Source organism: Streptomyces blattellae, from assembly GCF_009709555.1.
GTDB classification, from domain to species: domain Bacteria; phylum Actinomycetota; class Actinomycetes; order Streptomycetales; family Streptomycetaceae; genus Streptomyces; species Streptomyces blattellae.
This window is the reverse complement of the sequence record NZ_WJBG01000112.1, coordinates 1-111,399: the sequence shown is the minus strand read 5'-3', so window position 1 is coordinate 111,399 and position 111,399 is coordinate 1. Positions and strand designations below refer to the sequence as shown.

General features: G+C 69.6%; 108 protein-coding genes, 1 tRNA gene, 1 other RNA gene and 4 pseudogenes (1 of these 114 only partly in view). 40 read left to right on the top strand and 74 right to left on the bottom strand.

Going from position 1 to position 111,399, the window contains the following annotated elements; translation table 11 throughout:
* A protein-coding gene (locus tag GFH49_RS05975; protein ID WP_155054701.1) for a DedA family protein crosses the window boundary here: on the top strand, positions 1 to 563 show its 3' portion. Its footprint begins 220 nt before the window's first position; only the last 563 of its 783 coding nucleotides appear in the window; its start codon lies off the left edge, out of view; its stop codon occupies positions 561 to 563.
* Positions 564 to 779: 216 nt separating this feature from the next.
* Here the strand turns inward: GFH49_RS05975 and GFH49_RS05970 are convergent, their stop codons facing one another.
* The 6 genes from GFH49_RS05970 to GFH49_RS05945 form a co-directional block, all read right to left on the bottom strand.
* Entirely contained in the window at positions 780 to 1,580 is an 801-nt protein-coding gene (locus GFH49_RS05970; RefSeq protein WP_155054700.1) for a dienelactone hydrolase family protein, read from the bottom strand.
* 326 nt (positions 1,581 to 1,906) lie between these two features.
* Entirely contained in the window at positions 1,907 to 2,434 is a 528-nt protein-coding gene (locus GFH49_RS05965) for an AAA family ATPase (RefSeq protein WP_155054699.1), read from the bottom strand.
* A 220-nt stretch (positions 2,435 to 2,654) separates the two neighbouring features.
* The gene (locus tag GFH49_RS05960; RefSeq protein WP_155054698.1) at positions 2,655 to 2,909 is read right to left on the bottom strand and encodes a hypothetical protein; all 255 of its coding nucleotides are present in this window, start codon (positions 2,907 to 2,909) and stop codon (positions 2,655 to 2,657) included.
* 214 nt (positions 2,910 to 3,123) lie between these two features.
* Complete coding sequence (locus GFH49_RS05955; RefSeq protein WP_155054697.1) at positions 3,124 to 4,230, bottom strand: DUF4037 domain-containing protein; 1,107 nt, start codon at positions 4,228 to 4,230, stop codon at positions 3,124 to 3,126.
* 376 nt (positions 4,231 to 4,606) lie between these two features.
* Positions 4,607 to 5,398 carry an inositol monophosphatase family protein gene (locus tag GFH49_RS05950; RefSeq protein ID WP_230396175.1) on the bottom strand — a complete coding sequence of 264 codons (792 nt, stop codon included), beginning with the start codon at positions 5,396 to 5,398 and terminating at the stop codon, positions 4,607 to 4,609.
* Positions 5,391 to 6,332 (bottom strand): alpha/beta fold hydrolase, encoded by a 942-nt coding sequence (locus GFH49_RS05945; RefSeq protein ID WP_155054695.1) that lies wholly within the window; start codon positions 6,330 to 6,332, stop codon positions 5,391 to 5,393. Before GFH49_RS05945 ends, GFH49_RS05950 begins: the two co-directional genes overlap by 8 nt.
* A gap of 135 nt (positions 6,333 to 6,467) precedes the next feature.
* Here GFH49_RS05945 and GFH49_RS05940 point away from each other — a divergent pair, with 135 nt between their 5' ends.
* Complete coding sequence (locus tag GFH49_RS05940) at positions 6,468 to 6,770, top strand: hypothetical protein (RefSeq protein WP_155054694.1); 303 nt, start codon at positions 6,468 to 6,470, stop codon at positions 6,768 to 6,770.
* A gap of 1 nt (position 6,771) precedes the next feature.
* On the opposite strand, the gene GFH49_RS05935 is transcribed toward GFH49_RS05940, so the two are convergent.
* A complete protein-coding gene (locus tag GFH49_RS05935) occupies positions 6,772 to 8,064 on the bottom strand; it encodes a glycoside hydrolase family 27 protein (protein WP_230396174.1) in 1,293 nt (430 codons plus the stop codon).
* A 121-nt stretch (positions 8,065 to 8,185) separates the two neighbouring features.
* On the bottom strand, positions 8,186 to 8,545 hold the full coding sequence (locus tag GFH49_RS05930) for a VOC family protein (RefSeq protein ID WP_155054693.1): 360 nt from the start codon (positions 8,543 to 8,545) through the stop codon (positions 8,186 to 8,188).
* 192 nt (positions 8,546 to 8,737) lie between these two features.
* Between GFH49_RS05930 and GFH49_RS05925 the strand changes: the two genes are divergently transcribed.
* Positions 8,738 to 10,219, top strand: a complete 1,482-nt coding sequence (locus GFH49_RS05925) for an alginate lyase family protein (protein WP_155054846.1) — start codon at positions 8,738 to 8,740, stop codon at positions 10,217 to 10,219.
* Between the two features lie 160 nt (positions 10,220 to 10,379).
* Here the strand turns inward: GFH49_RS05925 and GFH49_RS05920 are convergent, their stop codons facing one another.
* Positions 10,380 to 11,792: a DUF445 domain-containing protein gene (locus GFH49_RS05920; RefSeq protein ID WP_196217867.1), complete on the bottom strand. Its 1,413-nt coding sequence runs from the start codon at positions 11,790 to 11,792 to the stop codon at positions 10,380 to 10,382.
* A gap of 192 nt (positions 11,793 to 11,984) precedes the next feature.
* Here GFH49_RS05920 and GFH49_RS05915 point away from each other — a divergent pair, with 192 nt between their 5' ends.
* Positions 11,985 to 13,412 carry an SGNH/GDSL hydrolase family protein gene (locus GFH49_RS05915; protein ID WP_155054691.1) on the top strand — a complete coding sequence of 476 codons (1,428 nt, stop codon included), beginning with the start codon at positions 11,985 to 11,987 and terminating at the stop codon, positions 13,410 to 13,412.
* 134 nt (positions 13,413 to 13,546) lie between these two features.
* On the opposite strand, the pseudogene GFH49_RS05910 reads toward GFH49_RS05915, so the two are convergent.
* From GFH49_RS05910 to GFH49_RS05895, 4 genes and pseudogenes are all read right to left on the bottom strand, one after another.
* Positions 13,547 to 14,380: pseudogene (locus tag GFH49_RS05910) on the bottom strand (DUF1707 SHOCT-like domain-containing protein).
* A 291-nt stretch (positions 14,381 to 14,671) separates the two neighbouring features.
* A complete protein-coding gene (locus GFH49_RS05905; protein ID WP_155054845.1) occupies positions 14,672 to 15,676 on the bottom strand; it encodes an ABC transporter ATP-binding protein in 1,005 nt (334 codons plus the stop codon).
* Positions 15,677 to 15,757: 81 nt separating this feature from the next.
* Positions 15,758 to 16,522, bottom strand: coding sequence for an ABC transporter permease (locus GFH49_RS05900; protein ID WP_155054844.1), 765 nt, complete (start codon positions 16,520 to 16,522; stop codon positions 15,758 to 15,760).
* Between the two features lie 49 nt (positions 16,523 to 16,571).
* Entirely contained in the window at positions 16,572 to 17,378 is an 807-nt protein-coding gene (locus tag GFH49_RS05895) for an ABC transporter permease (RefSeq protein ID WP_155054690.1), read from the bottom strand.
* Between the two features lie 220 nt (positions 17,379 to 17,598).
* Between GFH49_RS05895 and GFH49_RS05890 the strand changes: the two genes are divergently transcribed.
* The gene (locus GFH49_RS05890; protein ID WP_155054689.1) at positions 17,599 to 19,992 is read left to right on the top strand and encodes a transglycosylase domain-containing protein; all 2,394 of its coding nucleotides are present in this window, start codon (positions 17,599 to 17,601) and stop codon (positions 19,990 to 19,992) included.
* Between the two features lie 95 nt (positions 19,993 to 20,087).
* Here the strand turns inward: GFH49_RS05890 and GFH49_RS05885 are convergent, their stop codons facing one another.
* Both GFH49_RS05885 and GFH49_RS05880 read right to left on the bottom strand, forming a co-directional pair.
* On the bottom strand, positions 20,088 to 20,444 hold the full coding sequence (locus tag GFH49_RS05885; RefSeq protein WP_155054688.1) for a GroES family chaperonin: 357 nt from the start codon (positions 20,442 to 20,444) through the stop codon (positions 20,088 to 20,090).
* Positions 20,445 to 20,511: 67 nt separating this feature from the next.
* Positions 20,512 to 20,841: a DUF3618 domain-containing protein gene (locus tag GFH49_RS05880; protein ID WP_155054687.1), complete on the bottom strand. Its 330-nt coding sequence runs from the start codon at positions 20,839 to 20,841 to the stop codon at positions 20,512 to 20,514.
* A 95-nt stretch (positions 20,842 to 20,936) separates the two neighbouring features.
* On the opposite strand from GFH49_RS05880, the gene bcp reads away from it, so the two are divergent.
* On the top strand, positions 20,937 to 21,404 hold the full coding sequence (gene bcp, locus GFH49_RS05875) for a thioredoxin-dependent thiol peroxidase (protein ID WP_155054686.1): 468 nt from the start codon (positions 20,937 to 20,939) through the stop codon (positions 21,402 to 21,404).
* A gap of 94 nt (positions 21,405 to 21,498) precedes the next feature.
* Positions 21,499 to 21,583: transfer RNA gene (locus GFH49_RS05870), tRNA-Leu, on the top strand.
* Positions 21,584 to 21,626: 43 nt separating this feature from the next.
* On the opposite strand, the gene rdgB is transcribed toward GFH49_RS05870, so the two are convergent.
* The 4 genes from rdgB to GFH49_RS05850 form a co-directional block, all read right to left on the bottom strand.
* Positions 21,627 to 22,229: an RdgB/HAM1 family non-canonical purine NTP pyrophosphatase gene (rdgB, locus tag GFH49_RS05865; protein WP_155054685.1), complete on the bottom strand. Its 603-nt coding sequence runs from the start codon at positions 22,227 to 22,229 to the stop codon at positions 21,627 to 21,629.
* Between the two features lie 198 nt (positions 22,230 to 22,427).
* Entirely contained in the window at positions 22,428 to 22,829 is a 402-nt protein-coding gene (locus GFH49_RS05860) for a DUF8711 family protein (RefSeq protein ID WP_155054684.1), read from the bottom strand.
* Positions 22,830 to 22,972: 143 nt separating this feature from the next.
* Positions 22,973 to 23,710, bottom strand: coding sequence for a ribonuclease PH (gene rph, locus GFH49_RS05855; RefSeq protein WP_155054683.1), 738 nt, complete (start codon positions 23,708 to 23,710; stop codon positions 22,973 to 22,975).
* A gap of 91 nt (positions 23,711 to 23,801) precedes the next feature.
* Entirely contained in the window at positions 23,802 to 24,035 is a 234-nt protein-coding gene (locus GFH49_RS05850; RefSeq protein ID WP_042385714.1) for a PTS sugar transporter subunit IIB, read from the bottom strand.
* A 333-nt stretch (positions 24,036 to 24,368) separates the two neighbouring features.
* Here GFH49_RS05850 and GFH49_RS05845 point away from each other — a divergent pair, with 333 nt between their 5' ends.
* A complete protein-coding gene (locus tag GFH49_RS05845) occupies positions 24,369 to 25,616 on the top strand; it encodes a PTS transporter subunit EIIC (protein ID WP_155054682.1) in 1,248 nt (415 codons plus the stop codon).
* Between the two features lie 399 nt (positions 25,617 to 26,015).
* Here GFH49_RS05845 and GFH49_RS05840 read toward each other — a convergent pair whose 3' ends face one another.
* The 7 genes and pseudogenes from GFH49_RS05840 to GFH49_RS05815 all read right to left on the bottom strand — a co-directional run bounded on the left by GFH49_RS05840 (position 26,016) and on the right by GFH49_RS05815 (position 30,651).
* Positions 26,016 to 26,768 (bottom strand): MBL fold metallo-hydrolase, encoded by a 753-nt coding sequence (locus tag GFH49_RS05840; protein ID WP_155054681.1) that lies wholly within the window; start codon positions 26,766 to 26,768, stop codon positions 26,016 to 26,018.
* Positions 26,769 to 27,182: 414 nt separating this feature from the next.
* Complete coding sequence (locus tag GFH49_RS41805) at positions 27,183 to 27,395, bottom strand: SUMF1/EgtB/PvdO family nonheme iron enzyme (protein WP_521969195.1); 213 nt, start codon at positions 27,393 to 27,395, stop codon at positions 27,183 to 27,185.
* An 88-nt stretch (positions 27,396 to 27,483) separates the two neighbouring features.
* A pseudogene (locus tag GFH49_RS41800) lies at positions 27,484 to 27,885 on the bottom strand (formylglycine-generating enzyme family protein); the annotation flags it as partial.
* Between the two features lie 564 nt (positions 27,886 to 28,449).
* A complete protein-coding gene (locus GFH49_RS05830; protein ID WP_155054679.1) occupies positions 28,450 to 28,965 on the bottom strand; it encodes an SLATT domain-containing protein in 516 nt (171 codons plus the stop codon).
* Positions 28,937 to 29,389, bottom strand: a complete 453-nt coding sequence (locus GFH49_RS05825; RefSeq protein ID WP_196217864.1) for a DUF4231 domain-containing protein — start codon at positions 29,387 to 29,389, stop codon at positions 28,937 to 28,939. Before GFH49_RS05825 ends, GFH49_RS05830 begins: the two co-directional genes overlap by 29 nt.
* Before the next feature lie 219 nt (positions 29,390 to 29,608).
* Positions 29,609 to 29,812 carry a DUF397 domain-containing protein gene (locus tag GFH49_RS05820; RefSeq protein ID WP_155054677.1) on the bottom strand — a complete coding sequence of 68 codons (204 nt, stop codon included), beginning with the start codon at positions 29,810 to 29,812 and terminating at the stop codon, positions 29,609 to 29,611.
* Positions 29,809 to 30,651 (bottom strand): helix-turn-helix domain-containing protein, encoded by an 843-nt coding sequence (locus GFH49_RS05815; RefSeq protein WP_230396173.1) that lies wholly within the window; start codon positions 30,649 to 30,651, stop codon positions 29,809 to 29,811. Before GFH49_RS05815 ends, GFH49_RS05820 begins: the two co-directional genes overlap by 4 nt.
* 103 nt (positions 30,652 to 30,754) lie before the next feature.
* Between GFH49_RS05815 and GFH49_RS05810 the strand changes: the two genes are divergently transcribed.
* The 3 genes from GFH49_RS05810 (at position 30,755) to GFH49_RS05800 (ending at position 32,437) form a co-directional block, all read left to right on the top strand.
* Complete coding sequence (locus GFH49_RS05810; protein ID WP_196217863.1) at positions 30,755 to 31,219, top strand: ATP-binding protein; 465 nt, start codon at positions 30,755 to 30,757, stop codon at positions 31,217 to 31,219.
* A 38-nt stretch (positions 31,220 to 31,257) separates the two neighbouring features.
* Positions 31,258 to 31,878: a Uma2 family endonuclease gene (locus GFH49_RS05805; RefSeq protein ID WP_230396172.1), complete on the top strand. Its 621-nt coding sequence runs from the start codon at positions 31,258 to 31,260 to the stop codon at positions 31,876 to 31,878.
* 109 nt (positions 31,879 to 31,987) lie between these two features.
* Entirely contained in the window at positions 31,988 to 32,437 is a 450-nt protein-coding gene (locus GFH49_RS05800; RefSeq protein WP_155054673.1) for a type II toxin-antitoxin system PemK/MazF family toxin, read from the top strand.
* Between the two features lie 49 nt (positions 32,438 to 32,486).
* Here the strand turns inward: GFH49_RS05800 and GFH49_RS05795 are convergent, their stop codons facing one another.
* The 7 genes from GFH49_RS05795 to clpS all read right to left on the bottom strand — a co-directional run bounded on the left by GFH49_RS05795 (position 32,487) and on the right by clpS (position 37,345).
* Positions 32,487 to 33,437 (bottom strand): PLP-dependent cysteine synthase family protein, encoded by a 951-nt coding sequence (locus GFH49_RS05795; protein WP_155054672.1) that lies wholly within the window; start codon positions 33,435 to 33,437, stop codon positions 32,487 to 32,489.
* A gap of 5 nt (positions 33,438 to 33,442) precedes the next feature.
* Positions 33,443 to 33,721 (bottom strand): MoaD/ThiS family protein, encoded by a 279-nt coding sequence (locus GFH49_RS05790; RefSeq protein ID WP_155054671.1) that lies wholly within the window; start codon positions 33,719 to 33,721, stop codon positions 33,443 to 33,445.
* Positions 33,722 to 33,840: 119 nt separating this feature from the next.
* A complete protein-coding gene (locus tag GFH49_RS41175) occupies positions 33,841 to 33,936 on the bottom strand; it encodes a putative leader peptide (protein ID WP_324618026.1) in 96 nt (31 codons plus the stop codon).
* Positions 33,937 to 34,064: 128 nt separating this feature from the next.
* A complete protein-coding gene (locus GFH49_RS05780; RefSeq protein WP_155054669.1) occupies positions 34,065 to 34,487 on the bottom strand; it encodes a M67 family metallopeptidase in 423 nt (140 codons plus the stop codon).
* Positions 34,488 to 34,564: 77 nt separating this feature from the next.
* The gene (locus tag GFH49_RS05775) at positions 34,565 to 35,998 is read right to left on the bottom strand and encodes an amino acid permease (protein WP_155054668.1); all 1,434 of its coding nucleotides are present in this window, start codon (positions 35,996 to 35,998) and stop codon (positions 34,565 to 34,567) included.
* A 327-nt stretch (positions 35,999 to 36,325) separates the two neighbouring features.
* Complete coding sequence (locus GFH49_RS05770) at positions 36,326 to 36,928, bottom strand: DUF2017 domain-containing protein (RefSeq protein ID WP_155054667.1); 603 nt, start codon at positions 36,926 to 36,928, stop codon at positions 36,326 to 36,328.
* 99 nt (positions 36,929 to 37,027) lie between these two features.
* Positions 37,028 to 37,345: an ATP-dependent Clp protease adapter ClpS gene (clpS, locus tag GFH49_RS05765; protein ID WP_155054666.1), complete on the bottom strand. Its 318-nt coding sequence runs from the start codon at positions 37,343 to 37,345 to the stop codon at positions 37,028 to 37,030.
* Positions 37,346 to 37,501: 156 nt separating this feature from the next.
* Here clpS and GFH49_RS05760 point away from each other — a divergent pair, with 156 nt between their 5' ends.
* Positions 37,502 to 38,845 carry a nicotinate phosphoribosyltransferase gene (locus tag GFH49_RS05760; protein ID WP_155054665.1) on the top strand — a complete coding sequence of 448 codons (1,344 nt, stop codon included), beginning with the start codon at positions 37,502 to 37,504 and terminating at the stop codon, positions 38,843 to 38,845.
* A gap of 134 nt (positions 38,846 to 38,979) precedes the next feature.
* The gene (locus GFH49_RS05755; RefSeq protein WP_155054664.1) at positions 38,980 to 39,564 is read left to right on the top strand and encodes a nicotinamidase; all 585 of its coding nucleotides are present in this window, start codon (positions 38,980 to 38,982) and stop codon (positions 39,562 to 39,564) included.
* 62 nt (positions 39,565 to 39,626) lie between these two features.
* Here the strand turns inward: GFH49_RS05755 and GFH49_RS05750 are convergent.
* Positions 39,627 to 39,956, bottom strand: a pseudogene (locus GFH49_RS05750) (hypothetical protein); the annotation flags it as partial.
* A gap of 120 nt (positions 39,957 to 40,076) precedes the next feature.
* Entirely contained in the window at positions 40,077 to 42,419 is a 2,343-nt protein-coding gene (locus tag GFH49_RS05745) for an immune inhibitor A domain-containing protein (RefSeq protein ID WP_155054663.1), read from the bottom strand.
* A gap of 398 nt (positions 42,420 to 42,817) precedes the next feature.
* Here GFH49_RS05745 and GFH49_RS05740 point away from each other — a divergent pair, with 398 nt between their 5' ends.
* Entirely contained in the window at positions 42,818 to 43,081 is a 264-nt protein-coding gene (locus tag GFH49_RS05740) for a hypothetical protein (RefSeq protein ID WP_155054662.1), read from the top strand.
* A 138-nt stretch (positions 43,082 to 43,219) separates the two neighbouring features.
* Here the strand turns inward: GFH49_RS05740 and GFH49_RS05735 are convergent, their stop codons facing one another.
* The gene (locus GFH49_RS05735) at positions 43,220 to 43,876 is read right to left on the bottom strand and encodes an RDD family protein (RefSeq protein WP_155054661.1); all 657 of its coding nucleotides are present in this window, start codon (positions 43,874 to 43,876) and stop codon (positions 43,220 to 43,222) included.
* 107 nt (positions 43,877 to 43,983) lie between these two features.
* Positions 43,984 to 45,582 (bottom strand): RDD family protein, encoded by a 1,599-nt coding sequence (locus GFH49_RS05730; protein WP_155054660.1) that lies wholly within the window; start codon positions 45,580 to 45,582, stop codon positions 43,984 to 43,986.
* A 277-nt stretch (positions 45,583 to 45,859) separates the two neighbouring features.
* On the opposite strand from GFH49_RS05730, the gene GFH49_RS05725 reads away from it, so the two are divergent.
* The gene (locus GFH49_RS05725) at positions 45,860 to 46,321 is read left to right on the top strand and encodes an SsgA family sporulation/cell division regulator (RefSeq protein WP_155054659.1); all 462 of its coding nucleotides are present in this window, start codon (positions 45,860 to 45,862) and stop codon (positions 46,319 to 46,321) included.
* 79 nt (positions 46,322 to 46,400) lie between these two features.
* Here GFH49_RS05725 and GFH49_RS05720 read toward each other — a convergent pair whose 3' ends face one another.
* Complete coding sequence (locus GFH49_RS05720; RefSeq protein ID WP_155054658.1) at positions 46,401 to 47,807, bottom strand: FAD-binding oxidoreductase; 1,407 nt, start codon at positions 47,805 to 47,807, stop codon at positions 46,401 to 46,403.
* A gap of 92 nt (positions 47,808 to 47,899) precedes the next feature.
* Here GFH49_RS05720 and GFH49_RS05715 point away from each other — a divergent pair, with 92 nt between their 5' ends.
* Positions 47,900 to 49,306, top strand: coding sequence for a tetratricopeptide repeat protein (locus tag GFH49_RS05715; RefSeq protein ID WP_155054657.1), 1,407 nt, complete (start codon positions 47,900 to 47,902; stop codon positions 49,304 to 49,306).
* A gap of 103 nt (positions 49,307 to 49,409) precedes the next feature.
* Here GFH49_RS05715 and hppD read toward each other — a convergent pair whose 3' ends face one another.
* Positions 49,410 to 50,582, bottom strand: coding sequence for a 4-hydroxyphenylpyruvate dioxygenase (gene hppD, locus GFH49_RS05710; RefSeq protein WP_155054656.1), 1,173 nt, complete (start codon positions 50,580 to 50,582; stop codon positions 49,410 to 49,412).
* A 121-nt stretch (positions 50,583 to 50,703) separates the two neighbouring features.
* On the opposite strand from hppD, the gene GFH49_RS05705 reads away from it, so the two are divergent.
* The 7 genes from GFH49_RS05705 (at position 50,704) to GFH49_RS05675 (ending at position 55,851) form a co-directional block, all read left to right on the top strand.
* The gene (locus GFH49_RS05705; protein ID WP_155054655.1) at positions 50,704 to 51,186 is read left to right on the top strand and encodes an Lrp/AsnC family transcriptional regulator; all 483 of its coding nucleotides are present in this window, start codon (positions 50,704 to 50,706) and stop codon (positions 51,184 to 51,186) included.
* 25 nt (positions 51,187 to 51,211) lie between these two features.
* Positions 51,212 to 51,859, top strand: coding sequence for an ABC transporter permease (locus GFH49_RS05700; RefSeq protein ID WP_155054654.1), 648 nt, complete (start codon positions 51,212 to 51,214; stop codon positions 51,857 to 51,859).
* Between the two features lie 40 nt (positions 51,860 to 51,899).
* Positions 51,900 to 53,186, top strand: a complete 1,287-nt coding sequence (locus tag GFH49_RS05695) for a betaine/proline/choline family ABC transporter ATP-binding protein (protein WP_230396187.1) — start codon at positions 51,900 to 51,902, stop codon at positions 53,184 to 53,186.
* Entirely contained in the window at positions 53,183 to 54,055 is an 873-nt protein-coding gene (locus tag GFH49_RS05690; RefSeq protein WP_155054653.1) for an ABC transporter permease, read from the top strand. Before GFH49_RS05695 ends, GFH49_RS05690 begins: the two co-directional genes overlap by 4 nt.
* Positions 54,052 to 55,017 carry a glycine betaine ABC transporter substrate-binding protein gene (locus tag GFH49_RS05685; protein ID WP_155054652.1) on the top strand — a complete coding sequence of 322 codons (966 nt, stop codon included), beginning with the start codon at positions 54,052 to 54,054 and terminating at the stop codon, positions 55,015 to 55,017. Before GFH49_RS05690 ends, GFH49_RS05685 begins: the two co-directional genes overlap by 4 nt.
* A gap of 151 nt (positions 55,018 to 55,168) precedes the next feature.
* Positions 55,169 to 55,411: a ribbon-helix-helix domain-containing protein gene (locus GFH49_RS05680; RefSeq protein ID WP_155054651.1), complete on the top strand. Its 243-nt coding sequence runs from the start codon at positions 55,169 to 55,171 to the stop codon at positions 55,409 to 55,411.
* A complete protein-coding gene (locus GFH49_RS05675; RefSeq protein WP_155054650.1) occupies positions 55,408 to 55,851 on the top strand; it encodes a type II toxin-antitoxin system VapC family toxin in 444 nt (147 codons plus the stop codon). Before GFH49_RS05680 ends, GFH49_RS05675 begins: the two co-directional genes overlap by 4 nt.
* Positions 55,852 to 55,879: 28 nt before the next feature.
* Here the strand turns inward: GFH49_RS05675 and GFH49_RS05670 are convergent, their stop codons facing one another.
* From GFH49_RS05670 to GFH49_RS05600, 15 genes and pseudogenes are all read right to left on the bottom strand, one after another.
* Complete coding sequence (locus GFH49_RS05670; RefSeq protein ID WP_155054649.1) at positions 55,880 to 56,674, bottom strand: S16 family serine protease; 795 nt, start codon at positions 56,672 to 56,674, stop codon at positions 55,880 to 55,882.
* A 471-nt stretch (positions 56,675 to 57,145) separates the two neighbouring features.
* Entirely contained in the window at positions 57,146 to 57,787 is a 642-nt protein-coding gene (locus tag GFH49_RS05665; RefSeq protein WP_155054648.1) for an IclR family transcriptional regulator, read from the bottom strand.
* A 370-nt stretch (positions 57,788 to 58,157) separates the two neighbouring features.
* Positions 58,158 to 59,957 (bottom strand): DEAD/DEAH box helicase, encoded by a 1,800-nt coding sequence (locus tag GFH49_RS05660; protein ID WP_155054647.1) that lies wholly within the window; start codon positions 59,955 to 59,957, stop codon positions 58,158 to 58,160.
* A 133-nt stretch (positions 59,958 to 60,090) separates the two neighbouring features.
* Positions 60,091 to 60,459, bottom strand: coding sequence for a type II toxin-antitoxin system death-on-curing family toxin (locus GFH49_RS05655; protein ID WP_155054646.1), 369 nt, complete (start codon positions 60,457 to 60,459; stop codon positions 60,091 to 60,093).
* Positions 60,459 to 60,656: a hypothetical protein gene (locus tag GFH49_RS05650; RefSeq protein ID WP_155054645.1), complete on the bottom strand. Its 198-nt coding sequence runs from the start codon at positions 60,654 to 60,656 to the stop codon at positions 60,459 to 60,461. Before GFH49_RS05650 ends, GFH49_RS05655 begins: the two co-directional genes overlap by 1 nt.
* A 200-nt stretch (positions 60,657 to 60,856) precedes the next feature.
* A pseudogene (locus tag GFH49_RS05645) lies at positions 60,857 to 61,495 on the bottom strand (SUKH-4 family immunity protein); the annotation flags it as partial.
* A gap of 416 nt (positions 61,496 to 61,911) precedes the next feature.
* Positions 61,912 to 64,224, bottom strand: a complete 2,313-nt coding sequence (locus GFH49_RS05640) for a xanthine dehydrogenase family protein molybdopterin-binding subunit (RefSeq protein ID WP_155054644.1) — start codon at positions 64,222 to 64,224, stop codon at positions 61,912 to 61,914.
* Positions 64,221 to 66,044, bottom strand: a complete 1,824-nt coding sequence (locus GFH49_RS05635) for a 2Fe-2S iron-sulfur cluster-binding protein (RefSeq protein ID WP_155054643.1) — start codon at positions 66,042 to 66,044, stop codon at positions 64,221 to 64,223. Before GFH49_RS05635 ends, GFH49_RS05640 begins: the two co-directional genes overlap by 4 nt.
* The gene (locus GFH49_RS05630; RefSeq protein ID WP_155054642.1) at positions 66,041 to 66,934 is read right to left on the bottom strand and encodes an FAD binding domain-containing protein; all 894 of its coding nucleotides are present in this window, start codon (positions 66,932 to 66,934) and stop codon (positions 66,041 to 66,043) included. Before GFH49_RS05630 ends, GFH49_RS05635 begins: the two co-directional genes overlap by 4 nt.
* 248 nt (positions 66,935 to 67,182) lie before the next feature.
* Positions 67,183 to 68,799 (bottom strand): beta-N-acetylhexosaminidase, encoded by a 1,617-nt coding sequence (locus tag GFH49_RS05625; protein WP_268867467.1) that lies wholly within the window; start codon positions 68,797 to 68,799, stop codon positions 67,183 to 67,185.
* A gap of 1 nt (position 68,800) precedes the next feature.
* Positions 68,801 to 69,646, bottom strand: coding sequence for a carbohydrate ABC transporter permease (locus GFH49_RS05620; RefSeq protein ID WP_155054641.1), 846 nt, complete (start codon positions 69,644 to 69,646; stop codon positions 68,801 to 68,803).
* A complete protein-coding gene (locus GFH49_RS05615; RefSeq protein ID WP_155054640.1) occupies positions 69,643 to 70,614 on the bottom strand; it encodes a carbohydrate ABC transporter permease in 972 nt (323 codons plus the stop codon). Before GFH49_RS05615 ends, GFH49_RS05620 begins: the two co-directional genes overlap by 4 nt.
* 5 nt (positions 70,615 to 70,619) lie before the next feature.
* A complete protein-coding gene (locus GFH49_RS05610) occupies positions 70,620 to 71,915 on the bottom strand; it encodes an extracellular solute-binding protein (RefSeq protein WP_155054639.1) in 1,296 nt (431 codons plus the stop codon).
* A gap of 216 nt (positions 71,916 to 72,131) precedes the next feature.
* A complete protein-coding gene (locus tag GFH49_RS05605) occupies positions 72,132 to 72,431 on the bottom strand; it encodes a DUF3039 domain-containing protein (RefSeq protein WP_155054638.1) in 300 nt (99 codons plus the stop codon).
* A gap of 29 nt (positions 72,432 to 72,460) precedes the next feature.
* Complete coding sequence (locus tag GFH49_RS05600; protein ID WP_196217862.1) at positions 72,461 to 73,033, bottom strand: YqgE/AlgH family protein; 573 nt, start codon at positions 73,031 to 73,033, stop codon at positions 72,461 to 72,463.
* A 306-nt stretch (positions 73,034 to 73,339) separates the two neighbouring features.
* On the opposite strand from GFH49_RS05600, the gene murA reads away from it, so the two are divergent.
* Positions 73,340 to 74,680, top strand: a complete 1,341-nt coding sequence (murA, locus tag GFH49_RS05595) for a UDP-N-acetylglucosamine 1-carboxyvinyltransferase (RefSeq protein ID WP_155054636.1) — start codon at positions 73,340 to 73,342, stop codon at positions 74,678 to 74,680.
* A 112-nt stretch (positions 74,681 to 74,792) separates the two neighbouring features.
* Here the strand turns inward: murA and GFH49_RS05590 are convergent, their stop codons facing one another.
* The 10 genes from GFH49_RS05590 to GFH49_RS05545 all read right to left on the bottom strand — a co-directional run bounded on the left by GFH49_RS05590 (position 74,793) and on the right by GFH49_RS05545 (position 87,235).
* On the bottom strand, positions 74,793 to 75,074 hold the full coding sequence (locus tag GFH49_RS05590; RefSeq protein ID WP_006139383.1) for an HU family DNA-binding protein: 282 nt from the start codon (positions 75,072 to 75,074) through the stop codon (positions 74,793 to 74,795).
* 337 nt (positions 75,075 to 75,411) lie between these two features.
* The gene (locus GFH49_RS05585) at positions 75,412 to 76,830 is read right to left on the bottom strand and encodes an NAD-dependent malic enzyme (protein ID WP_155054635.1); all 1,419 of its coding nucleotides are present in this window, start codon (positions 76,828 to 76,830) and stop codon (positions 75,412 to 75,414) included.
* 389 nt (positions 76,831 to 77,219) lie between these two features.
* Entirely contained in the window at positions 77,220 to 79,673 is a 2,454-nt protein-coding gene (locus GFH49_RS05580) for a HelD family protein (RefSeq protein ID WP_155054634.1), read from the bottom strand.
* A gap of 60 nt (positions 79,674 to 79,733) precedes the next feature.
* On the bottom strand, positions 79,734 to 80,561 hold the full coding sequence (locus tag GFH49_RS05575) for an anti-sigma factor family protein (RefSeq protein WP_155054633.1): 828 nt from the start codon (positions 80,559 to 80,561) through the stop codon (positions 79,734 to 79,736).
* Positions 80,561 to 81,082 (bottom strand): sigma-70 family RNA polymerase sigma factor, encoded by a 522-nt coding sequence (locus GFH49_RS05570; RefSeq protein ID WP_010039908.1) that lies wholly within the window; start codon positions 81,080 to 81,082, stop codon positions 80,561 to 80,563. The genes GFH49_RS05575 and GFH49_RS05570 overlap by 1 nt, the downstream gene beginning before the upstream one ends.
* A gap of 329 nt (positions 81,083 to 81,411) precedes the next feature.
* Positions 81,412 to 82,014 (bottom strand): CGNR zinc finger domain-containing protein, encoded by a 603-nt coding sequence (locus GFH49_RS05565; protein ID WP_155054632.1) that lies wholly within the window; start codon positions 82,012 to 82,014, stop codon positions 81,412 to 81,414.
* 209 nt (positions 82,015 to 82,223) lie between these two features.
* Positions 82,224 to 83,375 (bottom strand): uroporphyrinogen-III synthase, encoded by a 1,152-nt coding sequence (locus GFH49_RS05560; protein ID WP_155054631.1) that lies wholly within the window; start codon positions 83,373 to 83,375, stop codon positions 82,224 to 82,226.
* A 191-nt stretch (positions 83,376 to 83,566) separates the two neighbouring features.
* The gene (locus tag GFH49_RS05555) at positions 83,567 to 84,949 is read right to left on the bottom strand and encodes a nitrate/nitrite transporter (RefSeq protein WP_155054630.1); all 1,383 of its coding nucleotides are present in this window, start codon (positions 84,947 to 84,949) and stop codon (positions 83,567 to 83,569) included.
* 221 nt (positions 84,950 to 85,170) lie between these two features.
* On the bottom strand, positions 85,171 to 86,667 hold the full coding sequence (locus GFH49_RS05550; RefSeq protein WP_155054629.1) for an ATP-binding protein: 1,497 nt from the start codon (positions 86,665 to 86,667) through the stop codon (positions 85,171 to 85,173).
* Positions 86,668 to 86,758: 91 nt separating this feature from the next.
* The gene (locus GFH49_RS05545) at positions 86,759 to 87,235 is read right to left on the bottom strand and encodes an ATP-binding protein (protein WP_155054628.1); all 477 of its coding nucleotides are present in this window, start codon (positions 87,233 to 87,235) and stop codon (positions 86,759 to 86,761) included.
* A gap of 236 nt (positions 87,236 to 87,471) precedes the next feature.
* Here GFH49_RS05545 and GFH49_RS05540 point away from each other — a divergent pair, with 236 nt between their 5' ends.
* The 12 genes from GFH49_RS05540 (at position 87,472) to GFH49_RS05485 (ending at position 94,420) form a co-directional block, all read left to right on the top strand.
* Complete coding sequence (locus GFH49_RS05540) at positions 87,472 to 88,326, top strand: helix-turn-helix domain-containing protein (RefSeq protein ID WP_155054627.1); 855 nt, start codon at positions 87,472 to 87,474, stop codon at positions 88,324 to 88,326.
* Between the two features lie 13 nt (positions 88,327 to 88,339).
* Complete coding sequence (locus GFH49_RS05535; protein WP_155054626.1) at positions 88,340 to 88,522, top strand: DUF397 domain-containing protein; 183 nt, start codon at positions 88,340 to 88,342, stop codon at positions 88,520 to 88,522.
* 158 nt (positions 88,523 to 88,680) lie between these two features.
* Entirely contained in the window at positions 88,681 to 88,911 is a 231-nt protein-coding gene (locus GFH49_RS05530) for a hypothetical protein (RefSeq protein WP_155054625.1), read from the top strand.
* Entirely contained in the window at positions 88,889 to 89,401 is a 513-nt protein-coding gene (locus tag GFH49_RS05525; RefSeq protein WP_196217860.1) for a DUF6879 family protein, read from the top strand. The genes GFH49_RS05530 and GFH49_RS05525 overlap by 23 nt, the downstream gene beginning before the upstream one ends.
* 27 nt (positions 89,402 to 89,428) lie before the next feature.
* Complete coding sequence (locus tag GFH49_RS05520; RefSeq protein WP_155054624.1) at positions 89,429 to 90,274, top strand: helix-turn-helix domain-containing protein; 846 nt, start codon at positions 89,429 to 89,431, stop codon at positions 90,272 to 90,274.
* Positions 90,275 to 90,369: 95 nt separating this feature from the next.
* Positions 90,370 to 90,615 (top strand): hypothetical protein, encoded by a 246-nt coding sequence (locus GFH49_RS05515; protein ID WP_196217859.1) that lies wholly within the window; start codon positions 90,370 to 90,372, stop codon positions 90,613 to 90,615.
* A 56-nt stretch (positions 90,616 to 90,671) separates the two neighbouring features.
* Entirely contained in the window at positions 90,672 to 90,860 is a 189-nt protein-coding gene (locus GFH49_RS05510; RefSeq protein WP_230396171.1) for a hypothetical protein, read from the top strand.
* A gap of 58 nt (positions 90,861 to 90,918) precedes the next feature.
* A complete protein-coding gene (gene dapF / locus GFH49_RS05505) occupies positions 90,919 to 91,719 on the top strand; it encodes a diaminopimelate epimerase (RefSeq protein ID WP_155054622.1) in 801 nt (266 codons plus the stop codon).
* A complete protein-coding gene (locus tag GFH49_RS05500; RefSeq protein ID WP_155054621.1) occupies positions 91,716 to 92,807 on the top strand; it encodes a D-alanine--D-alanine ligase family protein in 1,092 nt (363 codons plus the stop codon). Before dapF ends, GFH49_RS05500 begins: the two co-directional genes overlap by 4 nt.
* Positions 92,808 to 92,843: 36 nt before the next feature.
* Entirely contained in the window at positions 92,844 to 93,368 is a 525-nt protein-coding gene (locus GFH49_RS05495) for a C39 family peptidase (protein WP_155054620.1), read from the top strand.
* Entirely contained in the window at positions 93,368 to 93,730 is a 363-nt protein-coding gene (locus GFH49_RS05490) for a glutamate ligase domain-containing protein (RefSeq protein ID WP_196217858.1), read from the top strand. The genes GFH49_RS05495 and GFH49_RS05490 overlap by 1 nt, the downstream gene beginning before the upstream one ends.
* Before the next feature lie 405 nt (positions 93,731 to 94,135).
* Entirely contained in the window at positions 94,136 to 94,420 is a 285-nt protein-coding gene (locus GFH49_RS05485; RefSeq protein WP_155054619.1) for a hypothetical protein, read from the top strand.
* Positions 94,421 to 94,463: 43 nt separating this feature from the next.
* Here GFH49_RS05485 and GFH49_RS05480 read toward each other — a convergent pair whose 3' ends face one another.
* The 4 genes from GFH49_RS05480 to GFH49_RS05465 form a co-directional block, all read right to left on the bottom strand.
* Positions 94,464 to 95,750 (bottom strand): acyltransferase family protein, encoded by a 1,287-nt coding sequence (locus tag GFH49_RS05480; protein ID WP_155054618.1) that lies wholly within the window; start codon positions 95,748 to 95,750, stop codon positions 94,464 to 94,466.
* Positions 95,750 to 97,942 carry a bifunctional polysaccharide deacetylase/glycosyltransferase family 2 protein gene (locus GFH49_RS05475; protein ID WP_155054617.1) on the bottom strand — a complete coding sequence of 731 codons (2,193 nt, stop codon included), beginning with the start codon at positions 97,940 to 97,942 and terminating at the stop codon, positions 95,750 to 95,752. The genes GFH49_RS05480 and GFH49_RS05475 overlap by 1 nt, the downstream gene beginning before the upstream one ends.
* On the bottom strand, positions 97,942 to 98,919 hold the full coding sequence (locus GFH49_RS05470) for a hypothetical protein (RefSeq protein ID WP_155054616.1): 978 nt from the start codon (positions 98,917 to 98,919) through the stop codon (positions 97,942 to 97,944). The genes GFH49_RS05475 and GFH49_RS05470 overlap by 1 nt, the downstream gene beginning before the upstream one ends.
* Before the next feature lie 228 nt (positions 98,920 to 99,147).
* Positions 99,148 to 100,104 (bottom strand): LysR family transcriptional regulator, encoded by a 957-nt coding sequence (locus GFH49_RS05465; protein WP_155054615.1) that lies wholly within the window; start codon positions 100,102 to 100,104, stop codon positions 99,148 to 99,150.
* 121 nt (positions 100,105 to 100,225) lie between these two features.
* On the opposite strand from GFH49_RS05465, the gene GFH49_RS05460 reads away from it, so the two are divergent.
* From GFH49_RS05460 to GFH49_RS05450, 3 genes are all read left to right on the top strand, one after another.
* Positions 100,226 to 101,473 carry an MFS transporter gene (locus GFH49_RS05460; RefSeq protein ID WP_155054614.1) on the top strand — a complete coding sequence of 416 codons (1,248 nt, stop codon included), beginning with the start codon at positions 100,226 to 100,228 and terminating at the stop codon, positions 101,471 to 101,473.
* Between the two features lie 149 nt (positions 101,474 to 101,622).
* Positions 101,623 to 103,872: an alpha-xylosidase gene (gene yicI, locus GFH49_RS05455; protein ID WP_155054613.1), complete on the top strand. Its 2,250-nt coding sequence runs from the start codon at positions 101,623 to 101,625 to the stop codon at positions 103,870 to 103,872.
* Complete coding sequence (locus tag GFH49_RS05450; RefSeq protein WP_155054612.1) at positions 103,872 to 104,882, top strand: LacI family DNA-binding transcriptional regulator; 1,011 nt, start codon at positions 103,872 to 103,874, stop codon at positions 104,880 to 104,882. Before yicI ends, GFH49_RS05450 begins: the two co-directional genes overlap by 1 nt.
* A gap of 214 nt (positions 104,883 to 105,096) precedes the next feature.
* On the opposite strand, the gene ssrA is transcribed toward GFH49_RS05450, so the two are convergent.
* The 5 genes from ssrA to ftsE all read right to left on the bottom strand — a co-directional run bounded on the left by ssrA (position 105,097) and on the right by ftsE (position 109,076).
* Positions 105,097 to 105,465: a transfer-messenger RNA gene (gene ssrA, locus GFH49_RS05445) on the bottom strand.
* A gap of 125 nt (positions 105,466 to 105,590) precedes the next feature.
* Positions 105,591 to 106,133, bottom strand: coding sequence for an SsrA-binding protein SmpB (gene smpB, locus GFH49_RS05440; protein ID WP_230396186.1), 543 nt, complete (start codon positions 106,131 to 106,133; stop codon positions 105,591 to 105,593).
* Between the two features lie 58 nt (positions 106,134 to 106,191).
* Complete coding sequence (locus GFH49_RS05435; RefSeq protein WP_196217857.1) at positions 106,192 to 107,361, bottom strand: S41 family peptidase; 1,170 nt, start codon at positions 107,359 to 107,361, stop codon at positions 106,192 to 106,194.
* 67 nt (positions 107,362 to 107,428) lie between these two features.
* Positions 107,429 to 108,346 carry a permease-like cell division protein FtsX gene (gene ftsX, locus GFH49_RS05430; protein WP_155054610.1) on the bottom strand — a complete coding sequence of 306 codons (918 nt, stop codon included), beginning with the start codon at positions 108,344 to 108,346 and terminating at the stop codon, positions 107,429 to 107,431.
* Between the two features lie 40 nt (positions 108,347 to 108,386).
* Positions 108,387 to 109,076 (bottom strand): cell division ATP-binding protein FtsE, encoded by a 690-nt coding sequence (gene ftsE / locus GFH49_RS05425; protein WP_155054609.1) that lies wholly within the window; start codon positions 109,074 to 109,076, stop codon positions 108,387 to 108,389.
* A 267-nt stretch (positions 109,077 to 109,343) separates the two neighbouring features.
* On the opposite strand from ftsE, the gene GFH49_RS05420 reads away from it, so the two are divergent.
* Positions 109,344 to 109,535, top strand: coding sequence for a hypothetical protein (locus GFH49_RS05420; RefSeq protein ID WP_155054608.1), 192 nt, complete (start codon positions 109,344 to 109,346; stop codon positions 109,533 to 109,535).
* A gap of 89 nt (positions 109,536 to 109,624) precedes the next feature.
* Here the strand turns inward: GFH49_RS05420 and GFH49_RS05415 are convergent, their stop codons facing one another.
* Entirely contained in the window at positions 109,625 to 111,304 is a 1,680-nt protein-coding gene (locus GFH49_RS05415) for an IS1182 family transposase (RefSeq protein WP_155054089.1), read from the bottom strand.
* Between the last annotated feature and the right edge of the window lie 95 nt (positions 111,305 to 111,399).

Here is a 111,399-nt window from a genome sequence, read left to right as displayed (position 1 = left end):
GTCTCTGTGAAGGCATCGTCGGTGTCGGGCTCTTCATCCCGCTCCAGCCGGCCGTGGTGATCGGCCCGGTCGCCGTGGACTCGGTGCCTGAGTTCCTGCTCATATGGGCACTCCTCACGGTCGGCACCATTGTGGGCAACCTGATCGGATTCGAAATCGGCCGCCGTGTCGGCCCGGCGCTACGCGATACCAAGCTCGTCAAGCGGGAAGGTACGCAGCGCTGGGACAGGGTCGAAAACATGGTGCACAAACACGGCACCTGGGCGGTATTCGTCGGGCGCCTCATACCGCTCCTGCAAGGCTTTGTTCCTCCCGTGGCCGCCGCGGCGGGCATGCCGTACCGCAAATTCCTGCCGCCGATGACAATAGGTGCGGCCTGCTCCCAGGCGATTTCCCTCCTGCTGGGCATCGGATTCGTCGCGAGCCTGAATTCCGGCGGCGTGATCGCCATCATCGTCGTCGCGGTGCCAGTGACCGTGGCTGTCACCCTCGTGGTGCGAAAGCGTCGCAGGAAATTCAAACTCACGCAATCCGCGGATTCGGAACTCGAACCGGCGGGCTGATTCCATGCCGTTTAGCTTTGCTAAACGGCATGGGCGAAGCAAGGCAGGTGGGACTGCTCGTGAAGCGTAGGCAGGCACGGTCTTCCGCTCGGATCACGGGGGCGTTGAGAAGTCCATGATCTTGGAAGCCGTGCCTGTCACGTGCCGCCGCGGCGCCGAATGGGCAGATCGCCAGGAATCAGGCGTCACGTGAACGCGCATACGCCGACGTCCTGGTCAACTGACTGATGCGGCCTCAAGCGGCTCAAAGCGCTCGGAGAACAGGGCCAGCGTTGTGGACCACGCCTGGCGGCGGGCCTTCTCGTTCGCCTCTCCCGGCGCGAACGAGAAACCATGACTGGCGCCGGGGAAGAACTCGTAGACTGTCCGTTCCGGACGGGCGCGCAGCGACGCCAGCAGCTTGTCGTAGACGGGTTGCGGTACGAAGTCCTCGCCCGGGTGGCAGATCTGCACCGGGCCATTGATCGAAGCCGCGAGCTCGAACGCGTCCAGTGTTTCTCCGGGGAAGTCAGCGCTGCTGAGGGACTTGCCCATGAACTCGATCGGTGTGTCACCCCAGATCGTGGGGTGGGAGGCGCTCACCGCGCAGATCCGGTCGTCGCTGCCCGCATGGACGAGGGCGACACGGCCGCCGAAGCACCACCCGATCCCGGCGATGGACGCGAGCCCGAGTTCGTCCTGCATGTAGTCGACGACCGACGTCAGGTCGCGGACCATGCTCCGGTCCTCAAGCTCGTTCAACTTGGCCATCATCTTGAAGACGAGGTCGGGCGGCGGCATCTTGCCCGGTTCTGCGGGCGTCGCCATGCCGGCGGGCCCCTCACCGTTGTAGGGGTCCCACACGACCGCGGACATGCCGGCATCGGCGAAGGCCCGTGCGGTCGCCTGCATCTTGTCGTCAAGGCCCCTCATGGTGGGGTAGAGCAGTACACCTCCCTGCGCTTGCGGTGCCCGTGCCACATGGAGGCGAAGCGAACCGAGGCGAACGTCTGACGTTGTCACGTCGTGATCGGTCACGGAAATCCTTTCGACGGCGGCTGATGAGGTGGGATTGGCATCAGACGATCTCCGCCGTGCTGGACGGGGCGGCCTCCTCGGGGCGCGAAGCCCGAGGTCGAGGCTCTTGACGAGTGCTGGTGACGGCGCTGGGTTGCGTGTCGACGGGCACTCACTCTCGCCCGCGGCCGCCTCTGCGACGAACCTAAGCGGACTGCTTTCGTCCGATTAGCTCAACGTAGTGGACAGGTATCCGGTTCGCAAGGGCAACTACTCCATTCACAGCTTCGCGGACCCTCATCCACGCCGCCGGGAGGAAGCAGCGCTGTCGCCTGTCGCACGCTCCGTCAAGCGCCCTTGAGGGCCTCTGCGATCTGCTGGGCGGCCTGGGCGGGCGTGAGGTGTGTGGTGTCGACGACCTCGGCCTCGGCGTGCAGCCAGGTGCGGGCCGCCTCGGCGTAGGGCTCAAGGTACTGGAGACGGAACGGGGAGTTGGGGCCAAGAACGGTGTCCCCCGCGATGCGCCCGCGGAGGGTGTCCTGGTCCGCGTGGAGGACGAAGTGCCGTACCGGGATGGCGTGTTGGGCGAGGCCGGTACTGATCTCGCGCCAGTACTGCTCGACCAGGACCGTCATGGGCATCACCAGAGTGCCGCCGGTGTAGTCGAGTACGCGGCGGGCGGTCTCGACGACGAGTGGCCGCCATGGCGGCCAGTGCTGGAAGTTGTCCGTCCGGGGCAGCCCCGGCGTGATGTCCATGAGAGTCTCGCCGACCTTCTCGGCGTCGAACACCCGTGAATCCGGGACCAGTTGCTGCACGAGTGCACTGGTGGTCGTCTTGCCTGCGCCATGAGTGCCGTTGAGCCATACGATCATGGGACACGACGGTAGCGCCGATCGGGCCGCGGGCACGGGTACGGGCACGGGCACGGGCACGGTACAAATCCGGTACGGCTTCGAACGGTCGCAGAGCGGTTCGCAGAGCGGTTCCGCAGAACGATCGCAAAACGGTCGCGGGACGAAGCAGGGCCCCGGGCCCGGGCTTGTGGCCCGGGGCCGGGGCCCGTTGGGGTGAGCTACCAGAGTCGGATGGCTGCTAGTGGCCTTGGCCGCAGCTGGAGCCGACGTGCTGGTGTTGCCCGCCCGCGTTGCCTTCGCCGTTGATCGCATTGCCCAGGAGGCCGTTGAGGAGCCCGACCTGGCCAAGGAGGCCGACGTTCAAGTCGTGAGACTTGCAGCCTCCGCCGCCGTACATGACGGGTGCGCTCTGGGCGGTCGCGGTGCCGGTGGCTATGCAGCTGAACGTACCAATCATGGCGGCCGCAACAGCGGCCTTCTGAAGCTTGCGCATGTCTCCTCCTCGCGTGAGTAGAGCGCACCATTAAAAGATCCACTTTGCGCTCGTATCGGAGGCTAATCCGATATCTCCCACAGCGCTCTTCGGGGCTGGCATCCGGGGATCCGGGCTGCCAAACGGACCAACAAGGCAGGCCCGACAGGGGAGGCACGGCTCTGATCACCGGCCATCAATGACCGCTCAGTGCTCACCGCTCAGTGCTCACCGCTCACCGCGGCTTCCGCACCACGTCCGTCACCGCTCGCGTCAGCTCGGGTCGCATCAGGACGTCCGTGCTGTCCATGAACTGGTCCGCGGAGCCGACGGTCGGCAGGTCCCGGAGGGCGGGGTCGGTGATGCGGGCGGTCAGGGCGCGGGTGAACCGTTCGGCGTGCAGGACGCGGAAGGGGCGGGAGTGGTAGGGGCGGGTGGCCGGGTCCACGCAGGGGGTGAGGTCGAGTTGGTTGTGGATGCCTGCGGCTATCTCGTAGGCGTCGGCCAGGTGGCGTTCGCGGGACTGCCAGTCCGTTGCGGCGAGGGCGGCGGTGAGGACCGGGGTGAGGTGAGGGGCCGCGTGCGTGCGGGCGAAGGCGCTGCCGAGCCATTTGGCGTACGGCGGATAGCGGCGGTCCATGAGGAGGCACAGCCGCATCAGGTCACGGACCAGGCGGGCGGCGACGACGGCGGACCCGAGTTCGTCGCCGACTTCGCCGCAGCGGCCGACGAAGGCCTCCTCCTGGGATATGCGCTGCCATTGACAGGCCAGGACGTGGAGCCAGACGTCGTGCGGATACCAGCGGAGCGTGTGGCGTAAGGGGCCGAGTTCATGGAGGCCGTCGTGGAACACGGCGCCGGCGGTGACCTCGGCGAGGAGTTGGGTGGGGGTGGCCAGCCAGTCCGCGGGGGTGACGCCCTGCCACGGGTCGAAGCCGAGTTCGTCGGTGAACCAGGCGGCTCGATGGGTGACTTCGACGCGGTGGTGGACCGGTCCGTCGGTGGCCTGCATGACGCGGATGTCGCCGTCGCCGGCGGAAGCGAAGTGGGTCGGGTAGCCCTCGAAGGTCTTCGGGAGGTGCTCGGTCAGTACGTGTCTGATGCGGCCGCCGTGCCGGGAGACGTCACTTCGGCGGAGGAAGAGCTGCAGACGCGGGCCCCATTCATGGTCCGCCGAGCGGGGGGTGTCGAAGCCGAGGACTTCGGATCCGCTGCCGATACGGGCGGCGGAGTGCGGGATTCCGGGGGCGGCTTCCTCAAGGAGAGGGCGTACGGCATCTGTGTAGAAGCGGCGGGAGAGTTCAAGACCCGGCATGAAAGGTGGCAAATTCGTGGAGCTCATGACCGGGCACCTTCCCCGTTTGACCATGATCGTGCGGGAAAGTTTCACATCGGTCGCGCAATCGTCGTACGACATCGAGTACGACATCGAGTACGGCGTCGAGTACGACACGGGCGTTGGACCACTGGGACGTGACGGCCGGTCGGTGGGCGGAAGCGGTCCGCCGAGAGGGCCGTGCGTTGCCTTCTGCCGCATCGGATGCCGCTCCTGTGCCACTCCTGGCGCATCAGCCGCCCGCCGGACCGCTTCCGTCCCTTCTGTTGCCGCCGGACGGGGAAGGGTTGCCGCGGTCGCGGGATTTTTTCGTGCGCCGAGGTGAGATCGAAAGCTGCGGATCACTCAGGCCGCATCCTCAGGCCGCATCACTCAGACCGCATCACTCAGGCCGTACGGTCGCTCGCCACAACTCCGCCGCCTCGCCCGCCACTCCGGGCGCCGTCAGGAGCAACGGCGCGTCGTACGCTGGGAGTTGCGGCAGCGCCACCGCGCCCGCCTCCGTGGCGATCAGGAGGGCCGGGAGGCTGTCCACGGGGTGGAACTCGCCGATCGCGGTGGCGGAGGCGCGGCCCGCGGCGACCTGGGCCAGGGAGAGGGCGGTGGAGCCCATGACGCGGACGGTGCAGTGGCGGGCGGCGAGTTCGGCCAGCAGGCGGTCCATGCCGGGCCAGTGGGCGTGGGCGGCCCATTCGGTGAGGAAGACATGGCCGGTGAGGGTGGTGTGGCCGGCGGCGTGGGTGGGGGCACCGTTCAGGTGGGCGCCCCCGCCGCGGATCGCCGTGAAGATCTCGCGGCGCCACGGGTCGGCGACGACGCCCAGGAGGGGGCTGCCGTCCGGGGCGGCCAGACCCAGGGAGAAGGAACACCAGCCGATGCCGTGCGCGTAGTTCGTCGTACCGTCGACCGGGTCGATCACCCAGTGCGGGGCGTCGGGTGCGCCCTCGTGGACGCCGTGTTCCTCGCCTTCGATGCCGTACGAGGGGAACGTCGAGCGCAGCAGCGACCGTACGTACGTCTCGATCTCCTCGTCCGTGTCCGTGACGATGTCGGCGGGGCTCGCCTTCTCCCGCACCGGACCGTCCGCCGCGCCGCGCGGCCGGCGGATCACCTCCGACGCCCACCCGGCCAGCTCGGTCGCGACGGTCAGGGCGCGGTCGAGGTCATCAGTCACGGTTCGCTCGCTGTTCGTCAGATACGTCTTCGGATACGTCTTCGGATACGTCTGTGGGGGCGTCGGTCGTGAGGAACGAACGCACGGCCGCGTGCAGGCGTTCCGGCTGGTCCAGATGTACGTCGTGCGCCGCGGCCGGGACCACGACGAGCGTCGTACGGGTGGGACGGGTGGGACCGGTGGGGCGGCGGGCCCGCATGTCCCTGTGGTCGCGCTCGGACATGGTGCCGTCCGCTCCGCGGATCACGAGCGCCGGGCAGGTGATCCGGGTCCAGTCGTCCCAGTAGTCGCGGGCGGCCAGTTCCGTCACGGCCGCGATCATCGTGTCCCGGTCGACCCTCGGGTACCAGCCGTCCTCCTGTTCCTCCCGCTCCTTCCGTTCCTCCCGCCCCTCCTGTTCCTTCCGTTCCTCCAGGTTCGCCGCCCATGCCGCATGGCCGAAGAAGGCCTGGGCCGCGGCCGGGGAGCGGAACGGCGTCGGCCAGCTGTCCAGCCACGCCGCGATCTGGGACGGCAGGTCCGGGGCCGGGGCGCCCGGGCCCGCCTCGATGAGGATCAGGGACTTCACGAGCGCGGGGTGCGCGGCGGCCAGCAGCATGGCCGTGTGGCCGCCCAGGGACTGGCCGATCAGGGTGGCGGGGGACAGCGAGAGTTCCTCGATCAGGGCCACGGCGTCCGCGACGCAGGCCTCCCGGCTGATCGTCGGCGGGCGGCGGGTGCTCGCGCCATGGCCCCGGGCGTCGTACGTCACCACCCGGTGGCCGTCGTCCAGCAGCCGCCGCACCAGGTCGTCCCACTCACCCATGTGACCCGCCAGGCCGTGCAGGAGGAGCACGGGGTGCTGGGCCCGCGAGCCTGGCAGCGGGCTGTGGTCGCGGTAGGCGATGTGGGTGCCGTCCGGGGTGGTGAGCGTCTTCACATGCGTTCCTGGCATGGGTTCCTGTCGGGTTCACTCGGTGTGCGGGTTAGCCTCGGGGGCGTATCGGTCTTGAACGGCGCATCAATCTGAACGCCGTACCGGCCCGTACGGCGTTTCGGTCGTGAGCGGCAGCAGTAGCAGGAGGCAGGCATGGCGAACGTTCCCAGCGCGGTGGTCGCCGCGAGCGGGCTGGTCGGCGGGTACGGCGTGGCGCGGTGGACCAGGAAGCGGGAACTCGGCGGTGCCGTACTGGCGGTGGCCGGGGCCGCGGCTGCGCTGCAGTGGCGGCAGCGGGCGGGCGGGAAGGCCGCCGGCGCGCTGACGGCCGCGTATGTCGCCGGCTTCGCCGGTTCCCACCCACTCGCGAAGAAGGTGGGCGCCTGGCCTGCCGTCTTCGGCGTCGCGGGGGCCGTGGCCCTTGCCTCGTGGGCGGTCGCGGACCGGCGGGGCTGACTCACGGTGGCGTGAGGCGGTACAGGGCAGACCCATGCGCCGGCAGGACGGCGTGGAGGCTGTCGCCGTCGTGGGCGATGTCCTGACGCGTCCACAGTTCGCGGATGTGGTCGCCGGGCCCGGCGCCTATGGAACCGAGCGGCACGGTGACCTTCTGCGGGCTGTCCGCCAGCGAGAACACGGCCGCGTAGCGCGTGCGCCCGTCGGTGTCGCCGGCGGCCCAGAGGACGAGGTCCCTCTCCCGCAGCACCTCGCGGTTGCCCCTGCTGTGCCACAGCACGTCGAGCGCCTCGTCGTTCGTGAGCAGCTCGATGGTCTCCGGCGGGCTGGTGGGCAGATCACCGCCCATCATCAGCGGGGAACGGGAGATCAGCCACAGGCCGAGCAGGCTGATCTGCTCGTCGCGGGTGAGGCGGCAGAGACGGTCCTCGCCCCGCTCGGCCCGGATGCCGACGCGGCCGAGCGGCAGCATGTCGGCGTCGGCCCAGCCGCCCTCGCCCTGCCAGGGTGCCCATCGGGCCATCCGGGCGAACTGCGCCTCCACGTCCTCCCACCGGTCCCACAGGTCGTCGCAGACACGCCACATCGTGGCCGAGTCCCGCAGGTGGTCGAGGTGGGCGAGGGAGACGTCCGTACCGGGTGACAGGCTCAGCTCGATGGGCCGGGCGCTGCGGGCGACGGCCTCGGCATAGGCGGAGATCTCCCGCTCCTGGTAGGGGAAGAGCATGTCGTCGGCCTTGATGAAGTCGACGCCCCAGCGGGCGAACTGGGCGACCTGCGCGTCGTAGTACGCCTGGGCGCCCGGGTGGTCGTGATCGAGGCCGTAGTTGTCGGTGTTCCACGGGCATACGGAGCCGGTGTCGGCGATCTCGTCGGCGGTGAAGCCGGTGCCGGCGACGGGCAGCCGGGCGGCGACGGCGCGGCGAGGGATGCCGCGCATGATGTGCAGGCCGAAACGCAGGCCCAGCTCGTGCACCCGCTCGGCGAGCGGCCCGAATCCGGCACCGCCGGCCACGGACGGGAACCGGTTCGGGGCGGGGAGCTGACGGCCGTGGGCGTCGAGGACGAGGGGGGCGCCGGGGTTGTAGCCGTGGGCGCGGGCTGTGGGCTCGTACCACTGGATGTCCACGACGACGGTGTCCCAGCCGTGCGGCAGCAGGTGCTCGCGCATGAACTCCGCATTGGCGAGGACCTCCTCCTCGGTCACGGTGGTGCCGTAGCAGTCCCAGCTGTTCCAGCCCATCGGGGGGCGCAGGGCGCGGTCGGGGATCGGGCGAGGTGCGGGGCGGGTCATGGGCGAAAGGCTCCTCAGCGGTCCTGAGCGGGTCCTGAGCAGGTCCTGAGCGGGTTCTGAGCAGGTCCTCAGCGGGTGCGACGTCGTTCGATGCGGCTGGTGCTCCGGCACCAGGGCGTGCCTAGGCGCGGTGACTCAGCACATTCACCACCCGCCCGCCCGGATCCCGGACGAAGAAGCGCCGTACGCCCCACTCCTCGTCCCGCGGCTCCCGTACGATCTCCGCGCCCGAGGCCGCCACGCGCGCGTAGACCGCGTCGACGTCCTCGACCTCGACGCTCAGCTCGGAGACGACGGGCGCGGTGCGCTCCTCGGTGAAGAGGCTGATCTGGGCGGTGGGGTTGGCGGGGGACGCGAGGGTCCGCACCCAGCCCAGGTCCATGACTTCCTCGAAGCCCAGCAGTCCGTAGAAGTCGCGGCTGGAGTCCATCGACTCCTCCGACGCGACCCGAAGGTTGGGAACGATCCTGCGAATGGTCATGGGCCCATGGTCGCAACCACCACTGACAACGCAACCACCACTGACAACGCACCCGCCGCTCCCCTCCGCAGACTGCGGATTTCTGTTATCGGCGCTCGCTCCCGCCCGTCTCCTGACCGTCCCCGCCCACCGGCCCGCGCCCGTCGACCCCGAGGAACGAAGCACGTGACACCAGAGATCAGCCGCCGGAACATGCTCAAGGCCGCCGGAGCCACGGCCGCCGGAGCCACGGCCGCCGGAGCCGGAGTCGTCACCACGGGTACGCCGGCCACGGCCGCGGGCGGCGCCTACGCGCACCCCGGCCTGCTGCACACCCCTACCGACCTGGCCCGTATGGCGGCCAAGGTGAAGGCGGGCGCCGCGCCCTACACCGCCGGGTTCGCCAAGCTGACCGCCAACCGCCACGCGCAGAGCGGCTGGACGGCCAACCCGCAGGCCACCGTGGTCCGGGGCGGCACCGGCCAGAACTACGCGACCCTCTACCAGGACATCCACGCCGCCTACCAGAACGCCCTGCGCGGGCACACCAGCGGCGACAGCGCGCACCTCGACACCGCCGTGGCGATCCTGAACGCCTGGTCCGCCAAGCTCACCGCGCTCGCGGGCACCGCCGACCGCTTCCTGGCCGCCGGCCTGTACGGCTACCAGTTCGCCAACGCCGCCGAACTCGTCCGCGACCACCCCGGCTTCCGGCTCGGCCGGTTCAAGGAGATGCTGTCCACCGTCTTCGCGCCGCTCAGCGACGACTTCCTGGTCAGGCACAACGGCGCCGTCGTCACCAACTACTGGACCAACTGGGACCTCGCCGCCATGTGCTGCGTCCTGGCCACCGGCCTCTTCTGCGACGACAAGGCCCAGGTCGCCCGCGCCGTGGACTACTTCAAGCACGGCGAGGGGCTCGGCTCCATCGAGAACGCCATCCCCGTCGTCCACGACGACGGACTCGGGGAGTGGCTGGAGGCCGGCCGCGACCAGGGGCACGCGCTGCTCGGCGTCGGTCTGATGGGCACGTTCTGCGAGATGGCGTGGAACCAGGGGATCGACCTGTACGGCCATGACGACAGCCGCTTCCTCAAAGGCGCGCAGTACGTGGCCAAGTGGAGCATGGGCGGTGATGTGCCGTACACCGCGAACACGCGGAAGAAGGGGGCGGTGAACGGGTGGTCGGGCAGCGAGACCGCGAGCGCCGCCGCGTCCGTCGACCCGGCGATGACCCGTCCCATCTGGGCGATGATCGCCAACCACTACACCAAGCGGCGCGGCCTGTCCGCGCCCTACCTCACCCAGATCGCCGCGAAGTCCGCGCCGGAGGGCGGGGGCGGGGACTACGGGCCCGCCAGCGGGGGGTTCGACCAGCTGGGCTTCGGTACGTTGGCGTTCACGCGGGACAGGTCCGAGGCCACGTCGGCGTCCCCGAGTTCGTCGGCGACCGCGTCGGCATCCGCTCCCGCGGCCGGCTCGGACCCGCGTCCGCAGGGCTCGGCCACCGCGTCCGCGTCGCCCGCCTCCGCCTCTGCCTCTGCCTCTGCCTCTGCCTCTGCCTCCGGCGCGGATCTCGCCGCCACGGGCTCGGGCGACGTCATCGGCTGGACCGCCGCGGCGGGGGTCGCCGCGGTCGCCGGCGGCGTGCTGTTCATGCGCAGGCGTGACCGGGTCCGGCGGGAGAGCCAGTAACCGCCGTGCGGTGGGGGTGGGTCGCGCGGCCCGGCGCTGAGCAGCTGCCGTGCGTTGGGGCTGGGCGGGGGTAGGTCGCGCAGCCCGGCGCTTGCTGGGTGCCGCCTGCGCCCACCCGTGCCGCCCCAGGCGGCACGCATGCCCGCAGCTTGGGCGAGCGCTACGCCCCCACCACCCGCGTCACCGTATAGATCAGCAACCCCGCCAGCGACCCCACCACCGTGCCGTTGATGCGGATGAACTGCAGGTCGCGCCCGATGTGCGCCTCGATCTTCCGCGTCGTGTGCTCGGCGTCCCACCCGGCGACGGTGTCGGTGATCAGGGAGGTGATCTCCTTGCGGTAGGTGGAGACGACGTACACCGCGGCCCCCTCCACCCAGCTGTCGACCTTGCCCTGCAGCCGGGAGTCGTCCGACATCCGCGCCCCCAACGACAGCAACGAGGCCCGCACCCGAAGCCGTAGCTCACTGCGCTCGTCCTCGGCCGCCGAGACGATCATCGAGCGTACGGCGGTCCAGGCGGACGCGATCAGGTCCTGGACCTCTCCCCGCCCCAGCACCTCATCCTTCAGCCGCTCGACACGCGCGCGCGTGTCCGTGTCGGACTGGAGGTCGGAGGCGAAGTCGGTAAGGAACCGGTCGAGCGCACCCCGCGCCGGATGGGACGGCATGTCCCGCATCTCGGTCACGAACCGCAGCAGCTCCTTGTAGACCCGCTCACCGACCCTCCGGTCGACGAACCGCGGCGTCCACCCGGGAGCCCCGCCCTGCACCGCGTCCATGACCTGCTCGTCATGGAGCACGAGCCAGTCGTGCGCACGGGACACGACGAGATCGACGACCCGCTTGTGGCCCCCGTCGGCGACGACCTTCTCCAGCATCTTGCCGATCCCGGGCGCGACCTCCTGCGCGTCGGCCCGCCGCGTGATCGCCTCCCCGACCACGGCCTGCACATCGGAGTCCCGCAGCACGGTCAGCGCACCCCGCAGCGCGGCCGACAGCTCGGCCGTCACCCGGTCGGCATGCTCCGGTTCCGCGAGCCACGCGCCCAGCCGGCTCCCGATCCCGACGGCCCGCAGCCGCTGCCGCACGACGTCCTGGGAGAGGAAGTTCTCGCCGACGAACTCGCCCAGGGAGACGCCCAGCTGGTCCTTCTTCGTCGGGATGATCGCGGTGTGCGGGATGGGCAGCCCGAGCGGGCGCCGGAAGAGGGCGGTCACGGCGAACCAGTCGGCGAGCGCGCCGACCATGCCCGCCTCGGCCGCCGCGGCGACATATTTCGCCCAGGAGCCGGCACCCTCACCGGCGGCCCACTCGGCCAGGACGTACACCAGCGCCACGAACAGCAGCAGCCCGGTCGCGGTGAGCTTCATACGGCGCACTCCGCGCTGCTTCTCCTCGTCTGCGGCGCTGAACGTCGTCATCGCGCGCGCGGCAGCGGCAGGGACGCTTCCGTTACCGGCGCTCCCCGGGCGGGCATGCTGATCCGCATCAGCCGCAGCCGTGTCACCCGGTTCACCGGGTTTGGTACGTTCCATCCACTCCACCCGTTCGCGACCCCTCGTCCTACTCATTGTCCCTTCCTGACCGACTCCTGGAACGGAACAAGAGTTCCCGGCGTTTGATCAGGCGGGGGAACTGACCGGAGAACTCCGGGCGGCGCAATGGAGAGCCTGGCCAACTCCCCGCACACCCATGCCCCATCATGGGCGATGATCACATCGGAGCCTCGGGCTCCCCCTGCACCCCGAGGAGTCAGGCACCGCATGACCAGGAAAGCCGTGGGGGGTGCGGGGGCCTCCCCCACAAAGCACGACACAACGCACGACACGAGGCACGGCACGAGGCACGACACGAGGCACCCAAGGCACAACGCCTTGCTTGCCGCGATCATCGCCCTGATCGTGGCAGTGTCCGCCGCCATATACGTCGGCGCCGCCGCCGGTGACGGCAGCGGCGGCGGCAGCAGGGACAACCTCGTCGGTTCCCGTAGCCCACGCAATCCCGCCGACCGCGCCTCCAGCGGCACCTGGGTCGGCACCTGGTCCGCCTCCCCGGTCGGCGCCGAGCCCGGCACCGAGACCGCGGGCCTGGCGGACCGTTCGGTGCGCAACGTGGTGCACACCAGCGCGGGCGGCACATCCGCCCGGATCACCCTCTCCAACCTCTACGGCCAGTCCCCGCTGACGATCACGCACGCCTCCATCGCCGTCGCGGCCGGCGACGACACCGCCGCGGCGGCTCCGGGGACCATGCGCAGGCTGACGTTCAACGGCAGCACCACCGCCGTCGTACCGCCCGGCCGGCAGCTGATGAGCGACGCCGTCCGCATCGCCGTCCCGCACGACAGCGACGTACTGGTCACCACGTACTCCCCCAGCGCGACCGGGCCGGTCACCTACCACCCGCGCGCACACCAGATCTCGTACGCCGGCCAGGGCGACCTCGCCGAGGACGTGACCGGTGCCGCGTACACCGAGGAGGTCGAGTACTGGCGGTATCTGACCGCCGTCGACGTGCTGAGCAACGAGGCCAACGGCACCGTCGTCGCCTTCGGCGACTCCCTCACCGACGGCGTCGGCTCCTCCAGGGGCGCCAACAGCCGCTGGCCGGACCTTCTTTCGGACCGGCTGCGCGAGGCGGTGGAGGACGGTGAGGACGCGCCCCGCTACAGCGTCGTCAACCAGGGCATCGGCGGGAACCAGGTCCTCGCCAACGGATCCGGCCGCCCCGCCGAGAACCAGTCCGGCATCGACCGCTTCGACCGTGACGTCCTCAGCCGGACGAACGTCAAGGCCGTCATCATCGACCTCGGTGTGAACGACATCCTCCGCAACCCCGGCCGGGCCGACCCCGACGCGATCCTGGACGGCCTGCGCAACCTCGTCCAGCAGGCCCACGCGCGCGGGCTGAAGGTCATCGGGGCGACCCTGATGCCGTTCGGGGGGCTGCGCAGCTACTCGGCCGAGCGGGAGAGCGTACGCCAGGCCGTCAACGCCGGAATCCGCGCGGGCGACGTCTTCGACGCGGTCGTCGACTTCGACGAGGCGGTACGAGACCCGTACGACCCGCGGAAGTTCCACCCGGACTACGACTCCGGGGACCATCTGCACCCCAGCGACGAGGGGTACGAGCGGATGGCGGAGGAGTTCAACCTGAACGACCTGAAGGGCGGGGCACCGGCCAGGCTGTAGGCGGCCCTGCTCAGCCGCGGGCAGTCGTGCCGCCTGGGCGGCACGGGCGGGCGCGGGCGGCACCCCGTCAGCGCCGGGCCGCGCGACCCGCCCCCGCTCAGCCCCCTAATCGCCGGGCGACCTGCGACCCCGGCTCAGTCCTCCCCGCGCCGACGCCGCTCCCTCTGCTCCCGCCGTTCCCGCTGCAGCTCCCGCCGCTCCTCGTGGCGGTCGTGCATGAGGCTCCGGTGGCCGTCCAGCATCCGCTGATGAGCGTCGTGCATATTGTCCCGGGAGGACTCCCCCAGCTCCCGCTTCGAAGCCTTGCGGTCCAGCTTCGCCTGCCGCCGTTCCTCCCGCAGCCGCTGCTTCTCGGCGCGGGTCAGCTTGCGCTCGACACCCACGCCACCCCAGAAGGCGAACCCGGTGAGGATCACCCGAGGCGCCCCGAGGTCCCCCGGCACACCCTCCTCACGCTGGTCGAAGCCGCCCATGACGCCGATCCCGCGGACGACGACCTCGACGCCGGGCGGCACGATCACCTTCATCCCGCCCATGATCGCAACGCAGTTGATCTGGACCTCGCGGTCCGCGAAGTTCGCCTCGCGCAGATCGATCTCACCGCCGCCCCAGAAGGCGAAGCAGTTGAACCGCTTGGGCACGGTCCAGCGCCCCTTGCGCTGGAATCCGGACATCACCGCGATACCCCGCGTGGACGAGCCCTCGCCGCCGACGATCCGCTGGGCTCAGTCCCCGCTCTGGCCGGGCTCCTTGACCAGGTCGACAGTCGGCGGGACCGCCCCGGCGGCGGGCAGGTCGCGAATGATCGGCGCCAGTTCGCCGTACGTCCGCGCCTGGTACGTCGCGTCCAGCCGCTCCTCGAACTCCGCCATGTCGAGCCGGCCCTCGGCCAGAGCGTCCCGCAGCACCTCGGCGACTCGTTCACGATCGGCGTCGGAGGCACGCAGCTCCGGGGCATCGTCCGTCATATCCCTCAGCGTCTCTGCTCGGCTTGGGTATCCCTGGAGCAACCAAGGTATCGGGCATGACAGCATGCCCGATATACACCGAACGCCTTCGTACCCTGGTGCCGGTCGCCGAAGCGATCGGCCCGCGTAGCACGTCCCTCCGGACGCTGGTCGGTCCAGCTTGCACGGCTGTAGGACCGAGGAGGGTGCCCGACGTCGCCTGGGCGCCGGCCGTGCACATGACGGTCTGGCACAGGATCACTACGGAACGCTGATCCGACTGGTGAGCCTACGAGTTCGAACGCTCGGGCACTATGCGGTAGCCCGCTCCTGCGGGGGACGCGGGGCCCCGGGGCTGTCCCCCAACGAGTGCAGCATCCTCGCGATCACGGCCTCGATGTCCGGCTCCCGCACCGACAGATCCACCAGCGGATACTCCGCGGCGATCCGCGCCACCAGGGGCGCCGCCGACTGAGACGCCGGAAAGGCGAGCCACTGGCGCGGCCCTTCCACCCGTACGACCCTCGCGGGCGGCGCCTCGATCGGCGGGAGCTCACGCTCCAGGTCCACCACCAGGGTCCGCTCGCTCTCCCCCGCCTCGTGCAGGCCGTCGAGCGGGCCGTCGTACATGAGCCGGCCGTGGTCGATGACCATCACCCGCGAGCACAACTGCTCGATGTCCTGGAGGTCGTGCGTGGTCAGCAGGACCGTGGTGCCGCGCTCGGCGTTCAACTCCCGCAGGAACTCCCGCACCTTGGCCTTGGAGATGACGTCGAGGCCGATCGTCGGCTCGTCGAGGTACAGCACCTCGGGGTCGTGCAGCAGGGCCGCCGCGATGTCGCCGCGCATCCGCTGGCCCAGCGAGAGCTGCCGTACGGGCACGTCCAGCAGGGCCTCCATTTCGAGGAGTTCGACGCAGCGGTCGAGGTTCTCGCGGTAACGGGCGTCCGGGATCCGGTACATGCGGTGCATCAGGCGGTACGAGTCGATCAGCGGCAGGTCCCACCACAGCGTCGTGCGCTGCCCGAACACCACCCCTATGCGGCGAGCCAGGCGGGTGCGCTCGCGCGACGGGTCGATGCCCGCCACCCGCAGCCGGCCCCCGCTCGGCGTCAGGATCCCCGTCAGCATCTTGATCGTCGTCGACTTGCCGGCGCCGTTCGGCCCGATGTACCCGACCATCTCGCCGCGCGCCACGGAGAAGGTGATCGAGTCGACCGCCCGCACCTCCCGCCGCTCACGTTTGAGGAAGCCGGTCTTCTTGCGGACGGTGAAGACCTTTTCGAGACGATCGACGTCGATGAAACACTCAGTCACTTCAGTCACTTCAGTCTGTTTCCGCCATATCCGCCACGTATCCGTCACGTCCGTCACGTCCGTCACATCCGTCACGTCCGTTCAACTCCCTGTACTCCGGTACGAGCGAAGGCCCGCCCGCCACGCCAGCCCCGCCACCGCACAGCACGCCGCGGCGGCCAGCGGCGGCGTGAACGCCACCCAGGCCGGCAGGTCGAGCGGATACGGCCGCCCCAGCACATAGGTCGCCGGCAGCCAGTTGACGAAGGCCAGCGGCACCACGAAGGTCACGCCGCGCACCAGTTCCGTGCCGAACACGGTGGGCGGATACTGCAGCAGCGTCGTGCCGCCGTACGTGAACGCGCTCTGCACCTCGGCCGCATCCTGCACCAGGATCTGAAAGGCCGCGCCGGCGACGAACACCGCGCCGAAGATCGCCGCACCGCTGACGAGCATGACCGGCACCAGCAGCACCTTGGCCGGCGTCCAGTCGACGTCGACCGCGAGGAGCGCGTAGCCCAGCACCAGCGCCCCCTGCGTGAGCCGGGCGACCCGGCGCAGCGCGAAGCGGTCCGCCGCGGCCTGCGCGAGCACCGGCGCCGGCCGCACCAGCAGCGTGTCGAGCGTGCCGTCCCGTACCCGCTGGCCCAGCTGGCCCAGCGAGTTGACCGCCAGGTCCGTGAGACCGAAGGACGTGACGGACAGGCCGTACAACAGGGCGACCTCGGGCAGTGAGTAGCCGCCGAGCGAGTCGACCCGCGAGAACATCAGCAAGATCGCGACGAAGTCGAGCCCGGACAGCAGCAGATTGCCCACCACGGTCATGGCGAAGGAGACGCGATAGGCCATGCTGGAGCGGATCCACATCCCGGCGATCAGCCCATAGGCGCGCAGCCCGTCCACCGCACGGCTCGCCTCACCCACCCTGGACCACCACCCGCCGCGTCGCCGCCGACTGCAGCAGCCGCCCGGCCGCCAGCAGCACCACCGCCCAGGCCGCCGCGAAGACGTAGGCACCCAACGGGTCGGTCTCTCCCATCAGTACGTCCGCGGGCAGTTGCAGCAGCGCCGACCACGGCAGAGCCCGTACGACCTCGCCGAGCGCCCCCGGGAACACGTTCAGCGGCAGCGTCATCCCCGAGCAGAACACCCCAGTGATCATCAGAAGCTGCAGCATGCCCTTGCCGTCCAGCAGCCAGAACGCGCTCAGCGCCACCAGATAGCGGATCCCGAAGCTGACGACCGCCCCGAGCGGGACCACGACCAGGAACGACAGCCAGGTCAGCGGGGAGCGCGGCAGCGCCGACGGGAAGACCAGCGCCCCGAAGACGAAGGGGATCACGCCCCGCCCCAGAAGCTGGAACAGGGTCCTGCCCAGATCGTTTGCCAGCCACCACAGTTGAAGGTCGGCCGGCCGGTAGAGGTCGATCGCGATCTCACCCGTACGGATGCGTTCCATGAGTTCGCTCTCGAAGCCCCCGCCCTGGATGGCCAGCGCCGCCAGCAACGCCTGCCCCAGCCACACATAGGTGACCGCCTGCGCCTGGTCGTACCCCCCGAGGTGCGGCCGCTCGTCCCACAACGCCAGGTATGTGTAGACCAGGATCAGCCCGAACACCGTATTGGTGAAAACCCCCGCCGCGGTCGCCGCCCGATACGTCGCGTACCGTCTGAAACCCCCCACCGCCACGGCCGCGTAAAGCCGCACGGAGCCCACACCCACAGCCCTCCTCACCCGCGCCCGGCACCGAAGCGCAGGAGCCTAGTGCGCGCGCGACGCGAACTGCCACCGTATTTTCCGGCCCGAAGCGTGCCGAGTAGGGAACTGATGGCCGGGTGCGACAGTCTTCAACTGGGGGCAACAGAAGGCGTACGGGAACGTACGGGAACGTACGACGCAAAACAGACGTAAAACAGACGTAAAACAGGAGTCCGTGCACAACATGAACGACGAGCCGCAGCAGCACCGGCCGGGCCCGGGATGGGCACCGAGAGAGCCGGAGGCGGCGCAGCAGCCGGACGGCAAGAAGCGCCCCAGGCGCACCGGTTGGCGCCGGCTGATCCCGACCTGGCGCATGGTGCTCGGCACCTTCGTCATCGGGATACTGCTGCTGGCCGGCCTGTTCTTCCTCGGCTACTCCCTGGTCAAGATCCCGCCCGCGAACGCACTCGCGACCAAGCAGAGCAACGTCTACCTGTACGCCGACGGCAGTCAGCTCGCGCGTGACGGCGAGGTCAACCGCGAGAACGTCACCCTCGCGCAGGTCTCCAAGGCCGCACAGCACTCCGTACTGGCCGCCGAGGACCGCGAGTTCTACTCCGAGTCCGCGATCGACCCCATGGCGATGGTCCGCGCCGCCTGGAACACGGTGACCGGCAAGGGCAAGCAGTCCGGCTCGACGATCACCCAGCAGTATGTGAAGAACTACTACCTGGCCCAGGAACAGACCGTCACCCGCAAGGTGAAGGAGTTCTTCATCTCGATCAAGCTGGACCGGGAGCAGAGCAAGGACGACATCCTCCAGGGCTACCTCAACACCAGCTACTTCGGCCGCAACGCCTACGGCATCCAGGCCGCCGCCCAGGCCTACTACGGCATGGACGCCATGGACCTGGACGCGGCCCACGGCGCCTATCTCGCCGCCCTGCTGAACGCGCCCAGCGAGTACGACGTCGTCGCCCACCCCGAGAACAGGGCCGCCGCCGAGGCCCGTTGGAACTACGTCCTCGACGGCATGGTCAAGGAGGGCTGGCTCAGCGAGACCGCCCGGGCGGGGCTGAAGTTCCCGATGCCGAAGGAGCAGACCGTCTCGACCGGTCTGTCCGGGCAGCGCGGCTACATCGTCGCCGCGATCAAGGACTATCTCATCCAGAACAAGATCGTCACTTCGGAGAAGCTGGACGCCGGCGGCTACCGGATCACCACCACCCTGCAGAAGAGCAGGCAGAACGCCTTCGTGAAGGCCGTCGACGACCAGTTGATGTCCAAGCTGGACAAGGAGAACAACAAGGTCGACAGCTACGTCCGCGCGGGCGGCGCCGCCGTCGACCCCAAGACCGGCAAGGTCGTCGCCATGTACGGCGGCATCGACTACGTGAAGCAGTACACGAACAACGCCACCCGCCGCGACTTCCAGGTCGGCTCCACCTTCAAACCGTTCGTGTTCACCTCGGCCGTCGAGAACGAATCCGTCACCCAGGACGGCCGTCCCATCACCCCGAACACCGTCTACGACGGCACCAGCGAACGCCCCGTACGGGGCTGGAGCGGCGGCTCCTACGCCCCCGAGAACGAGGACGACGTCAACTACGGCGACATCACCGTCCGCACCGCCACCGACAAGTCCGTCAACTCGGTGTACGCGCAGATGGCCGTCGACGTCGGCCCCGACCTGGTCCGCCGGACCGCGGTCGACCTCGGCATCCCGGGCACCACCCCCGACCTGACCGGCACCCCGTCCATCGCGCTCGGCACCGCCACCGCCAGCGTCCTCGACATGGCGGAGGCGTACGCGACACTCGCCAACCACGGCAAGCACGGCACGTACACCCTGATCGACAAGATCACCAAGGAGGGCGCGGACGTCGTGGAGCTGCCGGAGCGGTCCACCCGGCAGGTCGTCAGCCGCGAGGCCGCCGACACCACGACGTCGATGCTGCAGAGCGTCGTCGACAACGGCACCGCCACCGCCGCCCAGGCCGCCGGCCGCCCGGCGGCAGGCAAGACCGGCACCGCGGAGAACGACACGGCCGCCTGGTTCGCCGGCTACACCCCCGACCTGGCGACGGTCGTCTCCGTCATGGGCCAGGATCCGGTCACCGCCCAGCACGAGCCGCTGTACGGCGCGATGGGCCTGGACCGGATCAACGGCGGCGGGGCGCCCACCGAGATCTGGGCGCAGTTCACCAAGGACGCCCTGAAGGGCACCCCGGTCACCGACTTCGACCTCCAGCTCCAGGAAGGCGCCGACGAGCCCCGGCCGCCGACGACCACGACGCCCGCCGACCCGGACACGGCCGCCCCGACCGACGGCGCGACCACCAGCCGGCCCACGGACGGCACCACCACCGGCGGCCAGGACACACAGGGCCAGACCGACGGCGGCACGACCGCCACGGGCGGCACCACGACCGGTGGTACGACGACCGACGGGGGCACCACCGGAGACACCACCGGCGGCACCACGACCGACGGCGGCACGACGGGCGACGCGACGACCGGCGGCACCACTACCGGGACCACCGGCGAGACCACCGGTGACACCACGGGCGGCGAAACCGGCGGCGAGACGACAGGTGAGACGACGGCGGGCGGCGACCCACCCGGCACCCTGTGACGGCGCCCTGTGACGGCACCCCGTGACGAAAAGGGGCTGGTGACGATGGTCACCAGCCCCTCGAACCGTCGAACTACAGGTACAGCCCCGTCGAGCTACAGGTACAGCCCCGTCGAGTCCTCCGACCCCTCGAACCGGTCGGCCGCGACGGCGTGCAGATCGCGCTCGCGCATGAGCACGTACGGGATGCCCCGCACCTCCACCTCGGCCCGGTCCTCCGGGTCGTACAGGACCCGGTCGCCCGGCTCCACGGTCCGTACGTTCTGACCCACCGCGACGACCTCGGCCCAGGCCAGCCGCCGCCCGACCGCCGCGGTGGCGGGAATCAGGATCCCCCCGCCCGACCGCCGCTCGCCCTCACCGGCCTCCTGCCGCACGAGTACACGGTCGTGCAGCATCCGGATGGGCAGCTTGTCGTGGTGGGTGCTGTGCTCGTTTCTGTTGGCGCTCACGTCATGAACCTACCTGCCTTCGACCCGTCCGTGAGCCGGTGGGTCGGCTCTTGGGCCAGCTCTTGGGTCAGCTCTTACGACGCCGGGAACCGAGCGCGAGCAGCCCCACCAGGCCCACGGCGACGAGGGCGACGGGCACGATGCGCTCCATCCGGGGCGCACCCTCGCTGTCGACGAACTGCCCCTTCACATCGCTCACGACCCGGTTGACGCCCACATACGCCCGGCCAAGGGTGCGATCGACATTGGAGACGACCTTGGCCTTGGCGTCCCCGACGATCGTCTTCGGATGCACCCGCACCCCGATCTCGTCGAGCGTGTCGGCCAGCACGTCACGGCGACGCTTGATGTCCGCCTCGATCTGCGCCGGGGTTCTGGTGTCCGAGGTGTCCGCCACCGTACGGCCTCCGAAGTCTGGTGCTCCTCTGTTCCGGACAGTCTGTCAGCTCTTACGCCGACCGCACTGTCAGGACCCCCCGTTACTCTGGCGGAATGAGTGAGCGACTGCAGCCCGGGGACACCGCCCCCGCCTTCACCCTCCCCGCCGCCGACGGCACCGAGGTCTCCCTGTCCGACCACAAGGGCCGCAAGGTCATCGTCTACTTCTACCCGGCCGCCCTGACCCCCGGCTGCACGAAGCAGGCCTGCGACTTCACGGACAACCTGGAGGTGCTGGCGGGCGCGGGATACGACGTCATCGGCGTCTCCCCCGACGCCCCCGAAAAGCTGGCCAAGTTCCGCGAGAAGGAAAACCTCAAGGTCACGCTGGTAGGCGACCCCGAAAAGACCGTCATCGAGTCATACGGCGCCTACGGCGAGAAGAAGAACTACGGCAAGACCTACCTGGGCGTCATCCGCTCGACGGTGATCGTGGACGAGGACGGCAAGGTCGAACGTGCGCTGTACAACGTGCGGGCGACCGGGCACGTAGCCAAGATCATCAAGGATCTGGGGATCTGAGAGACCGCGTTCGAAGGCTCGGGTGCCCCTCGCCGGGTGACCTGGTGTCCCCGTACACTGAGCGCTGCCGGTCGAGCGCGGTGACCGTTTTTGAGCGGCCGTGATGGAATTTGGCAGTCATGCTGGGTTTAGGTCCCAGTGGGTTCACACCCGTGTGGGTTCGAGTCCCACCGGCCGCACGTCAGAGGGGCCGTCCCGCTGGGGCGGCCCCTCGCTCGTGCCTCAGCCCAGCAACTCCCGCACCACCGGCACCAGCGCCCGGAACGCCTTCCCCCGATGGCTGATCGCGTTCTTCTCGTCCGCGCTCATCTCGGCGCAGGTCCGGGTCTCACCCTCGGGCTGGAGGATCGGGTCGTAGCCGAAGCCGTTCGTGCCGGCAGGGGTGTGGCGCAGGGTGCCCCGCAGTTGGCCCTCGACCACCCGCTCACGCCCGTCCGGCAACGCGAGCGCTGCCGCGCACGTGAAGTGGGCGCCCCGGTGTTCGTCGGCGATGTCGGAGAGCTGGGCGAGCAGGAGTTCCAGGTTGGCGCGGTCGTCGCCGTGCTTGCCTGCCCAGCGGGCGGAGAAGATGCCCGGGGCGCCGTTCAGCACGTCTACGCACAGGCCCGAGTCGTCGGCGACGGCGGGTAGGCCCGTCGCCTGGGCCAGGGCGTGGGCCTTCAGCAGGGCGTTCTCGGCGAAGGTGACGCCCGTTTCCTTGACGTCGGGGATGTCGGGGTAGGCGTCCGCGCCGACGAGGTCGTGGCTCAGTCCTGCGTCGGCGAGGATCGCCTTCAGCTCGGTGATTTTCCCGGCGTTGCGGGTGGCGAGGATCAAGCGGGTCATGCCGTTCAGTATCCCGGGCCGTATCCCCGGCCATATCCCCGGCCGCGTCCCTGCCCTGTCCTGCCCTGCTCTGCCCTGTCCTGCCCTGCCCTGCTCTGCCCCGTCCTGCCCTGCCCTGCCCTGCCCCGTCCTGCCCTGCCCGGCCCTGCTCTGCCCTGTCCTGCCCGGCCCGGCTCTGCCCTGTCCTGCCCGGCTCTGTTACGGCGTGCAGACCTTCGTCAGTTCACCTGCCGCGTCGGTGACCGGGCTGACGTCGGGGGTCCGGTCGCCGTTCTCGACGGCGTCACGGACGTTGCCGACGGCCTGCTGGAGGTCGTCCACCGCCTTGTTGACGTCGGTGTCGTCGGTCCGGTCGCCGATTTCGTCGAGGTTCTGGTCGATGGAGTCGAGGGACTCCTCGAACTGGGCCGGGTCGTTGGTGGCGTTCTCCACGGCCTGCTGGAGTTCGGTGACGCTGTCGGCGATGGCGTCGGCGGTCTGGACGCAGTCCAGTGCCGTGTTGACGGCGTCGCAGCCGGTGGTCAGTCCGACCGTCAGCCCTACGGCCGCGACGGCGGCGGCGACGGCTATGCGCGGACGACGGCTACGGCTCACGGCCATGGTTCGTTTCCTCCCTGGCGCAGGCCTCGGAGGCCCCCCGTTACCTGGCCGGGCGCACAGTGGTCACCGTGCGCCCGTACCTCTAGTGACGCGAGGTCAAGCTGTGGGGTTGCCCGCGGCTGCCTGCTGTCTTGATGCGTCCTTTACTTTTCCAGGACCGTATCAAGTGCCTTGCGCTGGAGGACAGCGAGTTCCGTGCAGCCGGAAACCGCCAGGTCGAGCAGGGCGTCGAGTTCCTCGCGGGCGAAGGGTTCGGCCTCGGCGGTGCCCTGGACCTCGACGAAGCGGCCGTCGCCGGTGCAGACGACGTTCATGTCGGTCTCGGCCTTGACGTCCTCCTCGTAGCAGAGGTCGAGGAGCGGGACGCCGCCGACGATGCCGACGGACACCGCGGAGACCGTGCCGGTCAGGGGCTGGCGGCCGGCCTTGATCAGCTTCTTGCCCTGGGCCCAGGAGACCGCGTCGGCCAGGGCCACGTAGGCGCCGGTGATGGCGGCCGTGCGCGTGCCGCCGTCCGCTTGGAGGACGTCGCAGTCGAGGACGATCGTGATTTCGCCGAGTGCCTTGTAGTCGATGACCGCACGCAGTGAGCGGCCGATGAGGCGGCTGATCTCGTGGGTACGGCCGCCGATCCTGCCCCTGACTGACTCGCGGTCGCCGCGGGTGTTGGTGGCGCGGGGAAGCATGGCGTATTCGGCGGTGACCCAGCCCTCGCCGCTGCCCTTGCGCCAGCGGGGGACGCCTTCGGTGACGGAGGCGGTGCACAGGACCTTCGTATCGCCGAAGGAGACGAGGACGGAGCCCTCGGCGTGCTTGCTCCAGGCGCGTTCGATGGTGACCGGGCGGAGCTGTTCGGGGGTGCGGCCGTCGATTCGAGACATGGCGCCGAGCCTAGCCGTACCGGCGGAAAGGGCTCCTCCCGCGTCGGGAAGAGCCCTCGTACGGCCCGTCATGCGTGAGTGGGCGGCGTGCTCACATCATGTCTTCGATGTCCGCCGCGATCGGGTCCGCGTCGGTGCCGATGACGACCTGGATCGCGGTGCCCATCTTGACGACGCCGTGTGCGCCGGCCGCCTTGAGGGCTGCTTCGTCCACGAGGGAGGGGTCGTGGACCTCGGTGCGCAGGCGGGTGATGCAGCCCTCGACCTCTTCGATGTTGTCGATGCCGCCCAGCCCGGCAACGATCTTCTCAGCCTTGGTGGCCATGTTGTTTCTCCCTGATCCGACCGCTTTGTTGCGGTAACCCACGATTGGCCCTCTTCGCAAGCAGTCATGCCGTACATACCGAATGATGGCGCTCACGACGGCGGAACCGCCCGCCAGCTGGTCTACACCACCTTACCGACAGGCGTCCATGAGTTCCGACAGCGCCGCCGCCAGCTGCCCTGCCCGCACTCCGAGGGCGTGACGAAGGTCTGAACCAGCCCCGCCGAGCGGGTTCCTTATCCGCCCTTCACCATGCTACAAACAGGTCTACACCACTGGTCTACACCACCCAGTGGGCATAGCAGTGGTATAGACCATCACGATGGAGGACGCATGAGCACGGCCACCGCATCGGCGGCCCCCGCGAAGAGGCGGGGATCCGGACTGTTCCAGGGTCTGCAGAAGGTCGGCCGCAGCCTGCAGCTGCCGATCGCCGTCCTGCCGGCAGCGGGCATTCTGCTGCGCCTCGGGCAGACCGACGTGCAGGAGAAGCTGAACCTCCCGGACAAGGTCACGGCGGTGTTCGCCACGGCCGGTGGTGCGATCTTCGACAACCTGCCGATGCTGTTCTGCATCGGTGTCGCGATCGGCTTCGCCAAGAAGTCCGACGGTTCGACGGCGCTGGCCGCCCTGGTCGGTTTCCTGGTCTACAGCAATGTCCTGAAGGCGTTCCCGGTCACCGAGGCCAAGGTCCAGTCGGGCGCGGACATAGCCGCGACCTACAACAACCCCGGTGTCCTCGGCGGCATCGTGATGGGTCTGCTGGCCGCGGTGCTGTGGCAGCGCTATCACCGCACCAAGCTGGTCGACTGGCTCGGCTTCTTCAACGGCCGCCGGCTCGTCCCGATCATCATGGCCTTCGTCGGCACCGTCATGGGCGTCTTCTTCGGTCTGGTCTGGGAGCCGATCGGTGAGGTCATCTCGGACTTCGGCGAGTGGATGACCGGTCTGGGCGCCTTCGGCGCGGGCCTGTTCGGCCTGATCAACCGTGCGCTCATCCCGGTCGGCATGCACCAGTTCGTGAACACCGTCTCCTGGTTCCAGATCGGCGACTTCACCAACGCCGCCGGTGAGGTCGTACACGGTGACCTGAACCGCTTCTTCGCCGGTGACCCGGACGCCGGTCAGTTCATGTCGGGCTTCTTCCCGATCATGATGTTCGGTCTGCCCGCCGCGGCGCTCGCGATCGCCCACTGCGCCCGTCCCGAGCGCCGCAAGGCCGTGATGGGCATGATGATCTCGCTCGCCCTGACCTCCTTCGTGACCGGTGTGACCGAACCGATCGAGTTCTCGTTCATGTTCATCGCCCCGCTGCTGTACGTGATCCACGCCGTGCTCACCGCCGTGTCCATGGCGATCACCTGGGCGCTCGGCGTCCACGCCGGCTTCACCTTCTCCGCGGGCTTCATCGACTACACCCTCAACTGGAATCTGGCCACCAGGCCATGGTTGATCATCCCGATCGGCTTGGTCTTCGCGGTGATCTACTACGCCGTCTTCCGCTTCGCGATCATCAAGTTCAACCTCCCCACCCCGGGCCGCGAGCCCGAGGAGGAGGTCGAGGACCTCACCAAGGCGTGAGTGCGACGCCATGAGAAAGGCCCCCGGGAGTCACTCGGGATGCTGCTGGCGAATCGAGCCGACGGCCGCCAAATGTCGTCCGAGTCTCAGCGACACGCCGCACGCACGGCGTGTTGCTGAGACTGAGCACACAGTTGGCTCCCGTCGCGCGGGATTCGCCAACATCATCGTCACTCGGCTCCGGGGGCCTTCGTCGTGCGGCACCTCATGCCGTAGGTGCTAGGTAGGGCGTGTTTCGAAAGTCCCGCCTGCCCTGCGACGCCTGGCACGCACGCTCGCGGCGTTGCCGAAACGCCCGAATAGCTCCGCTACTAGGGCGCTCCGGCGCCTTGTGATCGCACGCACCAGACGCCGCGGGGCCCGCCCTTCGGGCGGACGACGGGACTTTCGAAACACGCCCTAGATCTCGTACGACCTGCTCGGCGCCGCAAGCTCCACCGGGCCGTCGTACACCGCGCGGGCGTCGGCCAGGTTGGTCCGGGGGTCGGTCCACGGGGGGATGTGGGTGAGGACCAGCCGACGGGCGCCCGCCCGGGCTGCCGTCTCGCCCGCCTCGCGGCCGTTGAGGTGCAGGTCGGGAATGTCTTCCTTGCCGTGTGTGAACGCGGCCTCGCACAGGAACAGGTCGGTGTCGCGGGCGAGTTCGTCGAGCGCCGGGGTGACACCGGTGTCGCCGGAGTACGTCAGGGACTTCCCGCCGTGCTCGACGCGGATGCCGTACGCCTCCACCGGATGGGCCACGCGTTCCGTGTGCACCGTGAACGGGCCGATGTCGAAGGTGGACGGCTTGACCGTGTGGAAGTCGAAGACCTCGCTCATCGAGGAGGCCGAAGGGGTGTCCGCGTAGGCGGTGGTCAGCCGGTGTTCCGTGCCCTCGGGTCCGTAGACGGGGAGCGGTTCGCAGCGGCCGCCGTCGTGGCGGTAGTAGCGCGCGACGAAGTACGCGCACATGTCTATGCAGTGGTCGGCGTGCAGATGGCTGAGGAAGATCGCGTCGAGGTCGTAGAGACCGCAGTGGCGCTGCAGCTCGCCCAGGGCACCGTTGCCCAGGTCGAGAAGCAGCCGGAAGCCGTCGGCCTCTACGAGGTAGCTCGAACAGGCCGATTCCGCGGACGGGAACGACCCCGAGCAGCCGACGACGGTGAGCTTCATGAAGCAGAAACCTCCGCTGGCGGAAATTGACATTTGGGTGCGTCGGGGGTCGTGCGGTCCGTCGAGCGTAAGGCGCAAAACCTCCGGTCGCTCCTCCACCAAGGGCTGTTGTGGGCGAACTCACCTGTGCGGCGCTGCCATCCGGGTTACCTGGCGTTCAGCTGTTCGGCCATGATCCGAGGGCATATCACGGGCACGGTGGCACAGACGCTGGCTCTCGTAGTGGCCGGGCCGCCGCAGCCGGTCGGTCCAGGGGCGGTGTGTGACGTCGGCGGACTGGTCGGGGTGGTCCCCCTCGACCGGGTTTCTCCCTGTTGTAAGAATTCCCCGGGTGACGGCGCCTTACGGTGCCGGACAGGGCTGGGCGCCGGTTCCCGGGTCGCTTCACAGCATCTTGCGCCCCGCTCGTTGCCCTTACCGCCTCGCGAGCCGGAAGCCAAGATCGTCATTGCGTACGAAGCACTGTCCCCGCCCCCGGTACGCCGCCCGAGCCCTGTTGTGCCGATGGCGCCAGGAACCCCCGCGGCAGACGCGAGTGTCGCTGGGCGCATCCGACGGGCGTGCGTTCCGATCGTAGGGATACGGTTCCGGGGCGCTCGCCGTCCATTCGAAAACGTTGCCGGACAGGTCGTCGATGCCTGCGGGGCTCCGTCCCTCGGGGAAAATGCCGACAGACAGGGAGCGTGCCGCGCGCGTGCAGCTCGAAGGTGTTCGACACGAACGGCTCGAAGTCGTCCCCGTACGGGAAAGCTCGCCCTCCGGCCGACGCAGCGGCCTCCCATTCGTATTCGGTGGGTAGACCGATCGTCCCTCCGGTCACGGCGCTGAGCCAGGCGCAGTAGGCCTCCGCCTCGTAGACGGAGACGCCGACGACCGGTGCGCTGGGGTGGGCGAGGAGGCTGTCGTACCAGTACGCCGGTGCGCGTGGCGCCTCCGTGCCGTGGATGTCGGTCGCCGGGTCGGTGCTGCGGTTGACGAGCGTGTGCGTCACCTCGGGGCGTACGGCTGGGTCGGCGCGTACGTCGGGGGCTGCCAGGCAGCGGCCTGCCAGGGCCGGATTGACCGCGAGGACGTTGCGGACGTACGCGTCGGGGTCCTCGGCGAGCGCAGCCGCCATGACGGCCGTCTCCTCCCAGCCGGTGGTCGGCAGGGGCGGTAGCGGCTCGCCGGGGGCTAGTTGGGCCAGAACCTCAGTCAGGGGCGGGGCCACAGCCATGACCGTGTCGGGGACGGCGAGGCGTGCGAAGTCGGGGGCTGCCGCGAGTTGGCGTGCGGCGAAGAACTCCTGGAGGAGCTGGTGGAAGAAGCGGATGGCTTCTTCGTCCTCGTCGAGGATGCCGGTGTCACAGCCGACGCGCAGGGATGCCTCCGCGAGGCGTGCCAGCCCGTTGAGGAGGTCGACAGCTGTGTCGTAGTCGACGACCATGCTTCCTTTGTCCTCGCCGCGCTTGGCCTCTTGCATCTTCTCCGTCGTGGGCGAAGAACGCGGTGTTGATGTGTGCGCCGTCGGGTCCTGTGCTTGCGAGGGAGAAGAGCGTGTTGCCGGTGAGCAGTTCCTCCAGGCTTGCACGCAGTGCTTCATCGGAGTGGGTCCCGTCTTGGTAGTCGAGCCGGTAGGACATGGATGCGCTCCTCCTGGTGGAAAGTGACTGAAATATCGGGCGAGCACGGTGGCCGGAATTCAGGCTGCCTCCCGGCGGGCGAGCCACATGGTGTGCTCTCGCGAAATGGCATCCTCGGCCTCGCTGCACCGGCGTGACCACTGGACCTCGTCGTCGGCCAGGGTCTGCAAGCCGGCCTTCACCAAGAGCAGTTCGTGCGCGGTGAGCGAGTACGCGGCTGCCAGAGGGCGGTATTGCTTGAGCTGCACCCAGGCGGTAACGGCAGCCGCAATGGCCGAGGCGCTGCCCAGCCCGTCGTAGTCGAGCAAGCCGAAGGCGCGCAGGAACCCTCCCGCCAGGCCGAGCGACGTCGCGATGAACGCCGCAGCCGTCCATCGACTGGCCATGCGCGCGAACCTGGCCGCTTTGGAGGTGTACCAGGTGTACTCGGCCTCCAAGCGCCCTTCTATGTAGACCTGTTGCCGAAGCCGGAGGGGCTGGCTGCGCAGATGTCGCATCTCGTCGGTGATCTCGGCTTGTCCGCCGGCGTCGATGAGCCAGCCGACGTCACGGAGGTCGCGCAGGATGCTCGACATGTCGTGCAGCAGCCGCTCGTTCGCCGCCGCGTCGGTGCCTGCGAAGGGGTTCCGCCCGCACCGCGTACTTCCAGGAAAGGGTGCGCAGCGATTCGGCAGCCGCGCGCCCCCGGTACCAGGTGCGCTGAGGGTTCTTCGCGGTCAGCCACAGAGCCGGCACGAGCGAGGCCAGCAGGGCGATCGATGCGATGAGGGCGCCCAGGTCAAGGTCGTTGCGGAGCTTGATGTCGACGCCGCCCAGGACGGCTCCGACGATCAGCATGAACAACTGGAGTGCGGACCACCGGACCGTATCCGCCTGACCTGCCAAGGAGGCGGTGTCCGCCGAGCGGAACATGGACGGCAGACCGTCATCGGTCAGGATTAACTCGCTCGGCCCCCGAGACATGTTCACGATCATGACGATCGCAGAGAGGGTGCGCAAGGACTCCTTGGAAACGGGTCCGGCAGCGGTGCCTGTCAGCCTCACCTTGAACTGCCCATGTGCTCGGCTCGTTCCGGCTGGCACGCCACGTCGCCGCTCTGGAGTGGGACGTCGCCGTCTTGGCGGAGCCCTGGGCATGCTGCACGCTCTCAACCGGCCCCTCGGCACCGTTCTCGGCATCTGCAAGTACTCGACCAACAAGGCAGGGAGGCGGACCTGCTATCGCCGTGCGATGTCCTCGACGAGCGCCGCAAAGGAGCCGAGCGAGATGACGAGGATGCCCTTGTCGGGCGCCTTGGAGTCGCGTATCCCCACCCGCGTCAGGGCGTGGGCCACTTCGACGCGTTCGTTGTTCGCCGCGCTGTGGCTGCTCTTGAACCAATCCGCTGCCACGAATCGGGCTGCGGCTGGCGTCTCGTTCATCGAGTGAGCTCCTGTCGTGCTGAGGCCAGCAGTTGGAGGCTGGCTGACGTATCGGCCGCCTGGGATCGCAGGTAGTCAAACATGAGTTTGTAGTTCTGCACATCGGCTGGGGCGTCGAGATAGAGACCCCGCTTGTGAAGTTCCAGATAGACAACGTCCATGCTGGCGAGCGGGTCGCCCGCGTCGTCGCGGCCGAGGATCAGGAAGTGGCCGCCCGAGCCGGCCGCATGCGCGCCTGTGGCGAACTGGAGCACCTGGATGTCCACGTTGGGGCGTTGCGCCATGGTGCGCAGGTGGTCGATCTGCTCGGCCATCACGTCGATGCCACCTACACATCGCTTCAGGACTGCGTCATCAAGCACCACCCACAGATGCAGTGCGGGTGAACGCTCCGTGATTGCCTGGCGTTTGATACGCGCGTCCACCTTGCCCGCGATCATGTCTGCGTCGGCGCGTACGTCCTGTGCCTCGTGGAGGGCGAGTGCGTAGCGTGGGGTCTGGAGCAGTCCTGGCACCAGGGTGTTCGCAAAGACGTGCTCGTATTCGGCGACGTCCTCGAACGACATCAGTGGGTCCATGACTTCGGGGACGGCAGGGTGGTCCATCCACCAGCCGTTCTCCTGGTTGCGGACAAGCTGGACCAATGCCTCCAGTTCCTCAGGCGTGGCCCCGCACGTGTCGGCGATCGCCCTCACTGTGGGGATTCTGAGCTTGGCGCGGTCTTGCCATGTCTCGTATCGGTTCACGGTTCCGACGGAAACCCCCGCGCGTTTGGCCACCTCGGACTGTGTGAGGTCGGCTCGGGTGCGAAGCGCCTTGAGCCCGCGGGCGATCTGCATGCGGCCAGCGGGTCCTGCTGATCCTCGTACGGTCATCGTCTCGTCTCCCACTCGGCCGCCGTCGTCGCTGGTCCCTTACTGGTCCCTTGTCCGAAACGAGGCGGTGGCCTCGCCCGCGACGGTGCCGTACGACGCCTTCGTACCCAGCCGCACCGAGCCTCGCCGCCTCGCCCAGCTCGCCCTCCCCGGCCGTGACCGCGCCTCCGCCCGCGCCGCCCGCCGTCATGTGCGAGACACCGCCCGGGGGTGGGGGCTGCCGCCGGCCGCGGTCGATGATCTGGAGACGATCGCGGGGGAGTTGGTGGCCAACGCCGTGGAGCACAGTGACAGCCGTACCATCACGGTCACCTTCTCCGTCACCGCGTGGACGGCCGTGGTCGGCGTGACCGACGAGGGCCAGGTATGTCCGGTGGTCCCACCTCCCGGGGCGGCCGACGCGGAGCAGGAGCGTGGTCGCGGCCTGCTGATCATCGACGCGCTCGCCCGCAGATGGGGAAGCCGGCGGGCGGCCGGCCGGATGACGCTCTGGGCCGAGATCGATCTCGCGCCTGCGGAGGCGGCCGGATGACCGGCACCGTCGCTGCCATACTGGAGGCGGGAGGACCCGTGACTCAGCAGACCCTGTACCGGCGGCTGCGCGACATGCGTGACGACTTCACGCCGCCGCCCGGCCTCACCTGGCCCGAGATCAGTGATGGACAACTCCTGATGATGATGAGCCCGCGCCCGCGCCACCAGCTGACCGCGACGCGTGTACGGGACCGGCTCTCGCCGCAGCTTCCGGACCAGCTGGGCGTGTTCGAGGCGACCGACACGGACGATGAGTCGCTGGGCAAACTACGCGTCCCCGACCTCCATGTCTGCGCATACGAGGCCATGGAGACCGACGAACCCCTCGACCCCCGTGAGATCACTCTGGCGATCGAGATCGTTTCCCCGTCCAACCCGGACAACGACTACCGGGACAAGACCCGCGACTACCCCGCGATGGGCATCCCCCACTACCTGATCCTTGACCCCCGCGACGGAACCTGGACCTACCAGTGGGAGATCGGCCGGTCCGAGGGCCGGTCCGCGTACGAGAACCGGCTGCACCTCCCGTACGGCAAGCCGGTCACCGTCGCCACGGAACTCGGCACGTGGACGATCGACACGACCGGCCTGCCCCGCTACAGCGCGAAGGACATGGGGCTGGATTCCGGTACGCAGGAGCCCCAGGAGCGGTAGGTGAGCAGAGCCGCCACCGGTGCCCGGGCGGCAACGCGCGGCACGCACGGGCGGGCGTTCCGGGGAGAAGGGCGCGCAGGGGTGGGTGTGCGCCGGTACCGTCGGTCGTATGAGTACGTCCTGGTGGCTGGCGCTCGCGGCGGTGGTGGTGCTGGCGCTGGTCGCTGCGGTCGTCGACGGGTGGGGGCGGCGGGGGCCGCGGGTGCGGCGGACGCGGTCGGCGGGGCGGCCGGGCGGGCCGGGGGTGGCGCGGCCGCGGCCTGCGGAGATCTGGTGGGCGAGCGTGCCGTTCGAGGACGGGACGGGGGGTAAGGACCGGCCGTGTCTGGTGCTCGCGGTACGGGGGCGGCGGGCGACCGTCGCGAAGATCACCAGCAAGTACCACGACGAGCGGGCCGGGGTGATTCCGCTGCCGCCTGGCGCTGTCGGCGATGCGCAGGGGCGGGCCGGCTTCCTGGAGACGGACGAGTTGCGCGACGTGCCGATGCGGGACTTCCGGCGGCGGGTGGGGGTGGTGGACCCGGTCCTTTGGGACCAGGTCCGCCACCTGGCGACGTGAGCGGGCCTTACGCCCAGCGAGCGCGCCCCTTACGCCCAGAAAGCACGCCTTACGCCCAGAGCTGGCCCTGCAGCGTCTCGATCGCTTCCTCCGTCGTCGCCGCCGTGTACACGCCCGTCGACAGGTACTTCCAGCCGCCGTCGGCCACGACGAACACGATGTCCGCGCTCTCGCCCGCCTTCAGGGCCTTCCTGCCGACGCCGATCGCGGCGTGGAGGGCGGCACCGGTGGAGACGCCGGCGAAGATGCCCTCCTGCTGGAGGAGTTCGCGGGTGCGGGTGACCGCGTCGGCGGAGCCGACCGAGAAGCGGGTGGTGAGGACGGAGGCGTCGTAGAGCTCGGGTACGAAGCCCTCGTCGAGGTTGCGCAGGCCGTACACGAGGTCGTCGTAGCGCGGTTCGGCGGCGACGACCTTCACGTCCGGCTTGTGCTCGCGGAGGTAGCGGCCGACGCCCATCAACGTCCCCGTCGTCCCCAGTCCGGCCACGAAGTGGGTGATGGAGGGAAGGTCGGCGAGGATCTCCGGGCCCGTGGTGGCGTAGTGGGCGCCGGCGTTGTCGGGGTTGCCGTACTGGTAGAGCATCACCCAGTCGGGGTGCTCGGCCGAGAGTTCCTTGGCGACGCGTACGGCGGTGTTGGAGCCGCCCGCGGCCGGGGACGAGATGATCTCGGCGCCCCACATGGCGAGCAGGTCCCGGCGTTCCTGCGAGGTGTTCTCCGGCATGACGCACACGATGCGGTAGCCCTTGAGCTTGGCCGCCATGGCGAGGGAGATGCCGGTGTTGCCGGAGGTGGGCTCCAGGATGGTGCAGCCGGGCGTGAGGCGGCCGTCCTTCTCCGCCTGCTCGATCATGTGCAGGGCCGGGCGGTCCTTGACCGAGCCGGTGGGGTTGCGGTCCTCCAGCTTGGCCCAGATCCGGACGTCCTCGGACGGCGACAGGCGCGGCAGGCGCACCAGCGGGGTGTTGCCTACCGCGGCCAGCGGAGAGTCGTAACGCATCCGGATCAGACCATGCCGCCGGCCACGGCCGGCAGGATCGTGACGTTGTCGCCGTCGGTGAGCTTGGTGTTGATGCCGTCGAGGAAGCGGACGTCCTCGTCGTTGAGGTAGACGTTGACGAAGCGGCGCAGCTGGTCGCCGTCGACGATGCGGGCCTGGATGCCGTTGTGCCGGGTCTCAAGGTCGGCGAACAGCGCGGCGAGAGTGTCACCGCTGCCCTCCACCGCCTTCTGACCGTCGGTGTACTGGCGGAGGATGGTCGGGATGCGGACCTCGATGGCCATGGCTCAGGGCTCCTGTCGGGAGAAAGTCTGGTCGGTGGGCGCGCGGCAGCGCAGTTTCGGCAAGGTGTGGTGCGTGTACGGCGCCGCGGCCCACGGCCGTACGGCGGCAGGGGTCGGCGTCAACAGATGGCGCTGGCGAGCCTGCACAGGTCGACGTGCAGCCGCGCCACGAGCAGCGTGCCCGGCGTCTTGTCGCTCACGTCATGGGAAACCATGGGGTCATCGTATCGATTCCCGGTCCGGTCTCTGGAATGTGATCTCGTATTCCGGACACGCTTCATCCGCAGTACGAGACTGAATCACAGACTGAGTCACAGACTGAGTATCGAGACCGGGTAACGGATCAGTACGACTCCACCACCTTGACCTCCTCCTCCGTCACCTCGCCCTCGACGATCCGGAAGGAGCGGAACTGGAACGGCCCGAGGTCGTCCGTGTCCGCCGTCGACACCAGGACGTAGTGCGCGCCGGGCTCGTTGGCGTAGGAGATGTCGGTGCGGGAGGGGTGGGCCTCGGTCGCCGTGTGGGAGTGGTAGATGACCACCGGCTCCTCGTCGCGGTCGTCCATCTCGCGGTAGAGCTTGAGCAGGTCGCCCGAGTCGAACTCGTAGAACGTGGGCGACATCGCGGCGTTCAGCATGGGGATGAAGCGCTCGGGGCGGTCCGAGCCCGCCGGGCCCGCGATCACGCCGCACGCCTCGTCGGGATGGTCCTTGCGCGCGTGGGCGACGATCCGGTCGACGAGGTCCTGGGTGATGGTCAGCATGTTCAGCAGGATAAGCAGAAGACAGCCCCGTACCGGTGGGCGGTACGGGGCTGCCCATATGCCGGACGTCCTGAGCGTCAGCCGAGCTTCTCCAGCTCCGGCTCGCGGCGCCGCGTGACCTCCGGGTTCCGCGACTTCAGCACCGCCCAGCCGACGCCCAGCGCGGCGGCCCAGCCGGCCATCACGTAGAGGCAGACGCGGGAGTCGGCGTCGTACGCGATCAGGCCGGTGACGAAGAGCAGGAACGCGATGGCGATCCAGCTGCACTTCGCGCCGCCGGGCGCCGGGAAGGACGAGGCGGGCAGGCGGCCCGCGTCGACCCCGCGGCGGTACAGGACGTGGCTGATCAGGATCATCAGCCAGGTCCAGATGCCGGCCGCGGTGGCCACGGAGACGACGTAGCCGAAGGCCTTCTCCGGGACGATGTAGTTCAGGATCACGCCGATGCCCATGAAGAGCATGGAGACGGTGATGCCGAAGGCCGGGGTCTTCGTGGCGGACAGCCTGCCGAAGGCGCGCGGGGCCTCGCCGTTGTCGGCCAGGGTGCGCAGCATGCGGCCCGTGGAGTACATGCCGGAGTTGCAGGACGACAGGGCCGCGGTCAGCACCACGAAGTTGACGATGCCGGCGCCGGCCGGGATGCCGATCTTCGCGAAGGCCGCGACGAACGGGCTGACTCCCTCCGCGAACTCGGTCCACCTGACCACGCACAGGATGACGGTGAGGGCGCCGACGTAGAACAGCGCGATACGCCAGGGCAGGGTGTTGATCGCCTTGGGGAGGGTCTTCTCGGGGTTCTCGGACTCGCCGGCCGTGACACCGACCAGCTCGACCGCGAGGTAGGCGAACATGACGCCCTGCAGGGTCATCAGGGAGGAGCCGACGCCCTTGGGGAAGAAGCCGTCGAAGGCCCAGAGGTTGGAGACCGCGGCGGTGTCACCGGCGGAGCTGAAACCGAAGGTGAGCACGCCGAGACCGATCACGATCATGCCGATCAGCGCGGTCACCTTGACCATCGAGAACCAGAACTCGATCTCGCCGAACAGTTTGACCGAGATCAGGTTGGCCGCGAACAGAACGATCAGGAAGACCAGTGCCGTGACCCATTGCGGGATGGACGGGAACCAGTAGTTGACGTAGATCGCGGCGGCCGTCAGTTCGGCCATGCCGGTGACGACCCACATCAGCCAGTACGTCCAGCCGGTGAAGTAGCCGAAGAACGGGCCGAGGAATTCGCGGGAGTACTCCGCGAACGAGCCCGAGACCGGGCGGTAGAGCAGGAGCTCGCCGAGCGCCCGCATGATGAAGAAGATGATGACGCCGGCGATGGCGTACATGAAGATGAGGCTGGGGCCGGCCTTGGCGATGTTCGCCCCGGCCCCGAGGAACAGGCCGACGCCGATGGCGCCGCCGATCGCGATCATCTGGACCTGGCGGCTGCCGAGCCCGCGCTCGTACCCCTCTTCGGACTCCTCTGGGGTCTTGCCCATGTCGACCTGAGCGGAGGTCATGTGTGGTGCGCCTTTCTCCATGCCGACCCGGGCCGTCGTCGGCCTCGGATCGGGTCTCGATCCCCCCGGATAGCTGGAGCTGTCTGCCTGACCGGCGGTCTGCCGGTCGGTGGCGCACCCGGCGGACCATGGATGGTGTTCGCCGGGCGGTCGTGAAGATTTATCACGGCCGCGGCACTGATCAGCGCTGATCACCCGGGCGGGATGTGGCGCACAGCACAGGGAAAAGCGGACAAAGAGCACCTAGAAGTGCATCCGACGCCATCGCGGTGACGGGATCGTTATGCGGATTTGAGCGTCCGCTGAGCGAACATCGAACCGCCACGATCAGGGCATAAGGGTGGAGACAAGCGTCTCCTGGAGCCCGCCCAGCCACAGATACGCCATCACCATCGGCTTGCGCGGATCCTCGTCCGGCAGCCGGTACAGGAGGTCGGTGTCCTCGTCGTCGGTGATGTCGAGCCGGGATCCGATCGCCAGGCGCAGGTCGTTGAGGGCGCCGAGCCACTGCCTGGACTCCCCCTCCGACAGCTTGAGGACCGCCCCGCCCTCGTCGACCGGGCGCAGCGCGTCCAGGCAGCGGATCACCACGAGGGCGTTCTCGCGTTTCCCGGCCCGCAGGTCGTTCTCGGTGTAGCGGCGGAACTCGGCGGAGTGCGCCCGCTGCTCCTCGGCGTCGCGCGGTCCCGGCGTGGCCTCCGGGTCGCTGTAGGCGTCCGGGAAGAGCCGTTTGAGGACGGGGTCGGCGGGCGGTTCACTCGGGCCTTCGGCGAACAGTTCGGCCAGCGGGTCCTCGCGGGTGTCCTCGCCGGGGCCGGGGCCGATCAGCTCCAGAAGCTGGACGGCCAGCGACCGGATGATGGAGATCTCGACGTCGTCGAGCGCGACGGCGGCGCCGCCGCCGGGGAGCGGTTCGAATTGACCTGGCATGAAGTGAGTTCGCTACTTCCGGTCCTGCGGGAGGGGTCGGATTACTTCCGGTCCTGCGGGAGGGGTCGGATTACTTCCGGTCCTGCATGCGAGTTCGGGTCATTTCCGGTCCTGCTGGAGGGTGGCCCACAGACCGTAGCCATGCATCGCCTGCACGTCGCGCTCCATCTCCTCGCGGGTCCCGCTGGAGACGACCGCCCGGCCCTTGTGGTGGACGTCGAGCATGAGCTTGGTGGCCTTGTCCTTCGGGTAGCCGAAGTACGTCTGGAAGACGTAGGTCACATAGCTCATGAGGTTGACCGGGTCGTTGTGCACGATCGTGACCCAGGGGACGTCCGGCTCGGGGACGGCGAAGACCTCCTCCGCCGACTCGGTGCGTTCGATCTCTACGGGCGCGGGTGACGTCACATGGCCCATGCTGCCACCGGAGGGGGGTGGTCGCACAAATGCGCCCCGCGATTGCCCTGCGATTGCCCCACGATGTCCCCGCGATGTCCCCACGATGTCCCCGTGATCGCCTGTCGGCCGACCTAAATCGTCAGACTGACGAGATGGGGGGTATCATCATCAGTCATGAACACAGCGGAGCTAGGGCTGCCGGTGGACGTTCCCTCGACGGCGCTCTTCACGGACCAGTACGAGCTGACGATGCTGCAGGCCGCGCTGCGGGCGGGCACCGCCGAGCGGCGGAGCGTGTTCGAGGTCTTCACCCGGCGGCTGCCCGAAGGACGGCGCTACGGCGTCGTCGCGGGCACCGGCCGGGTCCTGGACGCAGTGGAGAACTTCCGTTTCGACCCGGACGTCCTCCGCTTTCTGCGGGAGCACGGGATCGTCGACGAACAGACCCTGACGTGGCTCGCCGGCTACCGCTTCAGCGGTGACATCTGGGGCTACCCCGAGGGCGAGGTCTACTTCCCGGGCTCGCCGGTCATGCGGGTCGAGGGTTCCTTCGCCGAGTGCGTACTGCTGGAGACCGTCGTCCTGTCCATCCTCAACCACGACTCCGCGATCGCCGCGGCGGCGTCCCGGATGTCCTCGGCCGCCGGCGACCGGCCCCTGATCGAGATGGGCGCCCGCCGCACCCACGAACTGTCCGCCGTCGCCGCCGCCCGCGCCGCGTACGTCGGCGGCTTCACGACCACCTCCGACCTGGCCGCCGGCTTCCGCTACGGCATCCCGACCGTCGGCACCTCCGCGCACGCCTTCACCCTGCTCCACGACCGCGAGCGGGACGCCTTCCAGGCCCAGGTGAACTCGCTGGGCCGGAACACGACGCTGCTGGTGGACACGTACGACGTCGCCGAGGCGGTCCGTACGGCGGTGGAGGTCGCCGGGCCCGAACTGGGTGCCGTGCGGATCGACTCCGGGGACCTGCTGCTGGTCGCCCACCGGGTGCGGCAGCAGCTGGACGAGCTGGGCGCGAGGGCCACGAAGATCGTCGTGACCTCGGATCTGGACGAGTACGCGATCGCCTCGCTGGCGGCGGCGCCGGTGGACGCGTACGGCGTCGGCACCCAGCTGGTGACGGGTTCCGGTCATCCCACGTGCTCGATGGTCTACAAACTGGTCGCCCGCGCCGAATCCGCCGACCCGAAGGAACCGCTGGTCCCGGTCGCGAAGAAGTCCACCGGAGGCAAGACGTCCATCGGCGGCCGCAAGTGGGCCGCTCGGCGGCTGGACGAGGACGGGGTCGCCGAGGCGGAGGTCGTCGGCACCGGACCGGTCCCCGGCGGGCTGTCCGGCCGGCAGCTGCTCGTGGAGCTGGTCAAGGGCGGTGACGTGGTCGCACGTGAACCGCTGGACGTCCCGCGCGACCGGCACATAGCCGCCCGCGCGAATCTGCCGCTGTCCGCCACGCAGCTGTCCCGGGGGGAACCCGTGATTCCGACCGAGTATGTCCACGAGCGCTCGGGGTAGTCAGAGACGGCGCTCCCGTGCAACCTCTGGAATGCCCCCTCCCCTAGGGCCCTCCGAGTCTCTAGGCTCGTAACTTCACACCGGCGGGCCCGCACCCTGATCCACCCCGACCCCATAGTCGAAGGACACCGACCATGCGCCGCGCCTTGATCGTCGTAGACGTGCAGAACGATTTCTGCGAGGGGGGCAGCCTCGCGGTGGCCGGGGGTGCCGATGTGGCCGCCGCCATCACCGAGCTGATCGGGCAGGCGCCCGCCGGCTACCGGCATGTGGTGGCGACCCGCGACCACCACATCGCGCCCGGCGGACACTTCGCCAGCAACCCCGACTACGTCCACTCCTGGCCGGCGCACTGCGTCGCCGGTACCGAGGGTGTGGGCTTCCACCCGAACTTCGCGCCCGCCGTGGCCTCCGGCGCGATCGACGCCGTGTTCGACAAGGGGGCGTACGCGGCGGCGTACAGCGGGTTCGAGGGCACCGACGAGAACGGTGTGCCGCTGGCCGACTGGCTGCGTGCCCGCGAGGTCACCGAGGTGGACGTGGTCGGCATCGCCACCGACCACTGCGTGCGCGCCACCGCGCTGGACGCGGCGCGGGAGGGATTCCGTACGCACGTACTCCTCGACCTCACCGCCGGAGTGGCCGAGGAGACCACCGACCGGGCACTGGAGGCGATGCGAGAGGCGGGCGTCGAGCTGTCGGGCAAGCCGGTCGTCTAGGGGGCTGAGCGCTCCGTAGAGCCGCATATCGGCATATCGACTACAGCCCCGCACCCCTTCGGCGGCGCTGCCGGCCTCCTTCCGAGTGCCCTGATCGGATGCCACAGCTCCTGCGACAGGCCCGGTACGCCGTCGTCCGGGGCCGTGCGCCATATCAGGCCGTCGGGGTGGTGGAGGACCGCGGTGATCTCGTCCGGGGTCGGCGGGGCCGCGTTGCCGCGGAGGTAGACCGCGCGCATGCCCAGGTTGCGGAGCCTGGTCAGGGCCCGCGCCCGGTTCTGGGCGTGCACCAGCACACGCACGCAGTCCGTGCCGTCGAGGGTGGGGCTGGGCAGATTCAGCGCCACCACCACGCTGCCGGTGGGCAGCTTGCAGAAGCCTCCTGCGGCCATTCAGTCACTTCCCCGTTCCAGCGGTGTCAATAAGAGAACCACAGGACGCACCTAAACACGATCGGCGGCAACCCGCCAGGGGCTGCCGCCGAATCGCGCTCTGACCTGCGAAGACTCCGCTTACTTCACCGCGGGGCCGACTTGGAGCGTGATCGTCGAGCCGTTCCTGGCCTCATTGACGATCCTGATCTTGGTGTTGGTGTCAGTGATCTTGACGCCCCCGCGCGGGTTGCTCTCGTCGTAGTAGGTGCTGGTGTGGTCGTTGAAGACCGGCACCCCCTTCTGCGACGGGATCTTCGTCTCCACGCCCGCGTTGTGCAGCGTGACGGCGTCCGTGCGATACAGGCTGAACGGCGAGTCGTAGGACTGGATGCGGTTGCGCATCAGCGTGCCGTCGGACCACTTCAGCGCGGTCGGGTGGGCGTCGACCGGGAGGAGCCGGCCGGTGCCGTTGTGCCGGCTGGTGTTGTTGTCCGTCTGGGAGGTGTCCCACTTCCAGATCATCAGGCCGTTCTGGTACGGGAAGTGCTCCACCCAGGACGGACGGGTCGTCGAGAAGCCGAAGTTGTACGGGCCGACCTTGAGGGTCTCGTCGTACGACACGTACTGGCGGTTCTCGGCGATGTAGTACTGCGCGTAGCTCTTGGTGAACGAGGCGCCGATGCGGGAGAAGCCGGTCGCGGTCCACGCGGCGTCCGCCGTCTCGGCGTTGTCGGTGAACAGCGGGCTGCCGTCGGCGGTCACCGTGATCGCGTCGGCCGCGAAGCCCTTCTGCGCGACACCGCCGTCGGTGGAGTAGCGGAAGCGGAGCTGGATGTTCTGGCCCGCGTACGCGTCCAGGGAGTACGACAGCTTCTTGTACCCGTCGACCGTGCCGGTGAGTGCGGGGTTGCCGCTGCCGTCACGCGGGATGGCCTGGCCGTCCACCGTGCCGTCCACGGGGGTCCACCTGGCGCCGCCGTCGGTGGAGACCTCGGTGTAGAGGTAGTCGTAGTCCCGCTCGATGTCGTACCAGCCGTCGAGGGTCAGCGTGGCCGACGTCCTGCCGGTGAGGTCCACGGAACGGGTCAGCGTGTTGCGGAGGTTGTCGCCGCTGCCGCTCCACCACTGGGTCGCGCCCTCGGCGGGAGTGACGACCTCGGTGGTGACCGACTTTTCGGGGAGAGTGACCACGAGGGCCTGCTTGTTCTTGGTGTTGTACTCGGCGACGCCCAGCTTGTGCGTCGACTTCGTCGCGGCTCGCGCGGTGTCGTAGTCGAGCCAGCCGAGCTGGAGCTTGTCCCAGGCGGTCATGTCGCCGGGCCGGTCGCCGATGGTCTCCTCGCCGGTGCCGAGCCAGGAGCCGGAGGACATCAGGGTCCAGAAGCCGGTGGAGTTCTCGCCGCCGGCGGTGTCGTAGTGGTCCGGCAGACCGAGGTCGTGGCCGTACTCGTGGGCGAAGACGCCGAGTCCGCCGTTCTCCGGCTGGATGGTGTAGTCGCCGACCCAGATGCCGGTGTCGCCGATCTGGGTGCCGCCGAGCTTGTTGTTGTCGGGGCCGGTGGAGCCGGCGTCGGTGCCGAAGGCGTACCAGCGGTGGGCCCAGATCGCGTCCTCGCCCTGTGCGCCGCCGCCGGCGGACTCGTCCTCACCGGCGTGCACGATCTGGAAGTGGTCGATGTAGCCGTCGGACTCGTTGAAGTCGCCGTCGCCGTCGAAGTCGTAGCGGTCCCACTGGTCGTACTCGGAGAGCTTGGCCTTGATCTCGGCGTCGGTCTTGCCGGCCGCCTTCTGCCCCTCGGCCCACGCGGTGACGCCGTCCTGCACCGCGTACCAGGCGCAGTTGTCGGGGTCGCACTTGTTGGAGCCGTAACGCGCCTCGTTGTAGGGGACCTTGACCCAGTCGGCGACCTCGCCCTCGATGGAGTAGCGGCCCGAGGACTGCTTCTCGTAGTAGGTCTTCATCGAGGCTTCGCCCTCGCCGAAGTACAGGTCCTGGTAGTGCTCCTGGTTGTAATCCGCCTGCCAGGCCGTGCTGTTGTCCTCCGCACGGTCCGGCTCGGCTATCTCGTTGTGCCGCGGGCCGGGCGTACCGCCGTAGCGGGGGTCCGTCTGGTCGCCGAACTCGACCAGGATCGTGAAGATCTTGTCGGTCTTCTCGCGGCCCAGTTCTACGTACTTGCTGTCGCCCTTCTTGCTCTTCAGCCGGACGACCTTGGAGCCGTCGTTCTCCTTGACCTGGGCGTCGCCGGAGAGGACCTGGTTCAGGGCCTCCTGGCGCTGCGCCTCCTGGGTCTTGGTGAACGGACCGTCGAGGTCGTGCTCTTCCTGGCGCTGGTCCGGGAGCGGGTCCTGCCGGTTCACGGCGGCCGGCTCCGCGGCGCTGTCGGCCTGGGCCACGGTGAAGGCCGAGATCGTGGCGGTGGCCGCGGCGAGCGCGACGGTCGTGGCCGCCGCTCTGAACGCCCAGGGTCTTCTGGTCACTTGAGATCCTCCCCAGCGTCCGGGCACGCGGAAAGGGCTCCTGGGTCACGGGAGGTCCGCAGCTCCGCGCGCGCGTGAAGGACGCGTGTAGTCGCGTGAAAGACTCGTGTAGTCAAGTGAAGCCATTTGACTAGAGGTTGAACTGAAAAGACAGCCCTTGACTTGAACAGGTCAATTGCATTACCGGGGGCCTACCAACGGGCGCGTGGGTCCGTCCACTTGCTGGACGGTGTGACTCGATGCGCCCCCCATGCACCGACACTGTTGGTTAGGTCACGCTTACCGTTCGTTCCGCTCGGGCATGCCTGCGATTAGAGTCGGCTGGCGGAAGCCTCGCGAGCCTACGCAATGCCAGGCCGGCGCCCCTTCTCGCCCCCCTTTCCGAGGACACGATTGCCATGCCTCGTCCGACTGCGCCTCGACCGACCGCCGCACAGCTCGTCTACGGTTCATGCACCGTGATCTTCTCGACCCTCGCCATGCTGCTGCTGTCACAGACGAGTTCAGGTGTGGGGATCGCGGTCATCGCCGTCGCGGCGCTCGCTCTCGGGCTCCTGGTCGCCATGACGGTTCCGCTGCCGAAGCCGGGCGCGGCCGCCGCGCCATCGGCCGAGGCCACCACACCAGAGCGCGTTCCGGTCAATTCCGGTAAGGCCGCGTGACCTTCGCAGCCTGATCCAGTACGTCTGATCCTTTGCGTCTGATCCAGTACATCTGATCCTTTGCGTCTACGACCGGCGGGCCCGTGACTTTCACGGGCCCGCCGGTCGTTGCCGTACGCGCGCCCGCCCGCTGCCGCCTCAGCCGGTGCCGACCACCACCGTCTTGGCCGCCTTGTCGTGCAGGCCCTGCTTGTACGGTTTGTCGAAGTAGCTCACACCACCCGAGATCGCCGTCCAGATGCAGGCACAGCAGAAGGCGAACGGGATCCACAGCACCAAGGACCGCACCAGCGCCGTCTGCGCCGAGGGCGTGGCCCCGTTGTCGAGGTTGGCCACCCGCATCTTCAGCCACTTCTTGCCGAGGGTCTGCCCGGTCCTGGCGATCATGAAGGTGTCGTAGGCGGTGTAGAGCACGGCGGCGACCGCGGACTGCGCGATGGAGCTGGCGTAGTCGACGTCGTCGGCGGCGACGTCGTACTCGCTCACGCCGAAGCCCCAGGTGAGCAGCCAGACGACGACGCCGACGAGGATCATGTCGATGATGCGGGCCAGCGTGCGTTTCCCGCTGTCCGCGAGCGGGGGCATGCCGGCCAGCGGATCGCGCGGGAACGAGCCGCCGCCGTACGGGTCACCGCCGAGGGGCCCGCCCTGGTAGGGCGGGGGCTGGGCGCCGCCGTGCGGGGCGTCGTACGGCGAGCCTGATCCCTGTCCTGGCGGGGGGTGCGGGGGGTGCTTCCGGAACGGGTCCTCTTCCGGTGGCGGCTGACCGGAGCCGGGGGGCGGTTCGCTGCTCATGGCCCGAGTCGACCGCGAACCCTCCGGCTCCGCATCCGGCGAGCGGCCGTCCGGAGTACGGAGTCAGCTGGTCCTTCCGGAGTACCTGGCCCTTCCGGAGTACCCGGTCACCCGGCGACGAACGTACGCGCGGCCTTGTCGTGCCAGCACTGGTGCCAGGGCCGGTCGAACAGGCACCACACGACGCCCACCACACCGACGACGAGCAGTCCGGGCACGCTGTACACGAGCCAGCGGCGGACTGCCGCGCCGAAGGACGGGGGCTCGTGGCCCTCGATGTCCCGCACCTCCAGACCGAGCAGCTTCTTGCCGAGGGTGCGGCCCCATCTGTGGGTGGGCAGCACCTCGTAGGCGACGCCGAACAGCAGCAGGACCGCCAGGACGATACCGAGATACGTCGATGTCGTGCCGTCGAGCAGCCACACGGTCACGGTCTCGCCGGACAGCTTGGCCGCGTCGATCTTCTCGTTGACGTGGTCCATCGCCTGGGTACCGAGAGGGACGGCGGCGACGGAGGTGACGGCGGCGAGGACGACGGTGTCGACGAGCCGGGCCGCGAGCCGCTTGCCGAGCCCGGCCGGGCGGGCCGACGCCTGACGCATGGCAGCCGCCTGGAAGATGTCCTCCACGGGCGGCTTCCAGGGCACCACGGGCTGGTCGTCGCCGGGCCCTCCGGCGAGCTGGTGCACCTGCTGCGCCCAGGAGGGCTGGCCGCCACCGGAGCCGCTGGTCATGGGCGTGCCGGACTGAGGGGCGCCGGGCTGCTGGGGGACGGCGAGCGCCGGCTGCTGAGGGCCGCCGGAGGGGGCCGTGGGGGCAGGCACGGCGGGGGTGGCAGGCGTGGCCGGCGTGGCGGGCTGCTGCACGGCCGCGGCACGGGCGGCGGCCGCCTTTCCGGCGCCGAAGCCGGGGGCTGCGGGACCGCTGCCGGAGGAAGGCGCGGCGGCGGGGGCGGCGGAGGCCGAGGCGGCGGGGGCGGCGGAGGCGGCGGAGGCCGAGGCGGCACCGGCGGGGGCGGAAGCCGAGGCGGCACCGGCCGACCCGGCCGACCCGGAGCCACCGCTCCGCGCCCCCGCTCCCCTGGTCTGCTGTGGGGTGCGCGGGGAGAGCGCGCGGAACTTCATCGTGCCGTCGGGTGCCTCGTCGGTGCCGGGGCTCGCGGAGGCGGCTGCCGCGCCGGGCCCGGGGGTCGGCCGACGGAAGACGAAGGTGTTGCCGGAGTCGACGCCGTCCGGCTCGGTGGGCGGGATGGTCGCCGTGCCGTCCGTGCGGGCGGTGGCCTGGCCGTCCGGCTGGGCCTGGGCGTCCGCGGGCACCCTCGGGTCGGCCTCCTGCGCGGCGCCCCAGGAGACACGGCGGTCCTGGTCGCCGACGAAGCCCGACTGCCGGGACCGGTCGGCGCCCCACGCGGACGCGGGCTCGGGCCGGCTGCCGTACTGGGCGTCGGCCGGACCGGGGGCGCCCGACGAGCCGTCCGGGTCCTCGTCGAAGAAGTGCGGGCCCGTCTCCTCGACCTGCGCCGGGGCCGGGGCCGGGTCGGCGCCGGGCGGCGGGGCGAGCGGCTCGCCGTCCGCCGGGGCCGGACGGCTGGTGCCCGGAACCCAGGAGGCACCGTTCCAGTACCGGACATATCCGGGAATGGAGGGATCCGGGTAGTAGCCCTCGCGGGGCCTGTCATCACCTGGGGCCGGGGTTGGGGCGCTCATGTCCGTCGTCCCGTATCTGCTCGGGGGTCATCTGAGGGTCTCCACATCTATCAGACCGGCGCGACAACCACCGCCAGTCCCGTAGGACCCGCCCCTTTCCGGGCAACCTCGTACACGTACTTCACACGTCCCGGAGCCGATCGACCGCGGCTCGCGAAAAAGTTCCGAGAACCCGCGTAATGGTTCCGGCCCCTCTCCGCTCTCCACTCGTACGGGCCCTCGCCAGGGCCCGCGAAAGCGACACGAGAGAGCGACACAAGAGAGGAAACACGCCCCTATGTACAGCGTGGTAGAGCGGGAGCTGGAGCTGAAGCTCATCCTGTCGCCGGAGCGGAGCATCCCGGTCCCGGCCCGGCTGAGCTTCCGCAGCGACGATCCGTACGCCGTCCGGATCTCCTTCCACATCGACTCCGACTCCCCCGTGCACTGGTCCTTCGCCCGTGACCTGCTCGTCGAGGGCGTGTTCCGGCCCTGCGGGAACGGGGACGTCCAGGTGTGGCCGACGAAGAGCGAGGGGCGCAGCGTCGTCGTCGTGGCGCTGAGTTCACCCGACGGTGACGCCCTGCTGGAGGCCCCGGCGGCCCAGGTGTCGGCCTGGCTGGAGCGCACGCTGCGGGTGGTGCCCCCGGGGACTGAGGGCGAGCAGCTGGGAATCGACGACGCGCTCGACCAGTTGCTCGCCCCTACCCCCGCCGACGACCAGTGGCCGGGCAACGGGCCGAAGGATGGAGGTGAGTGAGCCGCAACCGTCCATTGAGGAACCACAACGGCGATCAGCCACGTCCGCGAGAGCGGCGGCGGTTCAGCCGCAAAAGGGGTCAGAACAGCTTGCCCGGGTTCAGGATGCCCAGCGGGTCGAAGACGTCCTTGACCGCCCGCTGCATCTCCACGCCGACCGGGCCGATCTCGCGGGCCAGCCACTCCTTCTTCAGCACGCCCACGCCGTGTTCGCCGGTGATCGTGCCGCCGAGTTCCAGGCCGAGGGCCATGATCTCGTCGAAGGACTCACGGGCACGCCGGGACTCGTCGGGGTCCTGGGCGTCGAAGCAGACCGTCGGGTGCGTGTTGCCGTCGCCGGCGTGGGCGACGACGCCGATGGTGAGCTGGTACTTCTCGGCGATCCGCTCGGTCCCTTCGAGCATGTCGCCGAGGCGGGAGCGGGGCACGCACACGTCGTCGATCATCGTCGTGCCCTTGACCGCCTCCAGCGCGGTGAGCGACAACCGCCGTGCCTGGAGGAGGAGTTCCGACTCGGCCAGGTCGTCCGCCGGTACCACCTCGGTGGCGCCCGCCGCCTCGCAGAGCGCGCCGACGGCGGCCAGGTCGGCGGACGGGTCCGGGGTGTCGAAGGCCGCCAGCAGCAGTGCCTCCGTCGACTCGGGCAGTCCCATGTGCGCCAGGTCGTTGACGGCCTTCACCGTCGTACGGTCCATCAGTTCGAGGAGGGACGGTACGTGCCCGCCCGCCATGATCCGGCACACCGCGTCGCACGCGGCGGCCCCGGAGGCGAACTCGGCCGCCAGCACCAGCTGCTGCGGCGGCTGCGGCTTCAGCGCCAGGACCGCCCGTACGACGATGCCCAGCGACCCCTCCGACCCCACGAACAGGCGGGTCATGTCGTACCCGGCGACCCCCTTCGCCGTGCGGCGGCCGGTGGTCATGAGCCGTCCGTCGGCCAGGACGACGTCCAGGCCGAGGACGTACTCGGCGGTGACCCCGTACTTCACACAGCACAGGCCGCCCGACGCCGTCCCGATGTTGCCGCCGATCGTGCACGTCTCCCAGCTGGAGGGGTCCGGCGGGTAGTACAGGCCGTGTTCGCCGACCGCGCGGGACAGGGCGGCGTTGACGACGCCGGGTTCGACGACGGCGATGCGGTCGACCGGGTTGATCTCCAGGATGCGGTCCATCTTGGTGAGGGACAGCACGATGCAGCCGTCGGAGGCGTTCGCCGCGCCCGACAGTCCGGTGCGGGCGCCCTGCGGGACGACCGGGACGCGCAGCTCGGTGGCGACGCGCATGATGTGCTGCACCTCTTCGACCGTGCGCGGCAGTACGACCACGGCGGGGGCGCCGGCCGGGCAGAAGCTGGCCATGTCGTTGGCGTAGGAGGCCGTGATGTCGGGGTCGGTGAGGACGGCCTCGGCGGGCAGGCCGCTGAGCAGGCGGTCGACGAGGTTGCCGGTCGCTTGGTCGCTGGGCGCTTCGATACGGCTCATGATCACAGGTTCGCACCCGGGGCCATCGGTGTGAACCCCGTCCGCACCGGGCTTCGGGTGCGGGAACGCGGTCGTCGTGTTGACGCACAGTGAGCGCCATGGGGAACCAAGAGGAAGCGCCGGCCAGGGTGCGCGGGCCTGTTGCCCGGTGGGCGGTGATCGCGGCCGTCGCCGCATGCGCCGTACTCGGCGTGGTGCTGATGCTGCTGCCCTCCCAGGGGTCGGACTCGCGGGCGCCCGCTCCGGCGCCGGGGGCGCAGGCGCTGACGGCGGTGGGGTCCGGGGTGCCGGCCACGCTGCCCGGCCTGGCGGCGCTGATCGGCGAGCGTGAGGCGCGGGTGCGGGCCCATCCCGAGGACGCGCGGTCGTGGGCGGTGCTCGGGACGGCGTACCTCGAACAGGGGCGACGGCTCGCGGAACCGTCCTACTTCCCGCGGGCCGAGCAGGCGCTGCGTATGTCGCTGCGGACGCGGGCGAAGGGGAACGTGCGGGCGCTGACCGGGATGGCGGCGCTGGCGAACGCGCGGCGTGACTTCCTCGCGGCGCGGAAGTGGGGGCAGGACGCGCTGGAGCTGGACGCGAAGCGCTGGACGACGTATCCGGTGCTGATCGACGCCTACACGGGGCTGGGCGATCACAAGGCGGCCAAGCGGACGCTGGACCGGCTGCTGGAGCTGCACTCCGGCCCGGCGGCGCTCGCGCGGGCCGGGGCCGTCTACCGCGACCAGGGCTGGCGCGAGGACGCCGCCGCCGCGCTGGCCGACGCGGCGGCCGGAGCCGAGGCGCCCGCCGAGAAGGCCGCGTATCTGGAGCGGGGCGGGCAGCTGGCGTTCGAGCGCGGGGACCTCGAAGTCGCGCTGCGGCACTTCCAGGAGGCGGTCCGTATCGACCCCGACCAGCGGGCCGCGCAGGCCGGGCAGGGGCGGGCACTGGCGGCGCTCGGGCGGACGTCGGAGGCGCTGAACGCCTACCGGGCGGCCCTCGCCAAGCAGCCGCTGCCGCAATACGCCCTGGAACTGGGCGAGTTGTACGAGTCGCTGGGGCTCGATCAGGCCGCGCGCGTGCAGTACGACCTGCTGCGGGAGCGGGTGCGCGGTGCCGCGGCGGACGGGGCCGACGAGGAACTGGTCCTCGGGCAGTTCGAGGCGGACCACGGGGATCCGGAGGAGGCGGTACGGCGACTGCGCGCCGAGTGGCAGCGCCAGCCCGGGATCGCCGTGGCCGACGCGCTGGGGTGGGCGCTGCACCGGGCCGGGCAGCACGAGGAGGCGCTGCGGTTCGCGGTACGGGCGACGGACAAGGAGCACGGGGGTGGGGTGCGCAGTGCGCTGTACGCGTACCACCGGGGCATGATCGAGGGGGAGCTGGAGCTGTACGGGCCCGCCCGGCGGCACCTTCAGGAGGCGCTGCGGATCAATCCGCGGTTCTCGCCGTGGCGGGTGCCGATGGCGCGGGAGGCGTTGCGGGGGCTCGGTGACCTGCCGGGGGACGAGCCCCTGCCTTAGCGCTCCGCTGGGGTGCCGCGATGTGCCGTCGGGTGTCCGCGGCGCCGTTGTGGCTGGTCGCGCAGTTCCCCGCGCCCCTACGGGCGCGTTCCGCACCGCCTGATCACAAGTTGCCGCGTTTGGCCTGTTCCCGTTCGATCGCCTCGAAGAGGGCCTTGAAGTTGCCCTTGCCGAAGCCCATGGAGCCGTGGCGTTCGATCAGCTCGAAGAAGACGGTCGGGCGGTCCTGGACCGGCTTGGTGAAGATCTGGAGCAGGTAGCCGTCCTCGTCGCGGTCGGCGAGGATCTTCAGCTCGCGGAGGGTCTCGACGGGGACGCGGGTGTCGCCGACCCACTCGCCGAGGGTGTCGTAGTACGAGTCGGGGGTGTCGAGGAACTGCACGCCGGCCGCCCGCATCGTCCGTACCGTCTGCACGATGTCGTTGGTGTTGAGCGCGATGTGCTGGACGCCCGCGCCGCCGTAGAACTCCAGGTACTCGTCGATCTGGGACTTCTTCCTGGCGAGGGCGGGCTCGTTGATCGGGAACTTGACCTTGAGCGTGCCGTCGGCGACCACCTTCGACATCAGCGCGCTGTACTCGGTGGCGATGTCGTCGCCCACGAACTCCTTCATGTTCGTGAAGCCCATGACCTTGTTGTAGAAGCCGACCCATTCGTTCATGCGGCCGAGCTCCACGTTGCCGACGCAGTGGTCGATGGCCTGGAAGGTGCTCCCCCAGCCTTCGGCCGGGAGGTGCCCCCACGCGGGCGCCTTGACGAGCGGGGCGGCGGCGGTGAAGCCGGGGAGGTACGGGCCGTCGTAGCCGGTGCGTTCGACGAGGGTGTGGCGGGTCTGGCCGTAGGTGGCGATGGCGGCGAGTACGACCGTGCCGTGCTCGTCCTTCAGCTCGTACGGCTCGGCGACCGAACGCGCGCCGTGCTCGACGGCGTACGCGTACGCGGCGCGGGCGTCCGGGACCTCGATGGCGAGGTCGACGACGCCGTCGCCGTGCTCGGCCACGTGCTCGGCGAGGAAGTGGCCCCAGGTGGTCGCGGGTTTGATCACCGAGGTGAGGACGAAGCGGGCGGAGCCGTTGGTGAGGACGTAGCTCGCGGTCTCACGGCTGCCGGTCTCCGGTCCGGAGTAGGCCACGAGCCGCATGCCGAAGGCGGTGGAGTAGTAGTGCGCCGCCTGCTTGGCGTTGCCCACGGCGAAGACGACCGCGTCCATTCCCTTGACCGGGAAGGGGTCGGCCTGCCGGGCGGTGTCGGGGGTGTGGTGTGTGGTCTGCGTCATAGCGGAAGCCTCGCGCCGGGCTGCAAGGTGCGCAACAGTTCGCATAATTGGTGGGCAATTCGACCAGTGAACCGCCGGTGTCGGCGGGCTTCCTGTACAGGATGACCACCCTGGAGGACGTATGGCGATCGATCGTCTGGACGGACGGATCATCGGGCTGCTCGCGCGGGAGCCGCGGATCGGGGTACTGGAGATGTCCCGGCGGCTGGGGGTGGCGCGGGGGACGGTGCAGGCGCGGCTCGACCGGCTTCAGTCGAATGGCGTCATCCGGGGGTTCGGGCCCGAGGTGGATCCGGCGGCGCTCGGCTATCCGGTCACGGCATTCGCGACGCTGCAGATCCGGCAGGGTCAAGGGGCCGACGTACGGGCCCACTTGGCGACCGTGCCGGAGGTGCTGGAGCTGCACACGACCACCGGCACCGGGGACATGCTGTGCCGGCTGGTGGCCCGGTCGAATGCCGATCTCCAGCGGGTGATCGACCTGGTTGTCGGTTTTGATGGCATCGTCCGGGCCTCCACCGCGATCGTCATGGAGAACCCCGTTCCGCTGCGGATCATCCCGCTGGTGGAGCAGGCGGCGGAGGGCGCGGAAGGACGGGAGTGATACGAGCCTCTGGGGGTGACCGCGGGTGGACTTCTGGGAGTACCTGGGCAACCGGCATCAGCAGTTGCTCACGGACGCCTACTACCACGCCAGCGCGGTCTTCCAGTGCATGGTCGTGGCGACCGTGCTGGGCGTCCTGATCGGGATCGTGACCTACCGGAGCGGGTGGGCCGGAAGCCTCGCCACCACGGCCACGTCGACCGTTCTGACCATCCCGTCGCTCGCCATGATCGGTCTGCTCATCCCGGTCGTGGGCCTGGGTGTGCCGCCCACGGTGATCGCGCTGACGCTGTACGGGCTGCTGCCGATCGTGCGGAACTCGATCGTCGGGCTGCGCGGGGTCGATCCGGCGCTGGTGGACGCCGCGACCGGCATCGGGATGTCGCGCCCGGCCCGGCTGGTGCGGATCGAGCTGCCGCTGGCCTGGCCGCCGATCCTGACCGGCATCCGGGTCTCGACGCAGATGCTGATGGGCATCGCGGCGATCGCGGCTTACGCCTCCGGGCCCGGCCTCGGCAATGTGATCTTCCGCGGGCTGGCCTCGCTGGGCAGCAAGAACGCGATCAACCAGGTGCTCGCCGGAACGCTCGGGATCATCGTCCTCGCGCTGTTGTTCGATGCCGCGTACGTCGTCATCGGACGGCTGACCATCCCCAGGGGGATCCGTGTCTGAGACCTCCGTGGCCGAGAAGGCCACCTCCGGTGCGGAGGAGATGACCTCCGTCGCCGAGAAGACCACCTGCGGTGCCGAGAAGGCGGCCTCCGCGGCCGGGAAGGCGACCTCCGGTGCCTCCATCGAGCTGGAGAGCCTCACCAAGCGGTATCCGGGAAACCCGCAGCCGGCCGTCGACAACGTGAACATGGAGATCAAGGCGGGCGAGATCGTCGTCTTCGTCGGGCCCTCCGGCTGCGGGAAGTCCACGACGCTGAAGATGATCAACCGGTTGATCGAACCGACCGGCGGGCGCATCCGCATCGACGGCGCGGACGTCACCGACATGGACCCGGTGAAGCTGCGCCGCAACGTCGGGTACGCCATCCAGGCGTCCGGCCTCTTCCCGCACATGACGGTCGCCCAGAACATCGCGCTGGTGCCGAAGATGATCGGCTGGCCGGCGGCGCGGATCAGATCGCGGGTGGAGGAGATGCTGGACCTGGTCGGGCTCGACCCGGGCGAGTTCCACGGCCGCTATCCGCGCCGGCTCTCCGGCGGTCAGCAGCAACGTGTCGGCGTGGCACGGGCCTTGGCCGCCGATCCGCCCGTGCTCCTGATGGACGAGCCGTTCGGCGCGGTCGATCCGATCACCCGCGAACACCTTCAGGACGAGCTGATCAGGCTGCAGCACGAACTGCACAAGACGATCGTCTTCGTCACCCATGACTTCGACGAGGCGATCAAGCTCGGTGATCGCATCGCGGTGCTGCGCGAACGGTCCCACATCGCCCAGTTCGACACTCCGGAGGCGATCCTCACCAACCCGGCCGACGACTTCGTCTCCGGGTTCGTCGGGGCCGGGGCGGCGCTGAAGCGGCTGAACCTCACCCGCGTACGGGATGTGGAGATCACCGACTACCCGACGGTCACCGTCGACGACCCGCTCCAGCAGATCTTCAACAAGCTGCGCGGCAGCGGCGTCGGCGAGGTCCTCCTGCTCGACGAGCACGGACGGCCGTACAAGTGGCTGCGGCGAGGCGACATGATGCGCGCCCGGGGTTCGCTGGCCCGCGCGGGCACGCTCGTCCACGACACGGTGACCCGGGACGCGACCCTCCGCGACGCGCTGGAGGCGGTCCTCACCGACAACGCGGGCCGGGTCGTGGTGACCGGGCGGCGCGGCGAGTACACGGGCGTCGTCGACATGGAGACGCTGATGAACTCCGTGCACGAGCTGCTGGAGGCCGACCGGCTGGACGCCGTGGAGCACCAGCAGGAACTGGCGGAGACCCGGGCCCGGCAGACGCACGGCGAGCAGGAGGGCGCCGGAGGGGAGAAGGCGTGACCGTCTTCTCCATCGGCCGGCGCCCCGAGGGCGAGCACGAGGTCAAGGGGCACGCCTTCCGGGACGAGGGCGAGGCCCCCGGCGACCAGGAACCGCCGCCGCCACGGGCGGTGACACGGCGGCGGAACGGCCGGCGGATCGGCTGGCAGAAGCTCACCTTCCTGCCGGCCGTCCTCGTCGCCGTCCTGCTGGCGACCTGGCTGTGGTTCGAGCAGGCCGACCTGGACGCCGTGTCCGAGAACGCGCTGTCGGACGGACAGGTGTCCAAGGCCCTGAGGCAGCACGTCGAACTCACGGTGATCTCCACCTTCTTCGTGCTGATCATCGCGATCCCCCTGGGCATCCTGCTGACCCGCAAGGCGATGCGGAAGGCGGCCCCGGCGGCGATGGCGGTCGCCAACATGGGCCAGGCGACGCCCGCGATCGGCCTGCTCGCCCTGCTGGTGATCTGGCTGGGCATCGGCCGGAAGGCGGCCCTGGTCGGCATCATCGTCTACGCCATCCTGCCGGTGCTGTCGAACACGATCGCCGGCCTGAAGGCCAACGACCCGACCCTGCTGGAGGCCGCCCGCGGCATCGGCATGTCCCCGCTGGGCGTGCTCTCCCGCGTCGAACTGCCACTGGCGGTCCCGCTGATCCTGGCGGGCGTACGGACGGCGCTCGTCCTGAACGTCGGTACGGCGACGCTGGCGACGTTCGGCGGGGGCGGCGGGCTTGGCGTACTGATCACGGCCGGGATCACCAACCAGCGGATGCCCGTGCTGATGCTGGGTTCGATCCTCACGGTCGTACTCGCCCTGCTGGTGGACTGGCTGGCCTCGCTGGCCGAACTGCTGCTGCGCCCGCGGGGGCTGGAGGTGGGGACATGAGGCGGCGGTGGCTGTGCGCGGTGCCGGCCGCCGCACTCATGGCAGGCGGGTGCGGTCTGACCAGCGGTTCGCCGATGGTGGACGATGTCCGCCCGGGCTCGATCGGACAGGGCGAGCCGCTCAAGGGCGCCGGCCTCACCGTCACCTCCAAGAAGTTCACCGAGCAGCTGATCCTCGGCGCGATCATGGGCATCGCCTTCGAGGCGGCCGGCGCGGAGGTGCTGGACCGCACCGGCATCCAGGGCTCCGTCGGCGCACGCGAGGCGGTCAGGAGCGGCGACGCGGACGCGATGTACGAGTACACGGGCACCGCCTGGATCACCTATCTCGGCAACAGCGAGCCCATCGCCGACCCGCGGCGGCAGTGGGCGGCGGTGCGGGACGCGGACGCGAAGAACGGGCTGTCCTGGCTGCCGCCGGCGCCGCTCAACAACACGTACGCCCTCGCCATGAACCAGGCCAACTTCAGGAAGTACGGCAGGAAGACCCTCTCCGACGTGGCCGCGCTGTCGAAGTCCGATCCCGGCGCGGTGACGCTGTGCGTGGAGGGCGAGTTCGCGAACCGGGCGGACGGGCTGCCGGGGATGCAGAAGACGTACGGCATGGACGTACCGGCGGGCAACATCACGCAGATGGACACCGGGATCATCTACACGCAGGCGGCGAAGGGCAGTTGCACCTACGGCGAGGTGTTCACCACCGACGGGCGCATCAGGTCGATGGACCTGGAGGTGATGCAGGACGACAGGAAGTTCTTCCCCAACTACAACGCGGCGCCCGAGATCAACTCCAGGACCCTGAAGAAGTACCCGGCGATCGCCGACCTCCTCGCCCCGATCACCGAGCGGCTGGACAACGCGGTGGCGCGGCAGCTGAACGCGAAGGTGGATGTCGACGGGGAGGATCCGCATCAGGTGGCGTTGGACTGGATGGAGGGGGAGGGGTTTGTGAGGGAGGGGTAGGGCGGGGAGGGGTAGGGCGGGGAGGGGTAGGGAGGGGCGGGGCGGCGTGGGGCACGGTGCACGGAAACCGGGGGACAACCGGAGAGGTCAAGTCCGCGCATCAGTGATTCACCATGGCGCATCAAGATGCGATCGACTTACGCTTTGGTGCATGAGAACAACGGTCGACCTCTCCGAGGACCTGCTTCAGGAAGCCAAGCTGCGGGCCGCACGCAGGCGCGTCACGGTCAGTGCGGTGATAGAGGATGCGTTGCGGGCGTCGTTTGCGCGGGATGTGGCGGCGGCGCGGAACATCGTCAAGCTGACCACCGACCCCGGCGGTGACGGGGTACGCCCCGGCGTCGATCTCGACGACAACGCTTCCGTACGCGACCTTATGGACGGCCTTGAGTGATCATCTGTGACGTCAACGTCCTCGTGTACGCCTTCCGCGAGGACAGCAAAAACCACGACCGCTACCACGCGTGGCTCATCGAGCGGCTGCGGGGTGACGAACCCGTGGGATTCACCGGCATGATCGACAGCGCCTTTCTCCGGATCGTGACCCACCGGCGGATCTACCAGCCGCCGAGCGAACCGGAAACCGCCCTCACCTTCCTCCGCGACATGCGCAGCGCGCCGGTCGCCACACTCATCCAGGAAGGCCCACGCCACCGGGAGATCTTTGAGCGCCTCTGCCTCCGAGTCGGAGCGCGCGGCAACCTCGTTCCGGATACCTACCTCGCCGCCCTCGCCATAGAGCACGGCGCCACGCTGTGCTCCGTCGACCGGGACTTCGCCCGCTTCCCCGGCCTGCGCTGGCAGCACCCCTTGGAGGAGGACGCCAACCTCTGACGTACGGAGTAAGTAGCGGGGGCGGGGCTCAGCAGCTCGGCACTGAGCCCTTCCCCTGCTCCAGCGCCACCAGCGAATCGACCGCGCCCTTGAGCGTGGTCACCGGAATCAGGCGCAGCCCCTCCGGCAGCTCCGAGGTCGCGTCGCCGCACTCGTCCTTCGGGACCAGGAACACGGTCGCCCCGTCTCGCCGCGCGGCCTGCGTCTTCATGGCGACGCCGCCGACCGCGCCGACCGTTCCGTCCGCTTCGATCGTCCCCGTGCCGGCGATGCTACGACCGCCGGTGAGGTCGCCGCCGCTGCCGTCGCCGTCGAGCTTGTCGATGATGCCGAGGGAGAAGAGGAGCCCGGCGCTGGGGCCGCCGACGTCGGCGAGCCTCAGGGTGACCTTGACGTTCTCGTCGCTGAGGTCGAGGTAGTTCAGGGCGGCGTCGGTCGCCGCGTCCTGCGACTCGCGCATCTGCTCCGTGCCTTGCCGCTCGATCTCCTTGACGCTCTCGCCGCTCGGGTAGACCGAGTCGCGCGGCATGACCGCCCGGTCCGTCCGGAACCACGAGTCGATCACGTCCCCGAGCGAAACGTCCGTCTCCGGGTTGGTCGCCTCGATCGTCGTCATCCGCAGCTGCCCGCTGGTATCCCGCGTGGGCACCCCGGAGATCGTGATCACCGGCGTCCCCCGGTTCTCCCCGAGCACATCCGCAGTCAGTCCCGGCTGCGTCAACGAAAACGGCAGCGGCGCGAACAGCGCCGCCCCGATCAGACCGGCAACGGGCAGAGCACAGGCAACCAAGGCCTGCGGGCGCGTGAGACGAGAGAGGAACACGGGATCAATCTAACGGTCAACCCGTCAGCTGCGGTCACGGGGCCATCAGCTACGGACGCGGGCCGTCAGCTGCGGACGCGGGCCATCAGCTGCGAGCACGGGCCGTCAGCTGCGAGCACGGGGGCCGTCAACTGCGGACGCGGGCCGTCAGCTGCGGACGCGGGCCATCAGCTGCGAGCACGGGCCGTCAGCTGCGGACGCGGGCCGTCAACTGCGGGCACGGGGGCCGTCAGCTGCGAGCGGGCCGTCGGCTGCGGGCACGGGGGCCGTCAGCTGCGAGCGCCGGCCGTCGGCTGCGGGCATTCGTGCCGCCTAGGGCGGCACGGGTGGGCGCAGGCGGCACCCCGCAAGCGCCGGGCCGCGCGACCCACCCCCGGCCAGCGCCAACCCGCGGCACCCCGTCAGCGCCGGGCTGCGCACCCCGCCCAGCCCAGCCCAGCCCAGCCCAGCCCAGCCTCAACATGGCAACGCTCAGCGCAGCGCCTCAGCAACCTCACGCGCCGCATCGACAACCCGCGGCCCCACCCGCTCCGGCACCGCATCCGCCAGCATCACGACCCCCACACTCCCCTCGACCCCGGTCACCCCGATCAAGGGCGCCGCAGCCCCGCTCGCCCCCGCCTCCAACTCCCCGTGCGTCAAGGTGTACCCCGGCTCCGCCACCGTCCGCTGCCGCGCGGAGAGGATCGCCCGGCCCGCGGCACCCCGGTCCAGCGGATGCCGGAACCCCGCCCGATACGCCACGTGATAGTCGGTCCACGTCGGCTCGACGACCGCGACGGCCAACGCCTCCGCCCCGTCCACCAGCGTGAGATGCGCGGTCGCGCCTATGTCCTCGGCCAGCGACCGCAGCGCGGGCAACGCCGCCTCCCGCACCAACGGGTGCACCTGACGCCCCAGCCGCAGCACCCCGAGCCCGACCCGGGCACGTCCGCCCAGGTCACGTCGTACGAGTGCATGCTGCTCAAGCGTGGCGAGCAACCGGTACACAACGGTCCGGTTCACGCCCAGTCTGTGGGAAAGCTCGGTGACGGTCAGCCCGTGGTCCGTGTCGGCCAGTAGCTTGAGGACACGCAGTCCCCGGTCGAGCGTCTGGGAGGTCTCCGCGGTCACGACGCCCACTCCTTAGTGGTGAGGTCGGCGGCCCCTTCGCGGCGGATGCGACACCGAGTCCCGTCGGTGACGCGCTTCAGAGGCCACCGATCGGTCGGCGGCCCGGCCTTCCGGGCCGCGTCGCTTCACGGCTGCGCTCCGCGGCGGCGCTGCCACGGGGCGTGTGCGTAGCGGGACATTAGCGAAGGCGGTTCGCTGAGCGGAAGGCTCCGTCCAGAATCCGGTCAGTGACCGGTACGGACTAGCTCCCTTTACCCGCCGACGTACAGCCGTTTACCCCGTTTTGCACGTCACCCACTACCCCCCGTACACCACACCCGCACACAGTGCACACGCCCGCACGGCCCGTGGACCGGAGCGGACGGGGACCTCACCGCATCCGGGTGGCCCACTCCTGCATCTTGGCGATCCGCTGCCGCAGCTGCCCCGCGGTGGCCTCCGCGCTCGGCGGCCCTCCGCACACGCGCCGCAGCTCCGTATGAATCACCCCGTGCGGCTTGCCGCTCTGGTGGACGTACGCGCTCACCATCGTGTTGAGCTGCTTGCGCAGCTCCATCATCTCCTTGTGGCTGACCACCGGCCGCCGCTCCGCGGGCAGTTCGAGCAGGTCGGCCTCGGAGTCCGGCTTCTTGCGGCTGTGCGCGATCTGCCGGGCCTGGCGTTTCTGGAGCAGGAGCTGGACCTGGTCGGGCTCCAGCAGCCCAGGGATACCGAGGTAGTCCTGCTCCTCCTCGCTGCCGGGGTGGGCCTGCATGCCGAACTCGGCACCGTCGTAGAGGACCCGGTCGAAGACGGCGTCGGACTCCAGCGCCTCGAAGGGCAGCATGTCCTGCTCGCCGGTGTCCTCGTCCTGCTGTTTCTCGGCTTCCTGAAGGAGCTTCTCCTCCTCGGCGTACGGGTCCTCCTCGCCCTCCTTCTTGGGCTTGTCGAGGGCGTGGTCGCGCTCGACCTCCATCTCGCCTGCGAACGTGAGCAGGTCGGGGATGGTGGGGAGGAAGACCGAAGCCGTCTCGCCGCGCCGCCGGGACCGTACGAAACGGCCGACGGCCTGGGCGAAGAACAGCGGCGTGGAGATGGTCGTGGCGTACACCCCGACCGCGAGCCGCGGCACGTCGACGCCTTCCGAGACCATCCGGACCGCGACCATCCAGCGGTCGTCGCCGGTGCTGAACTCGTCGATCCGGCCGGACGCACCGGTGTCGTCGGACAGGACGAGCGTCGCCTTCGAACCCGTGATCTCGCGGATGAGCTTGGCGTACGCGCGCGCCGAGTCCTGGTCGGAGGCGATGACGAGCGCGCCCGCGTCCGGGATGGCCTTGCGGACCTCGGTCAGCCGCTGGTCGGCGGCGCGCAGCACGCTCGGCATCCACTCGCCGCGCGGATCGAGGGCGGTGCGCCAGGCCTGGCTGACGGCGTCCTTGGTCATGGGCTCGCCGAGCCGGGCGGCGACCTCGTCCCCGGCCTTCGTGCGCCACCGCATGTTGCCGCTGTAGGAGAGGAAGATGACCGGCCGGACCACGTGGTCGGCGAGCGCGTTGCCGTAGCCGTAGGTGTAGTCGGCGGCGGAGCGCCGGATCCCGTCGTTGCCCTCTTCGTACGTCACGAAGGGGATGGGGTTGGTGTCGGACCGGAACGGCGTGCCGGTGAGCGCGAGCCGGCGGGTGGCCGGTTCGAAGGCCTCCAGACAGGCCTCGCCCCAGGACTTGGAGTCACCGGCGTGATGGATCTCGTCAAGGATGACGAGGGTCTTGCGCTGCTCGACGCGGTTGCGGTGCAGCATGGGGCGCACGCCGACACCGGCGTATGTGACCGCGACGCCCTGGTAGTCCTTGCCGAGCGGCCCCGCGCTGTACTCCGGGTCGAGCTTGATCCCTATGCGTGCCGCCGCCTCCGCCCACTGCTTCTTCAGATGCTCGGTCGGCGCGACGACGGTCACCTGCTGCACGACGTGGTGGTGCAGCAGCCAGGCCGCCAGCGTCAGCGCGAACGTCGTCTTCCCGGCGCCGGGTGTCGCCACGGCCAGGAAGTCGCGCGGCTGCTCCTGGATGTACTTCTCCATCGCCCCTTGCTGCCAGGCACGCAGTTTGCCGGCGGTACCCCAGGGGGCGCGGCCGGGGAACGCGGGTGAGAGGTGATGCGACGACGAGGAGCTGGCGGCGGTGGTAGTCACGGTCTCCGGGGGGATCGAATCTTGCTCGGCTGGGTATGACAACCGGGCCACCCTACCGGCGCCGGGTTTCCGTCAACGGGCTGACTGTGCCGGGGCTGCTGTGGATGGGACTGAGGTCACAGTGGGCCTTGGGTCAGCGTGCGAAGCGCGGCAACTGAGCCGCGATCTTCGGTACGTCCAATGCCCCCTGACAGACGTCGAGCACAAACGCCTCCGCCTCATCCACGTCGAAGTCGGCGTCGAGGGGGTGCCCGTTCATATGCAGGAAGACCCACGTCGCGTACCAGGCGATGCGCTTGTTCCCGTCCACGAGGGCGTGGTTTCGGGCCAGGGACTCCATCAGGGCCGCGGCCTTCTGCCAGACGTCCGGATACGCGTCCTGGCCGAACACGCTCGATTGGGGACGCACCAGTGCCGAATCCAGGAGTCCGTAGTCACGCACCTCGTCCGCCCCGAGCCGCTTTGCGAGGTTCAGCAGCTCGGGCACCGTGAGGTAGTGCATCAGGCGAGTCTCCGGTTGAGCTCGGCGCTGGTCTTCAGCACGTGCTCGGCCGCCTCGTTGAACAGGCGCGAGTGCTCGTTTATGGCCGCGATCACGGCGTCATGCGCGAAGGCCTGCATGCTGCGCCCTTCCGCTGCCGCACGCTCGCGCAGTGCGTCGAGCTCGTCGTCCGTAAACCGCAGGTTCAGTCCAGCCATGGCTTGATGGTACGACTTGGTACCACTCGGTGTCACCGCTCAGCATCCATCAGCGAGCTCCGCTCGCGGAGGCCCGCAGGTTCGGGCCGGCGTGCTCTCGCGCTGTCCGTACGGTCTTGAACCTCGGTGAACGCCGACGGATCACGCTCCGGCCAGGAAGGGCAAACCTGCCCCGCCACGGCCTCCAAGTGTCAGCCCGCGTCTGGTGTCTCTTCCCGGCGAAGCAGCCACAGTGTGAACGCCAGTGTGGAGAGGTCCGTGTTGAGCGGGTGCGGGAGGGCGTCCCGTTCGCTCCAGCACAGGACCGTGCCCGTGGTGCCGTCGATGACGAGGCTGGTGTCGTCGGTGATGTGGCCGAGGCGTATCAGGCGGTCGGAGCCGGGCGGGAGGGCGAGGGCGCCGTCCCGCTCGTCCGTGGCGTACTCGGCGAGGGTCCGTGGCGGGACGTCCGTGTCCAGCGCGCACCAGGACGTCTCTTCGGGCAGGCCCACGTCGCGCAGGAAGCGGCGGGTCGGTTCGTGGGTGAGGGTCGCGGGAAAGTCGACGTCCTCGAAGCGGACGACCGCTGAGGTGCCGAACTCCTCGTCCAGCAGCCGCGGCGGCAGGTCGAGGGCGAGGCCGCTGCCGGGCTCGGCGATCCAGGCGAGCGGGCGGATCAGCGCGCCCATGCCGCGGAACGCCGGCATCGCACCGCCCGTCCCCTCCTCCCAGACGGCCAGCAGCCGCCGGGACGCCTCCGCCACCGCGCCCGGACCGAAGCGTCCCGCGTAGGCCGCGAACTCGTGGCGCAGCCCTGCCAGTTCGTCGGCTGCCGCCGCGAACCGCACCAGCGTGCGCAGCCAGCCCTCCCGGCGCAGCGCGGCGAGCGACAACAGCTCACCGCCGCCCGGCTGCCGGCGGCACATCTGCGACTCCGCGTCACTCCGGACCTCATGGGCCGGCGGCGCATCCACCCCGAACGGATCCGGCTCGCCCTCGGTCAGGCCAGTCACCGCGATACACGTCACGCTGGTCGTCGTGCTCATGGAATCCCCCGTGCATGAATGGTCGTTCAGTCCCCCGAGTGAGGCGCGGCACGGCATGACAGCCGTCGCCGTCGCACGAGCGCGGTCGAAGACGCGCGTCGTACGAACGGGATCACAGCCCCGCCGTCCCACGTCCAAAACACTACGCCGCACCACTGACAACGGCCCGCAGCCCGGCAACGCCAAGGCTGTTACGTCGCACACAGCCGCTCACACGACCGTGAGGGCCGTCACTGACCGGTCGTCACCACCGCGGCCTGCGGGCGGATCGGCAGGCGGTTCACCGGGCGGCCGGTTGCCGCCCGCACCGCCGACGCGATGGCCGCCGGGGACGCCACGACCGGTACCGCGCTGGCGGCCTTCGCACCGAACGGGGCGACCACGTCGCGCTCCTCGACCAGTTTCACGATCCGGATGTCCGGCGCGTCCAGGGCCGTCGGCAGGGCGTAGCCCGTGAGGTCGGGGTGCCGGATCAGTCCCCGCGCGGTGCGCAGGTTCTCCGTCAGCGCGACGCCCACGCCCTGCGTGACACCCGCCTCGATACGTGCCGTCAGCTGGGCGGGGTTCAGCACGCGCCCCACGTCCTGGGCGACGGCCAGTTCGACGACCCGTACCGAGCCGAGTTCGATGTCGACGTCCACGACCGCGCGGACGGCGCAGAAGGCGAGGCCCACGAAGGCGTCGCCCTGCCCGGCCTCGTTCAGGGGTTCCGTCGGGTGCGGGCGGCACTGGGCGGTGGCCCACAGCTCCTTGCCGTCCATCGCCTCGGTGACGGTGGTCGACAGGACTCCGTCGTACGACGTGATCTTGCCGTCGGTGATCTGCAGCAGCTCCGTGGACATGCCGAACTTGTGGGCCAGGGGCTGGAGCAGTTGCGTGCGGACCATCTTCGCCGCCCGCTCCACCGCGCCGCCGGACACCCAGGTGTGGCGGCCCCGGCAGCCCGCGCCCGCCGGTGGCTGGTCGGTGTCGACGGGGGCGACGTGCACCTCGTCGATGCCGAGTGTCTCCTGGACGATCTGCCGGGCGAGGGTGGTGAAGCCCTGGCCGGTCTCGACGGCCGCGCACAGGACGGTGGCGACTCCGTCATGCACCTTGACCGTCGCCGTGGAGACCTCGTCCGCGCCCTCCGCGCCGAGCATGTGCACCATGCCGAGGCCGTAGCCCACGCCCCGGCGCACCGCGCCCGGTTCGCCCGCGCCCTCGGGTCCGCCGGGCAGCAGCCAGTCCTCCTCGGGCGTGTCCTTGGGCAGCGCCGGGAGAGGGAAGTCCCGTACCGCCTGGAGGAGTTCGGCGACCGGGGCCGGGCAGGTCACGGTCTGGCCGGTCGGCAGTACGTCGCCCGTGGCGAGTACGTTGCGCAGGCGCAGCTCCGCCGGGTCGACGCCGAGCTTCTTCGCCAGCTTGTCCATCTGGGCTTCGTAGGCCGCGGCGACCTGCATGGCGCCCTCGCCGCGTACGTGGCCGGAGGGCGGGTTGTTGGTGCGTACGGCCCAGCCCTCGATGAACGCGTTCGGGACGACGTACGGGCCGCAGGCGAAGGAGACCGCGGCGGCCAGCGCTTCCGAGGAGGTGTCCGCGTAGGCGCCCGCGTCCAGCAGGACCTGCGCCTCGACCTTCACCAGCTTGCCCTCGGCGTCCGCGTGGTGGCGGTAGCGCAGCAGGGTGGGGTGACGGTGGGTGTGGCCCAGGAAGGACTCCTCACGCGTGGCGGTCAGCTTGACCGGGCAGCCGGTCTTCAGCGCCAGCAGCCCCAGCGGGAGTTGGAAGCCCTGGTCCTCGCGGTCGGCGGTGGCGCCGGGGACGCCGGTGACGACGACCTTCACCCGCTCGGGCTCGATGCCGTAGCAGGCGGCGGCCGTGTCGCGGTCGGTGTGCGGGTCCGTGGACGCCAGGTACAGCTCGACGCCGCCGTCCGGACGGGGCACCGCGAGGCCGGCCTCGGCTCCTATGGGCGCCGGGTCCTGGCGGCCGATGCGGTACTGGCCCTCGACGACGATCTCGCCGGCCGCGTCCGGGTCGCCGTGGCGCAGCGGGATGTGGCGGATCAGGTTGCCGTCGGGGTGCAGCGCCTCGGCCTCGAAGGCCTGCTCCGGGTCGGTCACCGGGTCGAGTACTTCGTACTCGACGATGACGGCCGCGGCGGCCATCCGCGCGGTGTCGGGGTGGTCGGCGGCGACGGCGGCGATGGGTTCGCCGTGGTGGCGTACGACCTCGGAGGCGAAGACCGGGCGGTCGATCGCGCCCCGGCCGTACCGGGGGGTGCCCGGCACGTCCTCGTGAGTGACGACGGCGCGGACTCCGGGCATCTCGCGCGCGTGGGACGTGTCGACGGACACGATGCGCGCGTGCGGGTGCGGGGAGCGCAGGACGGCCGCCCACAGCAGGCCCTCGGCCCACAGGTCGGCCGCGTACGGGAACGTGCCCTCCGTCTTGGCGCGCGCGTCGGCGGGGTGCAGGGACACGCCGAGGCCGTGCGGGATCTCCTCGGGGGCGGGGTCTGCCTCCGCGGCCGTGGTCGCGGTGGCGGCTTCGTTGCTCACGCCGGGCCTCCGTCCTGTCCGTACGCCTGGTCGTGCGGCTCGAACGCCGACGGGTTGACGCCGCCGGCTCCCGGGCCCGCCTGGTGCGGGATACGTGCTTCGTCCGCGTGCGTCTCAGCGTCGGCCGCGCGGTGCGCCTCGCGTTCGGCGACGACCTCCTTGACGGCGTCCAGGACGCCCCGGTAGCCGGAGCAGCGGCACAGGTTGCCGCACAGCGCCTGGCGGGTCTCCAGTTCGGTCGGCGCCGGGTTGCCCTCCAGCAGGTCGTGCACGGTCATCGCCATGCCGGGCACGCAGAAGCCGCACTGCACCGCGCCGCACCGGGCGAGCGCCCGCTGCACGTCGGAGGGCTGTCCGTCCTCGGCGAGGCCCTCGACCGTACGGACCTCGCTGCCGGCCGCGGTGACCCCGGGCACCAGGCAGGAGGCGACGAGCCGGCCGTCGACCTGGACGTTGCACGCCCCGCACTCGCCCTGCGAGCAGCCGTCCTTGGCACCGGCGAGGCCGAGCCGTTCGCGCAGGACGTAGAGCAGCGACTCGCCGATCCAGGCGTCGGTGACGGGCCGGTCGACGCCGTTGACGCGCAGGACGTACGAGGTGAGGGGGTGTTCCTCGCCGGGCGGCGAGGGCGTCTCGTCCCGGGCCCCGGGCCCGGCGGACTCCTCACCGGCCTCAGCGTCGGCACGCGACTCCGGCTCCGGCTCCGCCTCCCGCTCCGGCTCCGGCTCCGGCTCCGCGGAACGCTCCACGGCCCCCTCAGCGGCCTCCACGGCCCCCTGGGCACCCTCGGACACCTCGGCCGCCTCCTGAGCCCTCTGAGAGGGCTGTGCGGCGGCTACGACGGTCTCGTGCGCGTCCGCTGAGTCCGCTACGACGGTCCCGTGCGCGTCCGCTGAGTCCGCTACGGCGGTCCCGTGCGCGTCCGGTGCGTCCGCTACGGCGGTTCCGTCCGCGGGCTGTTGAGCGTGGGCCTGGTCCGGTTCGTGCTGCGCGGCGGCCTGTTCGTGAGCCTCCGTGCCCGGCTGGACAGGCGTGCCCGGACGCTGCGGATGGACCTCCGGGTGCTGCTGGGCGGGAGCGTCCGCGTGCGGCGGGGCGGGAGCGGTCCCGTGCTGCTGCGCCGGAGTCTCCGGGTGTGCCCTCGTGTACGCCTGCGCGGACACCTCGCCGTGCGTCTGGCCGGGTGCGTTCACCGCGGCCTGGGCGGACTCGGCCGCGGGCGCGGTGTCCGCCTCCTGCGGCCACGGCTGCCCGGTGGCCTCCGTCGCCCAGGGAGCGGGCGCACCGCCGGGGAGCGTGGCCGGCGGTGTGCCGCCCCACTGCTCGACCAGGGACGACGTGGTGAACTCGCCCGATTCGTCCGGCAGGTCACCCCCGGCGACGGGGATCGACCACTGCCCGGTCACATCGTGGCCCGGCGTGGCGGCCGTGTGCTCCGCCGCCGGTCCAGCCGAGCCCTCGACGGTCTCGAAGTTCCACTGCCCGGTCACCCCCGGGTTGTACGTGAACCGGTCGTTCCCGGAGTCCTGGGGCACCGCGTTCGGATCGGGCCACTGCACCGCGTCGGTGGGCGCGGGCCAGCCTCCGGTGGCGGCGGGGTCGCTTCCGGGGGGCGTGGTGGGGTTGACCGTTATCCGCGGGGGCACATAGCCGTGGCCCGGCGCCGCCAGCGGGCTGTCGGCGGAGGCCAGGAGGGCGTCGATGCCCCCTTCGGGGAGCTTCACGAAGGCCGTGGCGCCGTCGTCGTAGTCGCCCTGGGGCAGCGGGTCCCAGCGGCCGCCGCCCTGGGGCGTGCCCTCTCCGTGCTGGTCGTCGGTCACGACAGTGCCCTCCCCAGTGCTCGTCGGGCCAGCGCGGCGACGGTGCGCCGCAGATGCAGTACGGCGGGCGGAAGCTGCTGTACGGAGCCGTCCTCGGCCGGGACCGGATCGGGGATGCAGGCCGCGGCGACGTACTCCCCGAAGGCGGTCAGCGCTTCGGGGACGATCGCGCGGCTGTTGTCCCAGTCGATCAGCCGGGCGACCCACTGCTCGGCGTCCAGCGGCCTGAGCGGCATCGGCGCTATGGCGCCGACGGCGCACCGCACTCCGCGCCGGGCGGGGTCGAGGACCAGCGCGACCGACGCGACCGCGCGGCCGGGGCCGGTGCGGCCGGTGGCCTTGAGGAAGACCTGCGGGGCGTGCAGCAGCGGCACGCGCACGTACCCGATGAGTTCGCCGCCGCGCAGCATCTCCACGCCGGCCAGCAGATGCGATACCGGGACCTCCCGGCGGGCTCCGCCCGGACCCGCGATGATCAGCGTCGCCTCCAGGGCGGCCAGCACGGGAAGCGCGTCCCCGGTGGGGGCAGCCGTGGCGATGTTGCCGCCCAGGGTGCCCGCGTTGCGGATCTGCGGCGGGCCCGCAGCGCGCGCCGACGCGGCGAGCGCCGGGATGAGGGCGGCGAAGTCGGGACGGCCCATGCGCGCGTGCGTGAGGCCCGCGCCGAGCAGCGCGTGGCCGTCCTGGTACTGCCAGCCGCGGATCTCGCTGATCTTGCCGAGACCGACCAGTGCGGCGGGCCTGAGCTGCCCGGAGTTGACGGCGGCCATCAGGTCGGTGCCGCCGGCCACGGGAACGGCGGCGGGCATGGCCGCGAGGGCCGCCACGGCCTCCTCCAGCGTCGTGGGCAGCGTGACGGCCTGCGCCGCCTGCGGTGCGCTCGTGGTCAAACCGGCTGCCCCTTCCCGCTGCCCCACCTGGTCCCACCTGTGTTGCCGTACGGTACGTGCTGACAGGGCGGACGTGGCAACTCTGGCACATCTTCGCAGGGCCCGAACGCGGGGGTCCGCTAGGAGGCATTCGCCCCGCTCACCTGCGAGATGGCCCGTTTTCGCACGAGATCAACCGTGCGCACGAATTGCCACTCTTCGGTGACGCTCGGGGCCTTTTTCCGCGCCCTGTTCCCATGCGTGTTCCATTACCGGTTCGGAGGCGCCCCCTCGATGGGACGGCCCAGCACTCCGGGCCGCTGCTGCCACGGCAACGGCCCGGCGGGCGGCCGGTAAGCGACTCCCAGGGCGTCAAGTCGCCGGTAGTGGACAGCCATCCGCCGCTCGAATGCGGCGAAGTCCCGTTGCGCGGGGGCGGGCAGGCCGACGCTCCAGGCCACCTCGGCGAACGCCGCGAGCCTGGGGAACGTCTGGTAGTCCACGCGTGCCTGGTCCTCCATCACCTCGGTCCACACGTTGGCCTGCGTCCCGAGGACGTGCCGGGCCTGTTCCGGCGTCAGCTCGGGTGGAACGGGCTCGAACCGGTAGACGTCCTCCAGGGTGCGGACGTAGCCGATGGGGACCGGCTCGTCCGCGCCCGCGTCCTGGCGGTGGTCCAAGTACACCTGCTGTTCGGGGCACATGACGACGTCGTGACCGGCCCGAGCGGCGGCGATTCCGCCCGCGTAGCCGCGCCAGGACGACACCGCGGCGCCCGGCGCCAGGCCGCCCTCCAGGATCTCGTCCCAGCCGATGAGCCTGCGCCCGCGCGCGGAGAGCCACCGGTCGAAGTGCCCGATGAACCACGACTGCAGTCCGTCCTCGTCCACCAGCCCGAGTTCCTTGATACGGGCCTGCGCGGTCGGCGACTGCTTCCACTGGTCCTTCAGGCATTCGTCGCCCCCGACGTGAATGAACTCCGAGGGGAACAGCTCCAGGACTTCCTCGAAGACCCCCTCGTAGAAGCGCAGGGTGTTGTCAGTGGGGGCGAGTACGTTGGGATTGATCCCCCAGGTGTCCCACACCATGAGCGCGGAGGTGTCGATGACGTCGGTGTTGCCGAGTTCCGGATATGCGGCGATGGCGGCCTGCGAGTGTCCCGGTACGTCGATTTCGGGGACGACGGTGATATGCCGCTCGGCGGCGTAGGCGACGATCTCCCGGATGTCGTCCTGGGTGTAGAAGCCCCCGTGCGGCTTCTCCTCCCACAGCGGCGAGGCACGGTGGCCGAATTTCGTGCGGGCCCGCCAGGAGCCGATCTCCGTCAGCCGGGGATACTTGTCGATCTCGATACGCCAGCCCTGGTCGTCCGTCAGATGGAAGTGGAAGACGTTGAGTTTGTGGGCGGCCATCAGATCCAGGTAGCGCAGGACTCCGTCCTTGGGCATGAAGTGCCGGGCCACGTCGAGCATGAGGCCGCGCCAGCGGAATCGGGGGGAGTCCCGGATCTCCGTCAGAGGCAGCCGCCACGTACGGCCGGGAAGGGGTGCGCGCCGGAAGGCGTCGGGGCCGAGAAGCTGGCGCAGCGTCTGGGCGCCCCAGAAGACACCGGCGGGCGAGCCGCCCTGGATGTGGACGCCATGGGGGGCGATGACGAGCCGGTAGGCCTCGGCGTCGAGGCCGGGCCGGACGGACAGATGGAGGACGTCGTACTCGCTCCCCTTCTTGGGCGGCAGCGCGAGCCCGGTCGCCGGGCCGAGCGTCGCGCGCAGCCACAGCGCGGTGTCCTCGGTACCCGGCCCGGCCTCGATCCCGAAGCCGTCGCCGAGTTCGAAGAAGCCCTCGGCCCGCTCCATGCGGTGGGGTACCGGAATCAGTTCAGTCACGTCAGTCCTTTACCGCTCCGCCCAGCCCCGACACCAGCCGGCGTTGCACGAGCACGAAGAAGATCAGCACCGGAATCGTCATCACGGTCGACGCCGCCATCACACCGCCCCAGTCCGGCTCGTCCGGCTTGTAGAAGACGAGCAGGGCCATCGGCAGCGTCGACTGGGAGGTGTCGCTGATGATGAAGGACCTGGCGAACAGGAAGTCGTTCCAGGCCGAGATGAAGGAGAACACGCTGGTGGCCACCAGCCCCGGGAAGACCAGCGGGAAAAGGATCTGCCACAGGAATCGCGTCCGGCTCGCCCCGTCGATGTACGCGGCCTCCTCCAGCGCCTCCGGAACGGCTTTCACGAACCCCCGCAGCATCCAGATCGCGAAGGGCAGGGAGAAGGCGATGTGCGGCAGGATCAGCGAGCCCAGCGTGTTCAGCTGCCCGAAGTCCCGCATGAGGAAGAACAGCGGGATCGTCAGCGCCTCCACGGGCACCATCTGGGCCACCAGAAACATGATCAGCAGGGTAGTCCGGAAACGGAAGCGGAATCGTGTCACCGCGGTCGCGGCGAGAAAGGCGATGAGCGCCGAGGCCACCACGACCGTGCAAGCCACCACAAGGCTGTTGACGAAGTAACGGCCGAATTCCTGCTGTCCGAAGACCCGCCGGAAGGAATCCAGCGACGGCGCCAGCGTCCACGGCCGCGGCTCGGTCGACTCGATCTCCCCGGCCGGTTTGAAGGCGCTGAGCACCATCCAGTAGAGGGGGAAGGCGACGACGGCCGCGATCAGCAGCGCCGAGACCTCGGCGGCCAGCCGCCAGGGACGCCGTACCAGACCACGTACAAGATTCACAGCTCCTCCCCCTGCCTGCGCAACAACCGCAAGTACACGAGCGTGACGGCCAGCAGGATCAGCAGCATCACCACGCCGATCGCCGAGCCGAGGCTGTACTGCGAGGAGGCGAAGGCCTGTTGATACGCGTACACGTTCAGTACGAGGTTCTGGCCCGCGATGCCGCCGCCGTTCGTGATGACGTAGATCTGGGTGAAGACCTTGAAGTCCCAAATCACCGACTGGATGGTGACGACCATGAGGATCGGGCGGAGCATCGGCGTGAGCACCGAGCGCCAGATGCGCCACTGCGAGGCGCCGTCCAGAGCCGCGGCCTCCAGGACCTCGCTCGGCACGGCGCGAATCCCGGCGTACACCGTCACCATCACGAACGGGAAGGAGCACCAGACCACTTCGAGCAGGACGAGGAAGAACGCGCTGAGGCGTCCGTACGTCCATGAGTAGTCCCCGAGCCCGAAGATCCGGTTCACCGGGCCGAAGTCCGGGTCGAACAGGAACAGCCACACCGTCGACCCCGTGACCGCCGGTGTGGCCCACGCCCCCAACGCCGCCAGCATCAACACCAGCCGCGGCACCGCGCGCACCCGCGTGAGCAGCACGGCAAGGGCGCAGCCGGCGGCCAGTGTCGACACGACACAGGCCGCCGCGAACAGCACGGTCGCCAGCAGCACCTGCCAGAACTGCGAGTCGGAGAACAGCTCCGCGTAGTTCCCGAACCCCTCGAACGTGGTCGGTTCCCCACCGCTGACCTGAGCCTGCGTGTACTGGAAGAACGACATCAGCCCGAGCTGATAGATGGGGTAGACGAGCAGCCCGCCGAGCACGACAAGGGCGGGCGCGAGGTACAGCCACGGAGTCCGGTTTCCCGGACGCCGCGCACCCGACCCCGCTGAGGGGCGCGGGCGCGGCAAGCCACCGACGACCCGTACCCGCCGGCGCTCCACGACCCCCGGGCTCTTGGGTGTCACCGGCGTCACCCGGCGGAGCCGAACGCGTCGTCCATCTTCTTCGCCGCGTCCCCGGCCGCCGCGGCCACGTCCTTCCTGCCGCTGACGACCTCCTGGAACATCGTCGGCAGCACCAGCGAGGAATCGATCTGCGCCCACGCGGGCGAGGCGGGCACGAACTTCGTACCCGCTTCAAGCGTCTGCGCGAACGGCTTCACATACGGCTCCTTCGCCGACACCTCCTGCCGTACGTCCGCGAACGTCGGCAGGAAACCCATCGCGTCGAACATCGACGCCTGCGTCTGCTTCGAGGCGAGCTGCTCCATCAGGTCGACGGCGAGCGTGCGGTGCGAAGTGGACTTCAGCACACCGATGTTGTTGCCGCCCGCGAAGGCCGGCGCGATCGATCCGGCCTCGACACCCGGCAGCGGCACCACCGCGTACTTGCCCTTCACCGCGCCCGCCTCGACGGCGGTGTGGCTGAAGTCGCCGCCGATCGCCATGCCCGCCTTGCCGGACGCGAACGCGGTGATCGTGTCGTTGCCGCCCATGCCGGCGCACTTGGCGGCGGGACAGTTGTCGTCGCCGAAGAGGGAGGTGTACTCCTTGATGCCCTTCTGGGCGGCCGCGCTGTCGATGGCGGAGACATACGATCCGCCCTTGCCGGTGGCGAGTTCACCGCCGTTGGCCCAGATGAACGGCAGCGCGCCGTACGTGTAGGCGCCGCCGACGACCAGTCCGTACAGATCGGGCCGCTCGGCACGGATCTGCCGCGCGGTCGAGGCCAACTCGGCCATGGTCCTGGGGACTTCCAGACCCAGTTCCTGGAATATGTCCGTCCGGTAGTACAGGGCGCGGACGCCGACGTAGAAGGGCGCACCGTAAACCTTGCCGTCCACCGTGACCGACTGCTTCGCCGTGGGGTCGGTGTCCTTCGACTCGTTCCAGTCGCCGAACTCCTGCGTGACGTCGAGGAGTCCGCCGTCCTTCACATAGCCGGCCGTGTCGGTGTTGCCGTACTCGATGACGTCGGGAGCGGATTTCGGGTCGTTGAAGGCGGCCTTGACGCGCTGGGCGCGGGTCTCGACCGGGATGTACTCGACGTCGACCTCGGTGCCGCTGTGGGCCTTCTCGAAGTCGGCGACGACGGAGTCGACGACCTTCTCCTTCGGCTGGTTGCCGACCTCCTGGAAGAGCCAGACCCGCAGCGTGCCGGTCTTCTCGTCCTTGTCGGAGGAGGAGTTGTCGGACGTCTGGGGGGCGCAGGCCGTGACGACGAGGCCGGCCAGGAGGAGCGCGGGGAGTCTGCGGGAGAGCTTCATGGAGTGATCCTCCGGAGTGCGTTGCAACATACGCAATGACGGTTTCGCTCTGCACAACAGGATGGAGGCTAGGGACTGCGTGAACACGACCACAAGAGGTCTCAACCACTCTGTGACCAGCAGACGCACCCCGTGCAACGTGCGGACAGCACAAAGGCCCCCGAGGCACGCAAAACGCGCCTCGGGGGCCTTACTTGTGTACGACCGGCCGGAGAGCTACTTGTCGCCCTTGCCGCCCTTGCCGCCCTTGCCCTTGTCGTCGCCGCCGGCGCCCATGGACTCGTAGATCTCCTTGCACATGGGACATACCGGGTACTTCTTCGGGTCGCGGCCCGGTACCCACACCTTGCCGCAGAGCGCCACGACGGGGGTGCCGTCGAGGGCGCTCGCCATGATCTTGTCCTTCTGGACGTAATGGGCGAAGCGCTCGTGGTCACCGTCGCCGTGGGACACCTGCGGCGTCGGCTCTACGAGGGTCCCCGTACCAGTCCCGCGCTCGGGCTCAAGAGTGCTCATAGGCCCAAGGGTACTGAAGCTCACATGTATCAGTTGAGCGAAGGGTCGTCCGGGTACGTGGCGACCATCGCCAGCTCACTGCGCTGGCGGCGCAGGACCTCGCGCCAGAGTCTTTCCGGGGACGGGGAGGACACGTCGCCGGGCTCCGACTCCACGACGTACCAGGCGCCCTCCACCAGTTCGTCCTCCAACTGGCCGGGACCCCAGCCGGCGTAACCGGCGAAGATGCGCAGGGAGCCGAGGGCGGCGGCGAGCAGTTCCGGCGGGGTCTCCAGGTCCACGAGCCCGATCGCGCCGTGCACCCGGCGCCAGCCCAGCGGGACCGACTCGCCCGCGGGCTCGCCGGGGATGACGGCCACACCGAGGGCCGAGTCCAGCGAGACCGGGCCGCCCTGGAAGACGACACCGGGCTCCCCGGCGAGATCCGCCCAGCCCTCCAGGATGTCGCCCACGTCCACCGGGGTGGGGCGGTTGAGGACGACGCCGAGCGAGCCCTCCTCGTCGTGGTCGAGAAGGAGCACCACCGCGCGGTCGAAGTTCGGGTCCGCCAGGGCGGGCGTTGCCACGAGCAACCGCCCGGTGAGCGAGGACACCTCGGTCATGCCAGACATGATCCCGCATCTTCCCTCCGCGCGGGGAGGCAATGGGGGTTCGGGAGTGAATGCAGCCATGAATGAAAGGAGTGGCCTGCGTAAGGCCTCGTTTGAGGGTGGTGGTGGGAGACGGGAGGGCTCACAGGTGCGTCCCGGGCGCACGATCCGGCCGGTGACCCCTTGTGCCCGATTGCGCACGTTTCGTGTTGTGACACAGCTATGACGGAGTGGGCGGTCCTTGGGCTTACGGAAGGGGGGCCGACGGCGATTACTCTGTTTCCCCGGCCCTGCCCAACTCATCGGAACGCGAGATACATGACCGTCAACGACGATGTCCTGCTTGTCCACGGCGGAACCCCGCTGGAGGGCGAGATTCGTGTCCGCGGTGCGAAGAACCTCGTACCGAAGGCCATGGTCGCCGCCCTGCTGGGCAGCGCGCCGAGTCGACTGCGCAACGTTCCGGACATCCGTGACGTGCGTGTCGTACGCGGCCTGCTGCAACTGCACGGGGTGACGGTCCGTCCGGGTGAGGAGCCGGGCGAACTGGTCCTGGACCCGTCGCACGTGGAGAGCGCGAATGTCGCCGACATCGATGCCCACGCGGGTTCTTCGCGTATCCCCATCCTGTTCTGCGGTCCGCTGCTGCACCGCCTCGGGCACGCGTTCATCCCCGGCCTCGGCGGCTGCGACATCGGCGGCCGGCCCATCGACTTCCACTTCGAGGTGCTGCGGCAGTTCGGCGCGAAGATCGAGAAGCGGGCGGACGGGCAGTACCTGGAGGCTCCGCAGCGGCTGCGCGGCACCAAGATCAGGCTTCCGTACCCGTCCGTCGGCGCGACCGAGCAGGTGCTGCTGACGGCGGTGCTGGCGGAGGGCGTGACGGAGCTCTCCAACGCCGCCGTGGAACCGGAGATCGAGGACCTCATCTGCGTCCTGCAGAAAATGGGCGCCATCATCGCGATGGACACCGACCGCGCCATCCGCATCACCGGTGTGGACAAGCTGGGCGGCTACACCCACCGCGCCCTCCCGGACCGTCTGGAAGCCGCCTCCTGGGCGTCCGCGGCGCTGGCGACCGAGGGCGACATCTACGTCCGTGGCGCACAGCAGCGGTCGATGATGACGTTCCTCAACACCTACCGGAAGGTGGGCGGTGCCTTCGAGATCGACGACGAGGGCATCCGCTTCTGGCACCCCGGTGGCCAGTTGAAGTCCATCGCGCTCGAAACGGACGTCCACCCGGGCTTCCAGACGGACTGGCAGCAGCCGCTGGTGGTGGCCCTCACGCAGGCGACAGGCCTCTCGATCATCCACGAGACGGTCTACGAGTCCCGCCTCGGCTTCACCTCCGCGCTGAACCAGATGGGCGCCCACATCCAGCTCTACCGCGAGTGCCTCGGCGGCTCGGACTGCCGCTTCGGCCAGCGCAACTTCCTCCATTCGGCGGTCGTCAGCGGCCCCACCAGGCTCCAGGGCGCCGACCTGGTCATCCCCGACCTCCGCGGCGGCTTCTCCTACCTGATCGCGGCACTGGCGGCCCAGGGCACATCCCGCGTCCACGGCATCGACCTCATCAACCGGGGTTACGAGAACTTCATGGAGAAGCTCGTGGAGCTGGGCGCGAAGGTCGAGCTGCCGGGCAAGGCGCTCGGCTGACACATCGCCTGAATGCCGATGGGGCGGCCACCCGAGTCCGGGTGGCCGCCCCATCGGCGTTGGTGCGGCGCCCCTCAAGGGGGCACGCGCCCTCAAGGGGCGCGGGGCCGTCTTAGTTACCCTTGGCCGCTTCCTTGAGCTTGCTGCCCGCGGAGACCTTCACGCTGTAGCCGGCCGGGATCTGGATGGGGTCGCCGGTCTGCGGGTTGCGCGCGGTGCGAGCGGCACGGTGGGTGCGCTCGAAGGTCAGGAAGCCGGGGATGGTGACCTTCTCGTCGCCCTTGGCGACGATCTCGCCGACGGTCTCGGCGAACGCGGCCAGAACGGCGTCGGCGTCCTTGCGGGTCACCTCGGCGCGGTCGGCCAGCGCGGCCACCAGCTCACTGCGGTTCATGTTGTTACTCCCGTGTTCTTCTTGCCGTATGAGGCGTGCCACGCGGCGGAGCCGCATATCGGGCACTGCGACGTCGATGCTGCCAGGGCCCTCGGACAATCCCCGGACCCGGGTCCGCCGTCGGACCCTCGCGCCCAGGGAGGCATCCTGCCCCTACCTGCGGCGGGAAAGCCAATCCGGCACCCGTAGGAGTCGTGAGAACACCCTTGGGAGTCACACGAAAAGAGGGCTGAGCCTGGCCGCAACGATAAACGGCGGCCAAAGGCCCTGCGTTCCGCGACGCGCCGGGGTGAGGCCCGTCGTGGCGATCCTCACAGCAGGCCACGCACCGACGAGCCTACGACGCCGACGCACCCGCCGCCTTGGCGGCCTCCCGCACCGCACCCGCCACCGCGCCCGCGACCTTGTCGTTGAAGACGCTCGGGACGATGTAGTTCGGGTTGAGCTCGTCCTCGGTCACCACGTCCGCCAGGGCCTTCGCAGCCGCGAGCATCATCTCGGTGTTGACCGTGCGGGACTGGGCGTCGAGCAGACCGCGGAAGACGCCCGGGAAGACCAGCACGTTGTTGATCTGGTTCGGGAAGTCGGAGCGGCCGGTGGCCACAACAGCCGCCGTCTGACGGGCGATTGCCGGATCGACCTCGGGGTCTGGATTCGCGAGCGCGAACACGATGGCGCCGTCGGCCATGGCGGCCACGTCGTCCGCGTCGAGGACGTTCGGGGCGGAGACGCCGATGAAGACGTCGGCGCCGCGCACGGCCTCCCTGAGCGTGCCGGTGACGCCCTCGGGGTTGGTGTTGTCGGCGATCCAGCGCAGCGGCGAGTCGGGGGCGGCGGCCACCAGGTCCTCGCGGCCGGCGTGCACGACACCGTGGATGTCGGCGACGACGGCGTGCTTCACGCCCGCGGCGAGGAGCAGCTTCAGGATCGCCGTACCGGCCGCGCCGGCGCCCGACATGACGACCCGTACGTTCTCAACTCCCTTGCCCACCACGCGAAGTGCGTTGGTGAGCGCGGCCAGCACGACGATCGCGGTGCCGTGCTGGTCGTCGTGGAAGACGGGGATGTCGAGGGCCTCGCGCAGCCGTGCCTCGATCTCGAAGCAGCGGGGTGCGGAGATGTCCTCAAGGTTGATGCCGGCGAACCCGGGGGCGATCGCCTTGACGATCTCCACGATCGCGTCGGTGTCCTGGGTGTCCAGGCAGATCGGCCAGGCGTCGATGCCGGCGAACCGCTTGAACAGGGCCGCCTTGCCCTCCATGACGGGCAGCGCGGCCTTCGGGCCGATGTTGCCGAGGCCCAGCACCGCCGAGCCGTCCGTCACGACCGCAACGGAGTTGCGCTTGATGGTGAGGCGGCGGGCGTCCTCGGGGTTCTCGGCGATCGCCATGCAGACGCGGGCCACCCCCGGCGTGTAGACCATGGACAGGTCGTCACGGTTGCGGATGGGGTGCTTCGACGCCATCTCGATCTTGCCGCCGAGGTGCATGAGGAACGTACGGTCGGAGACCTTGCCGAGGGTGACGCCCTCGATGCCGCGCAGCTGCTCGACGATTTCGTCGGCGTGGGTCGTGGAGGTCGCCGCGATGGTGACGTCGATACGGAGCTTCTCATGGCCGGAAGCGGTCACGTCGAGGCCGGTCACCGAGCCTCCGTGGGACTCGACGGCCGTGGTGAGCTGGGAGACCGCGGTACCGCTCGCGGGCACCTCCAGCCGGACCGTCATCGAGTAGGAGACGCTGGGCGCCGTTGCCATTGCCGACTTCCTCTGCTTTCACCGTTTGACGCTGGATGCCGTCCGATCGTCGCACCTACTGCCGGGTAGCTGGTAGCCGCCCTGGATTGCGGACGTTTTGTTCACAGCGGTGCGCAGCGGTTCACGGCGGTCCGTTCGCGGCGGTCCGTTCCGGCGGTCCGCGGTGCTTCACAGCGAAAGAGGCTCACGTCACATCGTGACGTGAGCCTCTCGAACGCTCAGTGACACCGACCCGCCATGCTCGCCTCGCGGCAAGTGGTCGCTCGTAGCGACGAAGGTTGGGCCCGGGGGCTTGGATCGGGCCGGTGCCACACCCAGGCTAACAAACGGATCCCGTAAGGCCATTCCCGTACCTGGAGTCCGTCCTCGTCCATCCGGGTCCATCCGGATCATTCCCGGAGAAGGTCGGGGACTCCGTTGCCGTCCGGCTCGTCCCGCTCCCCCGACACCACCGTCAGCTGCTGGGTGGCCCGGGTCAGTGCGACGTACAGCACACGCAGGCCCGCCGGGCTCTCGTCGGCGATCTCCGCCGGTGAGACGACGACCGTCGCGTCGTACTCCAGGCCCTTCGCCTCCAGGCTGCCCAGTGCCACCACGCGGTCGCCGAGTCCGGTGAGCCAGCGGCGGGCCTCCTCGCGCCGGTTCATGGCGACGACGACGCCGACCGTGCCGTCGACGCGGTCGAGCAGCCGGGCGGCCTCCTCGCGGACGGTCCGGCCGAGGGAGTCGCGGACGGCGGTGAAGCGCGGCTCGACGCCGGTGGAGCGGACGGCCTTCGGTGACGCGGAGCCGGGCATGGCCAGTGCCAGTACCTTCGCCGCCAGTTCGGCGATCTCGGCGGGGTTGCGGTAGTTCACGGTGAGCTGGAAGCGGCGGCGCGGGCGGGTGCCGAGGGCCTCGTCGCGGGCCTGAGCCGCCTCCTCGGGGTCGGACCAGGAGGACTGGGCGGGGTCGCCGACGACCGTCCAGGTGGCGTGCCGGCCGCGGCGGCCGACCATGCGCCACTGCATGGGCGTGAGGTCCTGCGCCTCGTCGACGATGACGTGCGCGTACTCGACGCGCTCCTGCGCCAGCCGCTCGGCCCGCTCGCGCTGCGACTCCTCGCGTACGGGCATCAGCTCCTCAAGCCCGGTGAGCTGGTCGAGCGGGTCCAGCTCGCGCTTCCTGCGGGGGCGGGCGGGAGTGCCGAGGATCGCCTGGAGCTCGTCGAGCATGGCGATGTCGTGCACGGTGCGGCCGTCCCGCTTGAGGGAACGGGCCACCTTGCGGACCTCGCCGGGGTTGAGGATCCTCCGGGCCCAGCGGCCGAGGCGGCGTTCGTCGGCCATGGCGGCCAGGACCTGCTTCGGCGTGAGCTCCGGCCACCAGGCGTCGAGGAAGGCGACGAAGGCGTCCTCGGACACGATGTCCTCGTCGAACGACGACCGCAGCTCGGCGGCCAGCTCGGGGTCGGTGTGCCGGGCCGCGGCGCCCGACTGCTCCCACAGCGCGTCGAGGAGCAGCTTGCGGGCGCGCGGGCGGAGCAGGTTCACGGGGGCGGTGCCGCCGAGGGCGGCGTGGCGGATACGTTCCAGCTCGGCCGCCTGAAGTTCGAGCCGCCGCCCGAAGGCGACCACGCGCAGCCGGGTGGGCGGACCGGCGGGCGCTCCGTTCGGTGCGGGCGCCCCGTCCCGTGCGGGTGCCCCGTCCGGTGTGGCCGTGGCGTCGTCGCTACCGTCGCCCTCGTCACCCAACGCGAGCTGGCCGGAGACGGCAGGCCGCCCCGCCGCGGCACCGCGCCCCAGCTCCAGCGCCCCCCGCGCCGCCTTCCGCAGCACCTTCAGCATGCGGTACGAGCCCTTGGCGCGGGCCACCGACGGGGAGTCGTACAGCGTGGCCTCGGTGCCGTCGACGAGGGAGCCGATGGCGCGGATGGCGACCTGGCCCTCCTCGCCGAGGGAGGGGAGGACGCCCTCGGTGTACGCGACCAGCAGCGGCGTCGGCGAGACGATGAGGATGCCGCCCGCGTACCGGCGCCGGTCCTGGTACAGCAGATACGCCGCCCGGTGCAGCGCCACCGCCGTCTTGCCGGTGCCGGGTCCGCCCTCGACGTAGGTCACGGAGGCGGCGGGGGCACGGATGACCAGGTCCTGCTCGGCCTGGATGGAGGCGACGATGTCGCGCATGGTGTGGCTGCGGGCCTGCCCGAGGGCGGCCATCAGGGCGCCGTCACCGATCACCGGGAGCGCATGGCCGTCCAGCGTGGCCTTCAGCTCGGGGCGCATCAGGTCGTCCTCGACTCCGAGGACCCGGCGGCCCTTGGAACGGATCACCCGGCGGCGGACGACCCGGCCCGGATCGACCGGGGTGGAGCGGTAGAAGGGGGCGGCGGCGGGGGCACGCCAGTCGATGACCAGCGGTGCGTAGTCCTGGTCGAGCACGCCGATACGGCCGATGTGCAGGGTTTCGGCGATGTCGGCCGTGCCGTCGTCGCGTACGGCGCCGTCGGCGGGCTCGACCGCGGTGTACGCGCCGTCGGGTCCCTTCTTGCCGTCCTTGCCGAGCAGCAGGTCGATCCGGCCGAAGAGGAAGTCCTCGAACTCGTTGTTCAGCCGGCTGAGGTGGATGCCGGCCCGGAAGACCTGCGCGTCCCGCTCGGCGAGTGCGCCGGGCGTGCCGACCTGGCCGCGCTTGGCGGCGTCGTGCATGAGGAACTCGGCCTCGTGGATCTTCTCCTCAAGCCGCTGGTACACCCGGTCCAGGTGTTGCTGTTCGACGCTGATCTCGCGCTCGCGCACGGAGTCGTCGCGTACGGAGTCCTGGGCGGAGCCGAGAGCGGTTTCCTGTTGAGCCTGAGCGGCCACCGGGCCCCCTTCTGACGTGCTGGGCAGCCGTCAAAGGTACGCGAAGAGGGCCCCGGAAAGCTATGCGTCCACCTCGACCAGCCGCTTCCCCTCGAAGGTCATGACCTCGAAGTGATCGATCTCGTTCGGGGTGAAGGCGGCACCCCCCTGGACGTAGAGCGGGTTTCTCGCCTGCTCGGTCTTGGCGTTCTCGATGCCGTAGCCCCAGTCCGGGACGGACCACGAGGTGATCGTCTCGCGTTCGCCGTTCTTGCCGACGGCGATCAGGGAGCACTTCAAGGGGCCCTTGACGTTCTTGAGCTCCAGGACGGTGTCGGTGCCCCAGGCCTTCTCCTGCAGGGCGACGGTCGCGCTGACCTTGGTCGTCGGGTCGGTCGCCGTGATCTTGTCGGACATCTGGTCGAAGGCTGCCTTGGCCGGGCTGGCCGCGAGCGTCTGGTTGCCTCCCGAACCGCCGTCGTCGCCGGCCGTCGTCGCCACCGCGGCGACCGGACCGCCGACGATCAGCGCGGCCGCGGCCGCCACCATGTAGAAGGAGCGGCGGCGGGTCATGGCGCGTCGCTCGACGACCTCGTGGACCAGCTTCTCCGCGAGCCGTGGAGAGGGCTTGGCGGACAGCGACTCGCCGATGGCGGGCGTACCGGTGCCGGGCAGGTCCGCGAGGGCGGCCAGCATCGGCTCCATCCCCGCGAGTTCGTCGAGCTGCTGAGCGCACCATTCGCAGGTCGCGAGATGCGCTTCAAAAGCGGTTGCCTCGGCGTCGTCGAGGATCCCGAGGGCGTAGGCGCCGACGGTCTCGTGCTCGTTCGAGCCGGTAGATCCCTGCATGGGGCCAGACATACCCGGACCACCCGAGCCGTATCCCTGATGTCCCCCGTACACACTCATCACGCCGTCACCCCCCGCTCCTCCAGTGCGAGCTTCATCGATCGCAGGGCGTAGAACACCCGCGAGCGCACCGTGCCACTCGGTATGCCAAGCGTCTCGGCCGCCTCATTGACGGTACGCCCCTTGAAGTACGTCTCGACGAGCACCTCCCGGTGTGCGGGGGTCAGGTCGTCGAGCGCGTCCGACAGCGTCATCAACCACAGCGCCTTGTCGATCTCGTCCTCCGCGGGGATGACCTCCAGCGGCGACGGATCGACCTCCTGCGGCCGGGCCTGCCGGCTGCGGTGGCCGTCGATGACGATGCGGCGTGCGACCGTCACCAGCCAGGGGCGTACAGATCCGGTCGCTCGATTGAGCTGACCGGCGTTCTTCCAGGCACGGATGAGCGTCTCCTGCACGACGTCCTCGGCGCGCTGCCGGTCTCCGGCGACGAGCCGAAGGACATAAGCGAGCAGAGGTCCGGCGTGCTCTCGGTACAGCGCACGCATCAGCTCCTCATCTGGTTCCGAGGGCTGGGACATGCGATGTCGGGCCCTCGATGCACGTTCATTGGCCACGACGGAATCCTTGCGCACGCCCACCTCCGATGTCCGGGGGTTCCCCCAGTCGGTCGCTCGACAACCGGTACGGAGACCAACGGCGGTGTGTTCAAAGTGGCGTGACAGTTTTCTTCCCAGTGACGTGATGAGGGAGGACATGGCCGCACATTCCCCCCGCATCGGCTTTACATTCCCGCCACACTGGCAAGATCGATGCCCTTGCCAGAGACATGGGGCAGGTCACGGAGTGTTGTCGAAATCACGTCGAAAACATTTCGACAGGCGTTTCGCATACGGCACTTATGGGGCACCTAGGCGCGGGCGAGTGCCGCGCGGCGACGGTGCCGGGCCACCCGTTCACGGTTCCCGCAGACTTCGCTGGAGCACCAGCGCCTCCTGCGCCCCCGGGACGAATCGACGTACACGATGGGGCAGTTGTCCCCTTCACACTGTCTGAGACTGGCGCGCGCGACGGGGTCGGTGAGCAGCTCGACGGTGTCCCGGGCGAGCGCGCCGAGCAGCGCGGGGTACTCCGGCGGATCCAACTCCCGTACCAGCGTGCCGTCTTCGCGGCGCAGGGCGCGCGGGGCCGGGGGCGCGGTGCGGGCGAGTTCGTTGACGCGGGCGAGCGAGCGGTCGTACGACGGTGTGGCGGGCGACAGCCTGCCGTGCACCAACCGGCCGATGTGACCACGCAGTTCACGGAAGCCCACCAGCCAGGAGGCGTCGGCGTGGCTGAGCGGGGTGCCCGGCGGGACGAGTCCGGAGCCGGTGATCCAGGCGTGCAGCACCTCGACGGAGTCGAGCTTTTCGCCGGGGTGCGTGGTCGCGAGGAGATCCAGACAGCTCCGTCCGGCGTCGAACCGCAGCTCGTACGCGGACGAGGACGCGCCCGTGGCCGTACCCAGTGCCATGTGCCTGTCACCGCCTAGGGGTTACGGGTTCCGGAGAACCGTTCCTCTAACAGTGCCTGCCCGCCGACGCGCCCGGAACCCCTCGTACCGCGCGTGCGTGGAAGCCTGCGTGGATTCGCACTGGGGTGGATGGCCTGGAGCGTCGTACGGGCACCGCTGTCGACGCTCGCGCCGGCGGTCCTGGCCCGGGCCCTGGTCCTGTACGGCCGTCAGACGTCGGCGTACTTGGCGTCGGCGGCCGGGTCGAGGGCGAGCCGGTAGCCGCGTTTGACGACGGTCTGGATGAGTTTGGGCGCCCCGAGTGCCGTACGCAGCCGGGCCATCGCGGTCTCGACGGCGTGCTCGTCGCGGCCGGCGCCGGGCAGGGCGCGCAGCAGTTCGGCGCGGGCGACGACCCAGCCGGGCCGCCGGGACAGGGCCCGCAGCAGGGACATCCCGGCGGGTGGTACGGGTTTCAGCTCACCGTCGACCAGGACCGCGTGCCCCCGGATCTCCACCCGGTGCCCGGCGACCGGCAGGGCCCGCGCCCGGGTCGGCAGTTCCTGGCACAGCAGCTGGACGAGGGGGCCGAGCCGGAAGCGTTCGGGCGAGACCGTGTCCACGCCCGCGGCCTGGAGCGGCAGCGCGGTGACCGGGCCGACGCAGGCGGGGAGCACGTCGTGGTGCAGGGCGGCGAGCAGCTCGGGCAGCAGACCGCGCTCCTCGGCACGGGACAGCAGGGACGCGGCGGCCGGCGCGCTGGTGAAGGTGATGGCGTCCAGGCCGCGCGAGACGGCGGCGTCGAGCATCCGGTCGACCGGACCGATGTCCTCCGGCGGCATCCACCGGTACACGGGCACCCCGACCAGCTCCGCTCCGGCGGCCCGCAGCGACTCCACGAACCCCGGCAGCGGCTCACCGTGTAGCTGCACGGCGATACGACGCCCCTCGACCCCCTCCTCCAGAAGCCGGTCGAGCACCTCCGCCATGGACTCGCTGGACGGCGACCAGTCCTCGGTCAGCCCGGCGGCCCGGATCGCGCCCTTGACCTTGGGCCCCCGCGCGAGCAGTTCCACACCGCGCAGCCGGTCCAGCAGCTCCTCGCCGAGCCCCCATCCGTCGGCGGCCTCGATCCAGCCCCGGAAGCCGATCGCGGTCGTGGCGACCACGACGTCCGGCACCTGCTCGACGATGTCCTTGGTGGCGGCGAGCAGCTCGCCGTCGTCGGCGAGCGGCACGATCCGCAAGGCCGGGGCGTGCAGCACTGCGGCACCGCGCCGCTGGAGCAGCGCCCCGAGCTCGTCGGCCCGGCGCGCGGCGGTGACACCCACGGTGAACCCGGCCAGGGGCCCGTGTTCCGGTCGCTGCTGTTCGTCGTACATAAACTCTCGTCCCGCACTCGAGTCGTTGCACCGTCTGGCCTGCATGAGGCCACGGCCGGCCCTGCATGAGGCAGTGCCTCACATGAGACCATGCCTCACATGGGGCATTTCGGCTCTTCTGCCTGCATGCCGACCGAGCCTGTCAACGGTGCGTGACAGGCTCGGTTCCGCTTGATGTCGCTGGTGTTACGTCACACCTCGGCGTAGCTGAGCTGCGGCTTCGCCTCGGAGGCGGCGGCGGTGGCGGGAGCCTGGGCGGCCGGGCGGCGAAGGTATACGGCCCAGGTGACCACGAAGCAGACACCGTAGAAGGCGAGGAAGCCGACGAAGGCGCCGGTGCCGGAACCAACGCTCTGGAACGACTGCCGCAGGGCGAGGTTGATCCCGAGCCCGCCGAGCGCGCCCACCGCGCCGATGAGCCCCATGGAGGCACCGGAGAGCCGGCGCCCGTAGGAGGCGGCCTCCTCACCTTCGAGTCCCATCGCGGTGGCCTTGGCCTGGTAGATGCCGGGGATCATCTTGTACGTCGACCCGTTGCCGAGGCCGGTCAGCATGAACAGCGCGATGAACGCCACCGTGAACAGCGGCAGCGACTCCTGCATGGACGCGATCACGATGATGCCGGTGGCCGCGGCCATGGCGCTGAAGTTCCACAGCGTGATCTTCGCGCCGCCGTAGCGGTCGGCGAGCCAGCCGCCCACCGGACGGATCAGCGAGCCGAGGAGCGGGCCGATGAAGGTGACGTACGCGGCCTGCAGCGGCGTACGTCCGAACTGGGTCTGCAGGACCAGCCCGAACGCGAAGCTGTAGCCGATGAACGAACCGAAGGTGCCGATGTAGAGGAAGGACATGATCCAGGTGTGCGCGTCCTTCGCGGCCTCCTTGGCGGCGCCGGTGTCGTTCTTCACGGACGAGATGTTGTCCATGTACATCGCGCCGAGGACCGCGGCGACGACGATGAACGGGATGTAGATCCCGAGCAGCACCCGCGGCCCGCCGTTCGCGCCGATGACCGCGAGGCCGATCAGCTGCACGACGGGGACACCGATGTTGCCGCCGCCGGCGTTCAGGCCGAGCGCCCAGCCCTTCTTCCTGAGCGGGAAGAAGGCGTTGATGTTGGTCATGCTGGACGCGAAGTTTCCGCCACCGATACCGGCGAGCATCGCGCACAGCAGGAAGGTGGTGTAGGAGGTCCCCGGCTCCATGACGATGAAGGCGGCGATGGTCGGCAGCAGCAGGAGGCTCGCCGACACGATGGTCCAGTTCCGGCCACCGAAGACCGCGATCGCGAAGGTGTAGGGAACCCGGACGATCGCGCCGACCAGCGTCGCCATCGACACGATGACGAACTTGTCGGACGCGGTGAGACCGTACTCCGGGCCCATGAAGAGCACCATCACGGACCACATGGTCCAGATCGAGAACCCGATGTGCTCGGAGAGGACGGAGAAGACGAGGTTGCGGCGGGCCACCTTCTCTCCGGTCTCGTTCCAGAAGGTCTCGTCCTCGGGATCCCAGTGATCGATCCAGCGGCCTCCCCTGCTCGGGGCGGGGGCCTGGCTAGGGGCTGTCATGACGCCTCCACAATGCTCCGGGGCTCGGGCGGTTCTTTGCGGTGCTGAGCGGTATGAGTCCCGAAGGTAGGGAGAGCGCGTTTCGGGTCTGTGGCGTCGGGTGACCGGAAAGGAACTTTGCTCTCACCTCGGGAGGGGTCGGGATGAGAGGTTCTACGACGAAACGAACGCGCGCGGGTCGTCCTCTCCGCCGGGAGGACGGGCCGCGCCGGTCATCGCGGTCAGGCTCTTGCCCGCCCCAGGCCGTACAAGTCCCGCATCCCTACGAACATGCCCCGCCCCTCCCGCACCGCCTGCGCGAGATCGGCCGCGGGTGCGCTGCGCGCATAAAGGGCGAGGACGGCGTCGTCGGCAGCCCAGCCCTGGGCACACAGCACGTCCCGGATGTGCTCCAGGCGCCGCAGATCCGCAGCCGTTCTCGGCTTGTTCGTGGCTTTGGCCTCGCCGAGCAGTGTGACGCGGGCGCTCTTGTCACGTGGCCGGGACGCCCGGTCCAGCGCGACCACGTCGACCTCGTGCCCACGATGCTCACGGCAGGCAACGGTCGTCGTACCGACCTGCCCGATGTCGTCGAGGCCGCGCTCGCGCCCGTATCGAAGGGTCCACTGCCGGGCCAGATCCTCGAAGTGCGGCCCGAGGACCTTGGAGGAGAAGGTCTCCCGGGACCTCTCCCAGGCGGCACGTCCCTCACGGAGTTCGAAGTCGACGAGGTTCGGGCGCACGATCAGATCGTGGAAGCGGACGACGGGATCGGCCACGGTGATGACGGGTTTGCGCTGGAGCAGCAGATCCTGGTCGTAGCGGATGAAGGCGGCGGCCTTCATGATGTTGAGGTGGTACGTCAGCGACTTGGCGTCCATCCCGACCAGCCCGCCGATCTGCGTGGGGGTGGCAGCGCCGGAGGCCACGGCTTCCCAGATGGCGTGGTAGGTGGCGCGGTCGCTTATCCGGGGGTCTTCCGCCAGCAGGTATTCGGGCTCGGTGAACAGAATGTGGGACGGGTTGAAGACGCTGCGGGCCAGCCAGGCGTAGAACCCGTCGTCCCCGGGCTCAGGCGGGTCTCCGACGACATCGCGATAACCGGCCGCCCCGCCGAGTACGGCGTCCACCAGGAAGGCGGTCTCGGGGTCGGCCACGCCCCAGTACTCCGCCGCGTCCCGGAACCCGAAGGGCCCGATCCGCATGTCGATCACGGCACGTCCGCGCAGTGCCTGGTCCCCGGCGAGGAGGGTCGACATGGTCGAGATCGCGGAGCCGCAGAGGATGATCCGGAGGGGCGGTCTGCCGGAGGACGGGCCGCGCTGGTCGTAGAGGGCCTGGAGGACGGACGGCAGCTCCGGGGAGTGGGTGACGAGGTAGGGGAACTCGTCGAGGACGAGGAGAGGGGGCGTTTCTTGAGCCCGGCGGCTCGTGAGCACGTCCGCCGCGGCGTCCATGGCCTCCACCCACGAGGTGAAACGCCCGACCCGGAAGCCGATCGCCCGGGCCAGGCTGTCGGAGAAGCGGTCCAGAGCCATGGCGCGGCTCTGCTGGAGGGCGAGGGTGTAGACGCCGTCGACGGCTCGGCACAGATGCTCCAGTAGGAAAGACTTGCCGTGGCGCCGACGTCCTCGTACGACGCCGATACGCAGGCCGGGCGCCGAGTCGGTGCAGAACCGGGTGAGCTCGTCCCACTCGTGGGTCCGGTCGAAGACGGCCGCCGGCTTGGGAATGGTCATGGGTGCGGCTTCCTGAGCGATCCATAGCCCGGCTGCACTTAGCCTGGCTATGATTAGCCTAATTCGATTACGGCTATATGCGCGAGCGTGATCACGCTGCTACCTCTCGCAGTCGCCCCCGCGTGCCACTACCAACCTCGAACCACAGCAGCTTTCCCGCGCCCCGGTCGAGCAGGCCGTCACCGAGGGCTACGCCGCCCCAGCAGTCGGCGTACTCCTGGACGAGGACCAGCCCGCGCCCACCGAGGGCGTCCACCGGGGCGGGCGGGACACGGCCTCCGGGCGGTTGATCGAAAGGGGCCGGGATGCAGGGGCTCGTGTCCCAGACGCCGACCCGCAGTCGCCCGTCGCACAGGGCGGTCAGCCGGAGGGACGCGGGACCGTTGGTGTGCCGGTAGGCATTCGTGACCATCTCGGAGACCAACAGTTCGACGGCCTCAAGGACTTCATGTCTCCCGTGGCTGCCCAGCACCGACCGTACGGTCATACGTGCGACCCGTGCCGCGCGGGGGTCGTGGGGCAGGCGGAGGGCGTACACCCAGGTGTCGGTCAGGGATACGGTGCGCATGGAAACCTCCAGAAACTCCAGCGAGAAAGGGGACTTGAGCTCGCTCAACTGCCGTGCCCGGCGGTGGCATTGCCTGGGTTGGTGCGCTTCCGGCTTATGGGCGGGAGGAGTTGGGCGGCGTGAGGACTAAGATAGGAGCATGACGGGAGATAAATCTTCCAAACGCTGAAGAGGTACCCGCAATTGCCTCGTGTGGGTTACAAGAGCGCCGCATCGCGGCTTGGAAGGAGGTGCCCTTGCCACCCACCAACAACCCCACCTTGCGCCTTCGGCGTCTCGGCGCCGAACTGCGCAAACTCCGTGAGCGTGCCGGGTTCACCGTCACCGAGGCCGCGGCACAGCTAGGTGTCAACCAGGGCCGCGTCAGCATGATCGAAACCGGCCGCAGCTCCCTCAGCGCTGACCGTGTCCGAGCGGTGGCGTCCGCCTACGACTGCTCGGACGAGGCCCTGATCGACGCCTTGGCAGCGATGACCGGACGTCGGACACGCGGCTGGTGGGAGGAGTACCGCGAGCACCTGCCCGCCGCGCTGGTCGACCTGGCCGAACTCGAACATCACGCCGCCGGCCTGCGCGTTGCCCTCGCGATGCACATCCCGGCGCTGCTCCAGACGACGGACCATGCCCGCGCCCTCTTCCGTGCCGTGGTGCCACCCATGCGGCAGTACGAGATCGAGCACCGCCTCACCCACCGCATCAAACGGCAAGGCGTTCTGCACCGGGAGAACCCGCCCCCGTACTCGGCGATCACCCACGAGTCGGCCCTGCGGATGGGCTTCGGCGGCCCCGACGTGAAGCGCGGCCAGCTCAAGCATCTGCTCGGCATGAGCGAGCTGCCGAACGTCACCGTCCAGGTGATCCCCTTCGACACGGAGTACTACCCGAGCACGGGCCAGTCCTTCGACTACATCGTGGGCCCGGTTCCGCAGCTCGACACCGTGCAGCTCGACACCCACCACGGCGGCTGCGGATTCCTCGACGCGGAAGCACAGTTGAGCAAGTACCGTGCCGTGCTCGACCACATGGAGTCCTGCGCCCTCGGCCCTGCCGAGTCGCGCGACTTCATCCAGAGCCTCATCCAGGACACCTGAGAGAGACCGACCCGTGCAGACCCTCCACTGGCAGAAGTCCACTTACAGCGGCGACAGCTCGAACTGCGTCGAAATAGCCACCACCCTCACCACGATCCACGTCCGCGACTCCAAAACCCCCACCGGACCCCACCTCACGTTCCCACCCACCGCCTGGGCAGACTTCCTCTCGCACGCGGCGGACGCGAGGCACTGAGCACGAGTCCCGGCGTTCATGCCTGCCCCGTCGACCAGGTTTCACCTTTCGGGTCGCCGCCCGAAGTCCTGGCAAGTTTCGGCAAGTTCCTGGCTTGAGGGCTCGGTCGCGGGCAAGCTCTGGCACAGAGATCGTTACCGGCATCCGAGGAGGACATCATGGCCCTGCGTAAGCTCGGCAAGGACCCGGAGAGTCCCAGTGGCGGCTCGCCCACCATCTACCTCGACGAGGAGAAGGACAGCTATCTCGTGCAGGGGTGGAAGGTGGAGGACGGCGAGCGTCTCGGGCAGATGGACATCCCCGGCCACGAGTCGGTGGTGGAGATCCCCCGTCGCATGGTGCAGTTCTTCCTGGAGGTGAAGAAGGATGACGAGGCCCCCGACGTTTGAGGAGCTGTTCCGCGACTGCCAGAGGACGGCTGTTCATCTGGAGATGCGCGACGCCTACATGAAGTCGGACCCGGCCTTCATCGACTGGCAGGCCGGTGTGGTCCTCGATCCCGCCGAGCGCTGGGCTGACTGGCACGCCATCGTCACGGAGGCGACCTCGCGAGGCGTCGAGGTCCGACGTGCCCGCGTCGTGTCGACACCGGTCAGCGAATACATCCGCTTCGAGTACGACGTAACCGATGGGCTGAACATCGCCGCCGGTGAAGAAGTGCGTTGGCTCTCGCGGCGCAACGCGACCGATATCGCACTGCCGGGCAACGACTTCTGGCTGTTCGACTCCCGCCTCGTCCTCGTCAACCACTTCGACGGCGAGGGCGAGAACATGGAGGTGGAACTCACGGAGGACGCTGAGGTGGCGAAGCTCTGCGAGTCGGCCTTCGAAGCCGTGTGGAAGCGGGCAAGGCCGCATGCACAGTTCGAGCTGGCCTGACGGTTCGAACAGTCTCCTCGCACCGACATGACATCGCCCTCTTCGAGCATCCAGGAAGCCCGCAAGGCGCTCGGGCAACGCCTCGCCGGAATTCGGAAAGCAGCCGGACTCACCAAGCGAGCACTGGCCCAAAGCCTGGGGTGGCATGAGTCGAAGGCTTCGCGCTTCGAGAGCGGCGCCCGCGCGCCCTCGGAGCGCGACCTTCGCGATTGGTGTTCCGCGTGCGGCGCGGAGAGCGAGGCAGAAGACCTCGTCTCGACAGCCCGCGGAATTGAGGGCATGTATGTCGAGTGGCGCAAGATGGAGCGCCATGGACTCAATTGGGCGCAGGAGTCCGTCGTTCCCCTGTGGGAGCGCACCGAGCGCTTTCGCATTTACTCCCCTTGGCTCATCCCCGGGCCCGTCCAAACGGCCTCGTACATCACCGCTCTTCTGACCTCCATTCGTGCCCGCCGGGGACTCATCGACGATGTGCCGGCGGCCGTCAAGGTGCGCGTGGAGAAGCAGCAGGTCGTCTACGGGAACCACACGTTCGCCATCCTCCTGGAAGAAAGCGTTCTGCGGTACCGCATCGGCGGCACCGACGTGATGGCCGGCCAACTCGGCTACCTGCTCAGCGTCATGGCGCTCCCGTCGGTGAGCATCGGCATCATCCCCCAGGACGCAGACCGTTCGGGCCTCTGGCCCGTCGAGGGATTCTTCCTCTACGACGATGAATTGGTGAACGTCGAATTGATCTCGGCACATCTCACCGTCGTCCAGAAGCACGAACTTGCCATGTATGCCAAGACGTTCAGCGAGCTGGCCGAACTTGCCGTCTACGGCCCCGCGGCGCGCGAACTCATCACCGCTGCCATCGAATCTCTAGGGTGAATGCCCGGCAAGTTACGGCACACTCGTGGAGCCCCACCCGGCACCCTTCCTAGCTTTATAGGCACGGCTGAAAGCATGCTCCGGAAGGGCCAGAGATGACTGTGGCAAGTACCGGCAAGACGATCGAGACGGCCGAGGACACCGAGGGCGACGACACCCCCATCGACGTAGAGGCGATCTCCTCGCGAACGAACACCGTCCTCGGCCTGCGAATGGACACCACGATCCGCGCGGCGATGGACAGACAGTTGCCGACCCTCACGTGTGACCTGAACCGGTTGCTCCGCGAGGACCTGGGCGCCGCCGACGGCTCGCTCCTGCTCGGCATATGGAGGGGCTGATGTACGAGCGCAGGACCAAAGAGCCGCCCTCCATACCGCCTCCACCTCACGGAACCATGGGAAGCACCCGGCCACCGAGCGATGTCCGCGTCGGTGACTTCATCCATCTCGGCGGCACATACCAGCGAGTCCGGGACATGCGGTCGGCCGGCACCGCAGCCCACCGCGTACTGATCTTCGCCGGGTGCGAGCCCTGGATCATGCGAGAAGCCCGGACCACATACCGGCCCATCGACTGCCTCTGACCCGCCCTGTCCGACACCCCACCACCACCCTCACCTCACCATGCGAGGAGCTTTTGCCATGCGCTTTCGCAAGATCCATGGCGCCGGAAACGACTTCGTCCTGCTCTCCGACCTCGGCCCGGATGACGACAACGAGTGGCCCAAGGAAGCGGTACGTCTGTGTGCCAGGCGTACCGGCGTAGGCGCGGATGGCCTGGTCATCAGCAGGCTGATCCAACACAGCCCCGCCGTCCTCGAAGTCGCCTGCTTCAACGCGGACGGCTCCATCGCAACCATGTGCGGCAATGCCCTGCGGTGCTCCGCCTGGGCTGCTCACCGCGATCACGGCTTCCAGCAGATGAGTCTCCATATGGCCGGCGTCGCGCACGAGGCGGTCGTGTCGGACGACTCCGTGTGGGTCACGGCCGACGTGGGCGCGGTCCATCCTCGACGCTTACAGGCCTTGATCAACGGCAGGCCGACCTGGTTCGACAGCGCCCACACCGGCACGGAACACGTCGTAGCCATCGTGGACGACGTGGACGCCATCGACGCGGTGACGGTCGGGCGCCTGGTCCGCCACCACGCCGACCTTGTCCCTCTGGGGACGAACGTCAACTTCGTCCAGTCCGCCGGCCGCCAGGCGCTGAAGATCCGCACCTACGAACGCGGCGTGGAGGCGGAAACCCTGTCATGCGGAAGCGGGGCCGTGGCAGCCGTCGTGGTCGCCACCATGCGCGGGCTTGTGGCTGGCCGTGCCGTCACCGTCCACAACCTCGCCGGCCAACCACTCACCGTCCGGCCGCACGATGCCTGGCCGACCCGAACTCACTGGGTCGGCGGCCCGGTCACCAACACCTTCGAAGGGGTACTCGCATGACGCTCTTTCTCAACCCCAGCTCGGACCTGGCCGTGCAGAAGGCCGCTCAAGAGCTTCGCGAATGGGGCGGGAGCCGCCACGGCCTCGGCGTCGCTCTCATCTACGGGCCCGTGTCAGCCGAGGACAGGCTCTACCACTCGAAGTGCCCCGTCGAACAGCGCTCTGTCACTGCCCTGGCCGAAGCCCTGGAAGAGATCGGCTCCCGCTGGAAGGTGCTGAACCCCTGCGAGCCCGACTTCATCACGGAACTGGTCAAGTACGACGTGGCCCTCTCCAACCTGCACGGCCCGTACGGCGAGGACGGCCGACTGCAGGGCCTCCTCGACTACCTGCGCGTGCCCTACTGCGGCAGCGGCGTCGGGGCATCCGCAGTGGCCGCCGACAAGATCCTCTGCAAGCGCGTGATGCTCACCCTCTGCGTCCCCACACCCGGCTGGTACGTCTGGTCCGGCGGCCCGGTGACCTGGAACGGGCGCCCGGTGATGGTGAAGCCGGCCTTCGGCGGGTCCAGCGTGGGCATGAGTCTCGTGCGCGATCCGGCGGACCTGCCTGGTGCTCTGGCGGATGCGGCCGACAACGAGGGGGAGGCCGTGCTGGTCGAGGAGTACGTGGCCGGCACACCGATGACGGTGGGGCTGTTGGAGTTGCCGGGCGGCTCGGTCGTCGTCTTCCCGCCGCTGGCGACCGAGGCCACCGCGGCCGACTTCTATGACGCCGACACGAAGCTCGACGTGGACTCCAGGGGCGGCGTAATCGTGCGCGCCGCCGACCTGGCGCCCGACGTGCTGGACAAGATCACCAGGGATGCCCGGACGCTCTGGGACGGCCTCGGGTTGCGCGGTTCGGCGCGCATCGACTTCATCCTCACAGAGGACGGCGAGCCGTACGTGCTGGAGGTCAACACCACGCCGGGCATGTCCCGGGACAGCAACTTCGTGGTGGGGGCGGCGATGGTCGGACTCACGCACACGGACGTCGTGTTGGCGATGCTGCACGAGGCCCTGGCCCGCCCGCCATACGATGTCCCCCTGCCCACTCCCGCGTTCACCGGCACCACACGGGCTCGGGAGACTGCCGTCTCGCCGTAGGAGCCCGCCGCTGTGCCGCGCGTCCACGATGTCCCCATGTGCCGTCAGCTCATCGCCCCCGCCGAGTGGGATCTACACGGAGGATGGGCACTTGGGGACAGGATCGAATGGTCCAACCGGGCGTGCGGCCTGGCATCGCTGAGAATGATCCTGCTCGCCTACGGACGCGAGACACCCACCGTCACGGAACTCCTGAAACTCGCCGTCAAGCACGAGGTTCTGACCCCGCGTGGAGCACTCCACGCGGGGATCGCGAGCCTGGCGACCGACCTCGGAGTCCCCTCGACCGCAGCACCCGTCCCGGTCGAAGAACTGACGACGCGGCTCGACGACGCCCCGCTCATCGTGTCCGTGACCGAGCAGTTCCCCGACGACGGCCGCGCCGGCGGCCACCTCGTCATCCTTCGAGGCTACGAGGACGGCCCCGATCCGACGCTCCACTTCCGAGACCCGTCGGCCTGGGGTCAGACGCACGATCGCGTCCCCCTCAGCCGCGTTTCCGCTTCCTATACCGGCCGCGCGATCACCTTCGCGCCCCTGAGCTCCCACGGAGAATCCTGATGACCGAGGCAGACGGCGACACGACCGAGGCCACAGCCGGCCGGAGGATCGCCGTACTCGGAGAGATGCTGGAGCTGGGCGACGAAGCGGTGGAAGCTCACCGCGAGGTCGGGCGCATGGCAGCCGAGAACGGCGTCGATCTCGTCGTGGCGGTCGGCGGGGGCCTGGCCAAACAGCTCGCCCTCGCGGCGGGTGCGGCAGGAGTGCCGGACATCGCGATGGTCGGCGACAACGCCACAGCTGCCGCCTACCTCAAATCCGTCCTCCGCCCTGATGACGTTGTGCTCGTGAAGGCGTCCCGCGGCGGCCAGCTCTGGCAAATCGCCCAAGCACTCACCGGGCAACCCGTCACCGGCCTCTGAGCTCAGTCGCGTCGCTCCCTTCCGTCAGCCTGGGCGTCATCCCTCTCGGCACACCGCGCGGTGCCGGATGGCCCGTCGAGTCGTTCACCATGTTCGGTCTTCGCACTTGAGCATGCAGAGGCACCGACCAGTCGGCCGCGAGAATGTGACACTTGCCGCCGCAGTGTCACATTCCCGAAGACGAAGGCCTCTCGGCCGTGCCGCAAGCAGAGCGGAGCGGGCGAGTAGGCCCGGGGCGCGGTTCCGGGATGTGAGCCGTCACGGTTTCTGCAAAATCTCTCCATGTTTGTGAAGAACATGTCAGCGTCTGTGTGTCCCTCTCAAGAAACGCGGAGTACGCGTCAACTTCAAGTACCGGGAAGACAGAGGTCGAACGCCAGTGGAATGCGCGGTACGAGGACACTCATGGTGATCGCACTGGCCGCCGCCGTCGGCTGCGTCATGCTGGCCTCGGGCATGGCGGCCCTGTCCGTCGGATGGATCCCGCCCCGGTTGCGGGGCAGCGTCACTCGCCCCCGGCTCTGGGGGCTCGGAATTCTGGGCGTCGGTTTCTTCTGCGTCACACAAGTGCCGTCCTTGCGTTGGTCTTTCGAGGACGCTGGAGACGTCGGCATCGCCGTCCGGCTCCTCGTGTTCTTCGGCGGCTTGATCGCCGTGGCCTGCTCGGGGGACCGGCTGGTTCGTCGGTGAACTCATCGTGGGCGGGCTCGCGCGGAGCCCGCCCACGATGTGTTCAGCCTCGGTGCGCCCGGTCCAGGTGCACCTTCGACCTCGGCTGCGGGCGCTTGTTCTGGCTTCCGTCCGGCCACAATTGCGGCTTGCGCTTCGCCGCCAGGTCCTCCGCCCAGCCGAACGCGATCACGCAGATCCCGATCAGCACCCAGGTGACCGCCAGAACCGGCCACGAGCTTTCCAGCAGCCACGAGAAGTGCCGCCACATCACGTCGATCTCCCACAGCCGGTCCCACTGGGTCGCGGCGATCAGGATGCACGTGTTGTGCCAGAGGTAGATCGTCACCGCACGGGAGTTGAGCAGGGTGATCGGCCGGTCCCAGCGGCGCAGTCGGCGGGGCCATTCGGACCAGGACGGGCCGGCGTGCAACAGGAGCATCACCGTGCCGCAGGACCACAGGGCCTGGGCCAGAGGCATGCTGTCGAGGTCGTGGTCCGTGGTGAAGTTGTGGTTGAGGGCGTACCAGAGGCCCACAGCGGCGATGGCCGGGGCCACGGACGGGACGACATAGCGCGGAAGGCGCTGGAGGATGCCCTGCTGGTGCGCCATGCCGAGGATCCAGCAGGCTCCGAAGGTGCTGAAGTCCGTGAGCGCGGAGGGGATCCGCTCCCCGGGCAGGGTGATGTAGCCCAGCTCGAAAGCGGCCGACAGCGCGATCGGCGCGGCGATCGTCGCCACCGGCAGGGCGCGCAGGGCACGCAGCAGGAACGGCGACAGCAGGACGTACCAGAGGTAGGCGCGGACGTACCACAGCGGTCCCGCGAGGTCGACGGCCCAGTCCTCACCGATGAAGCCCTGGACGCCTGGCAGCCCCTCGGCGTACGGCGGGTCGCTCAGCGGGAGGATCCAGTACGTGAGGTGCAGCCACCACCAGCCCGGATGGCCCTCCGCGTCGGGCCCCCAGCCCTGGAGGACCATGCCGGTCACGCCCACGGCTCCCAGGAGCCACAGCGGGGGGAGCAGTCGGCGGATGCGGCTCTTGATGACCTGTGCGGGCGGACGCTTCAGCGAGCGGGCCATGAGGTTGCCCGCGAGCGCGAACATCACGCCCATGGAGGGGAAGATGAGCGGGAGCCAGGCCCAGCCCGTCAGGTGGTACAGGACCACGCGTAAGAGGGCGAGCGCGCGCAGCAGGTCGAAGTAGCGGTCGCGGACCGGGCCCTTCGACCCGGTCTGCTCGGGCACCGTCGGACGGGCCGGTTCTGCGGCACCGGACGGCGGGGCGGGTGCAGTCGCGTCCAGGACTTTCTGCGGGGTGGCCGGGGGCGGGAAGGGCGGCGTGCCCATCAGACCGGCCTCCCGTCCATCACCCGGTAGCGCTCGGCGGGTCCGGTCGGCGGCGCGGAGACTCCGCCCTTGCGCCGCAGCTTCTGCCAGCGCAGCCGGCCGCCGGTCAGGGCGGTGATCCAGGACTGGAGCAGCACGATATACATCAGCTGGCGGTACAGGATCTGCTGCAGCGGCAGCGAGATGAGCGGGATCAGGCGCTCACGGTCCAGGGCGAAGGCGTAGGCCGCGCAGGCCGCCTGGATGGCGAGGACGCCGAACCAGGCCAGAATCGTCTGCTCGGTGGGGCCGAAGACCAGGCCGTAGACGAGGAACAGGTCGATCAGCGGCGCCAGCAGGGGCGCGAGGACCATGAACAGGGACACCAACGGCAGGCCCACCCGGCCGAAACGGCCCGACGGGCCCCGTTCCACCAGTGCCCTGCGGTGCTTCCAGATCGCCTGCATGGTCCCGTACGACCAGCGGTAGCGCTGGGACCACAGCTGCTGGACGGATTCGGGTGCTTCCGTCCAGGCTCGGGCCTTCTCGGCGTACACCACGCGCCAGCCGTCGCGGTGCATCGCCATCGTGATGTCCGTGTCCTCGGCGAGCGTGTCGTCGCTCATGCCGCCGACCCGTTCCAGGGCAGAGCGCCGGAAAGCTCCGACAGCGCCCGGAATCGTCGGCATGCACTGCAGGACGTCGTACATCCGGCGGTCGAGGTTGAAGCCCATCACGTACTCGATGTGCTGCCAGGCACCGATCAGGGTGTCCTTGTTGCCGACCTTGGCGTTGCCCGCGACCGCTCCGACCCGCGGGTCGGCGAAGGGCTGGACGAGTTCGCGGACTGTGGCCGGTTCGAAGACCGTGTCGCCGTCCATCATCACGATCAGGTCGTAACGGGCGTTCGCAAGGCCGCGGTTGAGGGCGGCCGGCTTGCCCGCGTTGAGTTGTCTGATCACCCGTACGTTCGGCAGCCCCAGCCCTTCGACGATGCGGGCGGTTCCGTCGCTGGAGCCGTCGTCGACGACGATGACCTCGATGGGGTGGTCACTGCGCATCAGAGACCGCACGGTGTTCTCGATGCACTTGGCCTCGTTGTACGCGGGCACGAGCACCGACACGGGTTCGGTGACCGGCAGCGGCCCCCAGCGGAAGTCCGGGCGGCGGGTGCGGCGCGCGTGGATGCCGGACAGCAGCAGCATCAGGCCGAAGCGCGCGAAGACCAGGAACCCGATGATCGCCAGGCCGACGACCAGGATCGCGGTGATGTTGCTGGAGGCGTCGACCAGGAAGATCCAGGCCTTGCCCTTCCACAGTTCGAGACCGGTCACTTCGATGTGCGCGCTCGGTGCGTTGAGGGCCTCGGTGAGGTTCTGGAACTCGTAGCCTTCCCCCTGGAGTTGGGGAATGAGCTGGTCCAGTGCCTGGACGGTCTGGTGCCGGTCACCGCCGGAGTCGTGCATCAGGACGATCGCGCCCTCGCCGCTCTTGGGGGTGGAGTTGCGGATGATCTCGTCGACACCCGGCTTGCGCCAGTCCTCGCTGTCGGTGTCGTTGACGATCGTGATGTAACCGCGGCTGCCGATGTACTCGGTCACCGGCCAGGAGTTGTTGTCCATGTTCGCGGCCTTGGACGAGTACGGCGGCCGAAACAGGGAGGTGCGGATGCCGACCGAGCCGGCGAGCGCGAGCTGGTTCTGGGACAGCTCCCAGTCGATGCGCTCCTTCGACTGGTAGGAGAGGTCCGGGTGGTTGAAGGTGTGCAGACCGATCTCGTGGCCCTCGTCCACCATGCGCCTGACGAGGTCCGGGTAGCGGGAGGCCATGGTGCCGGTGATGAAGAAGACCGCGTGCGCGTTGTACTTCTTCAGGGTGTCCAGCACCTTCGGTGTCCACTTGGGGTCCGGACCGTCGTCGAAGGTGAGGACGACGCTGTCGTCCGGCACGCTCAGGCTGGTGCTGCGGCCGCTGCGGGTGTCGATGACCGGGCCGCCGTCAAGGATCTCCTGCGGCACCTTGTCGCTGGCCGTGGCGGGCCGGACACGGTAGTCGGCGAGGATCTCGCTGTGCACATACCCGCGCAGCATCAGCATCGCCATCATCGCGACAAGGACGAGCAGCGGCAGCAGCAGGCGCATGGGCAGGCGGCGGCGCCGGGAGTCGTCACGGGCTCCGGTCGCGGGCCCGGGACGGCGGGTGCGGGATGCCATCAGAGGACGTTCTCCGGGGACGGGGAGGGAGCGGAGGTGCCGTTCGGCTCCTCGGCGACGGGGCTCGGGGCGCTCGCTCCGTCGGCGACCGTGCCGGGGCCGGAACCGGGGCCGGGGCCGGAACCGGGGCCGGGGCCAGGGCCGAGGGTGGGCCCGACCGAGAACGTCGGGTCGACCGAGGGTTCGCCGCCGTCCGACGGGCTCGGGTCGGACGAGGTGGGCGTCGAGGGGCCGTTCGACGGCTCCGGGTCCTCGGGATCGTCGGACGAGCCGGTGCCGGGGTTCTGCGTCGTCCGAGTCGCCGAGGGCATGGGGTCGGTGGAGGCGCTGGGGTCCTCGGGGCCGACGGAGGCTCCGGGCGCGGTGGCGGACGCGCCGGGTGAGGGCGTCACGCCCCCGCCCGCAGACCCGGTGGCGCTGGGTGAGACGGAGCCGGTGCCGACGGGCGGCATCGACTCGGCGGGGAGCGACGGGGTGTCGACCTTGCCGGCCGGCTGTTCGTCCTGCTGGCCCGGCACGGGCAGCCAGGGCGCGTTGGAGTTGCCGGACACCAGGGTGGCCAGGATGACCACGGCGTAGACCGCGCAGGCGAGACCCACGGCCATGCCGATCCTGCGGTACCTACGGCTACGGCGACCCGACTCGTCGACGAACACCGGTCCCTCGGACGGGGAAGAGGAGCCGCCCGCGCCGGACGGTCCGCCCTTCGCCGCGTGCAGGCGCATGTTGTCGAGTTGCAGGCCTATGCCGTCGAGTTGGACTGTCACCTCGTGCGGGTCATGAGTGTGCCCGTCCGTCTCACCGGACTCCGCCCACGGGTCTCTGGGAGCGATGCCTCCATCGACCGCCAGCAGCACCTGGGTCTGGTCGGCTGGGGAAGCCCCCGACGCCGTACGGTGCGGCGCTCTCGTCCCCCCGGTCTCGGGAAAGGCCTGGGGACCGGCCCCCGGCGCATCGCCCGCCCCCGCAGCCGTCACCGGCAACTCCCGGGTCCCGGAGGCCACATCAGGCCACTCGGATTGGGCGTCTTCCCGCCAATTCTTCACGCGCACGCACATCCCCCCACGGGACAGTTCTGGGCGCGCATACGACTCCGAGCACACGTCGAGCGAACCGATCCCCCACCCGGCCCGAGCGCCCCCCTTACCACACCGTGCTCAGGGCATGAATGTAGCGCACCACGGAGGACCCGTGTTCGTCATGTGTCAGTTATGCGCACTTATTGTGTCCACGTCAATGGCTGGAATCCACCCCTCGACAGGCCTCCGCAACCACCCCTCCTCGGCGGCAAGTTGAGCCGCGGCCCGCCGAAGGGCCCCCAATCCGGGATGCACCAGCCCCTTTCGCCACACCAGTGACACGAGTGACAGCGGGACGGGGTCGACGAGGGGCCGAATCACCGTCGAAGGCATGGCCGGAAAATCCACCACGACAAGAATCGGGTTCCTCATCTTGGCCATGATCCGCTGGAACTCCTCGTCACCCACCGCGAGCGGCGCGGGCGCGGCGACCTCGATGCCGCGCCCCTCGAACAGCCGACGGGCCAGATCGGTCCACTCCGGGGTCCGCGGATTTCCGGCCCCGGCGTACACGGCCTCGCCCGCGAGCGCGTCGAGCGGCACCGTCTCGCATCCGGCCAGCCGGTGGTCCTCGGGCAGGACGACCGCCATCGGCTCGTACCGCACCGGCTGGTGCTCCAGCCGGCCCCGCAACGCCGGGTCCAGCCCCGCGTACCGCCCGAACGAAGCGTCCAGCCGCCCCGCGATCAACTCCCCCGCCGCCCAGGTCAGGCCGCTCTCGAAGCGGGCCATCAGCTCATGCTCGGGGGCGAGTTCACGCGCCCGGTGCAGCACCCGGCGGCCGGTGACGAGACCCGGCGAGTTCAGGTCCACCAGCAGCGGCCTGGCCTGCCCGAACGCCGCCAGCAGCTCCTCCTGCGCCGCCAGCACCCGACGCGCGTACGGCACCAGCCGCTCGCCGTCGGCCGTCAGCGTCACCTGGCGCGTGGTCCGTACGAACAGCTCGGCGCCCAACTCCCGCTCCAGGCGCCGTACATCACGGCTCAGCGCCTGCTGGGCGACGTAGAGCCGGGTCGCGGCGCGGGTGAAGTGCAGCTCCTCGGCGACGGCGAGGAAGGCGCGCAGCAAGCGGGGATCAGACATGAGGCGAACTTACGACGCAGGTGCGTGAATCGGCCCGCAGGGCAACTCACATCACAGGTGCGTGAAATCGACCCGGAGAAGGTGTTGGACCCCTTGATCACCCACGGGCGACGGTTGCTCCATGCCCAGCCGCCACCGCCGCTCCACCCGCGGCACCTACCGCCCCTCCCTGTCCAGCCCTTACCGCCACCTCTTCACCCTCCCCGGCACCCGAGCCTTCACGATCGGGAATCTCATCGCCCGGCTCCCCATGGGCATGTTCAGCGTGAGCGCGATCCTGATGATCGCCGGTTCGCGTGGCTCGTACGCCCTCGCCGGCGCCGTCACCGCCACCGGCCTCGCGGCGACCGCCGTGACCGCCCCCTGGATCGCGCGGCTCGTCGACCGGCACGGGCAGGCCCGGGTCGCCGTACCCGCCACCACCCTCGCCGCGCTGGGCAGCCTCGCGCTGCTGCTGTGCGTGCGCTACGGCGCCCCGGACTGGACCCTGTTCGCCGCCTATGCCGCGACCGCCACCACGCCCAACCTCGGCGGCATGTCCCGCGCCCGCTGGGCCCACCTGCTCAAGGGCGACGACAAGGCCCTGCACACGGCCATCTCCTTCGAGCAGGCCGCGGACGAGCTGTGCTTCATGCTGGGCCCGGTCCTCGCGGCCTTCCTCTGCGGAACGTTCTTCCCGGAGGCGGGCACACTGACCGGCGCCGTGCTCCTCCTCACCGGCATGCTGCTGTTCGCGGCGCAACGCGCAACCGAACCGCCGGTACGGCAGCGAGAACCGGCGAAATCCCCCCTCCGCACCCCCGGCATGCCCCCACTCCTCGCCGTATGCCTCGCCCTGGGCGCGGTCTTCGGCTCGATGGAGGTCGTGACGCTCGCGTTCGCGGACACACAGGGTCACAAGTCGGCGGCGGGCGCGATCCTCGGCCTCCAGGCGGCCGGTTCGTGCGCGGCGGGCCTGCTGTACGGGGCGATGGAGCCGGCCGGTTCCGCCGAACGCCGTTACCCGTACTGCATAGCCGCCATGACCGCGCTCATGAGTCTGCCGCTGCTCGCCGCGGCCCTCACCGGCTCGCTCCTCGTCCTGGCCGGGGCCCTGCTCGTCGCCGGTATGGCGACGGCGCCGACCATGGTCACCAACATGACCCTGATCCAGCGGCACACCCCGGCCGACCGCCTCAACGAGGGCATGACGCTCGCCGTGACGGCGCTGCTCGGCGGTATCGCGTGCGGCAGCGCGCTGGGAGGCTGGACCACGGAGCACGTGTCGGCGACGGCGGCCTTCGGGATACCGGTGAGCGCCGCGGCGGCGGCCCTGTTGATCGCCGTCGCCGCGGCACCCCGCCGAACCGATTCACGCCCGGCCCATTGACGCCCTCACAGCCCTCCACCTACCGTCCCAATCGAAGCGCTTCGACGCAATCCGTCGAATCGATTCGACGAATCGCTTCGACGACCTGGGCCGCAAAGTGGGCTCACCCGCGGCGTCGCCGTGGGAGCCGTGACGTAAGGGACCCCCACGTGAAGTTCACCGACGGCTACTGGCTGCTCCGCGAAGGTGTCACCGCCGCCCACCCGGTCGAGGTGCTCGACGTCACCGCGACGGACGGCGCGTTGGAGATCCACGCGCCGACCCAGCCCATCCGGCACCGCGGCGACCTGCTGAAGGGACCGGTCGTGACGATCAGCGCCCATACGCCGATGCGCGACGTCATCGGCCTCACCTTCACCCACTTCGCGGGCGAGCAGCCGCGCGGGCCGCAGTTCGACATCGCGAAGGAGGAGCCCGCGGCCCACACGGAGTACGACGAGGAGCACGCGACCCTGACCTCCGGCGCGCTGTCGGTCCGGGTGGCCCGCACCGGCCCCTGGCACGTCGACTTCCTCGCCCACGGCCGCACCCTCACCTCCAGCGGCCCCAAGGGCATGGGCATCATGCGGGACCGGGAGGGCTTGCACTACCTGCGGGAACAGTTGAACCTCAAGGTCGGCACCTCCGTCTACGGCCTCGGCGAACGCTTCGGCCCGCTGGTCAAGAACGGCCAGGTCGTCGACATCTGGAACGCCGACGGCGGTACCGCCACCGAGCAGGCCTACAAGAACGTCCCCTTCTATCTGACGGACGCGGGCTACGGCGTCTTCGTCGACCACCCGGGCAAGGTCTCCTTCGAAGTGGGCTCGGAGACGGTGTCACGGGTCCAGTTCAGCGCGGAGACCCAGCAGTTGACGTACTACGTCATCTACGGCCCCTCCCCCAAGGACATCCTCCGCAAGTACACCGCCCTCACCGGCCGCCCGGCCCTGCCGCCCGTCTGGTCGTTCGGCCTGTGGCTGTCGACGTCCTTCACGACCTCGTACGACGAGGAAACGGTGACGTCCTTCATCGAGGGCATGAGGGAGCGCGAACTCCCGCTCTCCGTCTTCCACTTCGACTGCTTCTGGATGCGCGAGTTCAACTGGTGCGACTTCCAGTGGGATCCGCGGGTCTTCCCGGACCCGGAGGGGATGCTGGCCCGCCTGAAGGCGAAGGATCTCCGGATCTGCGTCTGGATCAACCCGTACATCGCCCAGCGCTCCCCGCTGTTCGCGGAGGGCAAGGCGCTCGGGCATCTGCTGAAGCGGCCCGACGGCAGCGTCTGGCAGTGGGACCTGTGGCAGCCGGGCATGGCGCTGGTCGACTTCACCTCCCCCGCCGCCCGCGACTGGTACGCGGCCAAGCTGGAGGCGCTGCTCGCGCAGGGCGTGGACTGCTTCAAGACGGACTTCGGCGAGCGGGTGCCGGTGGACGTGGCGTGGTCCGACGGCTCCGACCCGGAGCGGATGCACAACTACTACACGTACCTCTACAACCGCACGGTCTTCGACGTGCTGCGCAAGCACCGTGGCGAGGAGGAGGCGGTCGTCTTCGCCCGGTCGGCGACGGCGGGCAGTCAACAGTTCCCCGTGCACTGGGGCGGCGACTGCGAGGCGACGTACGAGTCGATGGCCGAGTCGCTGCGCGGCGGGCTGTCGCTCGGGCTCTCCGGCTTCGGGTTCTGGAGCCATGACATCGGCGGCTTCGAGGGCACGCCGACGCCGTCGCTGTTCAAACGGTGGCTGGCGTTCGGGCTGCTGTCGTCGCACAGCCGGCTGCACGGCAGCTCGTCCTACCGGGTCCCGTGGCTGTTCGACGAGGAGTCGGTGGACGTGCTGCGGCACTTCACCCGGCTGAAGCTGAGTCTGATGCCGTATTTGTACGAGGCCGCCCGCACCGCTCATGCCGAGGGGACGCCGGTCATGCGGGCCATGGTGCTGGAGTTCCCGGACGATCCCGGGTGCACGCATGTGGAGCGGCAGTACATGCTGGGGGCGGATCTGCTGGTGGCGCCGGTCTTCGACGATGAGGGATATGTGACATATTACTGTCCCGAGGGCGTCTGGACACACTTCGTCAGCGGGCAGACGGTCACCGGCCCGCGCTGGGTGCGCGAGAAGCACGGCTTCCTGAGCGTCCCCCTCCTCGTCAGACCCGGTGCGGTGATCCCGGTCGGCGCGGTGACCGACCGGCCCGACTACGACCACGCGGACGGGGTGACGCTGCGGACGTACGGGCTGGAGCGGGGCGCCCAAGTGACGGTGCGGGTCGGGGAGGTGGCCTTCACCGTCGTACGCGAAGGGGACACGCTGCGGGCGTCGTGCGGTGACCCGTCGGCGCCGTGGGGGCTGGCCGCGGGTGAGCGAGTGGTACGCGCGCCGGCCGGGACCGGGTTCCTGACGGTGGAGCTGGGCTGATGGTGAAGATCACTGATGTGGCCCGGCACGCCGGGGTCTCCCCCAGCACCGTCTCCTACGCGCTCAGCGGCAAGCGCCCGATCTCCGAGGAGACCCGGCAGCGCGTCGAGGCAGCCATCCGCGAGCTGGGCTACCGGCCGCACGCGGGCGCCCGCGCACTGGCCAGCAGTCGCTCGAACGTGCTGGCGCTGGTGGTGCCCTTGCGAGCCGGCATCCACGTCCCGGTGGTGATGCAGTTCGCGGTGTCGGTGGTGACGACGGCACGGCGGTACGACCATGATGTGCTGCTGCTGACGCAGGAGGAGGGCGAGGAGGGCCTGCGCCGGGTCGCCGACACGGCCCTCGTCGACGCGCTCGTGGTGATGGACGTCCAGCTCGACGACGCCCGGCTGCCGCTGCTGCGCTCACTGGACCTGCCATCGGTGATGATCGGCTTCCCGGCGGAGGCGGACGGCCTGACCTGCATCGACCTCGACTTCAAGGCGGCCGGCGAGGCATGCGTGGAGCATCTGGCGCGGCTCGGGCACCGGGTGGTGGCGCTGATCGGGTCGCCGCCGGAGGTCTACGTCCGCCAGACCGCGTTCGCCCAGCGCGTGGTCCAGGGTTTCACCGCCGCCGCCGACCGGGGCCGGCTCGTCTCCTCGGTCCACCCGTGCGAGGCGACACCCGCCGCCGCCCGCGCGGTCGCCGAGCAACTGCTGCGCGAGCAGCCCGCGTTGACCGGGGTGGTCGTCCACAACGAGGCGATCCTGGAGCCGCTGATCGACGCCTTCGACCAGCTCGGCCTGCGCGTCCCCGCCGACCTGTCCGTCACCGCCATCTGCCCCGACGAACTCGCCGCCGCCCCGCGCACCCCGGTCACCTCGGTCGCCCTGCCCTCCGCCGAGGTGGGCGCGCGGGCCGTGGAACTGCTGATGAACAAGCTCGACGGCAAGACGGTGCCCGAGGCCACGCTGCTGCCGCCCCGCATGACAGAACGCGCGAGCACGGCGCCGCGGGCGTTTCCCTGACAACGGCGAAGGCGACGCGGCCCGCGCTGTCCGCGGGCACACGTCGCCTGCGTCTTCGGCGGACCTTCCGGGCGGCGACTCGAACTCTCCGGCCCACTCCGAGCACGGGGGTGCGGGTGGCGAAGCCCCCGCCTCGCGCGGCGAAGCCGGGGCCGCAGAAACGACGAGGGCGACATGTACTCGCGCTTTCCGCGAGCACATGTCGCCCTCGACCTCGTGGAGATGGCGGGAATCGAACCCGCGTCCAACGGTGCGGAATCAGGGCTTCTCCGTGTGCAGTCCGCTGTGATTTTCTCGGCCCCGGCGATCACGCGAACAAGTCGCCGACGGGCCCAGTCACTGTTTGGTTTCCCTCTTCACCCCGTGACCGGGATCAAGGTTTAGTTCCCTAGCTGATGCCAGGATCCGGGTCGGGAACAGCCCCGGGCTGACACTTCGCAAGTCGCTACTTAGGCAGCGAGGGCGAAGGAATCGCGCTTGGTGTTGGCGATTATTTTTTGCGACATATGGTTTACGAGATCATTGCCGCTTCCTCGACACGCTTCCCCTGCTTCGACAGCCGCTGTCGAAACCGATCATCCCCATGTTGATTTTTCAAAGCGGCAACCTTCACCGCGCGCACCGGTCACCCGGTGTTAGTGCCATCGTACGGGACCAGCGCACCCGCGTGCCACCATATTCCCCGCCGCTGGACGCCGCTCGACACCGCTAGACGCCGCGCTGCCGCCGCTTCGCCGCCGCGATCGCCCGGTCCGACTCCCGCCGGTCCTGCTTCTCCCGCAGGGTCTGGCGCTTGTCGTACTCCTTCTTGCCTCGCGCGAGAGCGATCTCGGCCTTCGCGCGGCCGTCCTTGAAGTACAGGGCGAGGGGCACGATGGTGTGGCCCGTCTCCTGGGACTTCGCCTCCAACTTGTCGATCTCCTCGCGGTGCAGGAGCAGCTTTCGCTTGCGGCGCGCGGAGTGGTTGGTCCAGCTGCCCTGGTGATACTCGGGGATATGGGCGTTGTGCAGCCACGCCTCGCCCCGGTCGATCTGGACGAAGCCGTCGGTCAGCGACGTCCGCCCCTCACGCAGCGACTTGACCTCGGTACCCATGAGGACGAGGCCGGCCTCATAGGTGTCGATGATCGCGTAGTCGTGCCGGGCCTTCTTGTTCTGGGCGACGATCTTGCGCTTGCCGCCCTTCTCGCCGTCCCTGGCCTTCGCGGCCCCGCCGCCCTGCTTGGGCTGGGACTCCTTGGGTACGTACATTCCCTTGCTCATAGTGCTGGCCATTTTCGCACTACAGGGGGGTTCGAGGGAAAGGCGATTATGAAGCGTCCCCGAGCCCGCTCAGCACGGTCTCCGCCTGCTTCAGCGCCCCGGTGTCGGCTTCCAGGTCGGGCGTGATGCCCTTGCCGTCGACGCCGCGGCCGGACGGCGTGCGGTAGTGCCCCACGGTCAGCTCGGCGACGGAGCCGTCGGGCAGCCGGGTCGGCATCTGCACGGACCCCTTGCCGAAGGTGCGGGAGCCCACGACCACCGCGCGACCGCGGTCCTGCAGGGCGCCGGTGAGCAGCTCCGCCGCGCTCATCGTGCCGCCGTCGACGAGTGCGACCAGAGGTCTGGCGGTGTCGCCGCCGGCCTCGGCGTGCAGGGCGTGCTGGGTGCCGTCGACGTCGTACGTGGCGACGAGGCCGCCGTCGAGGAAGGCGGACGCGGCGGTGACGGCCTCGGTGACCAGCCCGCCGGAGTTGCCGCGCAGGTCGAGGACGATCCCGGCGTCGGCGGGAACCTGTCGTACGGCATCGCGGACGACATCGCCGGAGCCCTTGGTGAACGCGTCGATGGTGATGACGCTGACCCGGTCGGCAAGACTCCGGACGGTGACCGAGTCCGTGGACAGACGGGCCCGGCGCAGAGTGAGGTTCCACGCGCGCGTGCCGCGTTCCAGGCCGAGCCGGACGGTCGTACCGGCGGCAGCGTCGGTCGCGTCGCCGCGCAGTAAGGCGACGACCTCGGTGACGGGCCGCCCGTCGACAGGTGTGCCGTCGACGCTGCGCAGCAGGTCTCCGGCGCGGATCCCGGCGGCGGCCGCGGGCGACCCGCTGCTCACCTTGGTCACCTCGATACGGCCGTCCCGCTCGCCGCGCGTCCACAGGCCGACGCCGGTGTACTCGCCGTCGAGCGACTCCTCGAACTCCTCGTACTCGCCCTCGGAGTAGACGGCGTCCCAGCGGTCGCCGCTGCGGCTCACCTCGCGTTCGGCGGCCTCCATGGGGGACTTGCCGGCGGCCATCGCCTCGGCGGCGGCCTCGGCGACCTCCTCGGGCCGAGCGGCGGAGGCGGCCGAACGCGGCGTGGCCGGCGTGGTCTTCCGGTCGGGTCCGGGCAGGGAGCCGGTCGCGGCACCGGCGACCAGCACACTCGCGAACACCAAGGTCAGGGCGGCCCCGCGGCCGAAGCGGCGGGGCTGACAGAACAGGTCACGGCCTGACATGCCGGTGAGTCTAGGACAACGCGAAGGGCCGCACGGCCGGTTGACCGTACGGCCCTCTTGGCATGCGTCACACCTTCAGGTACTTGCGCAGCGCGAAGAGCGCGGCAAACGCCGGCATCAGCACGCTTGTCGCGAGGATCAGCGGCAGCTTTGTCAGTACGGCGTCCCAGCCGATGAAGTTGATCACGGTCAGCTGATCGGCCAGGGCGAGGCCGTGGTCGATGATGAAGTACCGCGCGAAGACCAGGAACGCGCACGCGATCCCGCCGCCGATCAGCCCGGCGACGGCGGCCTCCATGATGAACGGCGCCTGGATGTAGAAGCCGGAGGCGCCGACCAGCCGCATGATGCCGGTCTCGCGCCGCCGGCTGAACGCCGAGACCCGCACGGTGTTGACGATCAGCATCAGCGCGACGACCAGCATCAGTGCCATCACCGCCCGCGCCGCCCAGTTCATGCCGTTCAGCAGCTCGAAGAGGTTGTCCACTGTCTCGTTCTGGTCCTGCACCGACTGCACCCCGTCCCGCCCGTCGAAGGCGGTCGTGACGACCTGGTACTTCTCCGGGTCCTTCAGCTTGACCCGGTACGACTCCTGCATCTGGTCCGGCGTGAGCGAACTGGCCAGCGGGGAGTCGCCGAACTCCTCCTTGTAGTGCTTGTACGCCTCGTCCTGCGACTCGTAGATGACCGTGTCGACCACGGACATCTTCTCCAGGTCGCCGAGGATCTGGTCCTTCTGGTCCTTGGTGACCGCGCCCTTGGCACAGTTGGGGTCGGACTCGGCGTCGCTCTTGTTGCAGAGGAAGATCGAGACGTTGACCCTGTCGTACCAGTAGCCCTTCATCGTGTTGACCTGGTCGCTCATCAGCAGCGACCCGCCGAACAGGGCGAGGGACAGGGCGACGGAGATGATGACCGCGAAGGTCATCGTCAGATTGCGGCGGAGACCGACACCGATCTCGGACAGAACGAACTGGGCGCGCATGGCGTCTCTTTCAGGCCTTTCCGTGGACGAGGAGTGCGGGTCAGTGCTGGTAGCCGTAGACGCCGCGTGCCTGGTCGCGGACGAGGCGGCCCTTCTCCAGCTCGATGACGCGCTTGCGCATCTGGTCCACGATGTTCTGGTCGTGCGTGGCCATCACGACGGTGGTGCCGGTCCGGTTGATCCGGTCGAGCAGCTTCATGATGCCGACAGAGGTCTGCGGGTCGAGGTTGCCGGTCGGCTCGTCCGCGATCAGCAGCTTGGGCCGGTTGACGAAGGCCCGCGCGATCGCCACGCGCTGCTGCTCACCACCGGACAGCTCACCGGGCATCCGGTCCTCTTTCCCGCCCAGCCCGACGAGGTCGAGCACCTGCGGCACGGACTTGCGGATCTCGCCGCGCGACTTGCCGATCACCTCCTGCGCGAAGGCCACGTTCTCGGCGACCGTCTTGTTCGGCAGGAGGCGGAAGTCCTGGAACACCGTCCCCAACTGGCGGCGCATCTGCGGCACCTTCCAGTTGGACAGGCGCGCGAGATCCTTGCCCAGGATGTGCACCTGACCGTGGCTGCACCGCTCCTCGCGGAGGATCAGCCGCAGGAAGGTGGACTTTCCGGAGCCGGAGGACCCCACCAGGAACACGAACTCGCCCTTCTCCACTTCCAGGGACACATCCCTGAGTGCGGGGCGGGTCTGCTTGGGGTAGACCTTGGAGACGTTGTCGAATCGGATCACGGATGCACCACGGTTAGCCGGGGGTAGATGAGCGTGACCATACGCGAACGGGGAGCATGAGCGCAGGCGCCGGTGGGGTTGAGTGAGGGTTGTGCGCTTTTGTACCGGGGAACTCGGCAGCCGAGGCAAGGGCAGCGCCGGTAGAGGGGCGCGGGGCTGAGAGCGACCCGCGCGCCCTCCGGAGGAACCTGGCATGGTGGAGAGGGGAACGTTCTCGGACCGCAGGACGTTCTCTCGGTGGAACCGTTCGCAAGGAGGGCGAGGCGCATGACGTACGACCGGCTGGTGTGCGCGAACTGCGCGGCGCCCGTGACCGAGGGCCGCTGCCCGGTCTGCCGGGCGAACCGCGAGCGACTGCAGCAGGAGAACTTCTTCGCGGGACTCAACCCGATGACGCTGATCGCGCTGTTGGCGATCCTGATCGCGGCCGTGGCACTGCTGGCGCACCAGACCGCCTAGAGCGGCCTCGGACGCGCGTTCCAGAAGTTCCAAAAGACCGTGTGAAAGAAGACGTGCGAAAGGCCCGGAGCGACACCGGACGCTGTTGGTTAATTCGGGCCCTGTTGCTTCGCCCCGTCGACTTGGTCGGCGGGGCGAAGTGCTGCGAAGTGGCTGGTGCGGGTGCGGGCTCGTGGTGTGCCGGTGAGGTGGGCGTCGATGCGGGTGAGGTTGATGGCGGCGCCTGTGAGCTGGTGCTGGAGACTGGTCTTTGCCAGGCCCCGGTAGCGGGATCTGCGCAGGCCGCAGCGCTGGAGGCCTTGAGAAATGGTGCCCTCGACCCCGGCACGGATCTTGTAGCGTTCCTTCCACACGTCGGTCTGCTGCTCGGTCCGGGCGGCCTGGACGGCTTCATGTTCGGCGCGGTGGCGCAGGGTGATCTCCCGGCGTTCGGCCTTCGGTGAGCTGACGCAGTCACGCAGGTGGGTGCAGGTGCGGCAGTCGGCCGGGTTGAAACGAACCCGGATGACGGGTTGGCCGTGCTGCGAGTGCCGGTGGTGCCACTGCGTGCTGGTAATACCGTCCGGGCAGGTCACCTGCTGTTTGTCCCAGTCGATGGTGAAGGCGTCCTGTCCGTAGGGGCCGTCCTTCTGGGCCGTGGTGTTGGCCGCCATCGGGCCGTGCAGAGCGATGCCGTGTTCGCTGCGGGCGGCCACGACCTGGGCGGCGTTGGGGTAGCCGGCATCGACCCAGTGTTCGCCGGGCAGGCAGTCCCGTTCGGCGAGGGAGGCGTGGATCGGGCCGGCCATCACGCTGTCCGGGACGGTGGCGTCGGTGGTGGCCACGTTTGTGATCAGGTTCGGGGTGTCCGGCTCGCAGGTCTCGGTGAGATGGGCCTTGTATCCGTCCCACAGGATGTCGCGTTTCTTGCTGCCCCTCGCCTCGGGGTCATAGGGCGTGACCAGGCGCGTCGCGCCCGGCGGGCGGTCTTTTGGGTCCCGCCGCCGCACCTCGCCCCCGGTCAGGTGGAAGTGCTGAACCCACATCTGCCGCAGAATCTGGACCGGCTCCAGCTCCCGCAGCCCGGCCGGCGCCCGGGGCGAGAAGACGGCCTCAAGCAGTCGCATCCCGTCAGCCCCGATCCGCCTGCCGACCTCCTCCCGTCCGACCTGGCCCTTGGGGAACCGGGAGTCCTCGGCCCGGGTGGCGTAATGCCTGAACCACTCTGGTTCGGCAACCTCCACCAGCCAGTCGGGGGCAGCCTGCGCGAGCGTGTTCAACGCCGAACGGAGCGTCTCCGCCACCATCTCCAGCCAGCACAGCTCCCGTGCCGCGGACTGAACATGCGTGGAGTCGGTCCTGGCCCGGCCTGCCGTCTTCAGCAGTCCTTTCTCCCGGGCCGCGGCCAGGATGCCGTCCAGCACCCGCCTGCCCGCCTCCGCCTCGATGAGGCGGTCGCGGAACTCCGACAACACCGAGAAGTCGAAGCCCGGATCAGTCAGTTCCAGCGCGAGGGCGTACTTGAAGTCGATCCTCGCCCGCACCGCCTCGGCGGCCTGCCGGTCGGTGAGACCCTCGACGAACTGCAACACCAGCACCAACGCCAGCCGCCCCGGTGACCAGGCAGGCTTCCCCCGCGCAGGGAAGAGATCCGCGAACTCCTCGTCGGTGAACAACGGTCCCAGCTCGTCCCGGACGCGGATCGCCAGGCTCCCCTTCGGGAACGCGGCCCGCGCCACCCGCACCGTCTCCACCGGAATCTCGCCCGGCCCGCTCGGCTGCATAGACATCGACACCCACCCCATACGACAACGTCGGCTCCCAAGACCACAACCGGGTCTTGGGAGCCGACGTCACGCACGGGCCCGAATTAACCAACAGCGTC

What these genes read in the sequence shown, in the direction of transcription:
- GFH49_RS05590 (WP_006139383.1), bottom strand. Translation starts at nt 75,074, where the DNA reads ATGAACCGCAGTGAGCTGGTGGCCGCGCTGGCCGACCGCGCCGAGGTG.
- GFH49_RS05915 (WP_155054691.1), top strand. Translation starts at nt 11,985, where the DNA reads ATGACCAGGAAAGCCGTGGGGGGTGCGGGGGCCTCCCCCACAAAGCAC.
- GFH49_RS05545 (WP_155054628.1), bottom strand. Translation starts at nt 87,235, where the DNA reads ATGCGCACCGTATCCCTGACCGACACCTGGGTGTACGCCCTCCGCCTG.
- GFH49_RS05930 (WP_155054693.1), bottom strand. Translation starts at nt 8,545, where the DNA reads ATGACCATTCGCAGGATCGTTCCCAACCTTCGGGTCGCGTCGGAGGAG.
- GFH49_RS05520 (WP_155054624.1), top strand. Translation starts at nt 89,429, where the DNA reads ATGACATCGCCCTCTTCGAGCATCCAGGAAGCCCGCAAGGCGCTCGGG.
- GFH49_RS05680 (WP_155054651.1), top strand. Translation starts at nt 55,169, where the DNA reads ATGAGAACAACGGTCGACCTCTCCGAGGACCTGCTTCAGGAAGCCAAG.
- GFH49_RS05560 (WP_155054631.1), bottom strand. Translation starts at nt 83,375, where the DNA reads ATGTACGACGAACAGCAGCGACCGGAACACGGGCCCCTGGCCGGGTTC.
- GFH49_RS05585 (WP_155054635.1), bottom strand. Translation starts at nt 76,830, where the DNA reads ATGGCAACGGCGCCCAGCGTCTCCTACTCGATGACGGTCCGGCTGGAG.
- GFH49_RS05725 (WP_155054659.1), top strand. Translation starts at nt 45,860, where the DNA reads ATGTACAGCGTGGTAGAGCGGGAGCTGGAGCTGAAGCTCATCCTGTCG.
- GFH49_RS05840 (WP_155054681.1), bottom strand. Translation starts at nt 26,768, where the DNA reads ATGAAGCTCACCGTCGTCGGCTGCTCGGGGTCGTTCCCGTCCGCGGAA.
- ftsX (WP_155054610.1), bottom strand. Translation starts at nt 108,346, where the DNA reads ATGCGCGCCCAGTTCGTTCTGTCCGAGATCGGTGTCGGTCTCCGCCGC.
- hppD (WP_155054656.1), bottom strand. Translation starts at nt 50,582, where the DNA reads ATGACGCAGACCACACACCACACCCCCGACACCGCCCGGCAGGCCGAC.
- GFH49_RS05650 (WP_155054645.1), bottom strand. Translation starts at nt 60,656, where the DNA reads ATGGCTGGACTGAACCTGCGGTTTACGGACGACGAGCTCGACGCACTG.
- rdgB (WP_155054685.1), bottom strand. Translation starts at nt 22,229, where the DNA reads ATGACCCGCTTGATCCTCGCCACCCGCAACGCCGGGAAAATCACCGAG.
- GFH49_RS05955 (WP_155054697.1), bottom strand. Translation starts at nt 4,230, where the DNA reads ATGAGCTCCACGAATTTGCCACCTTTCATGCCGGGTCTTGAACTCTCC.
- GFH49_RS05860 (WP_155054684.1), bottom strand. Translation starts at nt 22,829, where the DNA reads ATGGCCGTGAGCCGTAGCCGTCGTCCGCGCATAGCCGTCGCCGCCGCC.
- GFH49_RS05830 (WP_155054679.1), bottom strand. Translation starts at nt 28,965, where the DNA reads ATGTCGAGCATCCTGCGCGACCTCCGTGACGTCGGCTGGCTCATCGAC.
- GFH49_RS05850 (WP_042385714.1), bottom strand. Translation starts at nt 24,035, where the DNA reads ATGGCCACCAAGGCTGAGAAGATCGTTGCCGGGCTGGGCGGCATCGAC.
- GFH49_RS05800 (WP_155054673.1), top strand. Translation starts at nt 31,988, where the DNA reads ATGAGTACGTCCTGGTGGCTGGCGCTCGCGGCGGTGGTGGTGCTGGCG.
- rph (WP_155054683.1), bottom strand. Translation starts at nt 23,710, where the DNA reads ATGTCTCGAATCGACGGCCGCACCCCCGAACAGCTCCGCCCGGTCACC.
- clpS (WP_155054666.1), bottom strand. Translation starts at nt 37,345, where the DNA reads ATGGGCCATGTGACGTCACCCGCGCCCGTAGAGATCGAACGCACCGAG.
- GFH49_RS05610 (WP_155054639.1), bottom strand. Translation starts at nt 71,915, where the DNA reads ATGAAGCTCTCCCGCAGACTCCCCGCGCTCCTCCTGGCCGGCCTCGTC.
- GFH49_RS05760 (WP_155054665.1), top strand. Translation starts at nt 37,502, where the DNA reads ATGAACACAGCGGAGCTAGGGCTGCCGGTGGACGTTCCCTCGACGGCG.
- GFH49_RS05890 (WP_155054689.1), top strand. Translation starts at nt 17,599, where the DNA reads ATGAACGACGAGCCGCAGCAGCACCGGCCGGGCCCGGGATGGGCACCG.
- smpB (WP_230396186.1), bottom strand. Translation starts at nt 106,133, where the DNA reads ATGTACGTACCCAAGGAGTCCCAGCCCAAGCAGGGCGGCGGGGCCGCG.
- GFH49_RS05775 (WP_155054668.1), bottom strand. Translation starts at nt 35,998, where the DNA reads ATGACCTCCGCTCAGGTCGACATGGGCAAGACCCCAGAGGAGTCCGAA.
- GFH49_RS05960 (WP_155054698.1), bottom strand. Translation starts at nt 2,909, where the DNA reads ATGCGCAAGCTTCAGAAGGCCGCTGTTGCGGCCGCCATGATTGGTACG.
- GFH49_RS05465 (WP_155054615.1), bottom strand. Translation starts at nt 100,104, where the DNA reads ATGTCTGATCCCCGCTTGCTGCGCGCCTTCCTCGCCGTCGCCGAGGAG.
- GFH49_RS05450 (WP_155054612.1), top strand. Translation starts at nt 103,872, where the DNA reads ATGGTGAAGATCACTGATGTGGCCCGGCACGCCGGGGTCTCCCCCAGC.
- GFH49_RS05575 (WP_155054633.1), bottom strand. Translation starts at nt 80,561, where the DNA reads ATGAGTGTGTACGGGGGACATCAGGGATACGGCTCGGGTGGTCCGGGT.
- GFH49_RS05600 (WP_196217862.1), bottom strand. Translation starts at nt 73,033, where the DNA reads ATGACCGAGGTGTCCTCGCTCACCGGGCGGTTGCTCGTGGCAACGCCC.
- GFH49_RS05900 (WP_155054844.1), bottom strand. Translation starts at nt 16,522, where the DNA reads ATGTGGATCCGCTCCAGCATGGCCTATCGCGTCTCCTTCGCCATGACC.
- GFH49_RS05435 (WP_196217857.1), bottom strand. Translation starts at nt 107,361, where the DNA reads ATGTCAGGCCGTGACCTGTTCTGTCAGCCCCGCCGCTTCGGCCGCGGG.
- GFH49_RS05555 (WP_155054630.1), bottom strand. Translation starts at nt 84,949, where the DNA reads ATGACAGCCCCTAGCCAGGCCCCCGCCCCGAGCAGGGGAGGCCGCTGG.
- GFH49_RS05730 (WP_155054660.1), bottom strand. Translation starts at nt 45,582, where the DNA reads ATGAGCGCCCCAACCCCGGCCCCAGGTGATGACAGGCCCCGCGAGGGC.
- GFH49_RS05415 (WP_155054089.1), bottom strand. Translation starts at nt 111,304, where the DNA reads ATGTCTATGCAGCCGAGCGGGCCGGGCGAGATTCCGGTGGAGACGGTG.
- GFH49_RS05920 (WP_196217867.1), bottom strand. Translation starts at nt 11,792, where the DNA reads ATGAGTAGGACGAGGGGTCGCGAACGGGTGGAGTGGATGGAACGTACC.
- GFH49_RS05715 (WP_155054657.1), top strand. Translation starts at nt 47,900, where the DNA reads ATGGGGAACCAAGAGGAAGCGCCGGCCAGGGTGCGCGGGCCTGTTGCC.
- GFH49_RS05685 (WP_155054652.1), top strand. Translation starts at nt 54,052, where the DNA reads ATGAGGCGGCGGTGGCTGTGCGCGGTGCCGGCCGCCGCACTCATGGCA.
- GFH49_RS05945 (WP_155054695.1), bottom strand. Translation starts at nt 6,332, where the DNA reads ATGCCAGGAACGCATGTGAAGACGCTCACCACCCCGGACGGCACCCAC.
- GFH49_RS05565 (WP_155054632.1), bottom strand. Translation starts at nt 82,014, where the DNA reads ATGGCACTGGGTACGGCCACGGGCGCGTCCTCGTCCGCGTACGAGCTG.
- bcp (WP_155054686.1), top strand. Translation starts at nt 20,937, where the DNA reads ATGAGTGAGCGACTGCAGCCCGGGGACACCGCCCCCGCCTTCACCCTC.
- murA (WP_155054636.1), top strand. Translation starts at nt 73,340, where the DNA reads ATGACCGTCAACGACGATGTCCTGCTTGTCCACGGCGGAACCCCGCTG.
- GFH49_RS05525 (WP_196217860.1), top strand. Translation starts at nt 88,889, where the DNA reads ATGACGAGGCCCCCGACGTTTGAGGAGCTGTTCCGCGACTGCCAGAGG.
- GFH49_RS05695 (WP_230396187.1), top strand. Translation starts at nt 51,900, where the DNA reads ATGACCTCCGTCGCCGAGAAGACCACCTGCGGTGCCGAGAAGGCGGCC.
- GFH49_RS05965 (WP_155054699.1), bottom strand. Translation starts at nt 2,434, where the DNA reads ATGATCGTATGGCTCAACGGCACTCATGGCGCAGGCAAGACGACCACC.
- GFH49_RS05530 (WP_155054625.1), top strand. Translation starts at nt 88,681, where the DNA reads ATGGCCCTGCGTAAGCTCGGCAAGGACCCGGAGAGTCCCAGTGGCGGC.
- GFH49_RS05820 (WP_155054677.1), bottom strand. Translation starts at nt 29,812, where the DNA reads ATGAACGAGACGCCAGCCGCAGCCCGATTCGTGGCAGCGGATTGGTTC.
- GFH49_RS05515 (WP_196217859.1), top strand. Translation starts at nt 90,370, where the DNA reads ATGACTGTGGCAAGTACCGGCAAGACGATCGAGACGGCCGAGGACACC.
- GFH49_RS05925 (WP_155054846.1), top strand. Translation starts at nt 8,738, where the DNA reads ATGCTCAAGGCCGCCGGAGCCACGGCCGCCGGAGCCACGGCCGCCGGA.
- GFH49_RS05740 (WP_155054662.1), top strand. Translation starts at nt 42,818, where the DNA reads ATGCCTCGTCCGACTGCGCCTCGACCGACCGCCGCACAGCTCGTCTAC.
- GFH49_RS05500 (WP_155054621.1), top strand. Translation starts at nt 91,716, where the DNA reads ATGACGCTCTTTCTCAACCCCAGCTCGGACCTGGCCGTGCAGAAGGCC.
- GFH49_RS05460 (WP_155054614.1), top strand. Translation starts at nt 100,226, where the DNA reads ATGCCCAGCCGCCACCGCCGCTCCACCCGCGGCACCTACCGCCCCTCC.
- GFH49_RS05655 (WP_155054646.1), bottom strand. Translation starts at nt 60,459, where the DNA reads ATGCACTACCTCACGGTGCCCGAGCTGCTGAACCTCGCAAAGCGGCTC.
- GFH49_RS05420 (WP_155054608.1), top strand. Translation starts at nt 109,344, where the DNA reads ATGACGTACGACCGGCTGGTGTGCGCGAACTGCGCGGCGCCCGTGACC.
- GFH49_RS05735 (WP_155054661.1), bottom strand. Translation starts at nt 43,876, where the DNA reads ATGAGCAGCGAACCGCCCCCCGGCTCCGGTCAGCCGCCACCGGAAGAG.
- GFH49_RS05845 (WP_155054682.1), top strand. Translation starts at nt 24,369, where the DNA reads ATGAGCACGGCCACCGCATCGGCGGCCCCCGCGAAGAGGCGGGGATCC.
- GFH49_RS05935 (WP_230396174.1), bottom strand. Translation starts at nt 8,064, where the DNA reads ATGACCCGCCCCGCACCTCGCCCGATCCCCGACCGCGCCCTGCGCCCC.
- GFH49_RS05570 (WP_010039908.1), bottom strand. Translation starts at nt 81,082, where the DNA reads ATGTCCCAGCCCTCGGAACCAGATGAGGAGCTGATGCGTGCGCTGTAC.
- GFH49_RS05790 (WP_155054671.1), bottom strand. Translation starts at nt 33,721, where the DNA reads ATGGCCATCGAGGTCCGCATCCCGACCATCCTCCGCCAGTACACCGAC.
- GFH49_RS05475 (WP_155054617.1), bottom strand. Translation starts at nt 97,942, where the DNA reads ATGGCATCCCGCACCCGCCGTCCCGGGCCCGCGACCGGAGCCCGTGAC.
- GFH49_RS05510 (WP_230396171.1), top strand. Translation starts at nt 90,672, where the DNA reads ATGGGAAGCACCCGGCCACCGAGCGATGTCCGCGTCGGTGACTTCATC.
- GFH49_RS05795 (WP_155054672.1), bottom strand. Translation starts at nt 33,437, where the DNA reads ATGCGTTACGACTCTCCGCTGGCCGCGGTAGGCAACACCCCGCTGGTG.
- GFH49_RS05705 (WP_155054655.1), top strand. Translation starts at nt 50,704, where the DNA reads ATGGCGATCGATCGTCTGGACGGACGGATCATCGGGCTGCTCGCGCGG.
- GFH49_RS05550 (WP_155054629.1), bottom strand. Translation starts at nt 86,667, where the DNA reads ATGACCATTCCCAAGCCGGCGGCCGTCTTCGACCGGACCCACGAGTGG.
- GFH49_RS05485 (WP_155054619.1), top strand. Translation starts at nt 94,136, where the DNA reads ATGGTGATCGCACTGGCCGCCGCCGTCGGCTGCGTCATGCTGGCCTCG.
- GFH49_RS41175 (WP_324618026.1), bottom strand. Translation starts at nt 33,936, where the DNA reads ATGGTTTCCCATGACGTGAGCGACAAGACGCCGGGCACGCTGCTCGTG.
- GFH49_RS05940 (WP_155054694.1), top strand. Translation starts at nt 6,468, where the DNA reads ATGGCGAACGTTCCCAGCGCGGTGGTCGCCGCGAGCGGGCTGGTCGGC.
- dapF (WP_155054622.1), top strand. Translation starts at nt 90,919, where the DNA reads ATGCGCTTTCGCAAGATCCATGGCGCCGGAAACGACTTCGTCCTGCTC.
- GFH49_RS05480 (WP_155054618.1), bottom strand. Translation starts at nt 95,750, where the DNA reads ATGGGCACGCCGCCCTTCCCGCCCCCGGCCACCCCGCAGAAAGTCCTG.
- GFH49_RS05815 (WP_230396173.1), bottom strand. Translation starts at nt 30,651, where the DNA reads ATGCAGATCGCCCGCGGGCTCAAGGCGCTTCGCACCCGAGCCGACCTC.
- GFH49_RS05495 (WP_155054620.1), top strand. Translation starts at nt 92,844, where the DNA reads ATGTGCCGTCAGCTCATCGCCCCCGCCGAGTGGGATCTACACGGAGGA.
- GFH49_RS05490 (WP_196217858.1), top strand. Translation starts at nt 93,368, where the DNA reads ATGACCGAGGCAGACGGCGACACGACCGAGGCCACAGCCGGCCGGAGG.
- GFH49_RS05605 (WP_155054638.1), bottom strand. Translation starts at nt 72,431, where the DNA reads ATGAGCACTCTTGAGCCCGAGCGCGGGACTGGTACGGGGACCCTCGTA.
- GFH49_RS05755 (WP_155054664.1), top strand. Translation starts at nt 38,980, where the DNA reads ATGCGCCGCGCCTTGATCGTCGTAGACGTGCAGAACGATTTCTGCGAG.
- GFH49_RS05780 (WP_155054669.1), bottom strand. Translation starts at nt 34,487, where the DNA reads ATGCTGACCATCACCCAGGACCTCGTCGACCGGATCGTCGCCCACGCG.
- GFH49_RS05770 (WP_155054667.1), bottom strand. Translation starts at nt 36,928, where the DNA reads ATGCCAGGTCAATTCGAACCGCTCCCCGGCGGCGGCGCCGCCGTCGCG.